Genomic DNA, 101,111 nt, shown 5'->3' on the forward strand with positions numbered 1-101,111 from the left:
GCGCGGATTCTTTATTTTTATTCGTGGTCAATGTAGCTTTGGTTACATAAATATCGCTCATTAAAGTGCGAAATCCTTTTGAAATAAAAAACAAAGAAATAAGGCAAATACATAATGTAAAAAATTGTTTGTATAGTTTGATTTTTCTGCCATCGGATGGTGAATTCGTCTCAACGAGAAAAGCGGTTTTCTTTTCGCAGGTAAGACCAATCAGAACAAAAAATATTGCTCCTACAACAGTCCACTCGCTAAAAGGAATATCAATTAAACTGTTTATGAAAATGCCTACCACACCTGCAAATACTCCCATTGCAAGCAACCTGTCAAAACTGTGCGTTTCTTTGATTGTATGTTTGAAAGAAGACATTAAACTTATTATAAAAAATAGAAATAATCCTATTCCAATAATGCCCGTATCTACAAGAATCGTAAGATATTCGTTTTCAGGATAACCGGGATTTCTTAATATAAAATTGGGATTGGCAAGCCATAACTTGTCGTATTTTTCTTTGGTTTCTATTTTACTCAGGTGTTTATTGCTATAATAAAGAAAGCCATTAGGACCAAAACCTGTCAGTGGTTTGTCTTTTGCCATACTGAAAGATGTCTCCCACAAAAGAGTTCTTGCTATGGCTCCAGTTGGCTCGCCCATAATTTTGCTACGTTTTGTTAAAACAAAAAGGGAAATTATTACAAGTATGCCTGCTAAAACAAAGAACAGGTTTTTCTTATATAATTTAATTTTATTTTTTGCCTTGTTGTCAAGGATGTTCGCAAAGAAGATTATGCTGATAAGGGTAGCGATTATAAAACTAATCCAGCTTCCCCAGGAATTTGTAAAAAGAAGGCATGCAAACCCAAGTAGAAAAATCACTGAAAACATATTTCTGAGCATTGTTCGTGTCTCACTCAGACTTAAAATCATACTTAACGGTAAAAACAAAAGGCTATAGCTTGCCAATGCGTTTGGATTTCCAAGGGTAGAGAAAACCCTTTTTCCAAAGCCTTTTTCCCAATGCAGTTGTTCCCAGTTAATATGGATAATGTTTATATACTGCAATACTCCGATGAGGCTGACTATTCCGAAACCGGCAAGGGCAGAAAATATAACAAATCTTTTATTGCCTGTAAAATTAACAGCGGAAAGAAATAAAACAAAATAAGTAAGTAAAAGGTATACCCGTTCAAGCCCATAGTATTTATTTGGGTTAAAGCATAACAATGTAAAGTTTAATATCAAAAATAATCCCCAGAATAAAAGCGGAGTAGAAAGCATAAATTCTTTTTTTTCGCGGGATAAAAAGGTCAGGAGCATAAACGGGATAAGAAACCAGATTATTATTTGTTTCGGGATGCCGTACCCTTCATAAAAAGATGGGATAACCAAAAGAGGTGGAATAATAAAAAACAAAGCAAAGCAAATATCCTGAAGTTTTTTCATAATGTGTTAATCTAACAGAACTGTGTTCAGTATAATTAAAAATAAACGTTTATGTCAAGAAAAAAGGAGGAAGTTCAGATTACAGGGAGAGAAAATATTGATTGTATATCCAAAAGATTTGCAAGTTGGTATTACACATAGACTCTAAATATTCTAAGACTAATGGCAAGATTATTTTATTTAAATAAAAATGGATAAGCTACAATATAGATTATTCTTGACATATTGCCAGTATAAGCTTAAATATAGAGAATATGGGAATTCGTGAAAAACTGAAATATGCGTTTGCAGTTCAACCGGAAGAAGATGCGTTAACTCTCGAAGAAGAGGGAATATTAGACAATCTTGCAATTGGTATAAGAAAGCGCAGGTTTGATGTCATAGCAATCACATTTCTGGAATCCGTTAAATACTTGAATTTTATCGGCTCACAGGCAATGTTGTTTTTTGAACCTATAATAGGTAGCGTATTCCCGAACGAAATGTATCCTAAAATAAGAAAAATATTGGAAAAAAGATGTAGCATTGAGTATTTAATTCAAAAAATAGAAAGTTTAGAAATAAGTCAAAAAAAGCAAAATAGCGAAGGAGTAATAAAAAATGGAACTAAAAACAATACTTGCAACTGATTGTGGCAGCACAACTACCAAAGCCATCCTTATAGAAAAAATAGGAGACGAATACAGGTTGGCATTCAGGGGGGAAGCTCCTACAACGGTTGAAGCACCTTTCGAAGACGTGACCCGCGGCGCACTTAATTCAATAAGAGAAATAGAAGAACTTGCCGGCAAGAAAATTCTTGATGGCGAAAAAATTATAAAACCCCGTAAATCCGATAAAGAAGGCGTAGATATATATGTTTCTACTTCATCGGCAGGAGGCGGGCTTCAAATGATGGTAGCAGGGGTAGTAAAATCTATGACTGCCGAATCAGCATCCCGCGCAGCACTTGGCGCAGGCGCAATAGTTATGGAAACAATCGCTTCAAACGATGGAAGGTTGCCGCACCAGAGAATAGAAATAATGAGACAATTAAGACCGGATATGATATTACTTTCAGGCGGCATAGATGGTGGAACGGTTTCTCATGTGGTAGAATTGGCAGAGCTTATAGGAGCAGCAGAACCGAGACCGAGATTTGGAGTAACGTATTCTTTGCCGGTTATATATGCGGGAAATAAAAACGCAAGAGAAGAAATCAAAAAAGTTCTTGAAACTAAAGCAGCATTATCAATAGTAGATAATCTCAGACCCGTTCTTGAACGTGAAAATCTTATACCTGCCAGAAATGCAATACATGATTTGTTTATGGAACATGTTATGGCGCATGCTCCCGGGTATAAAAAATTAATGGAATGGACGGATACGGCAATAATGCCAACCCCGGGCGCAGTAGGTTCACTTGTTGAACTTGTTGGAAAGAAACAGGGCATAAACGTATTGGGAGTTGACATAGGTGGAGCAACTACGGATGTATTTTCGGTGTTTGAAACAGTATTTAACCGTACGGTATCGGCTAATCTTGGAATGAGTTATTCCATATCAAATGTATTAGCTGAAACGGGAACGGATAATATATCAAGATGGATACCTTTTGATTTGCCAGAAAAAGAATTACGTAACAGGATAAGAAATAAAATGATAAGGCCGACCACTATTCCGCAGACTCTCGATGACCTCAAAATGGAACAGGCAATTGCACGCGAAGCTATAAGATTGGCATTTCAACACCATAAAACTATGGCAGTAGGATTAAAAGGAGTCCAGCAGATAAGAACAATCTCAGATACGTTTGCCCAAAAAGGTACGGGCGAATCACTAATTAATATGATGGATTTGGATATGATAATCGGTTCCGGCGGAGTCTTATCGCATGCTCCCAAGAGAGTTCAATCTGCACTTATGATGATAGATTCATTTTTGCCCGAAGGGTTAACGAAATTAACTGTGGATTCCATTTTTATGATGCCTCATTTAGGTGTATTGGCGACGGTTAATGAAAAAGCAGCCGTAGAAGTATTTGATAAGGATTGTCTCATAAGGCTTGGAACGTGTATCGCGCCTATTGGGACTGGAAAAGAGGATACTCCTTGTGTCCAGATAAAAATAGGTAACGAAGAAGTTAAAGTGTCATTCGGGGAAATTGTGCTTATACCTTTTACCGGGGAGAAGGAAGTTGAAATTACACCGACCAAAGGATTTGATGTAGGTGCTGGGCATGGGAAAAAACTTGTAGCTACGATTGAAGGTGGAGAAGTAGGGCTTATTATAGATGCAAGAGGAAGACCGTTAGTTCTTCCTACGGATAAGAGCAAGAGAATAGAAAAACTAAATAAATGGTATAACGCTCTCGGGCTTTACAAATATTCGTAAGGTAAAATACTTACAGAGGACAAACTTGATATTTAATTATCTACTTTCATTTCATACCACTGCTTAAACTCTTTTACTCCATTTGCAATATCAGTCGCGATTTTTGACTTAAACTCATCTGTTTTCATTTTTTTCTCCATTTCCGGATTTGATATGAATTCAATTTCTACAAGGCAAGCAGGCATATAAACTTTACGTAGCACACAGAAATTAGCTTGTAGCACACCGCGGTTAATTATATTATTAGATTTCGATATGCCATCTACTATTTTGCTTGCAAGGGTATTAGATTCCTTAAGAAATTCCGTTTGAGCCAAATCCCACAATATAGACTGTAATTCGCTACGATCTTCTTTGTTTTCGTATTGTAAAGATGCGTTTTCTCTTGCTTCTACTGCTCTTGCCCAGGTTGTTTTAGCAGGAGATAGAAAATATATTTCCGTTCCGGTTGCGCTTCTGCGTTTTCCGGCATTACAATGTATGGATAAAAATAAAGAAGCTTCAGCATCATTTGCAATTTTAGCCCTTTTCCCGAGAGATATAAAAGTGTCTATCTCCCGGGTAAGGATACAGTTGATGCCATTTTCTGAAGATAGCTTTTCTGCGACCATTTTTGCAACCTCAAGAGTTACCGCTTTCTCCTGTAATCCTGCATATCCCAAAGCTCCCGGATCTTTGCCTCCATGCCCGGCATCTATTACAATCCTTTTTATGTGTCTTCCTTCTTCACCAAAAAGTACTATATAATTGCCTGCAATGGAAACGGTTTTATCCAGAAAATATTTGCATAATTCATTTAAAACAGGGAAAGGGATATAAAGATTTTTATCAATAACTTGTGGAGAGAGGGGAGAATTAACAACTTCATTTTCAATTTTAATCCAGGGGTTATTATTAACCAAAGTAATGTTTTTGTTCCGGTACTTTATTGTATATCGTTGGAAAACAGAGTCTACTGATATATCAAAATTAAGTGCCGGTTGAAAACTTGTTAGTTTAAAATATGAAAATTTTTCAACGGCTTTATTGTCTATCGGGTATGAGTTATTCTCATATTTAAAGGTAAAAGAAGAGTTTACAACAAGAAGCAATATTAGTTTTATGCACATAGTTTTTTTAAGGCATTGTTCCCATATTCAATTACTTCCTGATTGCCTATTTCCTTTGCAATTTCGATGCCTGATTCTATGAGTTTTTTAGCATCACTGTCGTGGCGAGATGTTCCATATTTGTTCCTTTGCAAAGAAGTTTTCTTTTGTATTTGCAGGGATTGAATTATGCCGATATTTATAAGGATATTAGCTTCAATTGCTTTTGCGCCTATTTCTTTCGCTATATTTAACGCCAGATTATGGTGATTAACAGCTAATTTAAGGTTGCCTAATTTTTGATATATCATTCCGATTTCATCTAATGAGTTAGCGATTCCCCATTTTTCACCCAATTCCTGTTTTATTTCAAGAGCATTTTTTTGGTATTCAAGCGCCTTAGTGTATTGTTCAAGTTTATAATAAGCATTTCCAATATTTGTAAGACAGAAGGCTATTTCAGATTTGTCCGATATCTCATCAAACACCTTAAAAGCTTTTTCAAAATAAGATAATGCCGTTTGGTAATTTCCCATCAAATTATACGCGATACCAATGTTTTCAAAATTGCCGGCAATCCCCCGCTTATTTTTTTGTTCTGTTTCAATACTAAGAGCTTCATTATAATACTTCAATGCTTGTTCATAATTCCCTCTGTTGTCGTATATAATTCCAATGTTTCCTAATGTGGCAGCCATAATGTGTTTATCTTTAATTTTCTTACTTGCATTAAGGGCTTTCTGATAAAAAGAGAGTGCAGTCTCCGAATTTCCCATATCATCATAAACTACACCTATCTTATTGAAAAGACTGGCAATTATTTTGTAGTCTTTCCTGTTCGTTTTATTAGAATGCCTGCCAGCGGTTAAAATATTCATAGCTTTTTCATAATAAGAAAGAGTTTTTTCATATTTTCCCTGTCTTCTGAAAACGCTTCCTATGTTAGATAAGGACATTGCTTCACAGTATTTATTTTTAATAATTTTAGATAATTTTAATGCTCTTTCATAATCTTTAAGCGCTTCTTTATAGTTTCCAAAAAACTGTCTATGGACAGTCCCACGATTGGATAGGAGATTTATTTTTAATTCAATGTTTTTCCATAAAAGGTTTTCGAGAGAGGATCCCGACAAGTTATCATCAAGCAAAGATAAAGCCTGAGTATAGTAATCCATAGCTTCTTTCCCTGCATACATTTTTTCTGCTTGTTCCCCTGCTTTGCAAAGATAATGTAATGCTTTTTTCTTATCCGTGGAGTTCGAGTAATGATAAGCGAGTAAGCCATAAAACTTTTCAAGTTCATTTTTATGGTCTGTTTCTATACAAAGGGCTATTTTGCCATGTAATTGGCTTCTTCTTTTCAATAGTAAACTATTATAAGCAACTTCTTGAGTTAATGGATGCTTGAATATATAATCGTCGCCATAGCGAGATATTCCATTTATTTGGGATTCTTGTCGCCGTCGTGGCGAGCTGTCGCTTCGCTTCATTTTTTTGTCTTTCATTTTTATTCCGGTCTATTTATCCTGTTAGGCAAATTGTATAATGAGGATTCTTTGTATATTATATCTTTTTCTGTAAGTATCGAGATACTATTATCTAATTCTTTTATATCAGAATCAAATCTATCGCTGCCTTGGCGGGATGTTCCATTTGGCAGGTAAATATTTTTCAATATTGTGTATTGAAAATTTTTGCCTATAACGGAAGCTGTTTGAAGGGTATCTTTTGTTTTTTCGTCTAAATTATCCAGACGAGACATTACTATTCCTTCAACAGAATCGGGAATTTTAAGTTCGGATATTTTGGTGCTTAACTGCCAATGACCAAATTGTTTTTTTAATATCTCATTTTCTACTAACGAATTCAATAATTCTTCAACATATAATGGATTGCCTCCGGATTGTTCTATTATAAGTTTCTTTAATTCTACGGCTAATTGATTGGTTTTAAGTATTAATTTGCTGAATGTCTCGCTTTCTGTTTCGGATAATTCTGAAAGGGCTAATTCTTTATAGTATTTTTCAATTCCCTGTTTCAAGGTTTTTGTAATGCTGAAACCTGCTTGTCCGCCTATTCTGATAAAATCGGGAGCAGGTAAATCGGATTTACGATAGCTGCACAAAATAAAAATATTTATATTCTCTATTCGTCTGGATATATATTTTAATAATTCAAAAGATACACCATCTGTCCAGTGGAAGTCTTCAAAAACTATTATTATGGGAGTTTTTTTTGCCTGCGCAAAGAGACAGCTTTTTACTGCATCAAACGTGTTTTGTTTTATGGTTTTCGCATCAAGTTGGTCTAATATGCTATTTTTTTCTTTTATGGAGAATAAATTATACATAAAAGGTATATATTTATTAATATGTTTATCCATCTCGGAAAGGCTTTGCATTTTGGAATGAATTTTTTGTTTAATTTTTTCTTTAGAATCGGAATTCGATATATTAAAGAAGTTTTTAAATATTTCTATAATAGTCCAGTATAACATAGAAGTCCCATAAGACAATCCCTTACCTTCAAGCCATAATAAATCCTGGCGAGTAATTGCCTTTATGCCCTTAGCAGGATGTTCCATTTTTTGTGATTTCTTCTTTTTGGGTAAAGGTAAAAAAACCTGATTTTTAAATTCGTAAATCAATCTTGTTTTCCCTATGCCAGCATCACCTATTACGGATACAACTTGCCCGTTACCGGATAATGTTTCCTTCCATAGTTGTTTTAACGAGTTTAATTCTCTTGTTCTCCCTACCATTTGCAACTGAAGTTGTTTGAGTCGGACAGGATAATTTCGTGCAAGTCCCAGAACTTTGTACATTTCAATCATATGAGATTTTCCCTTTACTTTTACGGGCTTCAGTGGCTTAATTTCAAATATCTCATTAACTTTTTCACAGGTAGATTTGCTGATTAGAATTTCTCCCGGATTTGCTTGTTGTTCTATTCTTGAGGCAAGGTTGACATTATCACCCATCACAGTATATTCCATCCTTTTTTCACTGCCTACGTTACCTGCTACAACCAATCCCGTATTTATTCCTACGGACATTTGCAAAGAAAATACCCCTCGGGATGTTTTCAATTTCTGAAAAGGTTTCATTGCCGATTGCATATCTAAAGCGGCTTTTATCGCTCTTTCAGGGTCGTCTTCGTGAGATACTGGTGCGCCAAACAAAACCATAATTGCATCTCCCATAAATTTATCTACAGTGCCGCCATAATTTAGTATAATATTTAGCATTTGGGTGAAATAGGTATTAACAATTTCCGTTATTTCTTCTGCGCCTTTTTTGCCACTTGCCGTATAGCCTTTTTCAGAAACTGTTTTGGATAATTCTTCAGTTAAATGTGTAAATCCGGATAAATCGGCAAACAGAACGGTAACTAATCTAAATTCGCCTTCTACCTTTGCAGAAGAAGGATTTAAAAGGATTTTTTCTACAACTCTTTCCGGAAGATAACGTTTTAATGCATTAATTTGGGATGTTAATTGCTGAATTTGAGGCGAAGAGTTGCTTTTAATATTCCGTTTAATATTTTTTGAAGACATAGTTCTTTATGGTAAATCATATATATGAATAGTCAACTTAAAAAATGAATCTTCTATCCCAGGGAACACGCTATCAAGCAAAAGTATAAAGGGATAAACAAATTTTTCGTTCCTGCAAAAAAGGAATGGTTTGAAGCCTTTTCTTATAGTACAAAATAAATAATGGCAGAGAGAGATAGAAAATATAATATAATTTATAAGGGATTTTTGCAATAAAGACATTTATCATTTTTAGGCTTGACAAAATTATGTATTTAAATCACCCTTACGCTATAAGTTTTCTTGAAAAATCTTAAAATTATAATATAGGAGGAAAGAATGACATTATTATTTTTTATGTTTTTACAAATGGGATCTATTCAAAAGGTAGAATATGTTGAACATCCTGTATCAACAGGATTGGTAGGGGATGTAACGAAAGATGTTGTTAGGGGTAATATCCCGCGCTCGGAAAAGAATAAATTGTTTTCACGGGAATCAAAAACAGATGAAAATTGGTCTTTTACGGATTCTTGCTCTTTCCGCGGGCGAATAAGAAACAACGGACATTATTATGCAAAAATTGACAGTACGGGAATAACGGAATTTCTTCCGGATAATAATCTTACTTCTACGGTATTTCAGGCAATTGCAGCAGTTCCGGAGTGGCTTAAAATACAGTTATGGGATAACTTTGCCCGTATGAGCGCTCAGTGCCAGAATACTTACGGGACGATTATTTTGGCAACTCCTTTCCCGTGGCAGGACGAGCTTGCTTTTGTAATTGCAAATGTTGATTCGGCAGTACTGGAGCATCATATGAGCAATCCTACCATATTTACCGACAATGTAAAGCTTATCTACAAAAATGACAGTGCGCTTGATTATGTTCGCCTTGTGGAATATTCCGACTATACGACGGCAAAATATAAAATAGCAAACAATGACCAGGACACGACTGAAATAGAGATTCCACGCGATATATATTACTGGCATATCGTGCATCCCGGCATAACTTATGAAATGCCATTTTACATAAATCCTTATGCTGCAGACCCAAGCCATTACGGCACAGGAGAAGCTGCTCCGCCAACCGGAAAATTCTGGAGAGATTATTATTTTAATTATCCCGACACTGCACAAAAAACAGTATGGAGCGGTTATGGACCTTCCGATACGATATATGCAGGAACTATTTCTCCGATATTAAAAGATAGACTCATAGGAGAAAAAATCTTATATAACAATAAAGTCGATGTTTCCGATAATAACGGAGCTATCGGGAAAATCACAAAGTGGGTAAACGATGTAATGGTATTTAATTCCGCATCAGGCGATATGTGGGCTAATGAAAGGGCATGGCAACCTGTTAGACAATATCATATGCACAGAGGGAGATGCGGCGAATGGGCAGTCGTAACTGCGGCTGCGGCGAGAGCATCATTAATACCTGCCGGTACCCCTAACGATGTAACACGGGACCACACATGGAATGAGTGGTACGATACTGACTGGCGTGGATGGGAACCTATAAATAATTATGTTAATTCTACTGCGCATTATGAAGCAGGGGGATGGGAATTTAGAGACGTATATAACTATAGGGGAAATGGTTATACATGGGATGTTACGCCTCGATATTCCCAGCATTGCACGCTAACGGTTATTGCTCAGGACTCTTTGGGACGGCTATTCGATGGAGCGAGAGTATATTTATTTACTTCATATTATTATGACAGCACTAAGTTTACCTTAATTGATAAAAGAGTTACTGATTCTGATGGGAGAGTAGATTTCTTATTGGGAGAAGGAATAGATTACTATATCAACGTAACCGCCACTCCGAGAGGATGTTATCCTAATACGAGTAGTGGTTATGCAAAGATAATAACTAATTCCGTTGCCGGACAGCATTATAACTGGATATGTCCTTCTCTGGTCGGCGCAACTACGATTCAGCCTACTATAAATGCATCCCAGGGTGTTTTGACCGATACTACTAAGTTTTATAAGATTGACGTTAATTTTGGTGTTTCCCAGGAAATAATTCGCGGAAAAACTATAGGTTTTAATGAATTGAATAACCGCACTTACCAACAGAGATACGGACATTACGTAGATGTTGCAAAAAATATTGAATTTTTTATATGCAATAGCGTTAATTTTGCGGCATACCAGAGTGGTTCTGCTTTTGAGGCATTTGAAATTAGTCATAATGTGGATTCCGGGAATGTGAGTTTTGTTTGTCCAAAGGATGACTGGTATGTGGTTTTCTCTACGAAAGACCTTGTTGAAAACGAAGAAGTAATTAATCTCAATGTAACCCTCTATAAAAATCTCAACGGCATAGAGGAAACCTCACAGAAAGAGTTTTCTCTCAATGTATTGTCAACGGTTTTTAAGAAATCCGTAATTATTGATTTTATGCTGCCGCATAAAGAAAAAGTGCAGTTAAGGGTATATGATTTAAGCGGAAGATGTATAAGGGAAATTATTAAAGATGAAATAAAAAGCGGGTATCAACGGGTTGAATTGGATGGTAAGAAACTAGGCAAGGGTGTATATTTTATCCGTCTTGATGCAGGGGATAACATATTGACGAAAAAAGTAATAAGGATTTAGCTTTCAAATAGTAAATAAAAACAGGGACAGATTGTAATCTGTCCCTGTTTCTCAAAGATATTTCCTAAATAGACTCGATTTATTTCACTATTACCATTTTCTTGACATCCGTAAAATTATCGGTAGACAACTTATAGAAATAAATACCTGTGGATACTTTTTCTCCTTTTGTATTCGTGGCATCCCATTGAACTTTATAATATCCTTGTTTACAAGTCTTATCTGCAAGCGTTTTTACCAATTTGCCTGTTATATCATATATTTTTAAGGATATTTTAGTTTCGATAGGGATCTGATAACTAATAATTGAGCCGTAAGAAAATGGGTTTGGCGAACTCCGAAATAATTTGTAAGCATTTATAGCAGTTTTCGAATCAGTCTCTTCGACTCCTGTCTCCGGGCCTAGCAAAGAGAAGAAAGTTCCCAGAGCATTAGAACTACCATAAACAATATTTGATGCCGTATCAATTGTATATTCTATGGGGTCCCAACTAGTGCCATTGTATCTTCCAATCCATAAGGAGGTTTCCGGGAAACTCAAATTAGTATCTACATAAGGTATGGAAATATCACTTTTAAGTCCGCCGAGTAATAATTGTTGGCCGTTCTCGAGCCAGATTTGTCTGAATATGTCTGTGGATAAATAAGGATTTGAAGGTGGCGATTCAGATGGGTCTTTTATTACGCATACAAGACTTGTATTTTCTTCGAGAGCAAGTTCAGGGATAGTTATTCGTGTTATATTATTCTCAGATTCACTACCGAGAGTCATTACATTGTAAGCCATTCTTTCTACTGTTTCCCGTTTTGAATGTGCGGCAATTTTTGTTATTCCCCAGAATTCCTGTTCATCCGGGTATTTATTGTCAATAGTTATTATTATGCCGGAAGGGTTAGCATCTGACACATTGAATGTATCAATTGCTACGGCTCTTAAATTATAATCTCCTTCGGGGCAAGTTGACAAGTTCCATAAAGCAAAATATGGCCAGGAAGAATCAGGATTAGTAAATAAAGAATATGCCGAAGGAACTAGTTTCCAGTTAGCGGAATCTACGGACTTGTATTCAAATCGTACACATTTAATTTCTTGCCACCATTGAGGTTTCCAGAAAAGTGTTCCAGCAAAAATAGTAACTCTGTTCCCACTTATTCGTTTCCCGGAATAAGGAGCAAGGATTCTTACTTTTACCTTATTGGTATCGGTTATTGTTCCCACAGTAACTACTACGTTTTCATTTTTTTCTTCGTGCCCGCTTATATCTTCGGCTCGTAAACCAAACATATAAGTGGTATCCATAGTAAGGGAATGTATCCATATTGTGTCCGGGTGTAAAACCGTAGCAATTGGGGTAGTATAATTAATGGTTCCGGATGCGTTATCCGAATATATATTATATTTTTCACAATCATAACTACTTGATTTGACCCAGCTTAGCTTTACTCCGTTGTTAGATAAAAGACTTGCTCTAAATTCAGATACTCTACGAGGGGGAAAAGTATCAGCGGGGATTGCGGCTATGGAATCAGAAAAGTTAGATTCATTACCGGAGGCGTCTACAGAAGTAACTACATACCAATATTTAGTGCCATTAAAAAGTGATTTATCATGAAACCATTTCCCCGTGATAATATGACTATTAATACGGGTAAAAATAGAATCACCGTTTGTCTTGCTGTAAACATTGTACCCTTTCAAGTCGGTAGTGATTACTTTTTTCCAATAGATATACACCTCACCATCTCTGGTAACAACTTCCAAACTTTCAGGTGTTACAGGTGCCGTGGTATCTCCGCTGGAGATATTAAGAAAAGTACTACAAGCCGGGAAACTTTCAGGCCCGATATTTTCTGCGCTGTCAAAAGTATATGCTAAGAAATGATATATATGTTTATTTAATCCGTTGAATATAGCAAAAGTGTCAGGATAATTTCCTAACCAAATATTCCAATTACCATTACCGTTTTTTACTTTTACACAGTAGGAATTCAAAAGCCCGGACATTGAATCTATACCTTTTGACCACCTAACTATAAAATTAGGTGTAGTAATTGTATCCGGTAAGGCATAGATATTGCAGCTTGTTGGCGCTGTTGTGTCTCGCCTTAAGTAAACTATGGAATAGTTATTGAAATTTATATTTCCTACGCCATCTTCCAACCATACATACAAAGGAATTGTGCCTTCTAGTTGTGACGAAACATACATTGGGGGTTTTTCATGGAATGAGCCGGTAGTATCAAATTTGCTTGTAGGCGCGGAACCAAGTTTATATAATGCTGATTTTATACCACTGGAGTCAGGTGGCGCCTTATAACATATTTCAAATACAGGGTTTTGTGCCCAAGTGGAAGGGTTTTTCCCGTTAGCCGTAAGGCTTTCCGGAGCGGATGGAGCAGTTGTGTCCTGATTAAAAAAGAAAGCTCCAATATCTATTTTTGTCCCATCGGGGTCTTTATTGCCTAAACCGGGGTCTCCCGCATCAATACACAGGGAACTCGGTTGTAAATGGAAATTTTTTACGGTTGTGTCTACGAACAAAGGATTTTGGGATATATTGCCTTTAGCACCTACAGTATCTTGAAACCCATAGCCATTATAGTTCATGCCATTGTTCCACAAGTCGTTAAAACCTATGTCTGCTAGAGGTGTAGTTCCGCTATAAAAGGAAATGCCATTCGTATTGCTGGAAATTATATTATTTTTTATAATTGGCGCTCCATTTGTTCCAAAGGTTATGCCGTGCGCAGTGCTATTAAGAATGGTGTTATTAAGAATAGTGGGGTGTCCATTATTCATACAATGAATAGCTACATAATGTCCTATAAAAACATTTCTTACGAATGTAACATAAAGAGAATCAAAATATCCAAAAGTTGAGGTGGCAGTATCATCTTTTATTATTCTAAAGCCGTTGACAATTGTATTTCCAGTTCCTTGGACGGGGTTCCCACCTTTTATAACTGTGCCGTGAGAACTTATAACTGAAAAATCAGGCCCTGCGCCTACTAATTGTACTTCTGGTTTTAGAACAATGTTTTCATGATAAGTTCCTTTCGCTACAAAGCAAATTCCTCCGGAATTTGTTGCATTTATGCCGGCCTGAATGGTCGCTTTTGGTCCGGCAATTCCACCTTGATGAATGGAAACCGACCCATCAAAACTATCACTGCCAATCGCAGAATCAACATATACAGTGTTGTAGCCGGCAGCATAAACTTGAGGAGAGAATATTATAATAAAGCTTAATAGAAATAAACCAAGAAAATACTGTTTTTTCATGCTACCTCCTGTTGAAAATAGTTAGACGGGTTTGTATTACTTGACAAAGGAAAACATAAATATTTAAATAGTACCTCCTTAAAAACAAGGCGGGCAATTTTTTTGCCCGCCTTGTACTTTTTGTTAATTAATGTACTTTTATGAGTTTCCCTTCATAGGTTCTATTTGGTGTTTTGAGGGAGTAGAAATATATGCCTGCAGGCATTTTCTTGCTATTTGTATACAGGTTAAAAGATATGCCGTTAGAAGAATATGTTGGAATAAGCGCTTCTATTTGGGTTCCGGTAATGTCATAAATATATAAGTTCCCTGCCATTTTTTGATGGGGTAATTCAAATTTTAGATTGTTTACGAATGGGTTCGGTTGAATTATAATGGGATATATAGAAACTTTATTTGATTCTTCAATCCCTACTCTGATGTGGAAATTTACATTGGTTGCACCTGGACTTGCATTTACGCTAGGACCTTCTTCAACCGTGTCACCGACAGGTATGCTTTTTTTGGCAACGCCTACAGTATAAGTAGTTAATGCGCCGCTGACATATGCTGTATAATGCCCATCACTGTAAGTTTTTGTGTATGTTCCTGCGGTTAGTCCGGTAGGATAGGCTACTCCGATATCAATTTGTGCTCCTTTATAGGGGAGTCCATCTTTATAAACAAATCCACAAATGGAGTCCGTTGCCCGATAAACAGTTATATTATTAGTTATTGATAAAGGGGCAACATAAAAAGTAGCATTTTTGTATAAAGGATTTAAATATTGAGGATAGAACTGGTCCTGAAGGTTGGCACCTGTGAGATAATATGCGGGGCCTTGTTTCTTTATAATATAATTATAGTATCCGCTTGAGTTGGTATTTGTAAATAAGCCAAATGTTCCAAGCGTTCCCGATACACCTCCTATTATCTGGAAAGTGTCGGGAATTGGATTTGAGGCATCATCCTTTACAGTTCCGGAGACAAAAGTAGTATCATTAGTGAGATTTGTAAGCGCAAGGTCTTTACCTGTCATTACTCCTGTAACTTCAAAAGGAATTATTTGATTACTTATGTAATTACGGCCAACTATGCCTGCCAAATCCATTGAAGACATTGTAACTGTAGAGTCTTTAAAAACAGCCGGTAAAACTATTGAATAAGCTCCCGAACTATTTGTAAATGCTCCATATAATACTTCTTCGTCATATATTGTATCCATTATTCCTATAAATATATTTGGGGTATTTGCCGGTGTAGTTATTGTTCCCGAGATGGAACAAGAAGAAGAAATAGGATTAACCTGTATTGCAACGGTTCCGGATACTCCACCATCTTCAACACGTAAAACAAAATGACCCGTTATTGTAAAAGTTTTTCGTGTTATATTTATTGTTCCGTTTTTGGCTTCGTCCGTATCGTCAAAATTACCATCTATTAATCTGAACTTTAATACCCAATGGTCATTTCCATCTATAGTTCCATTTCCATTTACATCATAATAAAGAGCAGCTTTTGCTGATGCGCCATTAGATTCAGTGTTCCCTGTTATACGAATAGTGTCTGAGGTTGTTACTGTTAGCGAGGTAGAGTTGTTTACTTTTAAATTGTGCATAGCATAGGTGTTGAATGAGAATAATGCTATGGCGCCTAAACACAAAACCACCTTTTTCATACAAAGTCTTTTCATCTTTCCCCCTTTTTTTACTTGTTTTATCTTTTCATGCTTTGACAATTATGTTTTCCTGCACCCCCTTATTTAAGTTTGATAAGTTTCATCGGATTAAAGTTCCCGATTCTTAAAAAATATATTCCTGCCGGCATTTTTTTATTGGTTGGTAACAAAGCAGAATAAGAATTCTCATTCTTCGAATATTCCGGTACAAGTTCCATAATTTTATTACCTGATACATCGTAAATCATTAATTTTGAGTTGTCAATTTTATAATTGTTATGTGTTCCGATTAAGGAGTAACGGATAACGGTCTTTTGAATAAACGGATTAGGTTGGATAGAGAGACACTTGATTTTTATCCTCTGAGTTTCTTCTACGGATGTTTTTATAAGATGAAAATTTACTCCGGCGCTTCCCGGGCTGGCTGTTACGCCATTCTCTTCTTTTACTTTATAGCCATTTGGAATACTTTTAGATGAGATTTTTGCGGAATAAGTAATGAATGTCCCATTAATATAAGCCGTATAACGACCATTGCTGTAAGTTCTTGTATATGTTCCTGCCGATGCCCAGTTAGGCTCAATAACTCCGATGTCAATCTGTGCGCCCTTATATGGATACCCATCTTTGTAAACAAACCCACGAATAGAATCCGTTGTCCGATAAGCAGTTAGGTTATTAGTTATTTGTACGGGGGCAACCATAAAAGTAGCTATTCTGCGTAAAGGATTAAGGTATTCGGGGTAAAACTGGTTTGCAATAATTGTCTCTGTGAGATAATATGCAGGTCCCTGTTTTCTTATAATATAATTGTAATATCCGCTCGAATCGGTTGTTGTTAATACGCCATAAGATCCAGACGATCCCGCTAATCCTCCTCTTATGTGAACAGGCTCTGTAATGGGATTGCCTATATCGTCTCTCAAAACACCAAATACTACAGTATATTGTTTTGTTGTGTATGTAGTATCCAAAGATAACTTGTACATTGCTAAGTCTCTTGTCTGCGCCTCTGCAATCCAAACACCTACTGCCGGACTGCTTATATAATTACGGGGTAGAATCCCTAGTACATCTCCTGCAAAGAACCACATTGTTGAATCTCTTAAAGCTTCCGGGAAGGCTATTGAATACGCTCCCGTGCTGTCCGTGAAATCGCAATATACACATTCTCTTTTATCTTCCGCGTCTAACGCTAACATTGCTGTTACGCAAATATTCGGTGTGTTTGCCGGTTCGGTTACTACGCCGGATACCGTCAATAAAGATGGCATAGGGGGAACGTGTATGGATACGGTATCCGATACTCCATTATCCTCTACATATAAAACGAAATCGCCTGTCATTGTAATAGGGTCGCATATTCTATTTATTGAGCCATTTGTCGTCTCATCTTCATCGTCAAAGTTCCCGTCTATCAACTTGAATTTTGATATCCAGTGTTCGTTTGAATCTAAAGTTCCATTAGCATTTGCATCGTAATAAAGAGTCGCTTTTGCAATATGACTGCCGGGTTCAAACTCTCCTGTTATATGGAACGTATTGGCAGTAGTTATCGTAGCCGAATTAGCATTGTTTATTTTAAGATTCTGCATCCCGTAAGAATTAAACGGGAATATGCCTATACCTACTATTCCTGAAAATATCCCAAAACACAATCTTTTCATATTCCTTCCATTGTCTATGACTTATATATATAAACATTTTAACGTTTTGTCAATATTTTTTATGAAATTATACTGAAATCAAAAAGGGGTAAAGAGAAAATGGTTTAGAAACTTATACTTATTCCACCAAACCATTCCGAAGTAATTATGTCATCATACCCTTTGTAGTGTTTATTGAGTAAATTGTTAGCAGAGACAAAAAGGTGCGCATATTCCGTAATATCTCTGGAGATTTTCATATTCAACATATAATTACTAAAATAGTTACTAATATCCGTAGAACCTACATATTCAGCTTCCAGATTTATTCTATTTTTAAATTTAGGCTCTACGATATAAAGTCCGATTGCGGATTTATGAGGTATATTGTCCGGCAAAGATACGCCTGTTAATTCATTTTTTGTGTTAAGTGCCGTATATTTTATTTCTCCCGATAACCAACTAAGCGGTTGTGAAATAAACTCTATTTCTGCTCCGTGTATATGAGCGTTTGGTATATTGCGATAGCTTTTCAATGGGAACTCATCATGATAATTTTCCGTTAAAGTATATAATTCTATCATATCTTTAATTTCATATCTAAACAATGAAATTCTTGCCGATAAAAAGCTTGCTCCCGTATATTCAGCGCCTAATTCATAAGTCGTAGATTTTTCTGTAGTTAACGAATCATTACTCCTGACATACATTCCCCCCTTATCATAAGTATAAAATTCATTAGAATAAAGCTGGGACATATCCGGTTCTCTAATTGATTTTCCCAGTCCTGCTCTTATTTTAAGAGGCTCGTCTACTCCATACAATATGGCTATTTTAGGCATTAATCGCACATCTTTATGATAACTGTCAATGCGGTCGCTAATTAATACGGTAAACGAAGAGGATTGTATTTCGTGTTGCAAATACAGATTATGAACCAGAGTTGACGTATCAATAGACAGATTTGAATTATATCCCGAGTAAGCGAAACTATATCCCATACTTGAACTATGCGAGATGTTATGGTTCATATCTTTTAGTATAAGGCGCGTATAATAAATTTCTCCTTCAGTTGTTCCGACAATTTCATTTGTTTTTCTCCCATATAAATAAGATTGTTTATACTGGTAAGTAGAGAATCTTGTTTTGAGTTCTGCGAATTCATGTAACTTTACATCCCAGACGGAATTGATATTATATTTCCGGTGTTCTCTTGATTGGTATTCATCCTTTTGGTAATAGTAACCCGGTTCTATTGTCAATTCGGAGATAGTTTTTGGTTCCGCTTCCGACAAATTAGCTATTATTTGCCCGCGATAATCGGACGCATCGAATTTATCAAACGCCGGATATATTCCGTCTGAACTTCTTTGACTGTAGTTAAAGACATATCCGAATTTATCTTTTTTTACTCCCTGTCTTAGACTATGAACTTTTGTATTGTTCGTTCCTCGTGTAATTTCAGCAAAATTAGTATTACAGGGGAGAGTAGGAATAATGTTTACTACTCCCGCAATCGCTCCTTCTCCATACAAATTAGCATAAGGACCTTCCAACACTTCTATTCTTTCTATCATTCCTACCGGATATTGGTCTAAATCATATATCCCTGTTGTTCTTTGCCCGTCCAATAATATTAACAGATGCTCAGGTTCAAGCCCACGATACCTGCAAACGCTTTTTGTCCCGTATTCTCCTCTTTGTATTTGCATTCCGGTAAGCCAGTTTATTGCATCTCCAGCCGTTTCAAAATTATGTCTTGAGAGTTCCTTTTTATCTATTACATCCGTAAATATTGTGGTATGTTCCCATAGTTCTGTGTTTTTAGAATTACCCGTTACGATGTCTCCTTTTTGAATCGTGGTCGGGACCAAGCTGAAATCAATAGTTGTATGGCTTCCCGGCGAAACGATTATTTTTTTGGAGTCTGCTTTGTATCCCGCAATGGCGGCTGCAACTTCGTATTCTGCTTCATCACAGGAAAGTTGGTAGAAAAAGTATTCTCCGGATGTGCCGGTTTTTGTATGTATAGTCGTGTTCCTGATTACGATATTTACTTCTTTTAACGGTTCGCCTGTGATGGAGTCTTTTACCGTTCCCTGTATTCTTCCCGTGCACCAGCCAAATAAAGTTTGATAAGAAAATACGGATAAAAGCAAAATTAATATTCCTATTCTTTTCATAAATTATAAGTTTAAATTATCCCGTCCTTTAGGCGGGGGTATAAGACTAAGCCTCAAACAGTCCTTCCGGGCTTTAGCCCAAACAACTTACAACTGACTTCTCGAGAGTAGGACAGACATTCTTGTCTGTCTTTATATTTGAGAGGTAAAGAAATGTCATTTTTATTTTTTAGCGGTTTGGCGTAAGTAGGGAATTAGTCCGCCCGTATTTATAATTTCCATTATAAAAGCGGGTAAAGGAGTCGCCTGCATTTCTTCGCCGGTAGTCGTGTTTTTTATTTTTCCCGTTTCAAATTCTATGTCAACAATATCCCCTTGGTTAACCTTGCTGGATATTCCCTTGCAAACAAGAATCGGCAGTCCAAGATTTATTGCATTGCGGTAATAAATTCTTGCAAATGATTCTGCAACGATTGCTTTAATTCCAAAGTGTTTGAGACAGGTAACCGCCTGTTCCCGGGATGACCCGCAGCCAAAAAACTTGCCGCCAATAACGATATCGCCGGGTTTTGCTTCTTTAATAAAATTAGGATGCACCGTTTCAAAAGAATGTTTTGCCATCTCTACCGGGTCGGCAGTTATGGAAAGATACTTCCCCGGGTATATTACATCCGTATTTACATCATCACCAAACTTCCAGACTTTACCTTTTATCATATTTACTCGTGTGCTTCTGTGATTTCTCCTGTGATTGCAGAAGCTGCAACTGTTGCAGGAGATGCAAGATAGACAAACGATTCCGCACTTCCCATTCTTGCCTGGAAATTACGGTTTGTCGTTGATATGCATACTTCGCCTGCCGCCAACAACCCCTGGTGTCCGCCAAGACAGGGACCGCAACCCGGGTTAAGAATTAACGCGCCTGCTTTTATAAATGTTTCCAGGTAACCCGCTTTCATCGCTTCAAGATAAATTTCCCGGCTTGCCGGGATAACAAGCATTCGCACGCTTTCTGCTACTTTTTTATTTTCTAAAATTTTTGCCGCCGATGCCAAATCTTCCAACCTGCCATTCGTGCAGGAACCTAACAACGCCTGGTGAATCTTTAATCCTTTTACTTCTTTTACGGGTTTGACGTTATCAACTGCGTGAGGACAGGCAACCTGCGGTTCAAGGTCTGACACGTCAAATTCAAGAACTTTTTCATAACTTGCATCGTCATCAGGTTTAATTATTTCTATCTTATTTGTATTACGTGAACTTACGTACTCGATTGTTTTTTTATCTACGGGACAGAAAGCTACTTTTGCACCCATTTCCATTGACAAATTGCTTAATACCATTCTGCTTGCAATGCTCATATCGTCCATTGTCGGACCGCAAAATTCTACGCTCTTATAGTCTGCGCCGTCGCACCCGAGTTCCCCGATTATGTATAATATAAGGTCTTTAGCGGAAACGTTTTTTTTGAATTTTCCTGATACGACGATTTTTATTGTTTCCGGGACTCGTAACCATATTTCTCCCGTTGCCCATACACCTGCCATTTCGGTCCCGCCAATTCCCGCGGCGAATGTTCCGAATGCGCCGTGAGTCGTGGTATGGGAATCCGTTCCCACAAGCAATTGTCCCGGCATTGAATGTCCTTTTTCGGGGAGCACTTGATGGCAGATTCCCAATCTCATATCATAGAAGTGGGTTATTCCCTGTTCGGCGACGAATTCACGGACTCTTTTATGGGTAGCCGCGGTTCTTTCCGATTCTGCAGGGATGCGATGGTCAAAAAGAATTACAATTTTTTCAGGCGCCCAGACTTTGTTCAATCCTATTTCTCGGAATGCTTTAAGGACAACATCGGCATTTTCATGGGACATTGCGACGTCTACTTTGGCGGTAACAATCTCTCCCGGGGTAACTATTTTTTTGCCGCCCGCTCTTGCAAGAATTTTTTCTGCTAAAGTCATAATCTTACAATACTCAATGTCTTTGTTTTCGTCAATAAAATATTTTATTCGTCTCTTTAATTCTCTTGTAATTCCTCTTAATCTTGTCTTATCTTTTTGTTCTCTGCGTGCGGAGTTTATCCCGCCTTGGCGGGAAGTCTCTGCGGTGAGAATCTCTGTTTCCGTTTTTTCTTGACTTTACTCCAATATAATATATCCTGACTAAAGAATTTATATTAGGAGGGAAAAATGAAAAAATTTTCAACTATTGGAATAGTTTTTGGAGTAATTCTGTTGTTTGTTTTAATGGTAGCAATGACTTTTGCAAACTACTACAATCGTTTTGTCTCGCAGGGAGAAGCGATAAGCGCTGCATGGGCGCAGGTAGAAAATCAACTTAAACGAAGAAACGACCTTATCCCGAATCTTGTAAACACGGTCAAAGGCTATATGGAGCACGAACGCGGAGTTTTTGAAAACATTGCGGAAGCAAGAGCAAAACTCGCAGGAGCAAATACCGTTCCCGACAAAATGAAAGCTTACCAGGGGGTAGAAGGCGCATTGTCAAGGTTATTGGCAATTGCCGAGAATTATCCCGTTCTTAAAGCGAATGAGAATTTTAATAAACTAATGGACGAGCTTTCAGGAACTGAAAATCGCATTGCTGTGGAAAGAATGCGCTATAACGAACTTGTGAAAATATATAACGTAAGCATAAAGAGATTCCCGGGTAGTTTCTTTGCTTCGGTGTTCCATAAAGAAGTGGCAGCATATTTCGAAGTCCCGGAAGCAGAACAAGCTGTGCCCGAAGTAAAGTTCTAATAACAACAGATATAGCACAGAACAAAAACCTGTCTATCGGTAGGCAGGGACGTTGAGAGTGCAGAGTCTAAAACCAAAAAACAAGAATTTTGGACGCAGATAATCTTAGATTTTCAAGATTACACAATTAAAGAAAAAGATGAAAATAACATAGAAATTCTTCTCCACCTTAGGCAGACTTAAAACCCCTGTTGATATTCTCTTTTTTTTGTTTTTATCCGTGGCTAAAAATCTTTTTGTTCTCTGGGGTTACCTAGAGTTTCCGCCTCAGGCGGATTACTCTAAGTTACCCAGCTTAGCTGCGGAAATCTATATCAAAATCATTTTTTGTCTGTAATGTTTTAATCTGTTTTTCTGGTATCCTTTTGTTGTCTGTGTTAATCTGTGTCCAAAAGTTTTGTTCTTTTTGGGCAGGGTGGTTGGGTTATCTTTGCTAAGGCTAAAACTTCCTGCTTTTGATGAGGGATTTTATGTCCGGGATTTTATGTTTTTCGCAGTATTTTTCCATCCCGTTTATTATTTCTATGCCTGCGTTTGGGTTGACGAAATTGGCAGTTCCGATTTCAATTGCGCTTGCGCCCGTTACTATAAATTCCAGTGCATCCTCCGCATTCATTATTCCACCCATCCCTATAATCGGAATTTTGCAGACCAGACTTACCTTGTAAACACAGGAAAGGGCAACAGGCTTAATACACGGTCCCGATAACCCACCGGTTATTTTTCCGAGTACTGCGCTTTTTGTTTCAAGGTCAACTTTTAATCCGTGTACTGTGTTTATCAGGGATATAGCATCTGCGCCGTTGTTTTCTGCGGAAAGGGCGATTGCCTGGATATCCGTTACGTTAGGCGAAAGTTTTATTATGACCAGTTTTGTAGTTACTTTTTTTATTGCCGAACACAACCTGCCAAGATTATTTGCGTCTTTGCAAAATTCAATCCCATGTTCTACGTTGGGACAGGAGACATTAATTTCAAATCCGGAAACGGGAGTGGATTCAAACATTTCTATTACTTCTATGTATTCTTTCTGGGATTTCCCCGCAACGCTAATAATTACGGGAGTATTGTACTTTAACCATAATGGAAGTTTATTCGCAATAAACTTTTCTGTGCCCGGATTTTCAAGTCCTATCGAGTTCAGCATTCCGCAATGTGTTTCCGCTACACGGGGAGGCGGGTTTCCAATATTTGAATCAAGCGTAACCGATTTTGTAATTATGGCACCGAGCCGGCTGAAATCAGTGAACTTCGCCTGTTCTAATCCGCAAGTTCCCGATGCGAGTATAACGGGATTTTTCAACTCAATCCCTGCAATATTAACGGATAAATCCATTAGTTTATTATTGTTAATCCTTTTGGAGCAACGAACTTAAATTGTTTATCGGCGATTTCATAGTTGATAAATATTTCACTAAACCTGACTTTCTCTTTAATCTCTTTCCCGTCTATGTGAAATTCGGATACGATATCCTGTGGAAACCACATCCCTTCCACAAGTTCCCAGTCTTTATAATCGGTATCATATATTAATTTATCCGTATAGTCAAAGGTTTTTTCGTTTAGAATAACATTTTTTTGCGGGTCAATTTCAAAAATAACTTTACTTATATTGTTGTTATCTTTCGGCGTTGCGATTAAATGCGTGGAGTCCTGACGGGTAATGTCAAAAGACTTTTTGAGTTCCGTTATGAAATTAAAACTGAGTAATATGTCTATGCCCGATAATTTTTTATCCATATTCGGTAATTCGGAATAACTCGTTTTTACTGCTTGTTTTTTGCCCGGGGAATAAATCCATAATACGGAATTATTTAAGATTATTGTTTGTTCCGGCTTAAAGTATTTTATGTATAGTTTGCCCGGTTTTCGTAAATAGAATTTTCCCGTGGAGCGTTCTTTAATATCGTTTACACTGTAATATCTTGTCATCCTGCCATATACACTTTCAATGTTCTGATAATTACTTATTACTTTGTCAATTTGGTTGTTGCCTGATTTGTCAATGCGTTCAGGCAAGTCCTTGGGTGATAGCAGAATAAAGATTATTCCAAATATAATGTTCATAGTTTTATACCAAGCTCTTGAGCGAAGCTCTTAGAGATTGGTATCCAGCTCTGCTGGGACCAATAAGCCTATAATTTATATTTATTTTCACCATTTTGAGTACGAAGCTTCCTATGGATAACAGTTCATAGTTTTACTTCATCAGACCAGAATACGGGGCCATCTTTACATACGTATTTATATCCATTTTTTATCGGGACTGCGCATCCGAGACATATCCCGATTCCGCAAGCCATATATTGTTCCAATGATAATTGACAGGGGATAAAGTGAGTGCTTGCATAAGATTGAATTGCTTTAAGCATCGGCGCAGGTCCGCAGGCAAACATAATTTCCGGCTTAGGCGCGCCTCTCAGTAAATCCGTTACAAGTCCTTTTATGCCATCGGAGCCATCTTCAGTGCTGGTATTTACCGTGCCGAGTTTTTCAAAATTTTCTTTGCATAAGATTTCGCTTTTGTTTGCGGCTCCTATGAGAGTGTTTACGGTGCCGCCCGATTCTTTTATTTTTTTTGCCACAAAATAGAGCGGGGCAATTCCGATTCCGCCTGCCACGAGTAAAACGTTTTTATAGTAATTAGAGGTGTCGTCTTTATTAAGCTCAAATCCATTTCCCAGTGGTCCAAGGATATCAATTTCATTGTCGGGATTGTAAGTGGATAGGACTTTCGTCCCCTCACCTACGACTTTATAAAGTATATGGAATGTAGATTCTTCTACGCAGTGAATGCTGAAGGGTCTGCGTAATATAAAAGGAGAAGGGGCATTAAGCTTTACCTGCACGAACTGACCCGGTTTTGCAACACTTGCTATTTTTTTGTCTTCAACAATAAGGAGAAAAACATTTCCTCGGATTTTCTCATTCTTTAGAATTTTCATTTTTTAATCTTGAGATTGCCTTTTTAGCTAATTCTATATATTTAGGAGAATGTTTATTTTTTTTAAGTTTTTCCTCTATTTTTTGGTAAGCGGAGATTGCTCCGGTTGTATCTTTTTTTTCACTTTCCAGTACCCATCCTATGGAGTAAGCGGCTTTAGGAGCGTATTCACTTTCAGGGTAATCAGTAATTACTTTTTCATATTCCTTAATGGCATCATCTATTTTTTTGAATTCAAACAGAAACAGTTCTGCGAGAAGAAATTGTGCTTTCCCCAGATCTTCAGGTTTAAGGGTATCTTTAGAACTATCCGGTATGGTTTTTGTTAACAAAGTATCTTCTGCTGTTTCCCTTTTTCTGATGCCCGCATCTTGCATTAAGAGACTATCTCCCATTCCTGGAATGCCTATGTTTGGAATGGATAAGCTGTCTTTTTGTGGCATGTGTCCAAAAAGGCCATCCCTGTCCATTGTTCTCCTTCTATCGCCGGGGACTTGCCTTGACAAACTATCTTTAGACGTTTTTATTTTTAGGGTATCTATGCTCTGCCGAGATAATGTGTCTTTAGGTGTTCTTATTTTCAGGGTATCTATGCTCTCTTTAGATAAACTATCTTTAGCTGTTACTATTTCCAGGGTGTCAAGACTATGTTTTGATAAACTATCTTTAGGGGGACTCTTGTGTCTCGGTAATCCCGGGCGAGGAGAGTTAACGTTTACTATCAGACTATCTTTTTTCGGGCTTATTTTTTGCAATAGAGTATCTTTAGCAGTGCCGGTTTTTAAAGTATCAGAACTTTGTTGGGATAAACTATCTTTGGGCATTTTTATTTTCAGTGTGTCTGTTTTTTGTTTGTAAAGGCTGTCCGCTTTAGCAGAATTTTTGGAAATAAGTTTTTGGTATTCTAATAGTTTATCTATCCTAACTGCCCTAATAAGTGCTTCATTGGAGATTTCGCTGCTCCCTGAATTTCTTGTCTGTTCGTAATATTCTTTTGCTTTCTCGAGGTTCTGTATATCTTCTTCGTATATGACTCCCATATCATAAGTTGCCTGTGGAGATGTTTTTATTTTGTCCAGCGTTTCGATTGCTTTAGTAAAATCTTTTTTAGCTCTATAACTTTTAGCTATCACAAGATTTAGCGTATCTTGTTCGGCTGCCGTCATTACTTCGCTATAGTGTGTAAGTCTGTCCAGCGCATGTTCGGGGTTATTTAACTTGAGAAAAGCATTCGCAATGGCAAGAACAACAGGCAAATTTTTTGGCTCCAGCTTAAATGCTTTATCATAATATTTTATGGCGGATTTATATTTACCAAGAGAATCGTAAGAGTTCGCTATTAATGTATAAGTTTTGGATTTTAAAATTGAATTTCGAATATGGGGCAAATTATCTTTTGCAACTTTTATAGTAGTATCGTAGGCTTGAGCCATAAAATAAGTTTCTACCATAAGTATGTTTATTTCTTCCATTCTTTCTTTTTTTACTTTTTTAATTACATTTTTCGCTTCAATATAATCACCTTTTTTTAGATAAGCGCGTGCCAATTCAATTCGCCCGTCGTCTACTAATTTGTTTTTGGGATAATATTCTATCAGCTCTTTGAATTTACGGATAGCCGGGTCGTAATCTCCTTTTTCCATAAAACATTTTCCTATAAGGAGCAACGCTTCAGGAACCCATTTGGAATTGGGATAAGAAGAGATTAATTTTTCAGATTTCTGAATTGATTTGTCGAGCAACCCTTGATTTGGAGGCGTGGAAACCATTGCCTGCTTATAACAATCTTTTGCGTTATAAAAAGTATTATAGTATGCGCAGCCACAAAGAAATACCAGACAGAACAAAAACCTAAATTTCATTACTTAATCTTTACAATAATATATGAGAAGTGTCAACAATTTTGTATTCAGAAGTTTCCCTGTTTTGTTATTTTTAACTAAAAAACTTTTTTTCTTTGCGAGCTCTGCGTCTCTGCGGTTAAATTCTCGTTTTTTTCAGTTAGAAGAAAGCAACGTTATTAACTGTTTTAAATCTCTTACCCCTGCAAGAGAAACTTCCATAGCATTATCAATAGATTTAACTTCCTTGACATAATTATTGGATAGAAATTTTTGGGACGGCGAAGTCAAAAACTTTAGTGTTATTTCTCTTTTGCCCGGTTGTTGGGTAGATTTTTTGCTTGTGATATTTGAAATTCCCTTTTCTATGGCAAGAAGTTTTATGTGAGTACACTCCAATAAATTCTTTACTTCGCCCGGAATAGGCCCAAACCTATCAACCAGTTCTTTTTCAAAACCGGTGATTTCTTCAAACGAAATTATATTTGAGATTTTCTTATATAGCAAGAATTTCTGGTTATAAGGAGCATAATCTTCTGGGATAAAGCAGTTCACGTTCATACGGATTTCCGGTTCCAGTTTTTTCAAAGGCATTGGTTTATCGGGTTGATTTTTGGAATGGATATTATTTATTTCTTCTTCAAGTAATTTTTCATAAAGTTTGTATCCGATAGAATAGATATGCCCGTGCTGTTCCCTGCCGAGTAAGTTTCCGGCTCCCCTGAATTCAAGGTCTTGCAGGGCAAGTTTAAACCCTGCTCCAAGTTCCGAATAAGTTGAAATGGCTTGCAGCCTTCTTTTTGCATCGGGAGTTATATTTTCGGGAACGAGTAACCAGCAGTATGCGTGTTCTTGCGAACGTCCAACTCTCCCTCTCAACTGGTGCAAATCTGCCAGACCGAATCTGTCCGCCCTGTTTATTATTATGGTGTTTGTGGACGGGATGTCAATACCGGAACCAATTATTGCAGTAGAGACAAGTATGTTAATGTCTTTTTCAAAAAATCTTAACATAATAAGTTCCAGCTCTTTTGCCGGTATTTCGGAGTGAGCGATACCGATTTTGAAATCCGGAGACAATTTTTGTATAAAATTTGCAATGCTGTATATAGAACTGATACGATTATGCACAAAATAGACCTGTCCGCCTCTTGAGATTTCGGATTCTATGGCGTTTTTGATAAGCGCTCTGTCAAACGAAGCGACTCGGGTTATAATAGGTTGTCTTCCGACAGGAGCGGTTTCGAGACGGGATAAGTTTTTTATATTCGTCAGAGCCATATAAAGGGTCCGAGGAATAGGCGTAGCGGTCAAAGACAGAATATCAACGTTCTTTTTTAGTTTTTTTAATTTTTCTTTTTGGGAGACTCCAAACCTGTGTTCCTCGTCTATTATTAACAATCCTAAATCCTTAAAATGTATGGTTTTTCCGAGTAACTTATGAGTTCCTATTAGAATGTCAACATTGCCCGAATGTATGTCTGCAACGGCTTTTTTCTGTTGTTTTGGAGTCTGGAAACGGGAAATCTGGGCAATATTTACCGGAAACGGGGACATTCTTGTTTTGAATGTTCGATAATGCTGTTCAACAAGTATGGTTGTCGGGCACAGTATTGCCACCTGCTTGTTATCCATAATTGCTTTGAATGCCGCGCGAAGCGCGAGTTCGGTTTTGCCGTAGCCGACTTCCCCGCATACAAGTCTGTCCATTGTTAACTCGGATTCCATATCCTGTTTGATAGAGACGATTGCTTTTAACTGGTCCGGCGTTTCTTCGTAAGGAAAGCCTGATTCGAGTTCGCTCTGCCAGAGGTTATCCGGGGCGAATTTATGTCCTTTTGAAATTTTTCTTTCTGCGTATAACGCGATAAGTTCGGTTGTCAGTTCGTGGATTGCCTTTTTAGCCCGGTTTTTGCGCTGCTCCCAGCTCTTTGAACCTAAATCGGTAAGGTCAGGAGAAACGGCAGTGTCGCCTACCCAGCGTTCTATGCAATTGAATTTGTCTATGGGAACGTACAGGTCGCCGTTTTTATAAGTTATAAAAAGGCAGTCGGTTTCTATCGTATCGAATTTTAGTTTTGTAATTCCCTGGTACACGCCGATTCCGTAGTCTATATGGACGATGAACTCTCCCTTATGCAGGGATTCTAAATCCTGTATTGCAACGCCTTTATCTTTGAAAGGATGGTATTCCCGTTTTTTTCTTTTCCTGCCGAAAATATCCATATAAGTGAATACTGCAAGTTTTTCATCCGGGAGAATAAAGCCGTTAGGAAGGTTTGAAATCCTGACTTCAAGTTCGGGGAAAAGCGAAGCTATGTGTTTGGTTTCGGATTCGGTTTCACACAGGACAAATTTGGTGTAATTTTTTAGTGATTCGAGAGTATCCTTAAATATATCAAAGTTTCCGTTATAAGTTGATAGGCTTCCAACGGAAATCCCGTCTCCTATATAAACGGTCTTGTTAGGTACGGGTTCTTTATTATCGGAAATCCCGTCAAAAACAATGAGAATATCGGGACTTTTGAAATACTGCATAATATTCCCGGAAGAGGCTTTTGTTTTATCTTCTCGTGTTGTGGCGCATTCCTTTTCCTTTCGTAGGGGCTTGCTGTTCGCCCTTTTGTTTATTTGCTTCCCGTCCTCATCCGTAGGGAATGGTCGTGACCATTCCTCTTTTTCTCTTTGTAGGGGAGACTCGTTGAGTCGCCCGTTGCAGTTCGCTCTTTCATCTGTTTGCGGACTTTCATTATTCCCGTCTGAAATATTTAGTGGGGAGATAATAAGTTTTTGCAGTTTGGATATGGAAACCTGTCTGAGCGGGTCAAATTCGCGGATACTTGTTATGGCGTCGCCTGTGAACTCAAGCCTCACGGGGTATATCGTTCCGCCGGGCCAGAGGTCAATAATCCCGCCTCTTTTAACGAATTCCGTAGGATTGTTTACGGTATCTACGAAAGTAAACCCGAACTCCGCTAACTTATTTGAGAACTCCATCATACTTAGAGATTTTCCATTGATATCGGGGAATTTATCAAGATCGCAGTTTATAAGAGATTGTCTGAGAGTATCCGGTGAGGGCAAGTCGTTGCGTGGTGCAGTAACAAAGATGGACATTGGAGGAGTATCAAGCAGGGCAGGGATAGCCGATTGTAATGCAAACTCGTCCGACAGATTGTATATTTTTAAGGCATTAAATTTCGGGTTGTTTTTGCACCAGCATAAGATATCTTCAGTTAGTTCATCGGGTGAATGGGTAATAACGGCGACGGCATTATGTCGGGATGCTAGGTAAGAGATAAAGAGCGATTTCAGTCCGCCCTGTAATCCGGAAACGGTAGCTTGGGTGGCAGCGTGTATAAATGCAGGAGATTTTAGGACTATATTTGTAATATCGGTAAGAGCAGACATATGTGTGAATGTTACAAGAAATAGTTTATAAATAACATAAATTCAATATCAAAAAAATAGAATATATGTATTTCCTTTATGGACTAATATTCCCCGCGTCGGGCGGGCCAAGCAGGTGAAGACTACAATTCCAGCAAAAGCTTTTTACTATGCTTTTGTTTCTTTGTGATTAGTGTGTTTGTTGCACCAGGGGCAGAATTTTTTGAACAGAGCTTTATCCGGGTGTTTCTGCTTGTTTTTTGTAGTGGTGTAGTTTCTACGTTTACACTCTTCACATTCCAGAGATAAGATTATTCTCATATTTCGTATATCCTATTGTTTCTTTTACGGAGTCTGACAAAACCTATAATTATCAAAACTAAAGAAGGCAATAAAGTATCTATCCATTTAATAGCCATCTTAGCACCCTTGCCGGTATCTTTTAATGGCCTTTCGGCTATTCCTTTTGACCTTATAGCAATGAGTTCTTCATCTGCTACCAGCCAGTCAATCGTATTTAACAGGAATGCTACATTTGCGGCGCTCAAATAATTAGCTTCTGCAAACTTTGAAGACCCTGTCACTATAAATCTTGGTTTCTCATTTGTTACTGCAAGGTTGAATGGGCCTTTTTCTTCGGCAGGCGTCGGGATTTGTTGTTCCATAGGATTAACTGTTTTTACGTCCGGCTTTAACCAGCTTTTTGGAGAAGATTTGACTAACGGAGTTCCGCCGGCTATTGCTCCTACAAAAGGTAAGACAACAGCTTCAAGCTCTCTCACGATTGGATTGGATTTATTAAGGTCTGTAGCTTTCGGGAAGAATGGGTAAGGAACGAGGTTTTGCATTCTGAAGTTGCCTCTTTGCGATGTAATTCCAATTATCTGGTTTTGATAATCAAGTACGAGCCCGTTTTTCAAGGTAATATTATAAATTGGTAAAAGCTTTTCAAATCCTGTTTTCGTTGGGAAAGCAAAGAAATACTCGGTATTTACATTCATCATATCAAGGAAGAATCCGCAAGATTTGCCGGCATCAAGGAAATTTTTTACTCTCTGGAGTGCCGTATCATTGTATTCTCCCTTTGGTCCGAGGACGATAAGTGTCGATAAATTTGAAGACACATCGTTTGAATCTATGTTGACATCGCTAACTAAATATCTTTTTTGGATTTCCTGTTTTAGTCTTTCATCCAGTTGCACTTCGTTATGTCCTTTCGTGAACCCGATAGATTTTTGAGATGTTTCTGTTAATTTTTTAATTTTGCTTGTGATGTCGTATTCCAGGGAGCCAAAGTTTTCTATCACAGGGATAACTTCTTTTTTGTCCCCATACAGGAAGAGAAGTCCCATATAACCTTCTTTAATTGCAAGCGCTCCTGCTTCTTGCCTGTCCTGGAATTGCAAAGGATAAACGCCGGCTCTTTGCGCATCCATTTTTTTGTCCTGGTCTATTTTTTTGTCCTGGTCGGATGGGTTAATAAGTTCAAATTTTAATTTGCCGCGCGATTTTACTTTATATTCGGATAATAAGTCTTTTACATATTTGCTTCTTGTATTATAAGGATAAGGTAATTTAGCCGTCATATATGCGCGGACTATAACCGGGTCTTCAAGCTTTCTTATCATTTGCACGGATGCTTTTGAAAGAGAATATATTTTGCCGGAACTTAAATCCAGTCTTGCGAATATTCTATAGGAAAGTATATTTGCCACGATTATTATAGCCAGCAATATCGTAACGCTTACTCCCGATAATATTCTGTGTTTTGCTTTCCTGTAGAAATAAAAAGTGAAGCAAAGGAAAAATGCAATCATTGAAAGGAAATAGATTACACTTCTTGAATCAATAACGCCTATACCCATAGATTCCAGATGGTAATCAATACCAAAATACTGAAATATCGTTACAAGTCCGGAAGACATAGTTCCTAATACTTTTCCGAGAATAAAGAACACGAAACAAATTACGATATTGAGAATCAAAGCTATGACTTGTGATTTTGTAACGGATGAGGTAAATATTCCTATTGCGCAGAACCCCGCGCCAAGTAAAAGCAACCCAAAATAAGAACTTATAACTACTCCCCAATCAAGTTTTCCTAAAAATGCTATTGAAATTGGGTATATAAGAGTGCATAAGATTCCGATTTTTATTACCGCAAAAGCGGCAAGATATTTTCCCGTGATAATAGCCCAATCCTGCAAGGGCATAGTTGTAAGCAGTTCAACTGTCCCGAGTTTTTCTTCTTCCGCAAGCAGTCGCATACAGGTAGCCGGGATTATAAATAAGAGAAACAAAGGAGCGAGGTCAAAGAAACTGGCTATTTGCGCCTGGTTTGAAACGAACAACCCTGCAGCAAAGAACCAGCCTGATAAAATAAGCCATGCTATGATTACGATATAAGCAACCGGCGAATTAAAGTATCCCCTGAATTCTTTCCAGAATATAGTTTTTACGTCTCTCATTGTTTGTTTTTTAGTTTTCTTTAGTTAGTTCCCTGAATATGTCTTCAAGAGAAGCTGTTTTTTGTTGTAATCCGACGATTACCCAGTTATTAGATACGCAGGTTTTGAAGATTGTTTCTTTCATATCTATAGTCGGGTCGGTTTCTATTTCGTATTGAGTTGTTTCGCCCTGGCTCGAGGTGGCTTTTACGTTTTTAACTCCTGCCATTTCTTTGATGGCGGCCATTGCTTTATCTTTTGGCGCTTTGAGTTCCAATTCGACGATTGTTTTGCCGGCTGCGAGTTTATGCATTTCGTCTTTTGGCGCATCGGCTATGATTTTACCACGATTTATAATTATGACTCTTTTGCAAGTGGCTTCAACTTCGGACAATCTGTGAGTTGATATTATGACTGTTTTTTTCTCACCGAGTGTTTTGATGAGTTCTCTTACTTCTACTATTTGATTAGGGTCAAGGCCTTCGGTAGGTTCGTCCATAATAAGGATTTCCGGGTTGTGGATTATAGCTTGAGCAAGTCCTACTCTTTGTTTGTAGCCTTTAGATAATTCGCCTATAGCTTTTGAGATAACGCTTTTAAGTCCGCATATAGCGACGACTTCTTTTATTCTGTCGTTAAGTTTATCCACTTTTCGTAATTGACCGATGAATGCGAGGTACTCCATTATTTTCATTTCGCTATACAGGGGATTATTTTCCGGTATGTATCCTGTTTTGGTTTTTGCGGGTATCGGGTCTTTTTCTATATCAAAGCCCATAATTTTGCAAGTACCGACGGTGGGCGGGAAATAGCCCGTTACGATTCGCAGGGTAGTAGTTTTGCCTGCGCCGTTAGGTCCGAGAAAACCGACAATTTCGCCACTACCTACTTCAAAGCTTATATTATCTACTGCCTTGAAAGAGCCGTAGCTTTTTGTAAGATTTTTTACTTCAATGATAGACATATATTATGAAAGAGTAACTACCAAAAAAAAGTGATTTTGTCAATAAGAATTTTTTCAAAAATTGACAGGTAATAACTTGAGACAACAAATAATAATTTTGTTATAGAAATTGATTTGATCATAATGGAATTAAGATTGTAGGAATAAAATGCTTAGTCCTGCATAAAGATTTTGGAGTTTTTGTAATAGAGGGAATAAGGATAATCAGGGTAAGAGGCAGTTAGCTTATCAATCTCTTTTTGAAAGTCCTCTTCGGAATATTTACCCGAGGAAACCTGTCTTTTGGTAAGATAAATTATATAAACCTGAGCTTTCGGGGCATATACACTGTTAGGATACAAGTTTATCAGTTGAGCGAATTTGTCAATAGACCATTTTTTATCTGCTTCACGAAACATTATGCGAGCCGTTTTTTCATTGTCCGAGGGAGTTTTTATATTAATAATAAAGTCTATCGATGTTTCCAGTCTGCCTTTCCAGAAAGGAGGATAAATCGGGACTCCATCCCCTTCTCTGGCAAAAGACTCGAAAGCCATCTTTTTTAAGTGATACGTTCCGGCTTTGGCAATAGGGACATTCAGGGTAAGATCATAAAAGCCGTAAACCGTGTCCCTGGGATTTATCCGTAAACAATATAGTTTCCAGAATTGAATGTTGCCTGCATTTTCCTTGCTATAATGTTTACGGTCTTTATCCCACCCGGTGGCAAATAATTTCGTGTTACGTCTTCCCGTTGTAATTTCAAAAGTTGTGTTTCCGTTACCGCATAATACCATAGGACTAACCCATACGGTATCGTCACTCGTATTATAAATAAAGTATTCTACCCAGACCGGCTCATCAACTAAATAAACAGCTTTAGGTTTATATACTGACGCTTTCAGAATAAGGGGGTTTTTTGTGAGGGAGTAAGATGTAGTTGCAACAAAACTTGAAAATATAAATCCAAGAATGAACAATTTCTTCATATATTATTATGTATAGTTAGTTTTTGGATTTTTGCAACAAATATTTTGAAAAATGTCACTGCCACAGGGGGGTGTCCCATAAATATACAGAGTACTCTCCAAGCACAGAGCAAAAAGAGACAAACAATAGAAATTTTTGACAGGGATTTCAAGAGAACATAAGAGATTAAAACAGAACCGAAAAAAATAAACCACAAACAGAATACAGAAAGATATGGGTTAAAGAAATAGAAAGACAAGATTTACAGGATAATAAACAGCAGGAAAGGAACGAAGACTTATCTCATCAGGATTAGTTTTTTAGTTGCCTTATAAGTATCTGCGCTAAATTTTGCGAAATAAATGCCTGCAGGATAGTTTTTAGTGATTAATGTTATTTTGTAGTAACCCGGTAGTTTCTCTTTGTTTACAAGTTCTTTTAGGCATCTTCCTGATAAGTCATAGAGTTTTAAAGATACTTTACTTTTTGCCGGAAGTTGATAACTAATGACTGTTGATTTTGTAAACGGGTTTGGATAATTTTGAGATAAAGCATAGGTTTTTGGAAACGTATCCGTCATTTCTTCTACACTAACAATGGAAGAGTCTACGGTTATTTCCCTTGTTTCGGTTTTGGCTGAAACCCCATTCAAATCGGAAGCGTAGGCATAGAACTCATAAGTTTTCCCATCGGTTAAGTCTGGAAAAGTATAAAACAGATTATGCACACTTGAATTATATGAAATATTTATTTCATCCAAAGACAAAGCCCTGTTCCATATTTTAACTTCATCAATAACTCCCTTGAATGGAGCATTCCCAATTTTTAAGTTTCCTATATTAGGGGGCAGGGTAATAGCCCCTACATTTTTCGAACTAAATAATTTAGCATTTTTATAAACTTTCAAGTACCCGTTATCGTAAAGTAAAGTTATATATGTCCATTCGTCAACGGGCAAAAGATAATCAGCCACATCTATAAATCGTCTTGTCCCATCGTTGTAAATTTCCCACACATAACATTTATAGCCATTTGTCGTATCAGACCATTGCCAGAAGTGATAGCTTCTATTTTCTTCAAACCCTATAATTTGTGTGATAGGCGTATCGCAATGTTCATAGGGTTTTATCCATCCTTCAATCGTAATTGCGGTAGAACAATTTAAACTCGAATCATTCCCGCAATCAATATAACTGTTGCCGTCAAATTTTAATGCATTGCCTATTCTTCCATTTATCCAGAAATTAGATGTATCTGTAGTATAAAATGTTCCGTTATTGTTATGAGTGGCATTGTCCGTAACTGTTGTTCCGGTGTCTTCGTTAAAATTCCAGTAACCGAGCAGGCTTCTGTTCCAGTCTATAAAACTGGTTGCTTCATAAGTGGTAGTTATGGAAGTTTTTATTTCCGTCCACAGATGATTAATAACGGCGTTATCATTTTCGGTTGGCGGGACAAAAGCAATTGAAAGAGATGAGTAAGTATTAAAACTATCTATGTTGCTAACGGTTAGATTACCCGAAAGGTCAGCGGATTTAACCCTGAAATAATAGACCGTATCCGGAGTAAGTCCCGTTATTGAGAATTTGTGGCTAAATTCAAACATAGAATTCAAAGCAGTCGTAGAATCCAGAGGGGTAGTTATAATGTCACTGTCAGGGGGGGCTATTTCATATTCTACCTGTCCTGTAGCTCTTTCATCGATATTCCAGCTAATATCCATCGTTCCATAAAAGGTAACGGGGGAATGTTTAATAAGATTTATAACGGGTTTTATGGTATCGGTACCGGGATCTTGAAAAGATAAAATATACTTAATCATGATAGAACGGATAGAATCCAGATTTTGCGTATTTAGGTTCAATGATTTTAGGCTGTCAACCCAATTCCCGGCTGCAGTAGTATCTTTATTGTTGTGTGTTGCATTATTCATCGCATCAAAAAGAGTAGTTAAATATCTTATATCGTCTACGGCTTCCCGCCATCCTTCCCACTGGATAGTTCCGACAATTCCATTCATTGTAGGGTATGTAAGATTATGGTCGCGACATAGGTAGTCAAAATCATTCCAGATGTTACAAAAATTCCAGTGATAAGCAAAATCCATTGCACCGTCATAATCTTTTTGCCATAAGAGAAGTCCATAATTCCGACGGTATGTTTCAGGTTTTTCTTCGCCGCATTGAGGGTTAGCGTAGGAGAATATTTTGTGCCCATAGCTATGGTATTTAGCGGCTAGCACAGGGATGGGATAATTAATTGCGACTGCTAAATCCAAAACATCAGCTATTGCATCTGCGTGGTTATTGAATTGCGCATCAAATACTTTTCCTCCCGCTTGGTGAACTGCGTCTATTTGAGCCCGTTGGTCAGGGGTATCCAGATATTGTTCGTCCGGCGCATAAATAAAAAGTTCGGTAACTCCATATGGCGTTGCTAAGTTTTTTAAGTTTGTTACCGCGTTTTTTAAGGAATCAAGGCTGTCGCCGTAAGTATCCGTTTGTAAGCCAAGATAATAAAGGGTCTGGGAGTCTATACCTATTTCATTTCTTATTCTCAGAACGGTTCTTAAAGATTCCTGGTAAAATAAGTTTGGGTTGGTTATCCCGTGATTAAAAAGGTCTTTTAGTTCTGCCCTGAGTTGCTCTTCATTTTTAGCGTTTCTTGATAGTGTCCCGTAATCTGCAAGATAACTGCCATAGTAGATGCTGTATGTTAAACAAGGTTCAGAGAGCTTTATCGGCAAGACTTCTACTTTTAGTTGGATTTCTTCCAGAGTGTCGGTATTGGTTTTTAATATGATTTTACCTGTGTAAATTCCGGGAGTGGCATTATCATGGATTTTTAAGGTAATCCAAAATTGCTTATTTGTACCACCGTCAATGCTAACAGGTAAAAGGACAGGACTATCTTTTACCGGGAAACTATCAATAAGAGGTTCATCCGGAATTCCTGATGTGTTGGCGGTATCGCTTATAAAAGCATATTGCCCGGAAGTTAATTTAAGATAATTGTTTCCATTGGTCACTTTAACAAGGCTGTCATCTTTTAACAGGAGCTCAGGGGTAAGGAGTTTATGAGTTATATCCCATATTTCTATGCCGGCTTGATACCAGCATTTGACTACACTAATATCTATGTTACCGGAAGCAATGGAATCGCTTGTTCCTATGAGAGTGGATGTTTTTATTTCCAGAAAAGGAATAGTTTGTTGAGTCTGAACGACAAAACTTGCCGGTTCATATTCGCCGGGAGAAGCGGTAATAGAGATTGTATTGGAAATATAATCAGAAGAAATAAAAGAGGCAGGCAATATTTTATTGTCGGTTATGGGAGGAACGACGTAAACCATGATTCCGTTTTCTGCATTTACTGTTTGGATAATAAAGCTTAGAAATAAGACGAATAAAGTTTTCTGCATATAGTTTTCTATCGGCAAACAAGTAATTACTTTTAATAAACAAGAATAAGCGTTTTGGCAAACTTTTTTTACAGGGCGTCTGCAGTTTTTTTGGCAAGTTGGGTCAATCTGTATTTTTGCTATCTAATTTTTGATATTATTTGTAGATGGTTATCTTAATAATATTAGTTTTTTACAAATATCTTTTGTCAGGGTAGGAGTAGAAAGTTTTGCGAAGTAAATACCCGGAGGCAAATCTTCAGCGGAAAAGGTTACAGAATAATTTCCGGCTTGTTTATTTTCGTTTACAAGTGTTTTCATAACTCTGCCGGAAACATCACAGATTGTTAATTTTATATTTGTATACTCTTGTAGAGAGTAAAGAATAGTTGTTGAAGTAATAAAAGGATTTTGACTTGCCCTGAGCGTAGTCGAAGGGGTTTTAATATTTGAATTTTCTTCTATAGCGTGAGGAACTGTATCAAGAAGAGGAAATCCAAGAACAAAGATTTTAGATTTTGCAATGTCACTTCCTACAATTTCAATCTTAGAATCACTGTCGATATCTCCTATGGCTATAGGCCCATCCTGGTTGCCACTTGGATATCCCCAACTCCATTGTTCACTACCATCAGGATTCCATGCATAGCAGAGTCCATCATGTATGGACATAATTATCTCAAGTTCAGTGTCGTTATCTATATCTGCAATAGCCGGCGAAGATGGAACTATCCAGGACATATCCTTTATCCATTTTTCTGAGCCATCTTCTCCTTCTAACACATACAAGTGATTACTTAAAAAATTTCCTATGATAACTTCAAGCTTGTTATCTTTATCAATATCTGCAAGTCCTGCGGACTGGTGTTCTATTGGACCAGATGTAGGGTATGACCAGAGAATAGAAGTTGTATCTTCCCCTTTAATTGCGTAAACATAATTATTATAACATCCAAAAACTATATCGGGTAGAGTATCCCCATCAAGGCATCCCAAAGCAGGTGAAGACCATATTTCCCCCCCTGCATTGAAAGTCCACAAAGTATCACCTATGTAATTAAAAGCATACATTTTACGGTCTTTTGAACCAATTATTATTTCATCATATCCATCTCCGTTTATGTCGCCTATTGCAGGAGATGATACAATAGACCCGCCGGTTTGGTATGACCAATTTAAGCTTCCCGTCATACCATCTATAACATAAAGTTTGCCATCATCAGAGCCGATAATAACTTCCTGTTGACCGTTTTTATCTATATCTCCGGCATTAGGGGATGAGTAACTAATTTTCGCATTAGTAGGAAAAGACCATATAGATTGTTTTGCTATCCAGCTGAGTGCATATACTGATTTATCTTGAGCGCCGAATACAATTTCCATATATCCGTCATTATTTATATCAAAAAGCAAAGGGGAAGAAGTGAGCCAGCTACTACTGCCTATCTTATATGACCATAATACTGCAGGATGATGTTTTAATGTGTCGTAGAGTGTTCCGGGACTTCTTGTTATCGAATCTTTTAGTACATATACGTGACCACTTTTGGATGCAGTTACCACTATTTCACAGGTGTCGTTTTTATCTATATCTCCAATAACGGGAGAAGAAGCGAACATCTCATTAATCATATCCAGCGAATCCCAGTCAAATTGTAGTGCCGGTTGGGAAAAAGGCGGGAAATTTCCCTTTTCAGATGATAGACAGGTATGTGCCGGGTCTTTTCCAAACATAGGCCAGTCAGCATATAATCTCACAGTTGCAATACTGTTGCATACAAAAAGTGAGCAGAGAAACAAATTTAATTTTTTCATAAATTATTTATATGATATATATGATACTTATTTGAGAAATTTGCAACAATTATTTTCATATTATATATAAATTAAGAAATACTTGTCAATTTTTCCATTGTCACTGCGATTTAATTTTTAATAATTGCCAATTTTTTTGTAATATAACGGGTGCCGGCATCTAACCTTAAGAAATAAACACCGGATGAAAAATCACTCAAATTTATATTTATGTTGTATTTGCCGCACAGGGAATTATCTTCAAACAAAACCTTTTTAACCTTCCCCGATATGTCATATAATTTAAGGCTAACAGAAAATTCGCCATTCGTTTTTGATTTCTGTATTCCGTATTTAACATAAAAACTATTTTTGCATATTACCGTGGAAATATTTAAATAAAAAGAAGCGACTGTTTCCCTGTTCTCAATTCCTGCAGAATTTTTTATTGCAAGCGAATGGTCTCCTCTGCCTGTGATTGCAGTAACATCGGTTAAAATATTTGTCCGGACAGGCTGCCAATGGTCAACAGTATCATTAACACCGAGTTGTCCCTTGCTGTTTTCTCCCCATGCCCATACGGTTCCGTCGGATTTTAACGCAAGTGAATGGCTTTTCCCTGCTGCAATTGCAGTAATGCCGGTTAAAATGTTTGTTTGTACGGGTTGTAAATGCTGGGTAGTAGTGCTATCTCCAAGTTGTCCGCCGGAATTGCATCCCCAAGCCCATACTGTCCCGTCAGATTTTAATGCGAGTGAATGTGAGCCCCCTCCCGCAATTGCAATAACGCCGGTCAGAATATTTGTCCGTACAGGTTGCGAACGCTTGTTAGTAGTGCTATCTCCAAGTTGCCCGTTACCGTTATATCCCCATGCCCATACGGTGCTGTCAGACTTTAAAGCAAGTGAATGTAGCTCTCCTCCTGCGATTGCAAGGATATTAGTCAGGGTATTTATTTTTTCCGGTGTGGGATGCGGGTCTGCATCATCGCCTCCGATGCCGAGTTGTCCACAGTCGTTCAATCCCCATGCCCATACGGTGCTGTCGGACTTTAATGCGAGTGAATGTAATCCTCCTCCTGCAATTGCAATAACATTTGTCATGGAATTGGTCTGAACAGGCTGCCAGCGGTCATCGGTAGTCCCATCTCCAAGTTGTCCTTCGGTATTATATCCCCAACCCCATACGGTTCCGTTAGATTTTAATGCAAGTGTTTGCATACTTGCTCCCGTGATTGCATCAACATTAGTCAGGATATTTGTCTGGACAGGCTGCCAGCGGTTGGCGTTAGTTCCGTCTCCGAGTTGTCCGTTGGTGTTCCAGCCCCACGCTAATATGGTACTGTCGGATTTTATTGCAAGCGAGTGTTCCTGTCCTGCCGAGATTGCAGTAATATTGCTTTGAATATTTATTTTGACAGGTTGCCAACGGTCCGTAGTAGTGCTGTCTCCAATTTCTCCCTTTTTGTTGTATCCCCAAGCCCAGACTTCATTGTTAACTTTAGGAGTATTTATCAAAAAGCAAGCTATTATTGAAAACATATTCATAATGCCTCCTAATAAATTACGGACGGTAAGAAAACTTCAATAAATATATATTTCATAAATTGTTATCTAAAAATCTCATATCCGGGGTTACTATTATACCGTGTATTTTCAAGGAATCTAACAATGCCATTCCCTTTTCCGGACCAAGGACGAAGACTCCTGTTGACAGTGCATCTGCAAAAACACCTTTGTCCGTGATAATGGTTGTTGATATGCAGTCTGTTATGGAAAAACCTGTTTTTGGATTCATAATGTGGTGATGCCGTACATTACCGGTCATAAAAAATCTCTCATAATCACCGGATGTTGCTACTGCGCAGTTTTTTAATTCCAGAACTTTAAAGACTCCCGATTTACGTGGATTTTGTATTCCTATTTTCCATATCTTATTTCCAAATACCGTTATTTGTCCGCCTGCGCGTATCATTCCTGTTCTTATGCCTGCAGTCTTTAATTTCTCTACTGCAAGGTCAATAGCATAGCCTTTGGCAATACCGGACAAATCAATTTTCATTCCTTTTTGTGCGAACTCTACCGTAGAGTTATTAATTATTAAGTTTTTATAATTTACTAAAGGCAATAATTTGTTGACTTTTTCCTGTGCAGGAGCTTTGTTTATTTTTTTGAAATCTTTCCATAATTCCATAACAGGCCTGATTGTTATGTCGAAGGCACCGTCTGTCAACTTTCCGACATATATTCCCTGTTTTATAATTTCAAGTATGTCTTTGGATAGAGTTAATTTTTCTCCGCGATTTAATCGCCCGATATCACCTGTGCCTCCAAAATATGCAAGGCTGTCGATGTTATGTATGGCTTGAAATGCAGAATTAAATGCTTTATGTGGGTAGCCCCTTGAAAAGACTGTTATTTCCCACGGTGTGTCCATCATAGACCGTGTTTCTGTATATTTTTTGGTGTGAAATAATAATACTACTGTGAGCGCTAATATAAGGGAAAATGTTATCCCCCCCATCTTTTTTTTCATAGTTAAAATTAAGTATGATACTTGTTTTGCAACTTTGCAACAGATATTTTAAAATTATTACTTCGTAGTAGGAAGTAAACAATAGGAAAGGTTATATACATAAAGTAAAAACAAGCAATCATTTTTTAGGGTAAATCCTTATATTTCAAATCTCTCTCTGGAAATACTATATACAAGAACTATTAGAGCAAGAATAAATATTGCTGGCATCAATGCAATTATCAATGGGAGTAGGGTAATAAAAATGGATTTTATAAATAATGTTTTTGTGTGTAGGAAATTTCTAATCATATTTTGGATATATAGAAAATAAAAGAGCCGCATTTCTGCGGCTCTTTTATTGCGAAAATTCAAGTTATTTCATTAAAACAAATTTCTTTACTATGTTCTCTGTCCCGAAGCTTAATCTCGCAAAATAAGTGCCCGAAGATAGCTTTTCATTCTCTAAATGAGTCGTATAAGTTCCTGCCTGTTTTTCCTGGTTGCTAAACAGGGTTTTGACACAACGTCCGGACAAGTCGTAAAGGCGTAGGGACACGTTACTTCTATTGGCTAAAGAGTAGGAGAGTTGAATCATTTTTGAAGAAGGATTCTTGATAATATTCAATTTTGTATTACCTGTTACAATAGAGGATTGTTCTTCGGCTCCAACCCGGATAGTGTTTCTCCAGAAGTTTATTCCGCCGTCTCCTTCTCCTACAAATAAGTCTAAATCTCCGTCTTTATCAATATCTACCAGCACGGGCGTAGCATTTTTTCCGACATCAATATTGTTATATTTTGTGCTTACAAGTGTCCAATTTGCGACTGCTGAATCGCCAATATTTCTATAGTGATATATGCAACCTCCGGTTGCGCTGTCCACACCGGTTCCATATCCAACTCCTACGAGCAAGTCAGTATGTCCGTCTAAATCCAAATCCCCGAATGTTGGCGCAGCATAGCCGGGCAATAAGGTATTTAAGTAATTATCCGTAACAAAAGTGAAAGTCGGAATGTTAGCAGAGCCATCGTTTCTATAGAAGTATATTTTCCCGGAATCATTCCCGACAAACAAGTCATAATCGCCATCCTTATCAATATCAAAAAATGTAGGTTTGGAATGTTTACCCACATCTATAGAAGAATAATTTGAAGATACTAATGTCCATACAGGAGTTGCCCCTGTTCCCATGTTCGTATAAAGATATAATACACCATCAACGTTGCCTACAATTAATTCCTCTTTATGTGTAGCAGTATCGGCAATATCTACAAATACCGGTGCCGAATAAGTTCCAGGGTTAATACTATCTAACATTCCAAGACTAAGATGGAAAGAATCAACTATCATTGTTGTATCATCACCCGTTTTAACCTTACTATAATTTCGTGTTTCATATTCCCAGTTATCCAATCCTACATTCTTTAATTTACGAATTTTCCCATCGCTTGTAAATCCATTCCCGATATACATATCAATTTTGCCGTCTTTATCTATGTCTGCAAATGCAGGAGCACTAAACCCTCCAAAGTCAAGATAATTAAACTGGTCTGTTACAAGAGTGAAATCCGCAGAATCTGCAGTTCCTGTATTTTCATAAAATCTCATTAAACCATCTCTCGAACCCATAAAAAGGTCAAAATCTCCGTCACCGTCAATATCTGCAAATCCAGGACCTGACCTGTCAAGAGAAGTAATGCTGTCATAAAAACTGCTGACAAAAGTCCACGCGGCAGAATCTATTGTTCCTGTATTTCTCCAGAAGAGTAAATGTCCATTAACGTTTCCGATAAATAAATCCAAATCATTGTCATCATCTATGTCAATAAAAGCAGGGTCCACCTGTGTCATTCCGGAATCAGGAACATAAGTTTCTGTAATATGTTTAAATACCGTAGAATCACCGATATGTGTCCATATAGCGGAATCACTGGCGCCATATACATTTTCAAAGAAATGAAGTTTTCCGCCATTTTCTTCGCCGATAGCTAAATCTAAATCTCCGTCATTATCTATGTCGGCAAGAGAATTGCAAGGATGTCTTAACCAGCCCCAGTGAAGAGTATCTACAAAAGTAAAATGTGGAGCACTAATAGTTCCTACATTTTTATAAAAAAGAGTTTTACCGATAAAATCACCACAGACTAAGTCTAAATCATTATCATTATCTAAATCAATAAAGGTTGGCTTAGAATATCCTCTTATATTTGCATTAGCAGGATCCGGCAACCTTATATAAATACTATCAAAGAAATCCGTAACGAAAGTAAACTTTGGACTTGTAGCAGTTCCAATGTTTTCAAAATATCTGATAATGCCATCCCATCCACCTACAAACATATCCAAATCATTGTCATTATCCAAATCGGCAAAAGTCGGTTTATGTCTTTCTTCTCCTCCAAAATATACGGCCGTAGTATCGCCGTCAAGAACGCCGTTTATAACTCTTTCCCATACAGCGGCAGTGTCTTTATTGGAAAAATTTGTCATTTTTCCACCAAACAACATAAGTGGCAAACACAATGCAGCCACTCCTAATACAACCTTTTTCATAAAGCCCTCCTTGTTAAAAATGTCTCTTCTATTTGATGTGATGCTATAAATAAAATCACTATAAATAATTACTCTTAATATCCCTCCTTATTCAAAAAGGACTGTTCTCTTTGAATAATGCTATATTTTTTATATATTAATGCTTTTGTCAATAAGGGAAACACTGTATTTTTAAAACCAAGTAAATCATATAAGTATTTGCAACTGCATTTTAAATCCAAGTTGAATATCGGTATTTTCTTTCAATGGTTGATTTACATCCAGATTTAACATTAACCTATGATAACTGTGCTCATCAAAATTAATATTTATACCGGGTGTTACAAGCATATTAGCTGTCTCACCGTCATCTTTATCTGAAAACGTATAATCAAACCTTAAGGCAGGAAAAAGAGAATATATATGTCCAAGATTTACTTTTATCCATTTTCCTAAAATTAGTCCTATGCCCATAAAATAAGTTGTATCACTTATAATATAATTATTTCCATAATCAGTTTCTCCCTGGAACCAAAAATCTCCTTTTTTATACTCCACGTCAACGTTAAATGCCTGATACGTCTCTTTATCTTTATATAGATTAGAAGCGCTTATTCCAACGCCAACGTCTTTTATTGGTTTTAGCACTATCCTTCCTACGCATTGTTTCCCTGAGTCTTCGTCGTATTTCTTATTGTCCCCGTTACCATTAAAAACGCCAATTGCATAGTCTATTGTTCGGATCTGTCCATAAACCATAGCTCCAACATCTCTTCCCGAATATTTTAAAGTCGAGGCGTAATCAAACATCCCGGTTTTATCAGCTCCTATTGTATTATTTCCTTTTTCTATGAACATATCCTTTGAATCTCCTGTAAGAGCAAGAAGACTAAAAGGTTTCTTATATTGTCCTAATTTAAGATTAATGGTAGGCGAAAATTGTAAATCTCCATATCCGTCTTTAAGTTGTAATACTCCCTGACCAAAATTTACCTGAATGTTTCCATGAAGTATTGTATTTTTGAAATCAGCCCCAAGTTCTGCTCTTTTTAGAGTAAAAGTATTATTATAACCTATATCTTTTATATTAGAAGTGAGGTACTGTATATGAACCAAACCTGCAAACGTCATCTTAGATTTTTCGGAGATTACGTTGTCCTCGCAATTTGCATAAGAACTAAAAAATATAAATACTAGAATGTTTATTCCCAATCTCATAAAGCCTTCTCAATAATATTATATATACAGGTATAGTTGTTTATTTTTGTTGTTTTGTCAATAAGGGAAACGCTGTATTTTTATTACTTAGAGAATAGTTCGATAAAATCCAATACTTTAAGTTTTGTTGTATTGTTTTTCTTTAAGCCGATATAGCATCTTGGACAATTTGTTACGACATAATCTACGCCCGAGCTTTTAAAATAGTCCATTTTAGATGTTCCCGTTATACTTGATATTTCAGGGTGATAAACCGGTACGAGCCCTGAATATCCGCAGCAAACGGAAAACTCTCTTGATTTTTCCCCGTCCCGCAATTCATAGCCAAGCTTTCTTATCAGTTGACGGGGGGAATCGTAATCTCCGCTTCTTCTCCCAAGATAACAAGAGTCCTGATAAGCGATTATTCCTTTTTTCTTTTGTGCCGGGAGAATAAGTTGTTCATATTGCAGTAAGAACTTAGAAATATGATATGTTTCTATGTTTGTATTTAACCCACAATCCCGTTTTAAGTGTTTTTCAAAGTGTCTGTTACAAGTTGGGCATAGATTTATAATCGTATCAGGATTTAAGGAATTTATCTTTTTGACTAATTTATCTGCATTTTCCCTGAAGAGTTCGGTTCTCCCAAGAATTCTGAATACATAACCACAGCAAATTGAGTCTTCAAATAGATTAATATTAACTCCTATATTTGTCAGTAGAGAAAGATATTTCTGCAGTAAATCCGGCAAATCATTCTTGTAAATACAACCGGGAAATAATAATATTTTTTTCATAATTATTTATTATATGAATATTGCCTGTTTTTTAGAATTTTTTTCAAAACATTTTGTCCTATTTTTGATTTTGTAACCCCGCGTATATTTCTTATATTACTGCCAATTTTGGCACCGACAGGACATATTTCCTCGCACATTTCGCAATTTAAACAAGCAAAGAGACCATTAGCAATATTAACATTTTCCTTACAGATAGAATGAGAAAAAACTATACCAATTCCCCCTTGGTAACTTCCTCCAAAATTCGGACCGGCAACTTTAGAAACCGGGCAATGCAGCATACATGCTCCGCAACCTATACAATTCAATGCCTGTCTTAATTTATCATTTTTTAGCAGGTTACTCCTATTATTATCAACAATTACAAGGTGCACTTCCTCTGCGCCCTGCGCATTATGGATTACCCTTTTTTCGATGTCAGTCGTGTAACTTGGCGAGGAAATTATATTAATATAAGCCGTTGAGCGTTTACCTGTGCCAAACATTGAAAGACACTTTGATAAATAAACTGCTTTTTCTAAAGTTTCAACTATCCTATGATAAGCTACCACAGCGATATGAATTTTTGGGACTCTTGTTACGAGTGAAATATTTCCCTCGTTTTCAACTATTACAATATGTCCTTCGGAGGTCACAAAGTTTGCCCCGGTTAGCCCTACTTCTGCACAAAATATTTCATTTCGTATTATTTTGGAAATCTCTTTTGTTATTACTTCAGCTGTTTCTTTGATTTTTAGTTTATACTTTTTTCTCAAAAAAACAGATATTTCTTTTAGCGTTAGTCCCATTGCGGGAGCATTAGGGTGAATACGAACTGTACCCATTTCTTGAACAAGCCAATCTCCGATATCGGTTTCAACGATTTTCTTGCCTGAGATATTTTGAAGTCCTATTTCGTTAAGTAAATTAGATTTTGATTTTACAATATGATTTTTGTCCCGAAGTAACCCGTTAAGAATTCTTATTGCTTCTTTATTGTTATTGGCATAATGTATATCAACTCCATTTCCTTTAAGTCTTGATATTGCAGAGTCCCACAATTCGGGAGCTCTTTTTAAGTCTTCTTCCCTTATTTTTGAAGCATTTCCCTTAATCTTTTCCATATCAGGCACAGAGATAAGCTCCCTAAATCGTTTTTGGTAGATTTCAACAGAAGCCTTTAATTGCGATCTTGTTCTCTCATCCAGAATTTTAAAAGACGATGACCTTTTTATGTTTAATTTATTATTTGTCTTTCCGGTTTTATCATTTATCTTTTTGCTCATTTTGAAAAATTATCTTTTTATTATATAGTTGTCAATAATTTCATTTGCTTTTAATCGCGCGCAGAGGTGTAACTAAAGGTTTGTCAAATTCATCCAACTTAACGGATGCTTCAATGTTATAAAGAGAAGCAATCATTTTTGATGTTATTACTGAAGCGGGGTCTCCTTGTGCAAAGACTTTACCTTCTTTTAAAACACAAATTCTGTCGGCAAATCTGGCTGCGATATTAATATCGTGTAAAGCTATAACCGTGCACATATCTCGTGAAACAGTCAAAGATTTTATCCATTCGCAAATCTGGAATTGGTGCTGTAAATCCAGATTTGAAGTCGGTTCATCCATAAGTAGTAATTGTGGATTTTTAGCGATGGTTTGTGTAATGAATACCATTTGTCTTTGCCCGCCGCTAAGCTCATTAAGCATCCTTTCAGCTATATCAGTAAGTCCCACTTCTTTCAGAAGCTGGTTTACAAATTCTACATCATCCCGGCTAATCTTCCATCCTAATTGATGTATCCTGCCTATAAGAACTGCTTCAAATACAGTTAATACGGCACTTACGGGAGATTCCTGGGGCAAGTAACTGATTATTTTTGAGAGGTCATTACGATGAAACGCAGATATATGTTTATTATCAAATAATATTTCCCCTCTCGATTTGAGTATGCCGAATAAGCATTTGATTAACGTAGATTTTCCTGAGGCGTTTGGTCCCAAGATTGCCGTTATCCCCGGAACCAGTTTGATATTTATATCTGACAGGACAGGCTTTGAATGGTAAGCAAAAGATAGGTTTCTTATTTCTATAATCACCAGTACTCCCTTTTTTTAGATAATATCATAATAATAAAGAACGGGACACCGAAAAGCGAAGTTGTAATTCCTATTGGCAACATACCGCCATGAATTATAAGCTTACTGAGTATGGATGCCACTGAAAGTAATATAGCTCCAAGTAATCCTGACATAGGAAGAAAAAACCGCTGGTCTTCACCGACTAAAAACCTCGCAAGATGAGGACCTACCAGACCTATAAAAGCTATTGTTCCGGTAAAACATACTGCCGTAGCAGTTAAAATTGAAACAAAAACCAGGCTGTTAAGGCGAAGTGACTGAACATTAATTCCCAAACTTTGTGCGCGGATATCGCCAAGTCTCAAAGCAGTTAGCTTCCATGCGTTTATAATGAAAAAAGGAATGCCTACAACCATTACAGTAGAAATAATTCCCAATTTTTGCCAGGTGGCTCCCTGTAAGCTGCCAAACATCCAGAATACTATGGATTGTAGTTGTTCTTCCGAAGCAATATATTGCATAAAGGCAACAGCAGAATTAAATAAAAAAGAAAGGGCAACACCCGTGAGAATTAAAATTTGAGTCGTGCCTTTTCTAAATTTAGCTATCCCGTAAATACATAACATAGCAAGTAGCGCAAAGATAAAGGCGCTGAAACTTATACCTACTTGCCCAATTAAAGGTAATTTACCGATGCCTAAAATTATGGCGATAGCAGCGCCAAAACTTGCCGCTGATGAAATTCCTAAAGTATATGGGCTGGCAAGCGGATTATTTAAAATGGTTTGCATTTCTGCTCCTGCTATAGCAAGTGTAGAACCAATTAATAGCGCCATAATCGCAATCGGTAACCGAAATGTCCATACTATGGTGTGGACAAAATCTGTCGCATTTTTAGGTTGTAAAATAGCTATGACTACATCTTTCATAGGAAGCATAGCAGGTCCGGTCATAATATCGGTTAAAAATAAAAGAACGATTGAAAGAACTGCCAGAATGATGAAAAAGATTTTCTTACGGGTTATTTTTTCGTAGACCTGTTCTGATTTAACAATAGGTTTCATAATAATTTACAATGACTTCAAAAACTCTTCCAATGTAGTCATAGAAACTCCGAGCTCCTTAAACTCGTTCATAAGGTCGCTGTAATTTTTTTCCGTCCCAGTATTATCATATCCTTTAGCCGACCTTATTAAAACATCAGTAAGAAGAGTTACCTTTTGTCCCATTCTGATAAGAGATAGAATGGAATTGTTTACACAGAAATTAGAAGAAATTCCAAGGGAGTTTCCAAAGACAATCCATTCGGAGACATTGAGCATTTTTACCAGTTTAACTGCATTACTGTTATGCTTAAAAGTGTCAAAGTAGTCATTTTTTTTAAGGTCTTTTTCTTTAAGACCATTAGTGGCATTTTTCTGTATGTAAAATTGCCGGTAATCTTTAACATATTTAGTCCATTTATCATCTTTTGGGCACATAGGGATAAAAAGAATATCAGACAGAATATTTTTCTCCAACATTCTTACTCCACAACAGATAGTAAAAAGAAACGGGATATTTGCTTTTGATGCTACATCATATAATTTATTGAATTTTTCAGCTAAAAGTTCTACACGGGGACGAAATATTAATTTTGTTCCCGTGTCATCTACTTCTCTGGAACATGATTCAAAAAATCCTATATTTTGTTTTATCATTTGTCCTCCAATCCTATCATCCATACACCGCTATATTCTATCGGCATAAAGCGCTTATGAAATTCCCGTAAATCTTCTTCCGGGTCAATATCTTTGAATTCGTTGGGGTAAAGCCACTTTGCGATTTGTTCTAACCCCACAAATCCCATACTATGGGTTAGAAATTCAAAGGATAGAGCATATACACGGCAATTTTTAACCGCCTTAAGATTTTCCCACCCTGGACGCTTGGTGAAAGCTTCCAAGCTTGATAATGCTTCTGATTTGCTAACATCATAACCGACCCTTATTGAAGTAGGGAAATTTAAAAAACCACTAGTACCTACGAGGATAATTACATCCGGGTCTGCTTTCAATAGATATTCCGGGTTTATCTGTCCCATATAAGCAAAATATGACTTATCTTCACTGCTTGTATTTGCGGCAATATTATTACATCTGACTTGTTCCAACATTGTGCTCCAATATGACAATTTGTCAAAACCGCCAGCGTTTCCATATCTATAAACTTCCGTGCCTCCGTAAACTTCCGCCGAAGTCGCATTTTCAAGATATACTGATGGTACTGGCGATTTAATTCTTGAAAGACGGGAAAAAATTGTATCCATATGAGAATCCACAAAATCTGTTATTTCTTTCGCTTTTTGTTCTTTACCTAAAACTTTGCCTAAAATAAGTAAACTTTTATGGGCAATGCCTAAATTTTGAACTTTTCCTTTGAACAAGTCACCAAGACCAAGGACAAGATAAGGTAATTTTGTCTTTTCTATCTGTTCTATAGTATTCCGAGGTCCAGACCCAGTAATAACTAAATCTGGTTTTAATGCTAAAAGTTGTTCCATAGTTAATGTCCCGTTATGATAACTCCCTAAAAAAGATGTTTTTTGCAAACGAGGAAACCTTTCAATAAATTTTATATAAGCACCGTTATCTGATGTCTTTAAAGCCGGTCCCCATCCTACAAGTTTATCTTCTATTTCATCTCCAAGCAGTGAGGACAAATCATAAATTTCTTTGCCAAAAATTAATACAATTCGTTTTATTGGTTGTTTGAAAGATACGGTTCTTCCTGCTATATCAGTGACAGTTACTATGTTTGAATCACTTTTTAGTTTCTGAGCTTTAATTGTTCCTGTAGAACATAAAAGGACTATAGTAACTAAGAGTAAATCCAAATACCCAAACCCGAATGACGAAAAAATTCTTAAATTTCTAAATACCCAATTGTTCATTTTTTTATCTGACGTTCATAGTCATTCTGATTTTGTCATTCATTTTTTAGCTCATCCAATGTTTTCATAGATACTCCAAGAGAACGAAACTCATTAATAAGACTATTATATTTTTCATCTGTCCCGGAATCACCAAAGCCTTTTGTTCCCCTGATTAGAGTATCCGTAAGTAGGGTTACTTTCTGTCCTGCAGTTATAAGAGACTGTATGGCAGTATTTACGCAGAATTCAAACGAATTTCCGAAGACTATCCATTCCGAAACATCAAGCATTTTTATCAGTTTTACCGCGTTGCCGTTATACTTAAAAGCATTGAAATAATCGCAGCGTTTACCTTGCGGGTCTGTTTTTGGCCAGGAAAGTTTCTGGATAAAAAATTGACGGTAGTCTTTAACATACTTAGTCCATTCATCATCTTTTTGGTCTATAGGAATAAAAAGGATATCGGGTAACATATTTTTTTCAAACATCTTAACTCCACAACAAAAAGTAATAACATAAGGAATGTTCATTTCCGAAGCTATGTTGTATAATTTTTTTACTTTTTTACCTATGATTTTTGTGCGGGAACGAAATATCATTTTTGTACCGGATACGTTCATTTGCCTGCAATCGGATTCAAAAAATCCTATACTATGTTTTATCATTTGTCCCCCCAACTTAATTCATTGTTTTAATATCAATGCGTAAGATTGATTATCTTTATAAAGACTTTAAGAGCTCTTCCAAAGTAGTTGTATATACTCCAAGATTATGGAATTCTTCCATAAGGTTATTATAATTTTCATCAGTGCCATCAGTAGCCCGTATTAAAACATCAGTAATAAGGGTTACTTTCTTTTTCATCTTTACAAGAGTACGAATCCCGGTAGTTACACAAAAATCAAACCCATTTCCAAAAGCAATCCAATGTGAAATATCAAGCATTTCTATTAATCTAATTGCATTGCTGTTATGCTTAAAAGCATCATGATACTCACAAATATAGCTTAATTGCGGTTCCCTTTCGCTATCGGGATTTTTTTGAATATAAAATTGATGATAATTTTTAACATTTTTAACCCATTCATTATTATTTGTATCCATAGGAATAAAAAGGACATCCGGCATCACATTTTTTTCAGGCATTCTTCCCGCACAACAGGTAGTAAAAAGAATCGGGATATTTCTTGTTGATGCTATGTCATATAATTTGTTTAATTTTTCGCCAATCGGAACCACACGTGAACGAAAAACTAATTTTGTTCCGGATTCATCCATTTCTCTGGAACAGGCATCAAAAAAACCTATATTTTGTTTTATCATTTATCCTCCAACCCTATCATCCATACTCCATTGTATGGAACAGGCATAAATTTATTATGAAATTCCTGCAAATCCTCTTCCGGATTAATATCCTTAAATTCATCGGGATATAGCCATTTTACGATTTGTTCCAGACCAACAAAACCCATATTGTGTTGGATAAATTCATGGGATAAAGCGTATATACGATGATTTTTAACTGCCTGGAGATTTTCCCATCCGGGACGCTTAGTAAAATCCTGTAATCTTGATAATGCCTCTGACTTGCTAACATTATAACCAAGTCGTATTGAAGTAGGGAAATCTAAATTACCACTACTACCTATGAGAATAATTACATCCGGGTCCGCTTTCAATAAATATTCCGGGTTTATCTGTCCCATATAACATATTTTATTTACGGCAATATTATTACACCTGACTTGTCCAAATACTGCCCCCCATGTTAACAATTTTCTGTTTTTGTCATAACCATGAGTATTTCCATAAAATTCTACTGAAGTCGCTTCTTCAATGTATACCGATGGTACTGGTGATTTAATTCTTGAAAGACGGGAAAAAATTGTATCAATATGGGAATCCGCAAAATCTGTTATTTCTTTCGCCTTTTCTTCTTTCCCTAAAACCTTTCCTAAGAGGAGTAAACTTTTACTTTGAACTTTTCCTTGAAAGGGATCGCTGGCCATATCAAGAACAAGATAAGGCAATTTTGCTTTTTCCACCTGGTTTATAACATCCGCCCTCCAAGTCATAGATACTTCAGCAATAACCAAATCTGGTTTTAATGCTAAAATTTGTTCCATATTTAATGTCCCTTTATGATAACTTCCTAAAAAAGGTATTTTTTGCAAACGAGGAAACCTTTTAATAAACGTTATATACGCATCATTATCTGATGTCTTTAGAGCCGGGCCCCAGGCTACAAGCTTGTCTTCTATTTCATCTCCAAGCAGTGAAGAGAATTCATAAATCTCTTTGCCAAAAATTAATATAATTCGTTTTACTGGCTGCCTGAATGATACTTCTCTTCCTGCCATATCAGTAACGGTTACCGTATTTTGAGCATCCTGAGCTTTAGTTGTCCCGATAAAACATAAAAAAACTATGGCGATTAATAATATTATCTTTTTCATAATTATTATTAACAGGGATTGGACGAGATTGAAAGAGATTTTTTATTCTTAATTCTTTTATCTTTTAACATTCTCTTTCCATCCCTGTTAACTTAAAAAATCCCTTTTCTTCTAAACTTAAACCTTTTCTTTCAATCTGATAAAAGTTGTCAAATCTTTTAAATTCCAAATTTTTCTTAGCAAAATTCACTAAAAATCCAATCAGAGTTTCACTTACCCTCAATTGTGATATTAATTGAGCTTTATGCTCTTCATTCAACTCTTTTACTGCTTTAACTTCAACTATAATCTTTTCTTCTATTAACAAGTCGGGTATATATTTACTGACTTCCTGATTTTCGTACATAACAGAAAACTCTTTCTCAGAAGCAACCTTTAATTCTTTACTTAACTCAATAAACAGAGCTCTGTGGTATGCTTGTTCTAATAATCCCGGACCTAACTGGTTATGTATTTTATAAAAAGCCTTAATAATTTTATCGGTAATACTCCTATACTCAGAATCATTCCATTTCATTTTTATCTCTTAAAGTTCTCTTCAAATCCCTGTCGATACTATTTTTTGTTTTGTAAAACCCCATTTATATTAACCCACTTCCAAGTCCTATAGCAATCAAGAACATCATTATTGCTACAATCAATTGCACAGTGCGTATGGTAACTTTTTTCAAAAGTCGTTTACCCACATAAGCACCAATGAATGCCGATAAACAGGCAACTATTAATAAAGGAATATGTCCTTCTATGGGATTCGTTTTTTTTGCAACGAGAATCGTATAAGCATATACGGAGATTCGTGTAATGTCAACGATACAGGCTATTACCACCCCTGTCCCGACAAAAGCTTTTTTATCTAACCCAGCGTGAAGAAGAAAAGTGCTGCGTAAAGCTCCCTGATTTCCTGAAAGTCCTCCGAAAAAACCACTTAAAAGCCCTCCTATCGGTAAATACTTTCGTTCTATATTTATATTGTTCAGTCTTGGTATCAGTTCAATAACTGAGAATACGCTCATTATAACTGCAATAACAAGTTTTATTGTTGTAATAGTGCAATGTCTGCCTGCTAAGTCGTAGGAAGTCAATGGCTGCATACCGGAAAGAAGACCAAGAAGATATGCTCCGACAAAAGCAGACAATATAGCCGGAATTCCAAACCGTAAAACGGTAGCTTTATCGGCATTTTTTCCCATCAGGATAAGTTTAAAAATGCCGTTGGAAAAATGTACCAGTGCCGTCATACCTACTGCAATCTCTATAGGAAAAAAGATTACAAAAAGAGGCGTAAGTACTGTTCCTAACCCAAAACCAGAAAAGAGCGAAAGTCCGGATACAATGACAGCCGCTATACCTATTACTATATATTCCATAAACCCCTCCTATAAAATGTAATTACCAAATACATAAAATCCGAATGCCGAACAAACCCTCTAATTCCTAAATATCCAATTTTTCATTCTTTATTTGATTCTCTTTGTTTGAGATTGTTTCATCATTTCTTTTGTTATTAACTATTTTCACCTCATAATCGTCCTGCTTATTTCATCAAAATTAACTTTTTTGTTACATTATAGTTCCCTGTTTTCAGTTCCGCAAAATAAATTCCTGCTTTTAGCTCTTTTGCATTAAGGATTGCGGTATAAGTGCCTGCTGGTTTTTGTTCGTTGACAAGAGTTTTTATACACCTGCCGGAAATGTCGTAAATCGTTAATTTGGTATTTCCGCCTACGGCGGACAGGCGTGAATCGGAATTTGGAGGTGTAGCATAATGAATAATCGTGCTTGTGCGAAACGGGTTTCGTCCTATTTGTATATTTATTTTTTGATATTTGATATTTGATTTTTCTTCTACCCCTGTTTCTTTATCTAACCGGATGAGATAGACATCATTGTTGCCTGCTCCGAATGAGTACGTTTCACCTGCAACAATAAAGCCGCCATCAGAAGTCTGTTGAATAGAATATCCCTTATCATCGTCATTTCCGCCGAAAGTTTTCGTCCAAAGAGTGCTCCCCGAAGAATCTGTCCTGATAACATAAACATCATAACCACCTGCCCCGAAAGAGTTTGTAGAACCTGCAATAATAAAACCACCGTCTTTGGTTTGTTGGATTGAATTGCTAAAATCATTACCTGTCCCACCAAAAGTTCTTGTCCAGAGTGTATTACCTGAAGAATCTGTCTTAATCAGATAGACGTCAGAGCCACCCGCTCCAAAAGAGCTTGTAGAACCTGTAATAATAAACCCGCCGTCTTTAGTTTGCCGAACGGAACATCCTCCATCATTCTTAGTCCCGCCGAAAGTTTTTGTCCAAACTACATCTCCCGAAGAAGTTACTTTTGTAAGATAAACGTCGCCTTTGCTTGTTCCGGATGAGGTTGTCCCGCCAGTAATTATAAAACCGCCATCAGAAGTTTCCTGAACTGAATTTCCAAAATCACTGTTATTCTCTCCGAAAGTTTTAAGCCAGACAGCAGTACCTGAAGAATTCGTTCTTATTAAGTAGATATTACTGTTACCTTCTTCTCCTGAAATAATAAAACCGTTATCGGAAGTTTTTTGAACAGAATAACCATAATCGAAATAGTTACCGGCATGACCGAAAATTTTAGCCCAGATAGAATCGCCAGAAGAATTTGTCTTGACAAAATAAATATCTGTAGAATTAGGACATATAGTTCCTGCAATAACAAAACCACTATCAGAGGTTTCTTGGACTGAGTTGCCCCAATCGTTACCTTCTTCACCGAAAGTCCTTGTCCACAACGTATCACCTGAAGAATTTGTCCTGATAAGATAAAAATCGTAACCACCTCTTGTTGCAAAAGAGACCGTAGAACCAACAACTATAAAACCGCTGTCGAAAGTTTCCTGGATTGATTTACCAAAATCATAGTTAGTTCCACCGAAAGTTCTTGTCCACAGGGTATCCGGTGCACATGCGATTGCGTTGCTTGTAATTAATATTCCTGTAAGTAATAAAAGTTTGAGACTTGTAATACGAAAAATAGAGTTATGACTCATAAAATTATCTGAACATAAAATCTAAATTCTTACAATATAAATTCCGCCTCAAGCGGTGAAGAGTCTTATTACAAATAGATTCTTCATTCCGCTACGCTCCATTCAGAACGATAAAAGAACATAATGTAAAAAATTAGTAGAGATACTACACTAAATATCCAATTTCCCATTTTTTTATTTATCTGTCATTCCTTCGTCTCTGCTGTCCGTCCGCCTCAGGCGGAGCGGTGGTCATCATTTCTTTATTTATTCTACCGGGCAGGAAGACAAGACGAGATGCAGTATTCCCATCTTGCTTCCTACCCGCAAATCAACAGGAGAATGCGTCGTATTATTTTCTTATTATTTAAACCCGTAAGAAAGGGAAGTTCCGAATCTTCTTGGTAATCCTTCAAATGCTGCACCTGCACAATGTCCGTCAACCGTAAATACATTAGGTCCGTATGATGCTGTACAGTATTCCGTATCAAGAAGATTTTTCCCGAAGACAGAAAAAGCAAACATTCCGAAATGAAGAGCAATATCAGCATCTATCAGATTATAACCCGGGAACTTAATTATATTGGCAGCATCATAATAAGAAGTTCCGGTGTAGTGATTTGTGATTTCTCCGCTTATCAGTTTATTGCTGTAACCTATTCCTATAGACCATAATTGAAGCGCTGAAAACGGTCCGCTACTATAAAGGTATTTTCCTTCTCCTTCGGGTGCAAACTTATCGTGAAGCACCCTGGGGTCCATCTCGGTAAACGTTCCAAAAAGTTCAAATCCCGATAAGATAGAACCGGGTCTTATTGAAACATCAATTTCAAATCCTTTTACTTCCTGGTCAATAGCATTCTCATACGTATTTGTTGCAGGATTAATTTCTTTTACACCTCGCCTGATATCATCGTAAACAGCAAGATTTAAACTCAGTATACCTCCGAAAAAACGGGATTTAATTCCAGCTTCCTTGCTTGTAGTTATCTCCGGCTTGATAAGATTTGTATCGGTTACGCCTTGTTGAGGACTGAAACCCTGTCCACAGCTACCATAAACATTAATCTTTGCGTCATTTTTTTCTAACAGATGACAAAGAAGTCCGACACGATATGGGTCTGCATTCTGTGAGAAGGTGTCTATTATTCCCGAAGGAATACTAATTTTGTATTGATTGTATTTGCAATGACGGATACCTGCTTCAAGTTCAAAAATCTTTAGAAGAGTTAAATTGCTTTGAAGGTAAACGCCATAATCTTCTGTCTTGCTTTCTGAGTAAGTTGGCTTTGCATAAACGTAATTTGTTGGGCTGGGTTCAACCAATGTATTAATATCCAAAGGAATATAACTGGATGATTTGTATTGTATACTTTGGGAATAACTCTGGGATGGTTTTAACTCGCAATTAGCACCGGCTGTTAATGTCAACGTGTTTCCCGCAATTTTCATTTGTTTCTGGAATTGTGTTTCACCGAATCCACTGCAGCCATTGCTTCTTGAATTATTTGCCCAACGATAAACAGTATCTCCTTTTGGAGAGAAACCCCTTAATCTCCCTACTGCTCCTTCAGTCAATTTCTGCCAGCCAGAAATAGTGCTTGTAAGACTTGTTGTGGAGTTAAAGTTATGTGTCCATATTGTTCCTAATCTGTATGTAATTTGATAGATATAATCACGGTTAGGAATAGAATAATTTGTACCACGGTCGGGAAAGTAGTGAGTTATTCTTTTCCCGAGTGAATCTACCCATATAGTAGTTAGCTGAGCTTGATAGCCATTATCATATCCTCCGAGTACTTTTAACTTGTCTTTTTGAGTCAATCCTATCTCAAGATGTGTATAAAAGTCATATATCTTGCTATTTGCAGGTGCCTTTGCGCCACTTGCAGTATCCGTTCGTGTCTGCCAGCCATCAGCAGCCCTAATTCCTCCTGTAACTGCGAAGGTTGAATTCTTGCCGATATTTAATGGGCCTGAAGCGGTTAAAGAAAGTTTTTTCGTCCCGGTAACAGTTTCATAACCTGTGTTTGCTGTTATTTGATTTTCCTCTGTTCCTGCTTTTGTGATAACTTGCACAACGCCGCCAAGAGAGTTCTTACCGTAAAGAGCTCCGCAAGGTCCCTTTATTACTTCTATCCTGTCAACTGCTTCAAAAGGTAGGTTTGCTATTTGCCCTCCTGTCTGGGGAATACCGTCCACAAGAAAAACACCCCTCGAACTTTCCCATCCCCGCATTGAGAATCCCCATGAACCTCCCATTACATTGGATTCTCCATATTGACAAAGTTGTACTCCTGAAATATTCCTTAAAGCCTCACAAACGCTATTATTCTCCGGGGCTTTTACTTTACTTTCATTAACAACACTTACGGCTGCGGCTGCGTTAAAAACCTTTGTAGGTACTCTGCTTGCAGTAACAACTACTTCCTGCATTTGTAAGGCTGTTGTTTTAAGTTTTATATCCGGTAATGTATTTTCGCCTTCGGATATTACTATTTCAAGTTTTTCTGTTTTATATCCTATCATTGATGCCGTAATATTGTATTTCCCGGGCTCAATATTCATAGAGAAATTTCCTTTATTATCCGTAAATGCTCCCATACCTGTGCCTTCTATAATGATATTCGCACAAATAAGCGGCTTCCAGGTATCCGAATCAATGACTTTCCCTGTGATTTTGGTAGTCTGTGCCGATAGTGTAACTGCTACTGAAAATAGCAGTAAACACAACATAACCTTTCTAACACTTTTTTTCATACTACCTCCTTTGATTTTATTTTCATCAAATTTAATTATGGTATTTTGTTACTTACTATTTTTTGTTTTGTCAATAGGGGTAATGCTGTATTTTATAAATGAATTAGAAAGGCATTAAGGTATTGAACTATCGGGGTATTCAAAAGGATTTAAGAGGGGAACAAACTATTACAAATTCCTTACAGTTCTTTTTTTATTGCATATCTTATTAAGTCTGCAAGTTTATGAATGGACAATTTTCTCATTACATTTGAACGGTGTGTTTCTATGGTTTTTACACTTCTGACAAGAATGTTGGCAATTTCTTTATTGGAATGTCCTTCTCCTATTAATTTTAAAACTTCTCTTTCTTTTGAAGTTAAAGTGTCAAAAGTTGTTTTCATATCATTTTGTTTCTGGGGGAGAGAATGTTTTTTATCTAATAGTTGTTCTGCTATTTTATTGCTAAAATATGTTCCACCTTTTTCTATAATTTTTATTGCAGAAATAAGGTTTTTTGCCAATGTTTCTTTTAATAAGTACCCATCAGCTTTTACAAGTAAAGCTTTTTTTATATATTCTTCATTGTCATACATACTTAATATAAGAATTTTTATTCCCGGGCGTTTTTTTTTAATTATCCGTGTTGCTTCTATCCCATTCATTAGAGGCATAGAGATATCCATTAGCATTAAATCAGGAACTAACTTATCTGCGAGCTTAATGGCTTCTTTCCCGTTCTGAGCTTCTCCGACAATCTGTATTGAACAATCTTCTTCCAGTAGTTTTTTTAACCCTTCCCTTACTATATTATGGTCTTCAATTAGGACGATTTTCATTTTTGTTTGCCGTTAAGTTAAGTCCCCCCCCCCCCAGAGGCAAATTTCTCGGGAGCGGGTATTTTTATTTCTATGTTTGTGCCTTTACCGATTTGCGATTCTATATTAAAAACGCCATCCATTAAATTTACCCTTTCCTGCATACTAATGATACCTACCTGGTTATTATATTTTCTTTCTTTAAGATATTGTTTAAAGTCAAAACCGTTTCCGTTATCTATTATGGAAAGCAAGAGATTTTCATCTTCAACTTTTATAAATATGTTTATTATAACGGCTTTGCCATGTTTTATAGCATTGGATACTGCTTCCTGGACTATCCTGTATATATTGGTTTCAAAAATAGGAGACAATCTATAATTTAAGTTGTTTTTAAGTTTGATGTTAGTTGTTGTGCTTGCAGAACAATTTTTTATATACCATTTCAATGCAGGAATTAACCCGTGGTCGTCAAGTATATTAGGACGTGTGTCCATAGATAATTTTTTTAGCTCCCGTATACTTTCATCAATTAGTTTTATAGTTGGATCCATAGATTTGGAAATAATTTTTTTGTCTTTGCCTTTTTTATGGTTATGAGCCATTTCCATATTCATTTTTAGCACACTCAAATTTTGACCTATCCCATCGTGTAATTCCCTTGAAATTTTTTTACGTTCTTTTTCCTGCCCTTCTAATACACTGGCAATTATCTGTTTATTCATTTCTCCTTTTTCTTTTTCGTACTTTTCTTCTATTTCTATATTTTTCTTCATTAAATTAATGGTTCGTAATCCCCAATAACCTAATAAAAATATAGCTAAAGTTTCTCCACAGATTTCAAAAACATCTTCTAAATCTGCAAAGGCTGGTTGTGCATTGTGACAAATATTATAAATTATACGGGCAATAAAAGGCGTAAGCACCAGAACGATAGTTAGTATATAGCCTTTTTTAAGAGTTTGGTATCCTTTCTTTATTTTGGTTTTCATTAAGTTAATTATCTAAAACGTTAATCAAAATGATTTGCATTATCCTTTCTTTTTATTGGTATTTTTATTTCAATTCCTGTTCCTTTGCCAGTGTCAGATTTTATGCTTAAAGCGCCATTCATCAAAGTTACTCTTTCTTTTATACTTACAATGCCTATCTTATTGTTATTATTCATACCTGTCAAGTATTTCTCTGGTTCAAATCCTTTCCCATTATCTTTTATGGATAAGAACAGTTCGTTATTCTCTGCCTTTATAAATATATTTATAACTTTTGCTTTGCTGTGTTTTAGGGCATTGGATAAAGCTTCCTGAATTATTCTGTATATGTTGGTTTCTATGCCGGGAGATAATCTGCATTCAATATTTCCGGTAAATATTATCTTGACACCTGTGCTTGCGGAACAATTTTTTATATACCATCTTAGCGTGGGAACCAATCCAAGGTCATCCAAGATGCTGGGACGTACATCCATAGATAATTTCTTCAATTCTTGTATGCTTTCATTAATTAAGTTTATGGTTGAATTGAAATCTTTAGAAAGGTTTTTATTGCTTTTTTTAGTTGCCATTTCAAGATTCATTTTCACGATACTTAAGTTTTGCCCTACGCCGTTGTGCATTTCTCTTGAAATTTTTTTGCGTTCTTTTTCCTGCGCTTCCATTACGCTTTCAATAATTTTATTATTCATTTCTTCTTTTTCTTTTTGATGTTTTTCTTCCAGTTCCCTGTTCCTTTTAATAGCTCCACTAAGTGTTCTTGTGGAGAAGAAACCTAACAGAAATATTGTTAAAGCTTCAAAACAGACCTCAATAACATCTCCTAAATCCGAAAGAGGGATGTGTCGTTCATAACGCAAATCATAGAATATATGATTAATAAAAGGTAGAATGACTACGATAATAGTTATTATGTATCCCCATTTAAGAATATTTTGTTCTATTTCGGTTCTGCTTTTCATATATTTATATGATATTTTTATAGTAGTGTATATTAATCTTGTCAATAGGGGAAATGTTGTATTTTTTTTGAAACAGGAAAAAACAATTAGTTAATAGGGTATTAGGATCCTACGCTTCTGAATAGGTATCCCTAATCGCTAAAACTCAAGGGCTTCCTATATTAGTCATTAGAAATAAAAAAACAGAAATTATTCAAAGAGCACAATCACCGCTTCTCCTACCCCGCCTCAGCGGGGTAAACTCTGGACAGGCAAGCGGTCGCCGCCCAAGCGGGATGTCCCGGATGTTCCATTTGAAACCTGACTGCCGTCAGGCAAGTTGTGCCTACAAAAGAAACAAACAAAAAGGCGAACTGCTGTTCGCCCCTACGAATCTAACACACTGGAGAGCACAATTTGAAATTGTGCCTACGGGTCCAAAAACAAAACGGGCAGACGCTTAGGTCTGCCCCTGCGAAAAATAATAAACAAATATTAAAAACAGATTATTTGAGTTTGATGAGTTTTAGAGATCCTTTAGATTTGTTTCTTACAAAGTATATGCCCTGTCTTACATTTTTGCCCTTGTTATCTTTCCCATCCCATTTTATTTCGTTATTCGTTAAACGTGAATCGTTAATCGGGGAAAGAGTTTTTACTAATTTTCCTGCTATATCATAAATTGCAAGGCTAAAGCCTTGCCCTACATTTCCATCGGCTACTGCCAACGAAATACTGACCACTGTTTTATTAACAAACGGGTTTGGCTTTGCTGTCAATTCCGCATTCCGAAATCCAAAATCCAAATTTGACTTGTCTTCAATTCCGGCGCATTGTTTATACCATTTGCAGGGAATACCATTTACGATAGACCACAGTTTGTAATGTCCCTGGAAATCTGACATATCCAGAGATACGTTTGTATGCGCGGTATCCCAAGAAGTGCTGTTTGGCATATTCATAATTTCCCCGCCGCCATTACCTTGCCAGTTCCCTCCACCCACACGGACAAGAGAAATTATCGGATGGTCGTTAGACGATTTATGACAATAGTTTCCACCATCTGCTTCCGATACGCCGCGGAAAAGAGTCCCCTGTATGTTCATTGTAGCAGATATGGGCGTTATCGAAGGGTAATTGGTTATTGTTGACTGCCATATATCCTGGTAACCAAGTCCTACATCATATTGTTCAATGGAATTTACATATGAAGTTCCGTCAAAACCGCCTATTGTATATACATAAGGTTTGAGATACGGAAGAAGAATTGATGAGTGATAAGCCCTTGGAGTTGTTAGTGACGCGGTAACTTTCCATTCGTGCTTATTTGTTAAGGAATCAAAACCTGCTGCCGGATCCCAGATTTCACAGGAGGAAATTGAATTTGTGCCGTTTGTTCCACCGGTTACTAAAACAAGACCGGAATAAAGTAGAATAGCATTATGCGCATAACGGGCTGAATTTAAATTTCCTTCGGACGACCACGTATTGGTTGCCGGATTGTAAACTTCACAAGTATTTAATGCCGTTCCGCCTGCTCCTTTTCCACCAATCACGAGAACTTTCCCTGACTGCAAAAGCGTTGTAGTATGCAAGTTTCTTGCGTTGGCCATAGATGCCGCATTTGTCCAGTTTGTCCCGTCCCAGAGTTCGCAAGTGTTTGTCGGCGTCCCTGCAGCGGTTTCCCCGCCTATTACAAGGATGTTCCCGTTTAAGAGCAATACAGCCGAATGTCTTGCTCTTGCAGTGCTCATAGGATTTACGGTTGTCCATACCCCACCGCTGTATGTTTCGCAGGAGTTAAGATAGGAACCATTTTCCCCGCCTGTTACGAGAACTCTGCCGTCTTTAAGTAATGTAGCAGTATGGTCAAACCTTGTATCTGTCATTGTTCCTGAGTTTGTCCATACTTCCGTTAGTAAGTTAAATGTTTCGGAAGAATTAAGCGGGGTGGAGGCATTTTTCCCTCCCGCTACCAGCACTCCCGAAGACGGCAAAAGCGTAATTGTGTGATAGCTTCTTGGGGTATTAAGCGAGCCTGTGTTTGCGGCAACATCTCTTTGATAATTGTATAATTCGCAGGAATTAAGTGTCCCGCTTCCATTTTCACCACCGGTAATAAGGACATTCGTGGAACAATTACTCGTGTGTATTATGGGAAGAGCAGTGATTGCTGCAGCCCTGCGTCCTGTATTAATCGTTGTTTTATTTGCGAATATTCCCTGTGAAGGGTCGTATATTTCGGATTGAGGTGGAAAACCCGACAGTTGAGTTCCCATTGCCAGAACTTTTCCCGTATAAAGTATTGCGAGAGAAAAATGGTCTCTTTCGACCATCATACTGTCTGTCATAGTCCATGCCCCTGCTGCGGGGTCATAAAGCTCACAGGTCTTTTCGACGGTTCCTCCTGCCATAAGCACTTTTCCACAAGGCAACAAAGCCATTGCTGCAAACGATCTAGCCGTAGTGCTCATAGGTCCGGTTGTTGCCCATGTGCCTGCTGCCGGGTCGTAAAGTTGAGTTGGAGACAAAATTGCGGTCATTAATACTTTTTCCCAAGGGGGAGGGAGCAATACGCCTACGTGTGCTTTTCTTGCTACAGCCATTGAAGCTGTTTGTGACCATGTTCCTAAAACAGGGTCATATATTTCACAATTTACTATTTTTGATGCTGTCGCTCCACCACCCGCGAGGAGTACATTACCGTTCGGAAGGTTTAATTGTACTCCGCTTCCGTGATTATATACGGTTGAGCCCGTTGCGCTTAAAGAATTACCAGCAGGGTCATATATCTGGCAATGTTGTCCATCATAAGGTATAAGCACTTTACCGTTTTTCATTAAGTTATAACAATTCCAACTATCCCATGCGGCAAGCGAAACCCCTGCGCTGGACCATATTTGGGTAATCGGGTCGTAAAACCAAAAGTTACAAGCGCTGCCATCAAGATATAAAATTTTTCCATTTCCTATAAGTATTCCAAGGTCATGGCTTGACATTGCAGGTAATGCGCTTTTAGTCCATATACCTGTTGCAGGGTCAAAAAGTTCATAGTTAGAATAATCATTTAAGCCACCCATAACCATTACTTTGCCATTATTAAGTCCGGCACACTCAAAACCGGAACGTCCCGTATTAAGATTTTTTGTCGGGCTCCACTCCGAATATGCTATTCCATATAATAAAAACAAGGATAATAGGTAGAACATCCAGCCCCGGCGGTGAAGATTAAAATAATTTTTCATCTTACCTCCTTTTACTTAAAACAGTTGTTAATTTTTATAGTACTAATGTAGTTAACCCCGTTAGTTATAAGTTTGGGGAATATATTATGAAGGTATATTGTTCCTAATGTTTTGTCAATAGTTTATTTGTGAAAGTTAAATGCGGCCTGTTTGGTAGGGGAGAGGGGTTGGATTTTATTTTAAGATAAAGGTTATAAGGATGGGGACGACAACAGTTAAAACTGCTCCACTGAAAACGGATATTATCGCGTATTCTTTCCCGACAAATTTTGTGATAACCGGGAGGGTTACATCCATTGATGTAGCGCCTCCGGAAGCTATAGGTGCCAATTTACCAAAATATTTTACCAATACCGGAGCGAATAATAGTGTTATAATTTCCCTGAAAATATTAGAAAGCAATGCCAATACTCCTAAAGCTTCACTGCTGATTTTCGTGATGAGAATACTTGACAGGGTGTAATATCCAAACCCACATCCTACGGCTGTCAATTCTTTCAAGGAAATATTTTTTATGAAAAACGAAGATAGAATGACGCCTAACAATGTTCCGACAATTATTGATAAAGGCACTAAGACTATTTTAATATTTGTATTTTTTATAATCTGCCAGACTTTTGCGTCACTGCCTATGCTGATTCCAATCAAAAATATTAACAAATAAAGACTATAAAGAGTAAGGTTTGCATTAAACATAGATTTAGGTATGCGTAAAAACAATGCGCCTAAAACACCTAAAATAAAGAAAGCAATTATGATTAAGCTATTTTTCATCTTTTGCTTTTTTGAAATAAAGAAAATAAACTATATAAGAAACAAGGATACTTCCGATTACAGTTCCAAGAGCAATAATAATTGCATTAATCCCAATGTCTCCGATATTATTGATTATTTTGTCATTGGAACCAATAGCAATTCCCAAAAGTAGTAAAAGTAAGTAAATAGTCCAGTTTGTAAGCTTATCTGCAAAAGTAATAAGCCCTTTTTTTCCCCGCAACAAAAATCCAAATAATATTCCTGAGAGTAATAATATGATTATAATTAGCATAAAGGTATTTTATGTGGTACTATTTACTCCAGATATTCCAGCTGGAATAAAGTATGGTTGTGCCGCTTCCGATAGCGCTGACGGCAACACCGGAATATACGCTCATAAGAACATATAAGTCATAGTATCTGGAATATTCACAATCATATTTTTTTGTATTATGTGTCCAAATGCTGCCCACAGTTGTTCCCCACAAGATTCCACCCAGTAAGCCGGTAGCAGTGCCTTTGAGAAAGGCAACGAGCTTGTTATCTTCCGTTTTGATCCAGCTTTTAGCAAGTACTCCGGATAATAACCCTCCAATTGTGCCAATCCCAATATCGGCTATGCATGCCGGGATTATTACGTTCCATCGCCCGGTATAAAGGTTGTACCCGTCTTTTTCGATTGCGAAAGGGACAAAAATAGAAGAGGCGTGGAAAACACTGCCGGAAATTCCTGCAATCACAGAGTTTTTTAAGATGTTGCTTTTCACTCCTTTATCTTGTTCCCAAATAGAATTATCATAATATGGAAGAGGCTCTCTATTTTCTAGAGAACCTAATAACGTTAAAAATAGTAAAAAATTCATAATTTTAAATATATCATATCATTTGATATTTATTTTGATGTTTGTCAAATTGTTATTTTAAAAAGGGAAATAGAAATCCCGGTGTAAAAAATCATTCTTTTGAAATGAAAGAAGGTTAATGAAGTTAACAAATCAATGTAATGAAGTAATTTTAATACAAAAATTTATTGACAAAAGCTATTGCATAATTACTTTTACCTTATGATTGCATTTTATGGTGTGCTTGTGTTTATGATTGTTGCTGCAGTAATTGCCTGTGAAATCAAGGATTTACTGGGTGCTGTTATTGCAATGGGCGCCGTCGGATTTTCACAGGGGCTTTTATTCCTTATGTTACAGGCTCCGGATCTTGCAATTACTCAGGTAGTTGTGGAGGTCTTAACTCTTGCCATATTCATAGCTGCAATATCAAGAAGCACAAGAGTAGACACAACTAAACATATATTACCTGCATCAATAGTAGGGATATGTGTTCTTATTCTCGTTATTATTGGCACTATACAAGCGATGGGGTTTTTGCCTCCGTTTGGTTCTCCGCTCATGAGAGTTTCGGATTTTTATATTAAAAATGGACTAGTCCAAACGGGAGCACCTAACCTTGTAAGCGCTATAATTCTTGATTATAGAGGCTACGATACGCTTGGAGAAGCTACGGTTTTATTTACTGCCACTATAGGGGTGCTTGTTATTCTCAGAAATCACGGGAAAAAAGAGAAAGATAAATAATTTAGATGTTTCGTAATTTCACAAAAGTAGAATCCCAACATCTGTAACATCTGTCAGAATAGGAAGTGCCATCCGGGTAGTTTCCCGATTCAATATAATTTAAAAATCTTTTTAGGGTTTTTCCTACTATTATTATTTTAATTGTTTTTATGCTATCCAATGATGCAACTGCTACCGGGCTTGTAAATTCAACACTCTTATTGTCCATATATCTAAACTCAAGATAATCTATACCTCTTGCAATTATTGAAGTATCCGTAACGCCGTTCATATTCTTGTTTTTGTAGAGATTACCGTCGGAAATGCTATAGCCTATTTCTTCCCCGATATCGTATACTCCATCTGTGTCTGTATCGGTTCGTATCCATATAAGATTTGACTGCGCATCTACTACTCCGGGGGTAAAAGCAGGTGCGGGGGCTTCTTCCGGGTTGAACCCTGCGCTTCTTAAATCTTCAACCATAATGTCAAGCGCTCCGCGAACATTTGTGCGAAGGTCAATTAGAGAAGTTTCTCTTTTATAGAGTTGTTGATTGTGAATTTGCAAAGATATTGCCAATGTCATAATTATACCTAAAATTACAAGTGTTACAATAAGTTCAATCATAGTTAAGCCTTTTTTATTCATGGTTGCTCACTTGTGTTACAAGATTAATACTTGCTTCATTTTTGATTACTCTGCCCGGGGGGGGCCAATGACATACAATGTTTGCCTGTATAAGATTTCCCACCGTGCTTAGACTCCAGTTTAAAGTTATAGTTTCGACCTTGTAAGTGCCGCTATCCTGTCCTGCAGATATAAGATTTTGTAGGCTATCGTATCCCATACTTCTTATTTGTTCTATTTTGTCTTCGGCAAGTATTGTTGCCTGGCTTATTCTATCTGCCCTTGCATTTACTATTGAGGCGGTTGGGAAAAGTCTTACCATTGCGAGAACACCAATTGCAAGAATAAGTGTTGACACCAGAACTTCTATTAAAGTAAAGCCTTTGTTTTTCATTCTTGCACCTCTATGTAACCCGTAGCCGGTATAAGGTAAAATGTTACACTGTTATTTTGCGTATTAACGATACTAACATTACAGGGAGTCGTAAGTGCTGTCCTATCTTGATGGAATTCGTAGGTAATATCGAAAGAATTTGATATTACTATTCCATCGGGGAGTGTTTTTGAAGCACCACCAGGGTTTATCCTATAGGTGTTAGTAGCCTTTTCAAATATAACCTGATAGTTTTGTTGTTCGGAAAGTGCGCTTGAGCGTGCGGCGTTTAAGGTAGACAGAATTTCATTCTTGGCGGTATCTAATTTGGTTTTCGCTATATAATTTTTGAAACTTGGGATACTGATTCCGATAATGATGCCCATCATTACTATTACTATCATTAACTCTGTTAGTGTCCACCCTTTGCTTCTTCCCATATTAGTATTATGTTTTTATTTTATAATTCTGTCAATGGAAATTTTATTTTTGGCGTTTTTGCTTATTTTTGGACGCAGATTAACCAGAGAATAAAAAATTAGAAAAAATACAAACAGATAATATTGCCAATGATAAACACAGATAAAAACACAAAAAAAGAATAGATTTGTTTTCAACAGGGATTTAAAGCCTCGCTTTGCGTGATAGAAATCCCTCCAGTAAAAGACTCCGAAGAGGCTCTACAAAACAAATTTAAGAGCTTCTAATAAGAGCTAAAGCTCTAAGGGCTTGCTAAGATTGGAGGAGATTAAAATAAAGAACAGATAAGAGAATTCTCACAAAATAGGACACAGAGTTAAAATAAAGAAAGGGGGGAAGCTCTCGAAACAAAAAACTTGACACTATAGAATATTCCTGTAAAACTTGCCACATTCGTTTATATAAAATGTGGAACATCCCGCCTTGTCGGAGATCCAGCTGTGGCGGTGGGCGGTGAGGATGGAATATGGAAATCATTAAAAATGTAATTGATTTTTTACTTCACATAGATAAATATCTTGGAGTTATTGTTCATAATTACGGAACGCTTTCATATCTTTTCCTTTTTCTTGTAATATTTTGTGAAACCGGACTGGTAATTACACCGTTCCTTCCGGGAGATTCTTTGATTTTTGTGATAGGAACTATTGCAGCTAAAGGGTCCATAAACGTGTTTCTACTTTTCTTTGTTCTGACGCTTGCAGCAATTCTTGGAAATACGGTCAATTACTGGATAGGAAATTATTTTGGGGAGAAAGTCTTTGCGAAAAACCCTTTATTCAGGAAGGATTACCTTGAAAAGACAAAGGAATTTTATAGAAAGCATGGGGGAATAATAATTATCATTACGAGATTTATGCCAATTATAAGGACATTTGCTCCGTTTGTTGCGGGGATTGGAAAGATGAATTATGCAAAATTCCAGAGTTTTAATGTAATTGGCGGGGTTGTATGGGTTGCATTCTTTTTGTTCGGAGGATATTTTTTCGGAGGAATCCCATTTGTTCAAAATCACTTGTCAGGCATAATATATTTAATTGTTTTTATTTCTTTTGTCCCACCGGTAATTGAAATACTGAAGAGAAGGTAATTATTTACTTGTATACTTTTCAAATCCATCATCCATAAAACTTCAAAAAACTTGACTTACCTAAAAAAGATATTATATTCAATAATTAATTTCGTGCGCGGGTGTAGTTCAGTGGTAGAACGCCAGCTTCCCAAGCTGGATATCGTGGGTTCGAGTCCCATCGCCCGCTAAAAGAGTATTATTTATGGGGGGCGCTTAGCTCAGTTGGTTAGAGCGTCTGCTTGACGTGCAGAAGGCCGTGGGTTCGAATCCTACAGCGCCCAAATGAAATTTTTGTATGTAAGGAGGAAAGGGAAATGAAAAATAAATATTCTCCGTATCTGGAAATCGGGATTTTTTTATCTGCTTGTTTGTTGGTTTTTTTGCTTGCCTATCCACAGTATAAAGAAAAAATAGAAATAAAGCAAAGATATATGATAACGGTATCCGCTTATTCTTTACAGGCAGCCGTTGAAAATTATGCAGCATATAATAATGGGAGATTTCCAAAAGATCTTTCTGAAATTGAAAAGTTTTATACTCCACCGGTGAATTCATATACACAAAAACCTATTACAACTAGCGATATACAGGTTTTTGAATATGATTTAAGAACGGAAACAAGTAATTTTAGTTCGGATGGACAGAATGCAAGCTTAAAAGGGATGATTGGCGGATTAGCTTATGGTTATTATATTGCGCCTGCCGATTCTTTCCCGTCTTCTTATGGGATAGTGGGGTTTGATAATACGGGAAAACCGCTTGCAGACAAATTACCTTCCGGTGAAATAAAAGTTTTTGTTCTTAACTCGGAAGAGTAATGTTCCTGTTTGGAGTATAAGCTTTTATACTGCGATATTTAGAATTCAAATGGGTTTTAGTTTGGGGGTTACAATATTAAATTAGATTTGTAACGGTATGGAAAATTTGGAGGCGCGATGACTAAAATTATCGGGGTTATTGGGGGAGCAGTTTGCAACGAAGATATTTATGAAATGGCTTATGAAGTCGGCAGGGATATTGCTAAAAGTAAAAATATAGTTATATGCGGCGGTCTTACCGGAGTTATGGAAGCCGTTTGCAGGGGCGCAAAAAGCGAAAACGGTATTACCATAGGAGTTCTGCCGGGAAGGACGAAAAACGAAGCCAATAAATGGGTAGACATACCAATCGTTACCGGAATGGGGCTTGCAAGAAATATAATAATCATAAGGTCAAGCGATGTTGTTATTGCAGTAGACGGAAGAGAAGGAACTTTGTCCGAAATTGCTTTTGCCAATATACTTGAAGTTCCCGTTGTAGGATTAAACACATGGGAAATCGATGTCCCCATACAAAGAGTTACTAATCCTTCCGAGGCAGTTACGTTGGCGGTAAAAATAGCAAACGAACGAGTGCATATATTAAAAGAACCTATTATTTAATGTTAATTCGAGCTAATATATTCGTAGATGGTTTGGTCCAGGGAGTATGCTATAGAAGTTTTACGCAAGTTAATGCGAGGAATCTAGGATTGACTGGGTGGACAAGAAACTTGTATGATGATAGGGTAGAGGTGCTCGTAGAAGGGGAAAGAGGTTTGATAGAAGAGCTTATAAAAATATTACAGGTCGGTCCGACATCGGCAGATGTTAAAGGAACGAAAGTAAATTGGATGGAATACAAGGGTGAATTCCCGAGTTTTCAAATAATAGATTTTGAATAAATTGCTAACAGTAAACAAAAGGAGATAAAAATTATGAGTTACTCTAAAACTGTTTTACCAAATGGACTGAGAGTGGTTACCGAAAGAATTGAAAATGTCCGTTCCGTGTGTCTTGGAGTATGTATTGTCCAGGGAGCTCGGGATGAAACGGATTCCGAAAGCGGCATCTCTCATATGATAGAACATCTTATTTTTAAGGGAACTCGTAAAAGAACGGCGAAAGATATTGCAATACAGGTAGATTCTATTGGCGGCGAACTGAATGGTTTTACGGCGCACGAGTTCACATATTTTTATGCAAGATGTATGGATGAGCATTTTGAATTTGTATGGGATATTCTTTCGGATATAGTGAAAAATGCCAAATTTGAGTCCGACCAGATAGAACTGGAAAGAAATGTTATACTTGAAGAAATTAAAAGTTTTAACGATTCCCCATCCGAGCAGGCGTTACATATACTATCGCAATTATTATTTGACTCTCATCCATTTGCCCGTTCAATTGCAGGGTCTGAGGATAATGTAAAAAGGTTTTCGCAGGAAGATATTTTAAAGTTTCGGAACTCTCATTACAAAGCTCCCGGGATTATAGCAGTTGCATCCGGTGCAATACAACATAAGAATTTTGCCGAACTTGTATCCAAAACACTGAAATTTTCCAAAGAAACTTTATCTGCAAGAAATAATGTTTTACCGAAAAAACTATCCTCAAAAATCAGACAATTAGAGAAGAAAGATATTTCACAGATTCATCTGGCTATGGGGACTAAAAGCATAGAATACAAAAATAAAGATAGGTATGCGTGGTCAATCCTGACTACTATTATGGGCGGGGGAATGAGTTCAAGATTATTCCAGAGATTACGTGAAAAAGAAGGTCTGGTTTATGAAGCATTATCTTTTCTTGAACTTTTTAGTGATACGGGAATATTCGGAACGTATCTTGTTACTGACCCTAAAAATGTGAACAAAGCGATTGATTGCGTGTGGGATGAATTTGACCAGCTCAGGAAAAATGGATTGGAAAAGAAAGAACTTATCAGAACTAAAGGACAGTTAAAAGGGAACCTGATGTTAAGTTTAGAATCTACATCTTCAAGAGTTGCGAGCTTATTAACCAATGAAATGCATCTTGGTAAATATGTGTCTCCGGAAGAAACGATAAGGAACATTGATAAAGTAAGCGCGGATGATGTTTTATCTATTGCGGATAAATACCTTATTCCTGAAATTTATGCCATCTCAAAAGTAGGTCCGCTAAATCAAAAGTAGTATTGTATTGGAGGACAGGAGAAATCCCTCGTTTCTACTTGCTAGATATGGAGATGAAACATTCCGCCCTGGCGGAGCTAGAATTCAGGGATTTGAAAGGTGCGATTATTCACGATTTCCCTTATAAAAAGGCAAATCGTAAATGCCCGCATACTGCTCTTATCTCAATTACGCATTCAGGCGCTTGTGTTCATAATTGCCCGATGTGCTATGCACGAGCATACCCATGGTCATCCGCCTCAGGCGGAGAAAACAAGCTAATCGTTTATAAAAATTTAATTCCCAAATTGGAATCGGAGATAAATCAGGCAAGTATATTGCCGCCATTTTATATCTCTCAGGTAAGCGACGCCCTGCAACCCGTTCCCGAAATACGGAAGATTACGTTTGATATAGTGAAATTGCTTATGAAATATAAGTTAAGTTTTAGGATTATAACTAAATCCGCAGACGGAGCACTGGAGTTATTGAAAGAAATACCGGAGTTAAAAAAATACCCGTACTGGTACATTGCAATTACGGTTGAGGCAACGGAAGAGAAACAGAAAATTACCTCCCCCGGCGCATCTAAAATCACCGATAGATTAAGCGCAATAAAAGAATTAACGAATGCCGGCGTACCGGTTGTCGGCAGAACCGACCCGACAATATTAGGTTTTATTGGTATAGAGGAGGTATGTGAGAACATAAAACAACTTGCTTCTGCGGGAGCAAAACATATAATAGGTTCACTCGGATATTATAATGTGTTGTCTATGGGCAGATTAGTTAATGCGTTGGAAAATTCACAATGGCGGAATTCCATTCCTTTAATAGAAGGATTTTATGGATTCAAGGCAAATGCATTAAACACTTACCCATCGAATAAACGTTTTATGACATCATTATCCACGCGTATAAAGTTTCATTCCATATTAAAAACCGCTGCCGAAAAAAGCGGGTTAACTTATGCGGTATGTCTTGAATTGCCGAACAAATATGATTCACAGAATATTAAAACCTGTGAAGCAATGCCAAATAATTTTGTTCATATTAAAGGGGTTAACGGAGAATTCCAACCTATAAACTGTTCGGCGGACTGTATAAGAAGCTGTCCCGATGTTCAAAAACCTTTATGCGCGGTAACCGGGAAAATGCCTTTTCAGGAGTATCCGTATAAACTAAAAGAGTTAATGTCAAAAAATCTTCCCCGGATTTAATATATTATTCGGGTCAAAGACTTTTTTTATGTTTTTCATAAGGGCAATCTGCGTGTTGTCGAGAGCCATATTGATGTAAGGTTGTTTTGCTAAACCTATACCGTGTTCTGCAGAAATTGTCCCGCCAAGTTTTATAACGAGTTCAAATAATTCTCTGATGATTAACGGACATTTCTTCTTCCATTGAGGGTCTTCTATTTCACTAAGTATATTTGTATGAACGTTTCCATCACCTATATGCCCGAAACTTATTATAGTTACGGAATGTTTTTTTTCTATTTCTTTTATTCCTTTTAACAATGCAGGTATTTTATTTCTTGGAACAATTACGTCTTCACTTACTTTTAGTTTATACTTTTCTTTAAGCGCATCGGAAATGCATCTTCTTGCTTCCCATATTTTTTCCTGTTCTAATTTGCCCGTTGATACGATTACGTCTATTGCACCTGTACTTAAAGCAATATCACCTATTGTGTTATATTCTTTTTCCAATTGTTCTTTATATTCTCCATCAAGTTCTATGAACAACTGCGCTTCTGCTTCTCTGTAAGGCAATTTTCTTTTCAGGAATATTTCCGCCGCTTCAATGGCAGATTTTTCCGCAAACTCAATTGCAGAAGGAAGTATTTTTTGACGAAACATAGCGAATGCAGAGTTCGCTGCGCTTTCTATGTCTTTGTACGGAATTAAAAGTATGACTCTTTCTTTTGGCAAAGGAAGCAATCGTAATGTGGCCTGAGTTATGATTGCAAGAGTTCCTTCCGAGCCCAGAATCAAATCCATCAGGTTATACCCAACGACGTTTTTTACTAATTTCCCGCCGCAGGTTATTATCTCTCCCGTTGGAATTACTGCATTCAAACCCGTCACATAATTTTTTGTCGTTCCGTATTTTAGCGTTCTTGCCCCGCCTGCACATTCTGCAATGTTTCCGCCGATACTGCACGAGTCAAGGGACGCAGGGTCCGGCGGATAAAACAAATCGTATTTATTGGCTTCTTTGCCGAGGTCGGCATTTATAACACACGGTTCTACGATTGCCATCATATTTTCTGTGTCTATTTCTATGATTTTATTAAGTCTTTCAAGGGATAAAACAATCCCACCGCATTTAGGAATGGCGCCGCCCGATAACCCCGTTCCGGTTCCACGAGGGGTGACTGGAATTTTTTCTTTGTTCGCAAGATACATTATTTCCTGTATCTCTTTTGCACAACCGGGTTTTACTACAACATCGGGGAATGCAGATAATCCAACCGTTTCATCGTGAGAATATTTCTCGCAATCTTCGGGCAGAACTAATACGTTGTCTTTACCTACAATATTTTCTAAGCTTTTGAGATTCTGCTCTCCAATTGTGTTTTTTGAATATTTTTTCTGCATTAGCTGCTAACTCCTTAGCTTTGTTCGGATTATTGTAAAGAGAAATAATCTTTTCTGCAAGTTCTTTTTCGTTTCCCGGAGTAAAAAATAGTATGGAATCTTTATCAAAATAAGTTCTTATGCCTATCGTAGAACTTGCAATTATGGGAATATTCATTGCGGCATATTCAAGAAGTTTGGTATTTAATACTTCTTTTGTGAAACAATCTGCGCGGTTCGGAACAATTCCCGTGCTCATTTTGGAAAGTATATCGGGTAATTCATCTACGGTTACAAATTTTTTACTAAAATATACTTTGTCTGCAATGTCTAACTTTGATGCTAAACTTATAAGGTTGTTTAGCTCTTCGCCGTCTCCTATAATATGTAATTTTATTTCGGGGATAGCAGTTTTTACAATGGGAATAGCTTTTATAATAACATCAACGCCGTATCGTTTTACCAGTGTCCCGTGATAAACAATGTTATAAAAATCATCTTTTTGTTTAGGCCTTAGATAGAAAACTTTTTCATCGGGAAGATTCATTATGACGTCGCATTTTTGCGCGGGAACTCCTCTTTTAATGAGTCTATTTCTCCAGATATCCGTTACCGTTATAACGTTATTGGCAAATCTGCAGGAAAGCTTTTCGCTTATGGTTAATACATCCACTATCAACCCTTTTGAAACTTTCGCAGTATAAAGTTCGGGTTGCAAATCGTGAATATCGAGGATTATTTTCTTGCCGCACAATTTTGGGACAATGCCTGCAAGGATAAGCATATCCGGGGGAGTATGGAAATGGATAATTTTATAGTTACAACCTTTTCTAAGAAGCCGTAGAAAAACGAGAACGCCAAAAAAGCAATAATCCGTAAGTTGAACCAATATTTTTTTGCTGTAATGTCTTCTCATAGGAAGGCGATAGAAAGTTACTCCGTTTTCGTTGCCTGTTATTGGTTCGTTATTTTTCCTCAAACAAATGACATCAACGGTATGTCCCATTTTTGTTAATGCAATTGCTTCTCTCTGGACTCTTGATTCATCCCAGGGGTAATAAGCGTAAACTACCATACAGATTTTTATTTTTTTATTCATTTCTCTAAAAGAGGAAAATTAGGATAGGGTTTATCTATGTTAATTTAATAGATGCTGTTCATAATTTTGTGTTATATGCCAGCTGGTCAATCTGACATTCATACTTTATAAATATCTTTACTTTTATTCCACCATTCATCAAATGGCGGAAAATTTACTGTCCTTTTTACTTCACTATATTGCCCTCTAACAACAGTATCAGTTGACGGCATATTATAGCATAGATTTTCTGAAATAATCCATCTATCGTGAATATCCGCTTTTAATTTATTATCAACTATGACACGTAATTCACATTTTACACCATTATTTATGAGTTCCTCTTTTAAATCTTTATACAAAGATTTGAATTTGTCATTCACCTTCTCTGGCGACATCAGAATTTTAATATTTTTTACTTTACCGGTATTAAGTGAATCCGATAACCAATCTAACCCTGCCCTTGAAAAATATTTATCTACCCAATAAATATATTTTTCGCAAGAATTAATAATATCTCTAACTGTTTTTTTATTTGAAAATGGTTTTTCTGGGGACAGTAATTTGGTATCCGGTGGTCTATAGATAACTTCAAAAATTGTTTTTATTTTCTTATCATGTGAATGGACTTTATATTCCAACTGATTCAACTTGTTAAGTATCCCTTTATTTGCAGAAACCAATTTTCTGATATTAACAAATACCCGCATTATACTGATATTTACTTGTATCGCTCTTTTACTGTTAAGAACACTAGAAAGCATAGCAACACCCTGTTCAGTAAATACATAAGGTAGGTATCTACTCCCACCCCATCTTGAGGTTTCAAATTGAAACCTCAAGTTAATAAACTCTTCTTTGGTTAATTGAAACATAAAATCATACGGAAATCTATCTATATTTCTTTTCACTGCAAGATTAAGTGATTTTGTTTTTACGCCATAAAGTTCGGCAAGGTCCCTATCTAACATTACATTTAGTCCCCTAATCACAAATACCTTTTTTTCAATAATGTCTTGTTTAACAATCTCCATCATTCTTCTTTCAATCCCAAAATTATTTATTTTTTACTCGAAATGGAAACACCAAATTGGTAACAGATTACAGAATAATGTCAAGGGGAAAGTGATTTTGTGAGATATCTGTCAGTAGAAATGAGTATAAAAAGGAAAAATGGAAAAGAGGGATATTGGGATAGGGATTATTTATGTTAATTTAATAGTCCGATGTCCCTAATTTGTAAATGTTGAAATGTCATAAATTATAAAGTGGGTAGATGAGAGCATCTGCTCTTCCGCCCGAGGCGGATTGAAGCCGAGGCTTCAACCTACCCTTTAGTAACGATAAAAACTATGTTAACAATATTTACTTCTCCAGTTTTATTCTTTCAATATTAAAGTCAAGGGCTTTGTCTTCGGAAATGCCAAGAAGGTTCGCAATTACATGATACGGTTTTATTTTGCCTATACGCATTAGTAAAGAAAGAGTATCTTTTTCATATTCTATTTCCAAAACGAAGTCTCTCAAATTCAAATCATTTACAATAATTTCATTTTTTTCCATAAACTCATCTATTTGTGTTTTATCTAATGTTATATTATCAACCAAGTATTTTGATTTTTTGAATTCTTCAAACAACGGCAAAGAATTATCCATTACTTTCAAGACTTCCAATATCTTCAAACCTATGGGCATAGATTGTTCCAATTTGGATAGTATATCTTTCGGTGATGGAGAATTTTCAAGTAATACGTCAAAATATTCTTCCTGTGATGTCAATCCGAAAGGCAACGGCGCGGAAAAAGATATTTGAGGCCGTTTCACAAAACCCTGAGAATAGATAACAGGCAACTCGGCTCTTTCTATTGCTCTTGTGATGGCTCGGACAAGGTCTAAATGTCCAAGAAATTTCAGTTTTTCCTGCTTTGCATATTTAACGCGTATCCTTACTTTTCCGGCAGAGAAAGAAGAAACGGTTTTTTTTGTTCTGCCAAAATTGACATCGTTTTGGGGCATTTCTTTTCTTGTCGGGATTGTGTAAGTTGAGACGCAGACTCCACAATTGGAACATTCTTTTCTGCAATCACTTGTTAAGGTTGCTTTGTGACGTTCTTCCAGAAGATATTCTTTTGTAACGCCCGAATCTATATAGTCCCATGGCAAAGGAATATTCTCATCTCTTTCTTGCAGATAAGTTTCCGGGGATATACCCGTTTTTTCAAAAGCTTGTTCCCAGCAATTAAAATTAAAGTATTCCGTCCATGCATCGAATTTCGCTCCTGCTTTGTATGCGTATTCTATAATCTGGGAGGCTTTTTCGTCCCCGCGCGCAATTATTCCTTCCAGCAGTGATATCCTGGGGTCCCTGTAATTAAGTTTTATTCTTCCCCGGATATTATTTTTAAGATATCGCGCTTTATCTTCCATTGTTGACGGGCTTTCTTGCGCTTCCCATTGAAAAGGAGTGTGCGATTTTGGAACAAAAGGAGATATAGAAATATTAATTTGATTCCTGAAAACCTTTGTAATTTTGTTTGTAAGGCTTACTATCCCGTCTATATCCGACGGTTGTTCTTTTGGCAAACCAATCATATAATATAGTTTAATGTGAGTAGTTTTATGTTTTGTTGCGTTTTCACAGAATTCAAGAATCTGGGAATCTGTCAGGTCTTTGTTTAAGACGTTTCTCAGACTTTCCGTCCCGGCTTCGGGGACTATAGTAAACCCGTGATTCGGGAGCAGGGAAATAAGTTCGGATGAAAAAGCAGAAGCAGGGAGGGAAGGCAAAACCGGATTAAGGTTCATTTGTTTTATTTCTTTAATGATTTCTATTATTTCCGAATGTTCCGTTACATTGAGGGAAAGCAAAGATATGTCCGTGTATCCCGTATTTTTAACTCCTTCTTTTATAAGTTCCAATATGTCTTTTGCTTTTCTTTCCCTGTAAGGTCTTCTTGTCATACCGGGCTGGCAAAACCTGCAACCTTTTATGCATCCGCGGGCAGTTTCGACGACAAGCGCATCCCGCTCTATGGCAAGAAATGGCAATATAGGACAGGATGGGAACCATTCTTTCTTGAGGTCTAGGGCATACTGATTTTTGGCATAACTGTTCATCCCGGGAACGAATATCCCGTTTATTTTTGACAGTTCTTTAAGTAATTCTGTTTTCTTTAATTTATGAGTTTTAGATTTTTTCAGGAGGTCAAGAAATTCGGGCAATATGGGTTCTATTTCTCCTATAAAAAAAGCGTCAAAGAATGCCGATAACGGAGCAGGATTAAATGTTCCGGGCCCGCCCGCAATGACAAGCGGATGAGATTCTTTCCTTTCTTCTCGATGAATGGGAATATGAGAGAGCTCAAGTATATTAAGGACGTTCGTATAGGTAAGTTCGTATTGCAGAGAAAAACCGAGGCAATCAAAATCTTTGATTGGAGTTTGGGATTCGATGCTTGTAATGGGAATGTTATTTGTTCGGAGACAGATTTCCGCATCCGGTGCAGGGGCAAATGTACGCTCACAAAGAACGTCTTTATCCATATTAAGTAAGTGGTATAAGACTTGTAATCCCGAATAACTCATACCGATTTCGTATAAGTCGGGATAACATAAAGCGAATTTAACCAATGTGGTATCCCATGATTTATGAGTAGCGTTCAATTCGTTATTTGCGTAGCGAAGAGGTTTGCTTAAGTGGGGCAGATAATTATTCAACATTTAATCCAGAAGTATGTAGTATTTTAGAATAAAATCAAGTTTTTTCTTCGATTTGTTATTTATACTAAACAACGAAAATAATCCATTTAATGTGGATTAGCAAGTGGATGGTAGAAACAAATATATTATATGATAGAACTTAGTGAGCGAAGAACAGTACTGCGGTGGTAATGCCAAGCACATCAAAAGTTAAATCTTTGTAACTGAAGAGGGTTTTTTTGCAAAATTTGTCGTATAATTCTTTGCTTATGCCAAATAAAGCTGTAGTTGAAATAGATAACATTTGTGCACCCGGGGTAGGATTATTTAACTGGCAATGGTAAACATGAAAAATAAGAGCAGTAGTTCCGAGGCTATAAGAAAAATGATGAAACTTATCTAGTCCAAGCCATTCATCTTCATAATCTTCAAGATAACCGTTGTCTTCAAAATAACCTTGTTTTTGCTGGTAATTAAGCTGGAGAGAATCCGGTATGGTTACCGTTGAATCAGATTTCCCTGCCAATAAAGTAAAAAGCAATATTAACATATTAATCTTTTTGAATCTTACAAAATGAAAGCCAAGCTATTTTGCAACTTTAATATTAGGGGCTTTTATCGACTTGACTTTTGGTTTTGGTTCAGGTTTCGGAGGGAATATAATATCGTTCAGTTTTTGTATTTTAAGGTCACTTATAAGGAATACGATCGGATTTGTATCTAACGTTAATTGATACTTGTCATTTATTTTTTTACCGATATTCAATATTCTATCCCCGCTGCTCAAGAAGAGTTTTATTGTAAAATCAGGCTGAAACGGTTCCTTTGAGAAGCCGTCAGCTCTTAAATTGGAGAAAGTATTTTTTGCATCATTCATTTTATCTTTATTGGCAGGTTTGTTATTACAAGTCCAGAGTGTATCAGTGCATATTATTTCTTTATCTTTTACTATTATTTTACTAAGTTCCTGAGGGGGAAATGCTAATATATAAGAATCCCGCCATTCGTCAGAGCTCCTGTTAACCATCCATTTGATTAGTCCCTTGGCGAAGTAAACTTCATTTTTATCCGGGAATCTAAGATACGAATTTATGAAATCCGGCGATTGTTTACCAAGTATAAAAGTAAATGGGGTTTTCCCGGTCCAAGCCGTAATTTTTATTCCATTGTCGCCTACTTCAAATTCCTGGTGTCTTTCTTTTCTTGAAGAAACTATTTGCCCTATTTCTAATTTCGAGAGTCCATCAAAGAATCTACTAAACAACATAGTATCCATAGGATATTTAACAGGGGAAACAAGTTCCCATTTATTATCAATTTTTTCAAACCTGCAAAGGGTATCCGTTGCTTGGATTTCTATTTGGGTAATTTCTTTGTTCTTGAACGGGGTTTTTAATATGGAATTTGCTTTTTGCATTAAAAAGTAAATTCCGCCGACAACTACTAATAACAGAAGTATTAAAAATAAACTCTTTATAGATTTCATCGTATGGCAATTTAACAATTATATGAATTTTGTCAAGTGGAAAATGGGGTCTTTCATGCTTTGGTTGATAACATGAAAAACAAAATGGTATACAAGAGCAGCAAAAACAAATACAAGATTATCACCGCAGAGACGCAAAGAACGCAAAGAATAAAAAAAGTTTCAGGGTTAAAAAACTAACAAATAGAAGAGAGTTTTACACAAGAGACCACAGAGAAAGAATTTTTTTAGACAAGGATTTACAAACAGAAAGGGGTGAGAAAATCTCACCCCTTTCTGTTCAATATTAATTTCTTAAATCGTCATTGGATTAAAGTAACTTTCTTTGATATTCGAGTATCTCCTGCTTTTAATGAAACGAAATAGATTCCGGAAGATAGACCGGACGTGCTGATTTTTGCATTATAATCGCCTGAGAATTTGGAATTATCAACGATAGTTTTCACCATTCTTCCTGTTGCATCGTAGAGTTTCAATGTGACATTACTGCTTGCAGGAATGTTGAAATTTACGAATACGAATTTAGACGTTGGATTGGGAGAAACTTTAAAATCAAATCTCTGTATGGAAGCTTCGGATTCTTCTATTCCAACATCGCCCACTCTGAGTATTAAAGGCACTTTATATGGGTTGTGAGTATCGTTAGATATAATAGACAAAGTATCATAATAATAACCTGTATGCAAGGAGCCTTGAACGATAATTGTAACCGCTTGGGAGGATCCTACACTGACAGTAAAGGTTTTAGGACTTACGGACTGAACCCACGATGATTTATAAGTAATGTTGGAAACATCAAGATCAGCGGTTGCGCCACCTTGATTCTGGACATTAATTATCCCGGTATCTGGGGCTATTGTTCCCCCAGCCAGTGCGGCAGCGATATTTACTTTCCCGTTACCATACTGTTTATCCCAACCGGCAGTTCCGAGGTCGGTTGCGGTATTTTCCATTAAAGTTCTTAATTGCTGGTTTGTGAGAGACGATTTTAATGACCATATAAGAGCAGCGGCACCTGCGGCGTTAGGAGTGGCAAATGAAGTCCCGTATCCCGTTGTGTATTGATTCCCCGGTATAGGACATGCAATATCTTGGGTTTGTGCTCCACCTGCATGTGTACCCCCTGGTGCAACAAGGTCTAAGTAAGAACCATAATTGCTGAAAGAAGAACGGGCGCTAAACGTATCTATTGAACCAACGGCTATAACTGAACTATATCCTGCCGGGTATCTGGTTACTTCCTGACCATTGTTTCCGCTTGCAGCAAAAAGAATAATTCCTGCGGTCCACGCTGCGTCACATTTTGTCTGAAGCGTTGCATCACTGTTATCAAAGCTTAAGCTCATAGATATTATTTTTACTCCGTTATCTATACACCATTGAATAGATTGTGCGACTTTAGCTACATCCACACCAGTTGTTGCCGCTCTGAGCGCATAAAGTCTTGCATTTGCCACACCTGCGATTCCTTTGCTATTATTAATTGTAGCAGCTGCGATACCGGCACAGGCAGTTCCGTGTTGTTCCCCGGTTCCCGGCGCCGGGTCATTATCGCCACTTACATAGTCATATCCTTTTGTAGTAGTAAATCTGTCAACTAAATCTTCGTGTGTGTAATCTATGCCACAATCAATAATACCTATTGAGATACTTGTGTTCCCGACCCCATAATCCCAAGCTGCGGGGCAATTCATACTTACTTTATCCCATTGATATGTCCCAAATAACGGGTCATTCGGGGTTGCTTCAAGTACTCCTACTCTGTTTGGTTCTACAAAAGAAATGTTAGAATGGGATTTCAGTGATTTCAGAAGAGCTTTTTCCTGTTCAAGATTTGCAGTTGTTTTAATATAAATAATATTAGACCCGATGTCTCTATTTACGGAAGTCACTTCTTTCTGTGTAAGTCCGAGTTCTTTTAAAGATGCCTTTTTAGCATCTACGGAATTTTTATACCCGATAAGCAATTCTCCGGGAACTATATTTTCCCAATATTTGGGATCATTTTCCGTTATTGCCGGCGGATTAACTTTTGAGGCAAATGATTTTGGTGGGTTGCTATCTATTTGGAATATCACATACGCAGGCGTTACGTTTATACTTGGTGCTCCTGTTGAAAGGTATTTTACTACAACCGCGTGACAAGGTTCATATGTATCAGTTGTCCATCCTGAAGAACCTGTAGTGCTCCATTTGGCTACATAGCCAGATGTCGTAGTGTGATCAAATACAGTTGTTGGGTCAGGAGTTGTCCATTCACGATTACCTACCCAGAAAGCTCCCGTTGAATATAATGGAGAAGGAAGCATAACGGTATTCCAGTTCCATGTTCCCGATGAATATGTAGCGGTATAAGAAACTCCGGATAATTTCGTCCCCGGGGTCCCGCTTGCATCACTCCATACAAAAACACTGCAAGGTTTTGATCCAAAAGCAGCCCCACCTACACCATGCATAACTGCAATTACCGAACAAGCGGATGCGGGAGTAATTTTTGTTGCTTCAAATTCCACTCTATTGCCAGAAGGCAAACCATCAAAAGGCGCAGAAAGATCTGGCATTAATGTATCTGTAGTTCCTTTTGATGACGGATATAGTATTGTAGTGTTATTACTCATTTCTCTATTTGGCAGAAGTATAGGAACTCTTCCTGCTGAAGTAGCAGGAACAAGAGCAAGAAAAGCTAAAAATAAATACATACATACCTCCCTACAAAAACTTTAAAAAATGTTTTTAATTGTTAATAATATCCTATGTATATGTTAAATTTTTTGTTTTTTGTCAAGGAAATAAAAACAATAAATTCTTAAATTTTATATGGGAATAATACCGTTAAGAATAAACAACGAGAAAAAGCAAACCGGACTGTTTTCCAAAACCGTTTTTTGCATATAATAAAATGATATTAAAGAGAAAGGGGAGTATCTATTTAATCATAAAAAACTTAACTTGACAATTAAGGTATTTATAGTATAAAAGAAAATAATAAATTTTATGGGCCGTTAGCTCAGTTGGTAGAGCACCGGATCTTTAATCCGGGTGTCGCTGGTTCGAATCCAGCACGGCTCAAAAAATTTAGAAGAAAAATGATTGAATTTGCCCCTATCGTCTAGCGGTTAGGACACTACTCTTTCAAGGTAAAAACACGGGTTCAACTCCCGTTGGGGGCGTTTTAAAAAACTTCCGATTAATTTTTCCCGTATTGCGTAAGTAAAATTAAGAGTTAAAATAATTCACGCTTAAATCCCTCGCCGCTTTCACTTCATCCAATCTTCCTACGGGAGTATTATGAGGTGCAGATTTCAGCAAATCAGGGTTTGTATCTGCCTCTTTAGCTATAGCGATTAAAGTTTCTATAAAGTCATTCAGCGTGTCAATACTTTCCGTTTCAGTAGGTTCTATCATTATAGCTTCGTGAACTATCAGAGGAAAATAGATAGTGGGCGGATGCATTCCATAATCCATTAATCTTTTAGCGATATCCAGTGTTTTCGTTCCATGTTTTCCTGCGAGCACACATTCGTGCATACAGGGTATAGGATATGGCGCATCGTAATAATCTTTCAATCCTGCCAATACATAATTTGCGTTTATGATTGCATTTTCGGATGCTCTTCTTAGTCCTTTTGCTCCGAGCATTTTGATATAAGTATAAGCCTTTACGCAGACTCCGAAGTTACCATAAAATGCGTGGACTCTACCGATAGAATTTTTGAATTTATAATCCAGCGCAAATCCTTTATCTTTTTTAATTACTTTTGGCACAGGCAAAAAATCTTTTAATTTTTCGACGACTCCCACGCCACCTCCGCCTGGTCCGCCTGTTCCGTGCGGGGTGCTGAAAGTTTTATGTAAATTAAAGTGCATAATATCCACGCCTATATCGGCAGGTTTCAGTATGCCTAAAAATGCGTTCAGGTTAGCGCCGTCCATATAAACCAGTCCGCCTTTTCTATGAATTATTTCGCAAAGTTCGGAAATATCGCTTTCAAACATTCCGAGCGTATTTGGCATTGTGAACATAACGCAAGCCGTATCTTCATCCATAACTTTTTCCAGTTCCGCGGGGTCAATCATACCTTTTGCATTGGATTGTATCTGCACGGGTGTGAATCCTGCGATTACCGAGCTTGCGGGGTTTGTGCCGTGAGCCGAATCCGGTATTAGTATTTTAGTTCTTTTTTTGCCTTTTGTTTCAAAATATTTTTTCACGACAAGCAGTGCCGTAAACTCGGAATGCGCACCCGCAACTGGTTGCAGTGACACTTCTTTCATCCCGCTGATTTCTTTCAGCCATTCGGAAAGTTCGAATAATATTTGTAAGGCGCCTTGGACCGTGGATTCCGGCTGCAAGGGATGTATTTCGTTAAGTCCCTGTATTCTTGATGTATATTCGTTTATTTTTGGATTATATTTCATTGTGCAGGAGCCCAGCGGATAGAAGTTTCGGTCTATGTTATAATTAAGGTTTGACAGGTTAATAAAATGTCTTACGACGTCTACTTCGCCGAGTTCCGGTAATCTCGGAGAATTTTTTCGCAAATATTCTGCCGGGATTTCGGTTTTTGGGGTATCCAGCTCAGGTAAAGTATAGCCTTTTCTGCCTTTTTTTGATAGTTCAAAGCTTAGTCTCATAATTTTTCACCTCCGAGGAACAAAAAAACTGACAACGAATTAAGTAACTCAATGTTTTACTTCGAATAAAGTTCTACAATTAAGTTCTCTTTTATATCCTGAGGAGCATCTTTTCGTTCAGGTAGTTCTTTCACGACTGCACGAAATTCTGCAGGTTCAAAGGATAGCCATAACGGTATTTCCTGTTTGCCTTTCAGTGCTTCTTCTATAGCCGTTAATTTCTTTGATTTTTCTTTTAGTTTTATTTCGTCGCCTTTTTTGACAAGAAACGACGGAACGTTAGTTATATGGTTGTTCACAAGAAAATGTCCGTGAGTTATAAATTCTCTCGCCATTCTTCTTGAACTTGCGAGACCGATTCTGTAAACCAAATTATCGAGTCTTCTTTCCAGCATTTGTAATAATGTCTCGCCGGTAACGCCTTTTTTGCTTGCGGCTATTTCAAAATATTCCCTGAATTGTCTTTCCTGTAAACCATACATTCTTTTTACTTTCTGTTTTTCTCTGAGATGTATGCCGTATTCGGATAATCTTCTTACGTTTTTCTTTGGGGGTAATCCCGGTGTTGTCTGCCTTCTTTCAAATGCGCATTTTTCGGTTTGACATCTGGGGCCTTTCAAAAATAATTTTTCCCCTTCTCTTCTGCAAAGCCTGCATTTTGGTCCGGTATATCTTGACATAAATTACACTCTCCGTGGTTTTGGTGGTCTACAGCCGTTATGCGGAAGAGGAGTTAAGTCTTTAATTGTTATGATTTTTAATCCGCTTCCTTTAATTGACCTTACTGCCGGGTCTCTTCCCGAGCCGGGGCCTTTCAACCAGATTTCAACTCTTTTCATTCCCGCATTCACGACATCCTGAACGCATTTTTTTGCGCATAACGACGCTGCAAATGGAGTCCCTTTTCTCGTTCCCTTGAATCCTGCGCTTCCGCTGGATGCCCATGACAGGCAATTTCCCGTCATATCGGTTACGGTCACGATTGTATTATTAAATGTTGCGTATATATGTATTATTCCGTTTGGGTCAACTCTTCTGATTTTCTTTTTCGCCATTTTTAACCTTTTTTGCCGCCCATCTTATCTGCTTTTTTCTTCAGTGCAACCGCGCCTTTTGATTTACCCTTTCTCGTTCTTGCGTTTGTTTTCGTTCGCTGTCCTCTTACAGGTAAGCCTTTTTTGTGCCTTCCCCCGCGATAACAACCGATTTCAATAAACCTTTTGATGTTTTCGCTTACTTCCGAACGCAATGCACCTTCTACTTTATAATCCGATTCGATGATCTTTCTGATGCTTTCCATCTCTTTATCCGTAAGGTCTTTCACTCTCTTATCAACGGATATCTTCGCTTTATCAAGTATTCTGACGGATAACGTCCTGCCGATACCGAATATATATGTAAGTCCTATTTCTACCCTCTTCGCATCGGGTATTTCAATACCAAAAATTCTTGCCATAGACGGTCAAATTATCACACTATATAAATATGTCAACAAAAATCTTTTAAAGCCCTTATTAAAACTTTTTCATAAAAACGCTATATTTCTGTTTTTCTTTATATGTCTTATATGTCCTTTAGTTAGAGTTTGTGATCCGCCCCTAGGCGGAAGCATTATAGGGAGCTCTTAGAACTTTAGTTCTTACTTACAATCCCTTATGTTAATTAGGGATTGTTGTCCAGAGTTTGTTGCCGGAGAGATACCTATCCTGTTGGACTCTAATTAGTTGGACTTTGTGCTCCTAAGAACATTAGTCCAACTTATCAGTGTTTCTGACTTATCCAGTCCGCCTGAGGCGGAGAAGCGTGGCATTTCTTTTTATAGGCTGTTATCCCTGTAATTGGATTACAAGTCCTTAATCTTTTTCTTTTTGCCTTCCGATTTACAAAATTATCAAACTCTTTGTTGCCACTTCTTTATTGTTAATCTGCATCTTGCAAAAATACACGCCCGAATTTATTTTCTTCCCAACGTTATCTCTCGCATTCCACTCTATTTTTTTCGTTCCCGCTGTTTCGATACCGTTCGCAATAGTCTTTACTTCCTTGCCCGCAATGTCATATATTTTCAAAGAAACTTTCGAGTTCTCTTTTATCGTATACGAAACAACACTTCTGTTGATTACCGGATTCGGCGAAATCGAATAAACTCCTTCCTTGCCTGCGCCCTCATTTTCCTCAATCCCGCTATACGAAACCGTTGCCCGCAACATCATATCTCCCGTGTGTCCTTCGGACGCATAATTGTTCCACGTCGAAAGGTTGTTTGAACATACGCCCCTGTCCCCATAATCAACTGCCCCATCTGTCGCTATGCCCATAGTAGTGCTTTTATAGATGAATGCAATTATAAAAAAGTCCCCGTTGAAATTATTTTGCGTGGGAAACGTTACCGTAATCCATTGTCCTACTTGTGTCGCAGCCATAGAAGTAGCCGTTGCTAAACGACTTCCGGGATTTCCCCCGTTTACGGTATAAACAAATAAACTGCATAATGAACCCGCTCCGCCCCATGAACCTATAACGGCGCGCGCTCCGGTAACTCTGCATGGCGTTTGTGTCGGAGTAAACCTTACTCCGTTGTACCCATAACAATGCGGTCAGCTGGAACTCCACGGCCAGTAAACGCCAAGAGCGCCATTATCATAAGCGATTTCATCTGCCGATAAAACACTGCCAAAACAAACAAGCCCTAATACTACACCTAATATATTTAAAAACTTCATATTCCCCTCCTCGTATTTTCCACTCTTACTTCTTTATTATAGTATTTTAGTATAATAATTTTTTATTTAGTCAAGTTCTTTTAATCTTCAAAGCATAATCCTTTAAAAACCGAGCTGGAATGTTTTTTAACGTTTTTTACCGTTGAATATCTTTCTACTCGAAACCATCCTGAATTGCCTTGCCCGTCTTCTATTTTAAACCATTCTTTGTTGTCCGTAATAGCGATTCTCGACGGACTCCCGCTCTTTAATATAGTTTTAATTGTTGTATCGTTGATTGCAGTATATAAGGGCAAATCACATAAAAGCACGACATTCTGGTTCATAGTAACAAATTCCGTGTCAACCTGAAGGATTTTGTTTTTCTGGTTAGAAAACGCATATTTCGCATCATAATACCATGTAGAAAGGACTCTCCCCCTCCCTTTTGTTTTTATAAAACCATCGCCTCCCAGCGTAAATACTTCTCTGGATAGACGATGCTGGGAATTTCCCGGTATACGTCCCAACTTTATAATGGAATCCGTGTATCTGTAGAAAGTCGTAATCGGGTCATCGCTTGGTCCGTCATCTTCTATGGCGATATCCAGAAATTTATCAGTTGAATCAATATCTACAATATAGAAATAGTTAAGGATGTCCGAACTATAATTAATCGCAGTTTTATTATTAATGTTTATAATTATTGTATCGCCTGTCTCTCTATGAAAAGATACCATTATATTTTCTTTTTTCTTATCACCGTTCAAATCTATTTTAATTTTTTTATTAATGTCAAATTTCACCATTTTATTTTTCCGGATGGAATCGGGAAGAAGCGTCTCGCCGAAAACCACATTAATAGACAAAATATATATTAAAATTATTATTTTTAATTTCATTGTTATTTCCTGTTTTTTAATTTTCTACTTTCTTCTATCCTAATTATTTGCGTTCAATCCCTGCCCGCCATTATTTTTGCCTGCCCGCCGTTTTGTTTGGAGGGGAGGGTGCGTCCTAAATTCTTTCTGTTTCTTTTTTTGTGTTCTCCGTTTCTCCCCGTCCCCGCATCCCTTTTCTCTGTGCTCCCACTCAGTCTGTTGACTGCCACACATATTTCCCTGTTCTGTCAATGTATCCTAGTTTTCCGTTAACTCTTACCATTGCCAACCCATTATTAAAAGGGTGCAGTATATTTACAAAATTATCAAACTGTGGAGTTATTATTATATTTCCCGTTGTATCAAAGAATCCCCATTTCCCGTCTATTCTTATTGCCGCTATCCCATTCTGGAAAGTTGCAATTCCATCGTCTTCCTTAAAATCGGGTTGTAGTTTAATTACGATATTACCTGTCTTATCAATGTATGCCCTTTTTTTGCCTATTTTTACGGGTGCCAACCCTTCCGAAAAATTCAATGCTCTTTCAAATTTCGCCTCAATCGCCATCTTTCCAGTTTTATCAATATACCCGTATTTCTTTTTTACCATTACCAATGCCAATCCCTCGGAAAAATTCCAGGCATTATCAAATTGTGGTTTAATCACGATTTTTCCGGTTGTGTCAATGTAAGCATATTTGTTGTTTGTCTTTACCAACGCCAACCCTTCCCAAAATCCCGTTGTATAATCAAACTGCGGTTTAATTACGATTTCTCCTGTAGTATTAATGTAACCTGTTTTTCCCTCAAGATTAACTTGCGCATACCCTTCCGAAAAATTATTGGCATTTTTGAATTGCGGCTTGATTATCATTTCTCCTTTTGTATTTATATACCCCCATTTTTTATCCACCTCTACCGCGGCTAACCCTTCGGAAAATCCTGAAGCGTCCTCAAACTGCGGGACAATAGCTATTTCCCCGGTTGTGTCAATGTAACCGTATTTGTCTCCGATTTTCACCGGAGCAAAATTCTCATTGAATTCCCACGCGATATCAAACTTTAGGGGAATTATTATTTTGCCCGTGCTGTCAATGTACCCTCTTTTTCCACCCTGTATCACAGGAAATAACCCGCAGTTGTCTTTCTCGGACACGCCAAACACCGCCTCACAAAAAATTAAACACATCAAACACCCGATTATCTTTCTCATATTTCTCTCTTTCTTTTACTATAGTTCCAAGTCTGTTACGGAATCCTGTTAATCTATATTATAATCCTTGTTTCTGTTTGTAGTTTATTTTTAATCTTACAACTTTCTGTTTTTTTATCTCTTACAATCTCTTTCAATCACTGTTAAAACTTCCTTTTATTCTGTTTTTTTCTTCTTTATTTCATTAATATTAGTTTTCTTGTTTCTTTATAATTCCCCGTTTTTAATTTCACAAAATAAATTCCATTTGTCAGTCCTTTCCCATCCAATTTTACACTATAGCTCCCCGCTTCCTTTTCCCCATCAATCAACGTCTTCACGCATCTTCCCATTAAATCATAAATCTTCAATGACACTTTATCTCTTTTCTGTAATTCGTAATTAATAACCGTTGACTTCACAAACGGGTTTTTCCCTATTCTTAAATCCGCAATCCCCAATCCAAAATCCAAATTTGATTTCTCCTCTACCCCTGTCGTAGTATATACCGCCAACCCGCCACCGGTAGAAGTGCCAACCCAGATATTACCACCTTTTATTCTAAGGACAGCAACATTGTTATCAGGCAATTCTGAATTTGAAGTGTTATACACGGTCCAGTTTGTCCCGTCAAACTTCGCAAGTCCCCCACCTTTAGTGCCAATCCATTTGTCACTCCCGTCTATCCCGAGAGCATAAACATTGTTATGGGGCAAATCGGAATTTGAAGTGTCATACACTGTCCAGTTTGTCCCGTCAAACTTCGCAAGTCCCCCACGAGTGCCAATCCAGATGTCGCCAGTCGTCCCTTCTACCCCAAGAGCATTTACATAGTTATTCGGCAAACCCGAATTTGAGGTGTTGAACGTACTCCAATTCGTTCCGTCAAACTTTGCAATACCATTGCCATTAGTGCCAATCCAGATATTGCCAGTTGTTCCTTCTCCCTCAAGAGCATTAATATGATTGTCAGGTAAACCTGAATTTGATTCATTGAACACTGTCCAGTTAGTACCGTCAAGCTTCGCAAGACCACCACCCCAGGTCCCAATCCATTTAGCGCCAGTTGTACCTTCTATCCAAAGTGCGTAAACATAGTTGGCCGGCAACTCTGAGTTTGAGGTTTTATACACAGTCCAGCTAGTCCCGTTGTACTTAGCTAGTCCACCATAACCTTCCATATCACCGGTACCAATCCAAATGTCGCCGGTCGTTCCTTCTAACCCAAGAGCGCCGACAGCGTTATTAGGCAAACTGGAATTTGATTGGTTGAACACAGTCCAGTTTGTGCCATCGAATTTCGCAAGGCCGCAATACTCAGTGCCAACCCATACATTACTTCCTTCCGTTGCAATAGCCCATACATTGTTATCAGGCAAACCGGAATTCGAGGTGTTGTAGACTGTCCATCCTACGTATTTAGCAAAACAATTCCCCGCAATCACACTAAAAATAATAAATAATATATAATTTCTTCTCATATTTTTCCCTCCTGCCTATTATTTCTTTTTATTCTTTTCTCCCCTTCTCCGCTGGGTTTTCTTTTACCCTACAAATCTACACGATAATCCTTATTTCTGTCTATCCTTTTTTATATGTTTAAATATTATTTTTTCTGTTTTTTAGTTTTCTAACTTTTTTTATCCTGATTATCTGCGTTAATCTGCGTCCTAAATTCCTTGTATTCTGTTGTTTCTCTTATCTCTTATTTCATCAAAATTATCTTCCTGCTCTCTGTAAACTCCCCCGCACTCAGCCTCACAAAATACACCCCTGCCTTCAACTCCTTCCCGTTCAGCGTAACGCTATAACTCCCCGCATCCTTCTCCCCATCAATCAATGTCTTCACCGTTCTCCCCGTTAAATCATAAATCGTTAATTGAACCTTCGTTAATAGTGTATTAGTATAATAGTTATTAGGAGGGATGGTATAACTAATAACCGTTGACTTCACAAACGGGTTTTCCCGAAATTGGAGCGTAGCGACATCCCGCCCTGGCGGGACCGCAATTGTCTGTTCTTCTATCCCTGTCATATTATATACCGAAAGCCCTCCACCACTAGTTCCAATCCAGATATTGCTTCCTTCTATTGCGAGAGCAGTAATATAATTCGCAAGCAACCCCGAATTACTCATATCATACACAGTCCAGTTCGTCCCATCAAACTTCGCAAGGCCACCCCAAGTGCCAATCCATTTAGTGCTTCCTTCCATTGCAAGAGACGAAATCTCATCCCTCGGCAATCCTGAATTGCTCGTGTCATACACTGTCCAGTTTGTGCCGTCAAATTTTACTAATCCGGCATAAGTCCCAACCCATTTCGTTGTTCCATCTATTCCAAGAGATAAAATCTCATTATAATTATACGGCAATCCCGAATTACTCGAATTATATACAGTCCAGTTTGTGCCGTCAAATTTTGCTAATCCGGCATCAGTCCCGACCCATTTGGTCGAACCTTCTAATGCTAGATGACTAACTTTATTAGACGGTAGTCCTGAATTACTCTTGGTATATACAGTCCAGTTAATACCATCAAATTTTGCTAATCCGCCACCATAAGTTCCTATCCATTTCGTTGTCCCTTCTATTACAATAGCGCTAACATCCCTATAAGGCAATCCTGAATTACTCATATCATACACAGTCCAGTTCGTTCCGTCAAACTTTACCAATCCGTCAGTAGTAGTCCCAATCCACTTCGTTGTCTCTTCTATTGCAAAAGAACGGATGCCGCTGGGAGGCAGTCCGGAATTTAAAAAATTATACCCTGTCCATTTGCCGTCAAACTTCCCAAGTCCACCACCGGCCCCAACCCATTTTGTCGTCCCCTCTATTGCAATAAAACTAACATAATTGTTAGGTAATCCCGTATAAACAGACCAGTTCGTTCCATCAAACTTTACAAGCCCGCCACCGTTGGTTCCAATCCATTTAGTTGTCCCTTCTATTACGATAGACCTAACATCATTATTATAAGGCAATCTTGAATTACTCGAATTATATACAGTCCAGTTCGTTCCGTCAAACTTCGCAAGGCCACCATAATAATAACCACCAGAAGTGCCAACCCATTTCGTTGTTCCTTCTATTGCAATAGCGCTAACATTATTATAAGGCAATCCTGAATTATTCGAATTATATACTGTCCAGTTTGTCCCGTCAAATTTTACTAATCCACCACAACCAACCCATTTCGTTGTTCCTTCTATTGCAATAGCTCTAACATCATCATAAGGCAAGCCTGAATTATTCGAATTATATACAGTCCAGTTCGTGCCGTCAAACTTCGCAAGTCCACACCCGGCCCCAACCCATATCGTTGTCCCTTCTACGGCAATAGCATTAACACCGTCACAAGGCAATTCTGAATTACTCGTATCATACACTGTCCAGTTCGTTCCATCAAATTTTGCTAATCCGGCATTAGTCCCAACCCATATTGTTGTCCCTTCTACGGCAATAGCATTAACATCGTCGGAAGGCAATTCTGAATTGCTTTGCATATACACTGTCCAGTTTGTGCCATCATACTTTGTTAATCCACGCCCTTTAGTCCCAATCCATATCGTTGTATCTTCTACGGCAAGAGCCCAGACACGATTATGGGAAAGTCCTGAATTTGCTGTTGTATAAAACTCCATGTCATATGTAGTAGTGTCCATACAAATTAATCCACCACCCTCAGTTCCAATCCATATTTTATTGCCTTCACTGATAACGGAAAATACATAATCTCCTCCGCCCATATAAGTCTTCCACCCCGCATATTGCCCAAAACTATTAGATGCAATCACACTAAAAATAAAAAATAAAATACATTTTTTCATGGCTTTTCCTCCTGTTTTCTCTTCCCTACCTACTACATACTATCTACTACCTACTTCGTTCAACGTCTTCCCCCTCCGACATTTTTTCTGTCTTTTTCTTTATATGTCCTATACGACTTATATGTCCTATATGTCTTATTCTTTACCTCATCAACACTAACTTCTTCGTCGCGCTGTAATTCCCCGTTTTCATCTTCACAAAATACACCCCGCTCGTCAACTCTTTTCCCTCCAATTTAATACTATAGCTCCCCGCCTCTTTTTCCCCATCAACCAACGTCTTCACACACCGCCCCGTTAAATCATAAATTCCCAAGGATACATTAGTTCTTTCGGGAAGGGAATATTTGATATTTGTAAAGTGAGTAGAAATATTAGGGTACGTTTCTAATCTCATATCTTCCGATTTGTAGTTTTCATTTACTCCTGATATTCTACTCAGGTTAATATCATCTATGTACAAACTCAAGCCGTAACTTAAACTCATATTTACACAACTAAAAGATACTGCAACTGTATTAGTGGCAGTTGTAAAATTGGTATCAAAAAGAGTCCAAGTAGTATTAGAGAAAAAATCAGCATTTAATAGTAGTTGAGTATCTGAAGGACTTATCTCTGCTATATATATCATTGCTCCGCCACCGAAAGAAGTACAGATGTGGTAAAGACTGAAATTATATTTTTTACCACCTGAAACAGGAATATCCAGTCTTTGAATACAACCTACATTATTCATATCCAAAGTAGTTAAGCTGATTGCATAACTACCTGTATGCACATTAGTAGAACGAGTTGCTGTCCCTGCGCTATATTTTTCACTGGTAAACCAGCCGATAGGCATTTGCACGCTGAGAGTATCATGCCACTCTTCCAAACCGGGATTAGATAAAATATTTTCAGCATTAGCTTGCTGAATCGTAATAAAAAGAACCATAACACTTAAAAAGTATTTCACTTAAACCCCCTGTTTATTTAATATATTATATACTCCCCACACTTACTTGACCTTCATATTACTTTCCTATTTTTTCTTGTCAAGCAAATACGATAAAACATTCCTATTTCTTAACTCTCAATTTTTTATCCTGCCTGCCCGCCGCAGGAGGGTTAATCCTGTCGAAATCTTTTGTATTCTGTTTGGTGTTCTTTTTTCAACTCTATAATTTTCCGTCTTCTTTTTTCTGCGTTAATCTTTATCTGTTTATCTTTTTTTTCTGTTACTATCTATTACAGTTTTTACTATGAATTATACGAAGCCCTTGAGCTTTAGCGATTACTTACAAGCTCTTACGTTAGTTAGAGCTTGTTGTCCGGAATCTTTTGCCGGAGGGATTCGTATCCAGCCCTCTGGGCTCCGCTGGGTTTTCTATCTTTCTTCCATTCTCTGTTGCTTTTATTTTTGTTCTTTGCGTACTCTGCGTCTCTGCGGTGAATATTCTTTATTCTGTTGTTTTTCGTGTTCTTCTTTTGTTTTTCAATTTTTCGTGGTGGATTATTCTTTTTTCTGTTACTCTCTGGCCTCTATCTTTTTTGTTATCTGTTAACCCTAAGTCTTATTTGTTTTCAGTTCTCTGCGTTCTCTATGTTAGTTGGACTTTGTTCCATCAGGGACTTAGTCCAACTTATCCAGCTCCGCTGGGTTTTCTATCTTTCTTCCATTCTCTGTTGCTTTTATTTTTGTTCTTTGCGTACTCTGCGTCTCTGCGGTGAAAACTTTTTTTCTCTCCCCCACAATCTTTTCTTGACAGATGAAATATTAATACTAATTTTTTATAACCTAAAAAAAAGGAGGACGTATGCGAAAATATGTCTTTTGTGCCATTTTTTTGTTAGCTTCCACTCTCTTAAACGCTTCCAGATGGAGTCTCACGGACAGCCTTGTTTTCGGACGAAAAGGTCACAGTCTCGCTCTCCTCACCGACGGCAGAGTTATGGTTCTTGGTGGATACCCGCCCGCACCGTACACACACGAAATCTTCTTCCCCTCATCCGGAAAATGGGAAGTTTTCGACAGTATGCCATATAGCGGTCTCGCACACTCAGTCGGCGTATTGATGGGAAACGGCAAAGTCTTTGCCGGCGACGGAGGAGATTGGTTCTTTTATGAACCCGCAACCAATACATGGGATACTACTGCTATGACTTTCGGCTGGGAAACTAGTCACTGTTATACCGTTTTAAAAGACGGCAGACTCCTTGCAAATTATGATAATATGGCTTATTTGTTAGTCGATACCAACGGAACTTACGCAGCTACCGCAAGCTCTCCATCCGAACACGACCAGGGCATCGAAGTCCTCCTCAGGTCAGGTAAAGTATTAGCTATGGGAGGTTTCGGTTTCTCTCCGGTCGGAGCTCAGGCACAGGTCTATAATCCGATTTCGGCAACCTGGAACGCAGCCCCAAACTCCCCCGTGGAAAGGGGAACAGGACATATGGGCGTACTCCTCGCTCCGGAATATAATGACGAAGTCCTTGTCTTTGGAGGAACAGGTACGTCATCCAGCTTGTATAACGAAAACTCTAATACATGGTCGGGTAGCGGAAATATGACCTACAGCAGAGATATCGGAGCTCCCGCGCTCCTCCCTAACGGAAAAGTTCTTATGATTGGAGGCGATAACAGCGGCGTTAATGAATTGTATGACCCGGTCGCAAAAACATGGTCTATTGTTGATACGATGATTTGGCATAGCAGAACTCACTTCTCTATCGCCATTCTTCCTACAGGAAAAGTTTTGGCTGTCGGCTCTTTCAATAATGATACCGCCGCTAAAATACCCGAAATTTATGACCCGACTAATCCTGTCTGGAATACAAAAACTTCACTCAAAACCGCGCGCGAAGCCGCTACTATCACTCTCCTCCCCATTAAACATACGAGCAACTGCTCCACGAACGTCCTCATCGCTGGCGGTGAAGGCGCAGGCGGTATACTTAATACTTGCGAATTATATAATTATAAAATGGACTCCACTGCATACACCGGTTCCCTCAATACTGCTCGAACTCACCATACGGCAAACCTTATCAGCGACCAGGAAGTCCTCGCTGCAGGCGGAAGAAATGCCGGAGGCGCTCTTAACTCCTGCGAAATCTGGGACCTCGTCTCGGGCGTATGGACTGCTACAGGAGCTATGGCAACTTCAAGATTTGACCACTCCGCTACACAATTAAAAGACGGAAAAATTCTCGTTACCGGCGGTGAAAATACCGGTTACGTTGCTTCTTGCGAAACTTTTAGTTCGGGCGCATGGACTGCCACAGGCTCGATGGCAACCGCAAGAGCAAGACATTCGGCGATTTTACTTCTTAACGGTGATGTACTCGTTATCGGCGGAGAAACTGCAGCCGGTACTTATACACCAACTTGCGAACTCTGGGACGGAACTACCTGGAGAGCCACAGGCCCGCTCGCTACCGCTCGAAGCTTGCAGACTGCGATTTTATTGCAGTCGGGTAAAGTACTCGTAATGGGCGGAAGAAATGCCGGAGGCGCTCTCTCAAGCTGCGAAATTTATGACCCGCTGTTGGGCATATGGTCACCGGAAACACCTTTAGGTACCGCAAGATACGCTCATAATGCTTCACTCCTGTATTCAGGGCTTGTCCTTGTTTCGGGTGGATATACGGGTTCGGCTTACCTCAATTCCTGCGAATTGTTTGACCCGGGTATTTGCAACCCGGTAACTAAATTGCATCAGTGGAAAACTATCCCATCGCCTATGGCTACAAGCAGGGCTTATCACGGCTCGGTTCTTATTCCGATTGATAAACCTTATATACTTGCAATCGGCGGAAATAACGGTTCTTTCCTTGGTTCGATAGAAAGTTTCGACATAGGTCTCGGATACCTTGATACATGGCAGTCAACTATCGGAAATTGTCCCGCGGTAACTACGATAAGCTCTACAATGGACATTAACGGTAATTTATTCAGGGGCATTTCCGAAGCCGATGGCGGTAACCATTGTCACGTCTCTTCAAATGACCATCCGATTATTTCGCTTGTCCGCGTAGGCGGCGGAAACTGGCAAGGCAACGGCGGCGGAGAAATCCTGACTATGCCGAATAGTAGTTCCTGGAGCGAAACACGCACAATCGTGCATCCAAGCATTAGTGACTTTGCAGGATATTACAGACTCTGGTCAATAGTAAACGGAATACCTTGTAAATGGTATAAAGACTGCGGCGCCGGTGTAGAAGATAAATCGAATTCCAATCCCACTTCGACTCCGCTCAGGGCTTATCCTAATCCGTTTTATGCCTGCACGAAGATTGGCGGTGCAAAAGAAGAACTCAAAATATACGACCTCGGCGGAAGAGTTGTCGGAATCACGAAAGACGGTGTCTGGAACGGCAAAAACTTAATGGGCAAAAACGTAAAACAAGGTATCTACTTCGTAAGAAATAACTCTAAACAATCTCTCAAATTAATCAAACTGAAATAATAAATAATGGGTAGAGATGGGGCGACTGCCCCATCTCTGTCTTTTGTTTTTTTTGTTCTCTGATATTCTGATACCCTGATACTCTGCCTGCTGCCTGTCCGCCGTAGGAGGAATCCTCTGATAACCTGCCTGCCTGCCGTAGGCATGGATACCCTTCCCATCGTGAAATGTGGGAAGCATCTCCCGATGCTGATTTTTCTTTCTATCCTAATAACGATTTTCCGTCCCTGATATTCTGATAACCTGATAATCTGCCTGCTGATCA

79 protein-coding genes and 4 tRNA genes (1 of these 83 cut by a window edge) are annotated in these 101,111 nt (G+C 37.6%); 17 read left to right on the forward strand and 66 right to left on the reverse strand.

Annotation, left to right across the window (positions count from 1 at the left end):
• Positions 1 to 1,441, reverse strand: partial view of a tetratricopeptide repeat protein gene (locus WC614_03415; GenBank protein MFA5032049.1) — the 5' portion only. 1,034 nt of this gene lie to the left of the window's left edge; the window shows 1,441 of its 2,475 coding nt (coding positions 1–1,441); it begins with the start codon at positions 1,439 to 1,441; its stop codon lies beyond the left edge, outside the window.
• Between the two features lie 254 nt (positions 1,442 to 1,695).
• Between WC614_03415 and WC614_03420 the strand changes: the two genes are divergently transcribed.
• Positions 1,696 to 2,070 carry a hypothetical protein gene (locus tag WC614_03420; GenBank protein ID MFA5032050.1) on the forward strand — a complete coding sequence of 125 codons (375 nt, stop codon included), beginning with the start codon at positions 1,696 to 1,698 and terminating at the stop codon, positions 2,068 to 2,070.
• Positions 2,042 to 3,814, forward strand: a complete 1,773-nt coding sequence (locus WC614_03425; GenBank protein MFA5032051.1) for a glutamate mutase L — start codon at positions 2,042 to 2,044, stop codon at positions 3,812 to 3,814. Before WC614_03420 ends, WC614_03425 begins: the two co-directional genes overlap by 29 nt.
• Positions 3,815 to 3,846: 32 nt before the next feature.
• Here WC614_03425 and WC614_03430 read toward each other — a convergent pair whose 3' ends face one another.
• Genes WC614_03430 through WC614_03440 form a run of 3 tightly spaced genes read right to left on the reverse strand, consistent with a single transcriptional unit; the run spans position 3,847 to position 8,458 of the window.
• Positions 3,847 to 4,923 (reverse strand): N-acetylmuramoyl-L-alanine amidase, encoded by a 1,077-nt coding sequence (locus WC614_03430; protein MFA5032052.1) that lies wholly within the window; start codon positions 4,921 to 4,923, stop codon positions 3,847 to 3,849.
• On the reverse strand, positions 4,914 to 6,407 hold the full coding sequence (locus WC614_03435) for a tetratricopeptide repeat protein (GenBank protein ID MFA5032053.1): 1,494 nt from the start codon (positions 6,405 to 6,407) through the stop codon (positions 4,914 to 4,916). Before WC614_03435 ends, WC614_03430 begins: the two co-directional genes overlap by 10 nt.
• Positions 6,408 to 6,409: 2 nt before the next feature.
• Complete coding sequence (locus tag WC614_03440; GenBank protein MFA5032054.1) at positions 6,410 to 8,458, reverse strand: adenylate/guanylate cyclase domain-containing protein; 2,049 nt, start codon at positions 8,456 to 8,458, stop codon at positions 6,410 to 6,412.
• Positions 8,459 to 8,776: 318 nt separating this feature from the next.
• On the opposite strand from WC614_03440, the gene WC614_03445 reads away from it, so the two are divergent.
• Entirely contained in the window at positions 8,777 to 11,059 is a 2,283-nt protein-coding gene (locus WC614_03445; GenBank protein ID MFA5032055.1) for a T9SS type A sorting domain-containing protein, read from the forward strand.
• A 79-nt stretch (positions 11,060 to 11,138) separates the two neighbouring features.
• Here WC614_03445 and WC614_03450 read toward each other — a convergent pair whose 3' ends face one another.
• The 6 genes from WC614_03450 to WC614_03475 form a co-directional block, all read right to left on the reverse strand.
• Positions 11,139 to 14,342: a T9SS type A sorting domain-containing protein gene (locus WC614_03450; GenBank protein ID MFA5032056.1), complete on the reverse strand. Its 3,204-nt coding sequence runs from the start codon at positions 14,340 to 14,342 to the stop codon at positions 11,139 to 11,141.
• A gap of 127 nt (positions 14,343 to 14,469) precedes the next feature.
• The gene (locus WC614_03455) at positions 14,470 to 16,014 is read right to left on the reverse strand and encodes a T9SS type A sorting domain-containing protein (protein MFA5032057.1); all 1,545 of its coding nucleotides are present in this window, start codon (positions 16,012 to 16,014) and stop codon (positions 14,470 to 14,472) included.
• Between the two features lie 65 nt (positions 16,015 to 16,079).
• Positions 16,080 to 17,666: a hypothetical protein gene (locus WC614_03460; protein MFA5032058.1), complete on the reverse strand. Its 1,587-nt coding sequence runs from the start codon at positions 17,664 to 17,666 to the stop codon at positions 16,080 to 16,082.
• 104 nt (positions 17,667 to 17,770) lie between these two features.
• Positions 17,771 to 19,828: a TonB-dependent receptor gene (locus WC614_03465; protein MFA5032059.1), complete on the reverse strand. Its 2,058-nt coding sequence runs from the start codon at positions 19,826 to 19,828 to the stop codon at positions 17,771 to 17,773.
• Positions 19,829 to 19,990: 162 nt separating this feature from the next.
• A complete protein-coding gene (locus WC614_03470) occupies positions 19,991 to 20,485 on the reverse strand; it encodes a 3-isopropylmalate dehydratase small subunit (GenBank protein ID MFA5032060.1) in 495 nt (164 codons plus the stop codon).
• A 2-nt stretch (positions 20,486 to 20,487) separates the two neighbouring features.
• Positions 20,488 to 21,732 (reverse strand): 3-isopropylmalate dehydratase large subunit, encoded by a 1,245-nt coding sequence (locus WC614_03475; protein MFA5032061.1) that lies wholly within the window; start codon positions 21,730 to 21,732, stop codon positions 20,488 to 20,490.
• 228 nt (positions 21,733 to 21,960) lie between these two features.
• On the opposite strand from WC614_03475, the gene WC614_03480 reads away from it, so the two are divergent.
• A complete protein-coding gene (locus WC614_03480; GenBank protein MFA5032062.1) occupies positions 21,961 to 22,533 on the forward strand; it encodes a LemA family protein in 573 nt (190 codons plus the stop codon).
• A 439-nt stretch (positions 22,534 to 22,972) separates the two neighbouring features.
• Here WC614_03480 and WC614_03485 read toward each other — a convergent pair whose 3' ends face one another.
• From WC614_03485 to WC614_03635, 31 genes are all read right to left on the reverse strand, one after another.
• On the reverse strand, positions 22,973 to 23,869 hold the full coding sequence (locus WC614_03485) for a dihydroorotate dehydrogenase (GenBank protein MFA5032063.1): 897 nt from the start codon (positions 23,867 to 23,869) through the stop codon (positions 22,973 to 22,975).
• Positions 23,869 to 24,600, reverse strand: a complete 732-nt coding sequence (locus WC614_03490; GenBank protein MFA5032064.1) for an outer membrane lipoprotein carrier protein LolA — start codon at positions 24,598 to 24,600, stop codon at positions 23,869 to 23,871. Before WC614_03490 ends, WC614_03485 begins: the two co-directional genes overlap by 1 nt.
• A 125-nt stretch (positions 24,601 to 24,725) precedes the next feature.
• Positions 24,726 to 25,478 carry a dihydroorotate dehydrogenase electron transfer subunit gene (locus WC614_03495; GenBank protein MFA5032065.1) on the reverse strand — a complete coding sequence of 251 codons (753 nt, stop codon included), beginning with the start codon at positions 25,476 to 25,478 and terminating at the stop codon, positions 24,726 to 24,728.
• Positions 25,459 to 27,339, reverse strand: coding sequence for a tetratricopeptide repeat protein (locus WC614_03500; protein ID MFA5032066.1), 1,881 nt, complete (start codon positions 27,337 to 27,339; stop codon positions 25,459 to 25,461). Before WC614_03500 ends, WC614_03495 begins: the two co-directional genes overlap by 20 nt.
• Positions 27,340 to 27,474: 135 nt before the next feature.
• The gene (mfd, locus tag WC614_03505) at positions 27,475 to 30,729 is read right to left on the reverse strand and encodes a transcription-repair coupling factor (GenBank protein ID MFA5032067.1); all 3,255 of its coding nucleotides are present in this window, start codon (positions 30,727 to 30,729) and stop codon (positions 27,475 to 27,477) included.
• A 147-nt stretch (positions 30,730 to 30,876) separates the two neighbouring features.
• A complete protein-coding gene (gene rpmG / locus WC614_03510; protein MFA5032068.1) occupies positions 30,877 to 31,029 on the reverse strand; it encodes a 50S ribosomal protein L33 in 153 nt (50 codons plus the stop codon).
• Positions 31,026 to 33,176: a Gldg family protein gene (locus WC614_03515; protein MFA5032069.1), complete on the reverse strand. Its 2,151-nt coding sequence runs from the start codon at positions 33,174 to 33,176 to the stop codon at positions 31,026 to 31,028. Before WC614_03515 ends, rpmG begins: the two co-directional genes overlap by 4 nt.
• A 10-nt stretch (positions 33,177 to 33,186) precedes the next feature.
• Complete coding sequence (locus WC614_03520; protein ID MFA5032070.1) at positions 33,187 to 34,119, reverse strand: ATP-binding cassette domain-containing protein; 933 nt, start codon at positions 34,117 to 34,119, stop codon at positions 33,187 to 33,189.
• A gap of 152 nt (positions 34,120 to 34,271) precedes the next feature.
• Positions 34,272 to 35,087, reverse strand: a complete 816-nt coding sequence (locus WC614_03525; GenBank protein MFA5032071.1) for a hypothetical protein — start codon at positions 35,085 to 35,087, stop codon at positions 34,272 to 34,274.
• Positions 35,088 to 35,365: 278 nt separating this feature from the next.
• Positions 35,366 to 38,488, reverse strand: coding sequence for a LamG-like jellyroll fold domain-containing protein (locus WC614_03530; protein ID MFA5032072.1), 3,123 nt, complete (start codon positions 38,486 to 38,488; stop codon positions 35,366 to 35,368).
• Between the two features lie 150 nt (positions 38,489 to 38,638).
• Positions 38,639 to 40,282 (reverse strand): FG-GAP-like repeat-containing protein, encoded by a 1,644-nt coding sequence (locus WC614_03535; protein MFA5032073.1) that lies wholly within the window; start codon positions 40,280 to 40,282, stop codon positions 38,639 to 38,641.
• 110 nt (positions 40,283 to 40,392) lie between these two features.
• Positions 40,393 to 41,808 (reverse strand): T9SS type A sorting domain-containing protein, encoded by a 1,416-nt coding sequence (locus tag WC614_03540; protein ID MFA5032074.1) that lies wholly within the window; start codon positions 41,806 to 41,808, stop codon positions 40,393 to 40,395.
• Between the two features lie 52 nt (positions 41,809 to 41,860).
• Positions 41,861 to 42,796: an FAD:protein FMN transferase gene (locus tag WC614_03545; protein MFA5032075.1), complete on the reverse strand. Its 936-nt coding sequence runs from the start codon at positions 42,794 to 42,796 to the stop codon at positions 41,861 to 41,863.
• Between the two features lie 355 nt (positions 42,797 to 43,151).
• Positions 43,152 to 45,332: a T9SS type A sorting domain-containing protein gene (locus WC614_03550; GenBank protein ID MFA5032076.1), complete on the reverse strand. Its 2,181-nt coding sequence runs from the start codon at positions 45,330 to 45,332 to the stop codon at positions 43,152 to 43,154.
• Between the two features lie 186 nt (positions 45,333 to 45,518).
• The gene (locus WC614_03555; GenBank protein MFA5032077.1) at positions 45,519 to 46,529 is read right to left on the reverse strand and encodes a porin; all 1,011 of its coding nucleotides are present in this window, start codon (positions 46,527 to 46,529) and stop codon (positions 45,519 to 45,521) included.
• Positions 46,530 to 46,612: 83 nt separating this feature from the next.
• Positions 46,613 to 47,308, reverse strand: coding sequence for a (Fe-S)-binding protein (locus WC614_03560; GenBank protein MFA5032078.1), 696 nt, complete (start codon positions 47,306 to 47,308; stop codon positions 46,613 to 46,615).
• 2 nt (positions 47,309 to 47,310) lie between these two features.
• Positions 47,311 to 48,576: an LUD domain-containing protein gene (locus WC614_03565; protein ID MFA5032079.1), complete on the reverse strand. Its 1,266-nt coding sequence runs from the start codon at positions 48,574 to 48,576 to the stop codon at positions 47,311 to 47,313.
• 40 nt (positions 48,577 to 48,616) lie between these two features.
• Positions 48,617 to 49,390, reverse strand: coding sequence for an ABC transporter ATP-binding protein (locus tag WC614_03570; protein ID MFA5032080.1), 774 nt, complete (start codon positions 49,388 to 49,390; stop codon positions 48,617 to 48,619).
• The gene (locus WC614_03575) at positions 49,387 to 50,436 is read right to left on the reverse strand and encodes an iron ABC transporter permease (GenBank protein ID MFA5032081.1); all 1,050 of its coding nucleotides are present in this window, start codon (positions 50,434 to 50,436) and stop codon (positions 49,387 to 49,389) included. Before WC614_03575 ends, WC614_03570 begins: the two co-directional genes overlap by 4 nt.
• A 6-nt stretch (positions 50,437 to 50,442) precedes the next feature.
• A complete protein-coding gene (locus WC614_03580; protein ID MFA5032082.1) occupies positions 50,443 to 51,072 on the reverse strand; it encodes a hypothetical protein in 630 nt (209 codons plus the stop codon).
• Complete coding sequence (locus tag WC614_03585) at positions 51,069 to 52,304, reverse strand: ABC transporter substrate-binding protein (protein ID MFA5032083.1); 1,236 nt, start codon at positions 52,302 to 52,304, stop codon at positions 51,069 to 51,071. The genes WC614_03580 and WC614_03585 overlap by 4 nt, the downstream gene beginning before the upstream one ends.
• Positions 52,305 to 52,339: 35 nt before the next feature.
• Positions 52,340 to 52,951 (reverse strand): hypothetical protein, encoded by a 612-nt coding sequence (locus WC614_03590; GenBank protein ID MFA5032084.1) that lies wholly within the window; start codon positions 52,949 to 52,951, stop codon positions 52,340 to 52,342.
• Positions 52,952 to 53,006: 55 nt separating this feature from the next.
• Positions 53,007 to 53,609 (reverse strand): hypothetical protein, encoded by a 603-nt coding sequence (locus tag WC614_03595; GenBank protein MFA5032085.1) that lies wholly within the window; start codon positions 53,607 to 53,609, stop codon positions 53,007 to 53,009.
• Positions 53,606 to 54,742, reverse strand: coding sequence for an ABC transporter substrate-binding protein (locus WC614_03600; protein MFA5032086.1), 1,137 nt, complete (start codon positions 54,740 to 54,742; stop codon positions 53,606 to 53,608). The genes WC614_03595 and WC614_03600 overlap by 4 nt, the downstream gene beginning before the upstream one ends.
• 64 nt (positions 54,743 to 54,806) lie before the next feature.
• Positions 54,807 to 55,259, reverse strand: a complete 453-nt coding sequence (locus WC614_03605) for a GxxExxY protein (GenBank protein ID MFA5032087.1) — start codon at positions 55,257 to 55,259, stop codon at positions 54,807 to 54,809.
• A gap of 64 nt (positions 55,260 to 55,323) precedes the next feature.
• On the reverse strand, positions 55,324 to 56,109 hold the full coding sequence (locus WC614_03610; GenBank protein MFA5032088.1) for a sulfite exporter TauE/SafE family protein: 786 nt from the start codon (positions 56,107 to 56,109) through the stop codon (positions 55,324 to 55,326).
• A 167-nt stretch (positions 56,110 to 56,276) separates the two neighbouring features.
• Positions 56,277 to 57,764 (reverse strand): T9SS type A sorting domain-containing protein, encoded by a 1,488-nt coding sequence (locus WC614_03615; protein ID MFA5032089.1) that lies wholly within the window; start codon positions 57,762 to 57,764, stop codon positions 56,277 to 56,279.
• A 342-nt stretch (positions 57,765 to 58,106) separates the two neighbouring features.
• Positions 58,107 to 60,503 carry a TonB-dependent receptor gene (locus WC614_03620; protein ID MFA5032090.1) on the reverse strand — a complete coding sequence of 799 codons (2,397 nt, stop codon included), beginning with the start codon at positions 60,501 to 60,503 and terminating at the stop codon, positions 58,107 to 58,109.
• A 179-nt stretch (positions 60,504 to 60,682) separates the two neighbouring features.
• Positions 60,683 to 61,321, reverse strand: coding sequence for a response regulator transcription factor (locus tag WC614_03625; GenBank protein MFA5032091.1), 639 nt, complete (start codon positions 61,319 to 61,321; stop codon positions 60,683 to 60,685).
• 17 nt (positions 61,322 to 61,338) lie between these two features.
• Positions 61,339 to 62,292 (reverse strand): sensor histidine kinase, encoded by a 954-nt coding sequence (locus tag WC614_03630; GenBank protein ID MFA5032092.1) that lies wholly within the window; start codon positions 62,290 to 62,292, stop codon positions 61,339 to 61,341.
• A gap of 20 nt (positions 62,293 to 62,312) precedes the next feature.
• The gene (locus tag WC614_03635) at positions 62,313 to 63,254 is read right to left on the reverse strand and encodes a sensor histidine kinase (protein ID MFA5032093.1); all 942 of its coding nucleotides are present in this window, start codon (positions 63,252 to 63,254) and stop codon (positions 62,313 to 62,315) included.
• 284 nt (positions 63,255 to 63,538) lie between these two features.
• Here WC614_03635 and WC614_03640 point away from each other — a divergent pair, with 284 nt between their 5' ends.
• Positions 63,539 to 63,697 carry a hypothetical protein gene (locus tag WC614_03640; protein ID MFA5032094.1) on the forward strand — a complete coding sequence of 53 codons (159 nt, stop codon included), beginning with the start codon at positions 63,539 to 63,541 and terminating at the stop codon, positions 63,695 to 63,697.
• Positions 63,698 to 63,739: 42 nt separating this feature from the next.
• Here the strand turns inward: WC614_03640 and WC614_03645 are convergent, their stop codons facing one another.
• The 4 genes from WC614_03645 to WC614_03660 all read right to left on the reverse strand — a co-directional run bounded on the left by WC614_03645 (position 63,740) and on the right by WC614_03660 (position 68,097).
• Positions 63,740 to 66,478 (reverse strand): kelch repeat-containing protein, encoded by a 2,739-nt coding sequence (locus tag WC614_03645; GenBank protein ID MFA5032095.1) that lies wholly within the window; start codon positions 66,476 to 66,478, stop codon positions 63,740 to 63,742.
• Between the two features lie 174 nt (positions 66,479 to 66,652).
• Positions 66,653 to 67,252 carry a lysine exporter LysO family protein gene (locus tag WC614_03650; GenBank protein MFA5032096.1) on the reverse strand — a complete coding sequence of 200 codons (600 nt, stop codon included), beginning with the start codon at positions 67,250 to 67,252 and terminating at the stop codon, positions 66,653 to 66,655.
• Positions 67,242 to 67,526, reverse strand: coding sequence for a LysO family transporter (locus WC614_03655; GenBank protein ID MFA5032097.1), 285 nt, complete (start codon positions 67,524 to 67,526; stop codon positions 67,242 to 67,244). The genes WC614_03650 and WC614_03655 overlap by 11 nt, the downstream gene beginning before the upstream one ends.
• Positions 67,527 to 67,545: 19 nt before the next feature.
• The gene (locus WC614_03660; GenBank protein MFA5032098.1) at positions 67,546 to 68,097 is read right to left on the reverse strand and encodes a hypothetical protein; all 552 of its coding nucleotides are present in this window, start codon (positions 68,095 to 68,097) and stop codon (positions 67,546 to 67,548) included.
• Positions 68,098 to 68,298: 201 nt separating this feature from the next.
• Between WC614_03660 and mbhE the strand changes: the two genes are divergently transcribed.
• Positions 68,299 to 68,823, forward strand: a complete 525-nt coding sequence (gene mbhE / locus WC614_03665) for a hydrogen gas-evolving membrane-bound hydrogenase subunit E (protein MFA5032099.1) — start codon at positions 68,299 to 68,301, stop codon at positions 68,821 to 68,823.
• A 1-nt stretch (position 68,824) separates the two neighbouring features.
• On the opposite strand, the gene WC614_03670 is transcribed toward mbhE, so the two are convergent.
• From WC614_03670 to WC614_03680, 3 genes are read right to left on the reverse strand one after another with little or no spacing between them, the layout of a single operon-like run.
• Positions 68,825 to 69,451: a prepilin-type N-terminal cleavage/methylation domain-containing protein gene (locus WC614_03670; protein MFA5032100.1), complete on the reverse strand. Its 627-nt coding sequence runs from the start codon at positions 69,449 to 69,451 to the stop codon at positions 68,825 to 68,827.
• On the reverse strand, positions 69,444 to 69,824 hold the full coding sequence (locus WC614_03675; protein ID MFA5032101.1) for a prepilin-type N-terminal cleavage/methylation domain-containing protein: 381 nt from the start codon (positions 69,822 to 69,824) through the stop codon (positions 69,444 to 69,446). Before WC614_03675 ends, WC614_03670 begins: the two co-directional genes overlap by 8 nt.
• Complete coding sequence (locus WC614_03680) at positions 69,821 to 70,243, reverse strand: prepilin-type N-terminal cleavage/methylation domain-containing protein (protein MFA5032102.1); 423 nt, start codon at positions 70,241 to 70,243, stop codon at positions 69,821 to 69,823. Before WC614_03680 ends, WC614_03675 begins: the two co-directional genes overlap by 4 nt.
• Positions 70,244 to 70,749: 506 nt before the next feature.
• Between WC614_03680 and WC614_03685 the strand changes: the two genes are divergently transcribed.
• The 8 genes from WC614_03685 to WC614_03720 all read left to right on the forward strand — a co-directional run bounded on the left by WC614_03685 (position 70,750) and on the right by WC614_03720 (position 75,528).
• Complete coding sequence (locus WC614_03685) at positions 70,750 to 71,373, forward strand: DedA family protein (protein MFA5032103.1); 624 nt, start codon at positions 70,750 to 70,752, stop codon at positions 71,371 to 71,373.
• Between the two features lie 97 nt (positions 71,374 to 71,470).
• Positions 71,471 to 71,542 (forward strand) — tRNA-Gly (locus tag WC614_03690).
• A 20-nt stretch (positions 71,543 to 71,562) separates the two neighbouring features.
• Positions 71,563 to 71,636 (forward strand) — tRNA-Val (locus WC614_03695).
• Between the two features lie 33 nt (positions 71,637 to 71,669).
• Positions 71,670 to 72,173: a hypothetical protein gene (locus tag WC614_03700; protein ID MFA5032104.1), complete on the forward strand. Its 504-nt coding sequence runs from the start codon at positions 71,670 to 71,672 to the stop codon at positions 72,171 to 72,173.
• A 117-nt stretch (positions 72,174 to 72,290) separates the two neighbouring features.
• Positions 72,291 to 72,776 carry a TIGR00725 family protein gene (locus tag WC614_03705; GenBank protein MFA5032105.1) on the forward strand — a complete coding sequence of 162 codons (486 nt, stop codon included), beginning with the start codon at positions 72,291 to 72,293 and terminating at the stop codon, positions 72,774 to 72,776.
• Positions 72,776 to 73,057 (forward strand): acylphosphatase, encoded by a 282-nt coding sequence (locus WC614_03710; protein MFA5032106.1) that lies wholly within the window; start codon positions 72,776 to 72,778, stop codon positions 73,055 to 73,057. The genes WC614_03705 and WC614_03710 overlap by 1 nt, the downstream gene beginning before the upstream one ends.
• Before the next feature lie 33 nt (positions 73,058 to 73,090).
• Positions 73,091 to 74,329 carry a pitrilysin family protein gene (locus WC614_03715; protein ID MFA5032107.1) on the forward strand — a complete coding sequence of 413 codons (1,239 nt, stop codon included), beginning with the start codon at positions 73,091 to 73,093 and terminating at the stop codon, positions 74,327 to 74,329.
• A 53-nt stretch (positions 74,330 to 74,382) separates the two neighbouring features.
• Positions 74,383 to 75,528, forward strand: coding sequence for a radical SAM protein (locus tag WC614_03720; GenBank protein MFA5032108.1), 1,146 nt, complete (start codon positions 74,383 to 74,385; stop codon positions 75,526 to 75,528).
• On the opposite strand, the gene WC614_03725 is transcribed toward WC614_03720, so the two are convergent.
• The 7 genes from WC614_03725 to WC614_03755 form a co-directional block, all read right to left on the reverse strand.
• Entirely contained in the window at positions 75,505 to 76,911 is a 1,407-nt protein-coding gene (locus WC614_03725; GenBank protein MFA5032109.1) for an FAD-binding oxidoreductase, read from the reverse strand. The genes WC614_03720 and WC614_03725 overlap by 24 nt on opposite strands.
• Positions 76,841 to 77,989, reverse strand: coding sequence for a glycosyltransferase family 4 protein (locus tag WC614_03730; protein ID MFA5032110.1), 1,149 nt, complete (start codon positions 77,987 to 77,989; stop codon positions 76,841 to 76,843). Before WC614_03730 ends, WC614_03725 begins: the two co-directional genes overlap by 71 nt.
• A 98-nt stretch (positions 77,990 to 78,087) precedes the next feature.
• Positions 78,088 to 79,005: an ORF6N domain-containing protein gene (locus WC614_03735; protein MFA5032111.1), complete on the reverse strand. Its 918-nt coding sequence runs from the start codon at positions 79,003 to 79,005 to the stop codon at positions 78,088 to 78,090.
• 328 nt (positions 79,006 to 79,333) lie between these two features.
• The gene (locus WC614_03740; protein MFA5032112.1) at positions 79,334 to 81,688 is read right to left on the reverse strand and encodes a TIGR03960 family B12-binding radical SAM protein; all 2,355 of its coding nucleotides are present in this window, start codon (positions 81,686 to 81,688) and stop codon (positions 79,334 to 79,336) included.
• 139 nt (positions 81,689 to 81,827) lie between these two features.
• Positions 81,828 to 82,217, reverse strand: coding sequence for a DUF2279 domain-containing protein (locus tag WC614_03745; GenBank protein ID MFA5032113.1), 390 nt, complete (start codon positions 82,215 to 82,217; stop codon positions 81,828 to 81,830).
• A gap of 36 nt (positions 82,218 to 82,253) precedes the next feature.
• Complete coding sequence (locus WC614_03750; protein MFA5032114.1) at positions 82,254 to 83,153, reverse strand: DUF4340 domain-containing protein; 900 nt, start codon at positions 83,151 to 83,153, stop codon at positions 82,254 to 82,256.
• 302 nt (positions 83,154 to 83,455) lie between these two features.
• Positions 83,456 to 85,852: a S8/S53 family peptidase gene (locus WC614_03755; protein ID MFA5032115.1), complete on the reverse strand. Its 2,397-nt coding sequence runs from the start codon at positions 85,850 to 85,852 to the stop codon at positions 83,456 to 83,458.
• Between the two features lie 297 nt (positions 85,853 to 86,149).
• Here WC614_03755 and WC614_03760 point away from each other — a divergent pair.
• Positions 86,150 to 86,222: transfer RNA gene (locus WC614_03760), tRNA-Lys, on the forward strand.
• Positions 86,223 to 86,251: 29 nt separating this feature from the next.
• Positions 86,252 to 86,323 (forward strand) — tRNA-Glu (locus tag WC614_03765).
• Between the two features lie 46 nt (positions 86,324 to 86,369).
• On the opposite strand, the gene gcvPB is transcribed toward WC614_03765, so the two are convergent.
• The 11 genes from gcvPB to WC614_03820 form a co-directional block, all read right to left on the reverse strand.
• Positions 86,370 to 87,788 (reverse strand): aminomethyl-transferring glycine dehydrogenase subunit GcvPB, encoded by a 1,419-nt coding sequence (gene gcvPB, locus WC614_03770; GenBank protein MFA5032116.1) that lies wholly within the window; start codon positions 87,786 to 87,788, stop codon positions 86,370 to 86,372.
• A gap of 56 nt (positions 87,789 to 87,844) precedes the next feature.
• Complete coding sequence (gene rpsD, locus WC614_03775) at positions 87,845 to 88,468, reverse strand: 30S ribosomal protein S4 (GenBank protein MFA5032117.1); 624 nt, start codon at positions 88,466 to 88,468, stop codon at positions 87,845 to 87,847.
• 3 nt (positions 88,469 to 88,471) lie between these two features.
• Positions 88,472 to 88,843 (reverse strand): 30S ribosomal protein S11, encoded by a 372-nt coding sequence (gene rpsK / locus WC614_03780; GenBank protein MFA5032118.1) that lies wholly within the window; start codon positions 88,841 to 88,843, stop codon positions 88,472 to 88,474.
• A 2-nt stretch (positions 88,844 to 88,845) separates the two neighbouring features.
• On the reverse strand, positions 88,846 to 89,244 hold the full coding sequence (gene rpsM / locus WC614_03785) for a 30S ribosomal protein S13 (GenBank protein MFA5032119.1): 399 nt from the start codon (positions 89,242 to 89,244) through the stop codon (positions 88,846 to 88,848).
• Between the two features lie 424 nt (positions 89,245 to 89,668).
• Positions 89,669 to 90,211 (reverse strand): FlgD immunoglobulin-like domain containing protein, encoded by a 543-nt coding sequence (locus WC614_03790; protein MFA5032120.1) that lies wholly within the window; start codon positions 90,209 to 90,211, stop codon positions 89,669 to 89,671.
• Positions 90,212 to 90,385: 174 nt separating this feature from the next.
• The gene (locus tag WC614_03795; GenBank protein MFA5032121.1) at positions 90,386 to 90,511 is read right to left on the reverse strand and encodes a hypothetical protein; all 126 of its coding nucleotides are present in this window, start codon (positions 90,509 to 90,511) and stop codon (positions 90,386 to 90,388) included.
• Between the two features lie 80 nt (positions 90,512 to 90,591).
• On the reverse strand, positions 90,592 to 91,392 hold the full coding sequence (locus WC614_03800; GenBank protein MFA5032122.1) for a hypothetical protein: 801 nt from the start codon (positions 91,390 to 91,392) through the stop codon (positions 90,592 to 90,594).
• A 190-nt stretch (positions 91,393 to 91,582) separates the two neighbouring features.
• Positions 91,583 to 92,584, reverse strand: coding sequence for a WG repeat-containing protein (locus WC614_03805; protein MFA5032123.1), 1,002 nt, complete (start codon positions 92,582 to 92,584; stop codon positions 91,583 to 91,585).
• A gap of 176 nt (positions 92,585 to 92,760) precedes the next feature.
• Positions 92,761 to 94,044: a T9SS type A sorting domain-containing protein gene (locus tag WC614_03810; GenBank protein ID MFA5032124.1), complete on the reverse strand. Its 1,284-nt coding sequence runs from the start codon at positions 94,042 to 94,044 to the stop codon at positions 92,761 to 92,763.
• Positions 94,045 to 94,268: 224 nt separating this feature from the next.
• The gene (locus WC614_03815) at positions 94,269 to 96,395 is read right to left on the reverse strand and encodes a T9SS type A sorting domain-containing protein (protein MFA5032125.1); all 2,127 of its coding nucleotides are present in this window, start codon (positions 96,393 to 96,395) and stop codon (positions 94,269 to 94,271) included.
• 142 nt (positions 96,396 to 96,537) lie between these two features.
• Positions 96,538 to 97,350: a T9SS type A sorting domain-containing protein gene (locus WC614_03820; GenBank protein ID MFA5032126.1), complete on the reverse strand. Its 813-nt coding sequence runs from the start codon at positions 97,348 to 97,350 to the stop codon at positions 96,538 to 96,540.
• An 841-nt stretch (positions 97,351 to 98,191) separates the two neighbouring features.
• Between WC614_03820 and WC614_03825 the strand changes: the two genes are divergently transcribed.
• The gene (locus WC614_03825) at positions 98,192 to 100,846 is read left to right on the forward strand and encodes a kelch repeat-containing protein (GenBank protein ID MFA5032127.1); all 2,655 of its coding nucleotides are present in this window, start codon (positions 98,192 to 98,194) and stop codon (positions 100,844 to 100,846) included.
• Positions 100,847 to 101,111: the final 265 nt, after the last annotated feature.

Source organism: bacterium (assembly GCA_041649255.1).
Taxonomy (GTDB): domain Bacteria; phylum Hydrothermota; class UBA3073; order JACQXS01; family JAQTXJ01; genus JAQTXJ01.

What these genes read in the sequence shown, in the direction of transcription:
- WC614_03450 (MFA5032056.1), bottom strand. Translation starts at nt 14,342, where the DNA reads ATGAAAAAACAGTATTTTCTTGGTTTATTTCTATTAAGCTTTATTATA.
- WC614_03600 (MFA5032086.1), bottom strand. Translation starts at nt 54,742, where the DNA reads ATGAAAAAGATAATATTATTAATCGCCATAGTTTTTTTATGTTTTATC.
- WC614_03555 (MFA5032077.1), bottom strand. Translation starts at nt 46,529, where the DNA reads ATGAGATTGGGAATAAACATTCTAGTATTTATATTTTTTAGTTCTTAT.
- gcvPB (MFA5032116.1), bottom strand. Translation starts at nt 87,788, where the DNA reads ATGAGACTAAGCTTTGAACTATCAAAAAAAGGCAGAAAAGGCTATACT.
- WC614_03515 (MFA5032069.1), bottom strand. Translation starts at nt 33,176, where the DNA reads ATGAGAGACGTAAAAACTATATTCTGGAAAGAATTCAGGGGATACTTT.
- WC614_03710 (MFA5032106.1), top strand. Translation starts at nt 72,776, where the DNA reads ATGTTAATTCGAGCTAATATATTCGTAGATGGTTTGGTCCAGGGAGTA.
- WC614_03755 (MFA5032115.1), bottom strand. Translation starts at nt 85,852, where the DNA reads ATGTATTTATTTTTAGCTTTTCTTGCTCTTGTTCCTGCTACTTCAGCA.
- WC614_03480 (MFA5032062.1), top strand. Translation starts at nt 21,961, where the DNA reads ATGAAAAAATTTTCAACTATTGGAATAGTTTTTGGAGTAATTCTGTTG.
- WC614_03455 (MFA5032057.1), bottom strand. Translation starts at nt 16,014, where the DNA reads ATGAAAAGACTTTGTATGAAAAAGGTGGTTTTGTGTTTAGGCGCCATA.
- WC614_03575 (MFA5032081.1), bottom strand. Translation starts at nt 50,436, where the DNA reads ATGAAACCTATTGTTAAATCAGAACAGGTCTACGAAAAAATAACCCGT.
- WC614_03705 (MFA5032105.1), top strand. Translation starts at nt 72,291, where the DNA reads ATGACTAAAATTATCGGGGTTATTGGGGGAGCAGTTTGCAACGAAGAT.
- rpmG (MFA5032068.1), bottom strand. Translation starts at nt 31,029, where the DNA reads ATGAGAATAATCTTATCTCTGGAATGTGAAGAGTGTAAACGTAGAAAC.
- WC614_03670 (MFA5032100.1), bottom strand. Translation starts at nt 69,451, where the DNA reads ATGAATAAAAAAGGCTTAACTATGATTGAACTTATTGTAACACTTGTA.
- WC614_03465 (MFA5032059.1), bottom strand. Translation starts at nt 19,828, where the DNA reads ATGAAAAGAATAGGAATATTAATTTTGCTTTTATCCGTATTTTCTTAT.
- WC614_03645 (MFA5032095.1), bottom strand. Translation starts at nt 66,478, where the DNA reads ATGAAAAATTATTTTAATCTTCACCGCCGGGGCTGGATGTTCTACCTA.
- WC614_03530 (MFA5032072.1), bottom strand. Translation starts at nt 38,488, where the DNA reads ATGCAGAAAACTTTATTCGTCTTATTTCTAAGCTTTATTATCCAAACA.
- WC614_03800 (MFA5032122.1), bottom strand. Translation starts at nt 91,392, where the DNA reads ATGAAATTAAAAATAATAATTTTAATATATATTTTGTCTATTAATGTG.
- WC614_03635 (MFA5032093.1), bottom strand. Translation starts at nt 63,254, where the DNA reads ATGAAAAGCAGAACCGAAATAGAACAAAATATTCTTAAATGGGGATAC.
- WC614_03485 (MFA5032063.1), bottom strand. Translation starts at nt 23,869, where the DNA reads ATGGATTTATCCGTTAATATTGCAGGGATTGAGTTGAAAAATCCCGTT.
- WC614_03650 (MFA5032096.1), bottom strand. Translation starts at nt 67,252, where the DNA reads ATGAAAAATAGCTTAATCATAATTGCTTTCTTTATTTTAGGTGTTTTA.
- WC614_03580 (MFA5032082.1), bottom strand. Translation starts at nt 51,072, where the DNA reads ATGATAAAACAAAATATAGGATTTTTTGAATCATGTTCCAGAGAAGTA.
- WC614_03810 (MFA5032124.1), bottom strand. Translation starts at nt 94,044, where the DNA reads ATGAGAAGAAATTATATATTATTTATTATTTTTAGTGTGATTGCGGGG.
- WC614_03560 (MFA5032078.1), bottom strand. Translation starts at nt 47,308, where the DNA reads ATGAAAAAAATATTATTATTTCCCGGTTGTATTTACAAGAATGATTTG.
- WC614_03720 (MFA5032108.1), top strand. Translation starts at nt 74,383, where the DNA reads ATGAAACATTCCGCCCTGGCGGAGCTAGAATTCAGGGATTTGAAAGGT.
- WC614_03620 (MFA5032090.1), bottom strand. Translation starts at nt 60,503, where the DNA reads ATGAAAAAAAGTGTTAGAAAGGTTATGTTGTGTTTACTGCTATTTTCA.
- WC614_03470 (MFA5032060.1), bottom strand. Translation starts at nt 20,485, where the DNA reads ATGATAAAAGGTAAAGTCTGGAAGTTTGGTGATGATGTAAATACGGAT.
- WC614_03610 (MFA5032088.1), bottom strand. Translation starts at nt 56,109, where the DNA reads ATGGAATATATAGTAATAGGTATAGCGGCTGTCATTGTATCCGGACTT.
- WC614_03805 (MFA5032123.1), bottom strand. Translation starts at nt 92,584, where the DNA reads ATGAGAAAGATAATCGGGTGTTTGATGTGTTTAATTTTTTGTGAGGCG.
- WC614_03565 (MFA5032079.1), bottom strand. Translation starts at nt 48,576, where the DNA reads ATGAGCAAAAAGATAAATGATAAAACCGGAAAGACAAATAATAAATTA.
- WC614_03540 (MFA5032074.1), bottom strand. Translation starts at nt 41,808, where the DNA reads ATGAATATGTTTTCAATAATAGCTTGCTTTTTGATAAATACTCCTAAA.
- WC614_03825 (MFA5032127.1), top strand. Translation starts at nt 98,192, where the DNA reads ATGCGAAAATATGTCTTTTGTGCCATTTTTTTGTTAGCTTCCACTCTC.
- WC614_03700 (MFA5032104.1), top strand. Translation starts at nt 71,670, where the DNA reads ATGAAAAATAAATATTCTCCGTATCTGGAAATCGGGATTTTTTTATCT.
- WC614_03500 (MFA5032066.1), bottom strand. Translation starts at nt 27,339, where the DNA reads ATGAAATTTAGGTTTTTGTTCTGTCTGGTATTTCTTTGTGGCTGCGCA.
- WC614_03420 (MFA5032050.1), top strand. Translation starts at nt 1,696, where the DNA reads ATGGGAATTCGTGAAAAACTGAAATATGCGTTTGCAGTTCAACCGGAA.
- WC614_03460 (MFA5032058.1), bottom strand. Translation starts at nt 17,666, where the DNA reads ATGAAAAGATTGTGTTTTGGGATATTTTCAGGAATAGTAGGTATAGGC.
- WC614_03730 (MFA5032110.1), bottom strand. Translation starts at nt 77,989, where the DNA reads ATGAATAAAAAAATAAAAATCTGTATGGTAGTTTACGCTTATTACCCC.
- WC614_03630 (MFA5032092.1), bottom strand. Translation starts at nt 62,292, where the DNA reads ATGAAAACCAAAATAAAGAAAGGATACCAAACTCTTAAAAAAGGCTAT.
- WC614_03655 (MFA5032097.1), bottom strand. Translation starts at nt 67,526, where the DNA reads ATGCTAATTATAATCATATTATTACTCTCAGGAATATTATTTGGATTT.
- rpsM (MFA5032119.1), bottom strand. Translation starts at nt 89,244, where the DNA reads ATGGCAAGAATTTTTGGTATTGAAATACCCGATGCGAAGAGGGTAGAA.
- mbhE (MFA5032099.1), top strand. Translation starts at nt 68,299, where the DNA reads ATGATTGCATTTTATGGTGTGCTTGTGTTTATGATTGTTGCTGCAGTA.
- WC614_03815 (MFA5032125.1), bottom strand. Translation starts at nt 96,395, where the DNA reads ATGAAAAAATGTATTTTATTTTTTATTTTTAGTGTGATTGCATCTAAT.
- WC614_03435 (MFA5032053.1), bottom strand. Translation starts at nt 6,407, where the DNA reads ATGAAAGACAAAAAAATGAAGCGAAGCGACAGCTCGCCACGACGGCGA.
- WC614_03525 (MFA5032071.1), bottom strand. Translation starts at nt 35,087, where the DNA reads ATGAAGAAATTGTTCATTCTTGGATTTATATTTTCAAGTTTTGTTGCA.
- WC614_03550 (MFA5032076.1), bottom strand. Translation starts at nt 45,332, where the DNA reads ATGAAAAAGGTTGTATTAGGAGTGGCTGCATTGTGTTTGCCACTTATG.
- WC614_03685 (MFA5032103.1), top strand. Translation starts at nt 70,750, where the DNA reads ATGGAAATCATTAAAAATGTAATTGATTTTTTACTTCACATAGATAAA.
- WC614_03680 (MFA5032102.1), bottom strand. Translation starts at nt 70,243, where the DNA reads ATGGGAAGAAGCAAAGGGTGGACACTAACAGAGTTAATGATAGTAATA.
- WC614_03740 (MFA5032112.1), bottom strand. Translation starts at nt 81,688, where the DNA reads ATGTTGAATAATTATCTGCCCCACTTAAGCAAACCTCTTCGCTACGCA.
- WC614_03535 (MFA5032073.1), bottom strand. Translation starts at nt 40,282, where the DNA reads ATGAAAAAATTAAATTTGTTTCTCTGCTCACTTTTTGTATGCAACAGT.
- WC614_03590 (MFA5032084.1), bottom strand. Translation starts at nt 52,951, where the DNA reads ATGATAAAACATAGTATAGGATTTTTTGAATCCGATTGCAGGCAAATG.
- WC614_03715 (MFA5032107.1), top strand. Translation starts at nt 73,091, where the DNA reads ATGAGTTACTCTAAAACTGTTTTACCAAATGGACTGAGAGTGGTTACC.
- WC614_03595 (MFA5032085.1), bottom strand. Translation starts at nt 53,609, where the DNA reads ATGATAAAACAAAATATAGGTTTTTTTGATGCCTGTTCCAGAGAAATG.
- WC614_03445 (MFA5032055.1), top strand. Translation starts at nt 8,777, where the DNA reads ATGACATTATTATTTTTTATGTTTTTACAAATGGGATCTATTCAAAAG.
- WC614_03745 (MFA5032113.1), bottom strand. Translation starts at nt 82,217, where the DNA reads ATGTTAATATTGCTTTTTACTTTATTGGCAGGGAAATCTGATTCAACG.
- WC614_03790 (MFA5032120.1), bottom strand. Translation starts at nt 90,211, where the DNA reads ATGGCTGCGACACAAGTAGGACAATGGATTACGGTAACGTTTCCCACG.
- WC614_03725 (MFA5032109.1), bottom strand. Translation starts at nt 76,911, where the DNA reads ATGCAGAAAAAATATTCAAAAAACACAATTGGAGAGCAGAATCTCAAA.
- WC614_03660 (MFA5032098.1), bottom strand. Translation starts at nt 68,097, where the DNA reads ATGAATTTTTTACTATTTTTAACGTTATTAGGTTCTCTAGAAAATAGA.
- WC614_03615 (MFA5032089.1), bottom strand. Translation starts at nt 57,764, where the DNA reads ATGAGTCATAACTCTATTTTTCGTATTACAAGTCTCAAACTTTTATTA.
- WC614_03495 (MFA5032065.1), bottom strand. Translation starts at nt 25,478, where the DNA reads ATGAAAATTCTAAAGAATGAGAAAATCCGAGGAAATGTTTTTCTCCTT.
- WC614_03545 (MFA5032075.1), bottom strand. Translation starts at nt 42,796, where the DNA reads ATGAAAAAAAAGATGGGGGGGATAACATTTTCCCTTATATTAGCGCTC.
- WC614_03640 (MFA5032094.1), top strand. Translation starts at nt 63,539, where the DNA reads ATGTTCCATTTGAAACCTGACTGCCGTCAGGCAAGTTGTGCCTACAAA.
- WC614_03520 (MFA5032070.1), bottom strand. Translation starts at nt 34,119, where the DNA reads ATGTCTATCATTGAAGTAAAAAATCTTACAAAAAGCTACGGCTCTTTC.
- WC614_03795 (MFA5032121.1), bottom strand. Translation starts at nt 90,511, where the DNA reads ATGAAGTTTTTAAATATATTAGGTGTAGTATTAGGGCTTGTTTGTTTT.
- WC614_03475 (MFA5032061.1), bottom strand. Translation starts at nt 21,732, where the DNA reads ATGACTTTAGCAGAAAAAATTCTTGCAAGAGCGGGCGGCAAAAAAATA.
- WC614_03735 (MFA5032111.1), bottom strand. Translation starts at nt 79,005, where the DNA reads ATGATGGAGATTGTTAAACAAGACATTATTGAAAAAAAGGTATTTGTG.
- rpsK (MFA5032118.1), bottom strand. Translation starts at nt 88,843, where the DNA reads ATGGCGAAAAAGAAAATCAGAAGAGTTGACCCAAACGGAATAATACAT.
- WC614_03430 (MFA5032052.1), bottom strand. Translation starts at nt 4,923, where the DNA reads ATGTGCATAAAACTAATATTGCTTCTTGTTGTAAACTCTTCTTTTACC.
- WC614_03425 (MFA5032051.1), top strand. Translation starts at nt 2,042, where the DNA reads ATGGAACTAAAAACAATACTTGCAACTGATTGTGGCAGCACAACTACC.
- WC614_03490 (MFA5032064.1), bottom strand. Translation starts at nt 24,600, where the DNA reads ATGAACATTATATTTGGAATAATCTTTATTCTGCTATCACCCAAGGAC.
- WC614_03585 (MFA5032083.1), bottom strand. Translation starts at nt 52,304, where the DNA reads ATGAACAATTGGGTATTTAGAAATTTAAGAATTTTTTCGTCATTCGGG.
- WC614_03675 (MFA5032101.1), bottom strand. Translation starts at nt 69,824, where the DNA reads ATGAAAAACAAAGGCTTTACTTTAATAGAAGTTCTGGTGTCAACACTT.
- WC614_03750 (MFA5032114.1), bottom strand. Translation starts at nt 83,153, where the DNA reads ATGAAATCTATAAAGAGTTTATTTTTAATACTTCTGTTATTAGTAGTT.
- WC614_03605 (MFA5032087.1), bottom strand. Translation starts at nt 55,259, where the DNA reads ATGAAATGGAATGATTCTGAGTATAGGAGTATTACCGATAAAATTATT.
- rpsD (MFA5032117.1), bottom strand. Translation starts at nt 88,468, where the DNA reads ATGTCAAGATATACCGGACCAAAATGCAGGCTTTGCAGAAGAGAAGGG.
- mfd (MFA5032067.1), bottom strand. Translation starts at nt 30,729, where the DNA reads ATGTCTGCTCTTACCGATATTACAAATATAGTCCTAAAATCTCCTGCA.
- WC614_03625 (MFA5032091.1), bottom strand. Translation starts at nt 61,321, where the DNA reads ATGAAAATCGTCCTAATTGAAGACCATAATATAGTAAGGGAAGGGTTA.
- WC614_03440 (MFA5032054.1), bottom strand. Translation starts at nt 8,458, where the DNA reads ATGTCTTCAAAAAATATTAAACGGAATATTAAAAGCAACTCTTCGCCT.